This window comes from Pseudoalteromonas sp. ABV4_021 (genome assembly GCF_056159365.1).
On record NZ_JBSWVB010000002.1, the window covers coordinates 1,265,811 to 1,381,153 of the forward strand.

General features: G+C 39.1%; 83 protein-coding genes and 2 pseudogenes (2 of these 85 cut by a window edge). 57 read left to right on the forward strand and 28 right to left on the reverse strand.

Translation table 11 applies throughout. From position 1 onward, the window contains the following. Together fghA and ACXAFE_RS19890 are read right to left on the reverse strand one after the other, a co-directional pair. Positions 1 to 773: the 5' portion of an S-formylglutathione hydrolase gene (gene fghA / locus ACXAFE_RS19885; RefSeq protein ID WP_475156985.1), read on the reverse strand. 67 nt of this gene lie to the left of the window's left edge; 773 of the gene's 840 nt are visible here — the first part of the coding sequence; the start codon lies at positions 771 to 773; the stop codon falls past the left edge of the window. Positions 774 to 839: 66 nt separating this feature from the next. Then, positions 840 to 1,988 carry an S-(hydroxymethyl)glutathione dehydrogenase/class III alcohol dehydrogenase gene (locus ACXAFE_RS19890; RefSeq protein ID WP_475156988.1) on the reverse strand — a complete coding sequence of 383 codons (1,149 nt, stop codon included), beginning with the start codon at positions 1,986 to 1,988 and terminating at the stop codon, positions 840 to 842. A 176-nt stretch (positions 1,989 to 2,164) separates the two neighbouring features. On the opposite strand from ACXAFE_RS19890, the gene ACXAFE_RS19895 reads away from it, so the two are divergent. After that, entirely contained in the window at positions 2,165 to 3,040 is an 876-nt protein-coding gene (locus tag ACXAFE_RS19895) for a LysR family transcriptional regulator (protein ID WP_475156993.1), read from the forward strand. Between the two features lie 54 nt (positions 3,041 to 3,094). Here the strand turns inward: ACXAFE_RS19895 and ACXAFE_RS19900 are convergent, their stop codons facing one another. Continuing rightward, entirely contained in the window at positions 3,095 to 3,544 is a 450-nt protein-coding gene (locus tag ACXAFE_RS19900; RefSeq protein ID WP_054981386.1) for an RDD family protein, read from the reverse strand. Positions 3,545 to 4,002: 458 nt separating this feature from the next. Between ACXAFE_RS19900 and ACXAFE_RS19905 the strand changes: the two genes are divergently transcribed. After that, complete coding sequence (locus tag ACXAFE_RS19905; protein WP_475156998.1) at positions 4,003 to 6,084, forward strand: S8 family serine peptidase; 2,082 nt, start codon at positions 4,003 to 4,005, stop codon at positions 6,082 to 6,084. A 141-nt stretch (positions 6,085 to 6,225) separates the two neighbouring features. Here the strand turns inward: ACXAFE_RS19905 and ACXAFE_RS19910 are convergent, their stop codons facing one another. After that, the gene (locus ACXAFE_RS19910) at positions 6,226 to 8,232 is read right to left on the reverse strand and encodes a winged helix-turn-helix domain-containing protein (RefSeq protein WP_475157003.1); all 2,007 of its coding nucleotides are present in this window, start codon (positions 8,230 to 8,232) and stop codon (positions 6,226 to 6,228) included. Positions 8,233 to 8,349: 117 nt separating this feature from the next. On the opposite strand from ACXAFE_RS19910, the gene ACXAFE_RS19915 reads away from it, so the two are divergent. Both ACXAFE_RS19915 and ACXAFE_RS19920 read left to right on the forward strand, forming a co-directional pair. Further along, positions 8,350 to 9,231 carry a CE1 family esterase gene (locus tag ACXAFE_RS19915; protein ID WP_475157008.1) on the forward strand — a complete coding sequence of 294 codons (882 nt, stop codon included), beginning with the start codon at positions 8,350 to 8,352 and terminating at the stop codon, positions 9,229 to 9,231. Position 9,232: 1 nt separating this feature from the next. Next, positions 9,233 to 10,048: a hypothetical protein gene (locus ACXAFE_RS19920; protein WP_475157011.1), complete on the forward strand. Its 816-nt coding sequence runs from the start codon at positions 9,233 to 9,235 to the stop codon at positions 10,046 to 10,048. Positions 10,049 to 10,121: 73 nt separating this feature from the next. Here the strand turns inward: ACXAFE_RS19920 and ACXAFE_RS19925 are convergent, their stop codons facing one another. Both ACXAFE_RS19925 and ACXAFE_RS19930 read right to left on the reverse strand, forming a co-directional pair. Then, positions 10,122 to 13,181 carry an efflux RND transporter permease subunit gene (locus tag ACXAFE_RS19925; protein ID WP_475157017.1) on the reverse strand — a complete coding sequence of 1,020 codons (3,060 nt, stop codon included), beginning with the start codon at positions 13,179 to 13,181 and terminating at the stop codon, positions 10,122 to 10,124. An 11-nt stretch (positions 13,182 to 13,192) separates the two neighbouring features. After that, the gene (locus ACXAFE_RS19930) at positions 13,193 to 14,293 is read right to left on the reverse strand and encodes an efflux RND transporter periplasmic adaptor subunit (RefSeq protein WP_475157022.1); all 1,101 of its coding nucleotides are present in this window, start codon (positions 14,291 to 14,293) and stop codon (positions 13,193 to 13,195) included. 133 nt (positions 14,294 to 14,426) lie between these two features. On the opposite strand from ACXAFE_RS19930, the gene ACXAFE_RS19935 reads away from it, so the two are divergent. Next, complete coding sequence (locus tag ACXAFE_RS19935; RefSeq protein WP_475157025.1) at positions 14,427 to 15,050, forward strand: TetR/AcrR family transcriptional regulator; 624 nt, start codon at positions 14,427 to 14,429, stop codon at positions 15,048 to 15,050. 19 nt (positions 15,051 to 15,069) lie between these two features. Here ACXAFE_RS19935 and ACXAFE_RS19940 read toward each other — a convergent pair whose 3' ends face one another. After that, on the reverse strand, positions 15,070 to 16,506 hold the full coding sequence (locus ACXAFE_RS19940) for a serine hydrolase (RefSeq protein ID WP_475157027.1): 1,437 nt from the start codon (positions 16,504 to 16,506) through the stop codon (positions 15,070 to 15,072). A gap of 134 nt (positions 16,507 to 16,640) precedes the next feature. On the opposite strand from ACXAFE_RS19940, the gene ACXAFE_RS19945 reads away from it, so the two are divergent. Continuing rightward, complete coding sequence (locus ACXAFE_RS19945; RefSeq protein WP_475157031.1) at positions 16,641 to 18,173, forward strand: winged helix-turn-helix domain-containing protein; 1,533 nt, start codon at positions 16,641 to 16,643, stop codon at positions 18,171 to 18,173. 366 nt (positions 18,174 to 18,539) lie between these two features. Continuing rightward, the gene (locus ACXAFE_RS19950) at positions 18,540 to 18,974 is read left to right on the forward strand and encodes a hypothetical protein (RefSeq protein ID WP_475157033.1); all 435 of its coding nucleotides are present in this window, start codon (positions 18,540 to 18,542) and stop codon (positions 18,972 to 18,974) included. Between the two features lie 158 nt (positions 18,975 to 19,132). Here the strand turns inward: ACXAFE_RS19950 and norR are convergent, their stop codons facing one another. Further along, positions 19,133 to 20,719 (reverse strand): nitric oxide reductase transcriptional regulator NorR, encoded by a 1,587-nt coding sequence (norR, locus tag ACXAFE_RS19955; protein ID WP_475157035.1) that lies wholly within the window; start codon positions 20,717 to 20,719, stop codon positions 19,133 to 19,135. A 131-nt stretch (positions 20,720 to 20,850) separates the two neighbouring features. Here norR and ACXAFE_RS19960 point away from each other — a divergent pair, with 131 nt between their 5' ends. Genes ACXAFE_RS19960 through hmpA form a run of 3 tightly spaced genes read left to right on the forward strand, consistent with a single transcriptional unit; the run spans position 20,851 to position 23,683 of the window. Further along, positions 20,851 to 21,198: a hypothetical protein gene (locus ACXAFE_RS19960; RefSeq protein ID WP_475157038.1), complete on the forward strand. Its 348-nt coding sequence runs from the start codon at positions 20,851 to 20,853 to the stop codon at positions 21,196 to 21,198. A gap of 20 nt (positions 21,199 to 21,218) precedes the next feature. Beyond that, positions 21,219 to 22,436 carry an NnrS family protein gene (locus ACXAFE_RS19965; protein ID WP_475157042.1) on the forward strand — a complete coding sequence of 406 codons (1,218 nt, stop codon included), beginning with the start codon at positions 21,219 to 21,221 and terminating at the stop codon, positions 22,434 to 22,436. A gap of 56 nt (positions 22,437 to 22,492) precedes the next feature. Next, on the forward strand, positions 22,493 to 23,683 hold the full coding sequence (gene hmpA / locus ACXAFE_RS19970; protein WP_475157043.1) for an NO-inducible flavohemoprotein: 1,191 nt from the start codon (positions 22,493 to 22,495) through the stop codon (positions 23,681 to 23,683). A 91-nt stretch (positions 23,684 to 23,774) separates the two neighbouring features. On the opposite strand, the gene ACXAFE_RS19975 is transcribed toward hmpA, so the two are convergent. The 4 genes from ACXAFE_RS19975 to ACXAFE_RS19990 all read right to left on the reverse strand — a co-directional run bounded on the left by ACXAFE_RS19975 (position 23,775) and on the right by ACXAFE_RS19990 (position 29,496). After that, a complete protein-coding gene (locus tag ACXAFE_RS19975) occupies positions 23,775 to 24,773 on the reverse strand; it encodes an AraC family transcriptional regulator (protein ID WP_475157047.1) in 999 nt (332 codons plus the stop codon). A gap of 35 nt (positions 24,774 to 24,808) precedes the next feature. Beyond that, positions 24,809 to 25,582, reverse strand: coding sequence for an SDR family NAD(P)-dependent oxidoreductase (locus tag ACXAFE_RS19980; RefSeq protein WP_475157049.1), 774 nt, complete (start codon positions 25,580 to 25,582; stop codon positions 24,809 to 24,811). 195 nt (positions 25,583 to 25,777) lie between these two features. Further along, a complete protein-coding gene (locus tag ACXAFE_RS19985) occupies positions 25,778 to 26,239 on the reverse strand; it encodes a hypothetical protein (RefSeq protein WP_475157051.1) in 462 nt (153 codons plus the stop codon). A 2-nt stretch (positions 26,240 to 26,241) separates the two neighbouring features. Further along, positions 26,242 to 29,496 (reverse strand): sulfatase-like hydrolase/transferase, encoded by a 3,255-nt coding sequence (locus ACXAFE_RS19990; protein WP_475157055.1) that lies wholly within the window; start codon positions 29,494 to 29,496, stop codon positions 26,242 to 26,244. 350 nt (positions 29,497 to 29,846) lie between these two features. Here ACXAFE_RS19990 and ACXAFE_RS19995 point away from each other — a divergent pair, with 350 nt between their 5' ends. Next, a complete protein-coding gene (locus ACXAFE_RS19995; RefSeq protein ID WP_475157060.1) occupies positions 29,847 to 30,263 on the forward strand; it encodes a hypothetical protein in 417 nt (138 codons plus the stop codon). 135 nt (positions 30,264 to 30,398) lie between these two features. Here ACXAFE_RS19995 and ACXAFE_RS20000 read toward each other — a convergent pair whose 3' ends face one another. After that, positions 30,399 to 31,241, reverse strand: coding sequence for a LysR family transcriptional regulator (locus ACXAFE_RS20000; protein WP_475157063.1), 843 nt, complete (start codon positions 31,239 to 31,241; stop codon positions 30,399 to 30,401). Between the two features lie 141 nt (positions 31,242 to 31,382). On the opposite strand from ACXAFE_RS20000, the gene ACXAFE_RS20005 reads away from it, so the two are divergent. The 4 genes from ACXAFE_RS20005 (at position 31,383) to gcvP (ending at position 36,913) form a co-directional block, all read left to right on the forward strand. Continuing rightward, a complete protein-coding gene (locus tag ACXAFE_RS20005) occupies positions 31,383 to 31,979 on the forward strand; it encodes an aminomethyltransferase family protein (protein WP_475157066.1) in 597 nt (198 codons plus the stop codon). Between the two features lie 250 nt (positions 31,980 to 32,229). After that, positions 32,230 to 33,312, forward strand: a complete 1,083-nt coding sequence (gene gcvT, locus ACXAFE_RS20010) for a glycine cleavage system aminomethyltransferase GcvT (RefSeq protein WP_054981537.1) — start codon at positions 32,230 to 32,232, stop codon at positions 33,310 to 33,312. Positions 33,313 to 33,384: 72 nt separating this feature from the next. Continuing rightward, positions 33,385 to 33,774, forward strand: a complete 390-nt coding sequence (gene gcvH / locus ACXAFE_RS20015) for a glycine cleavage system protein GcvH (protein WP_010558681.1) — start codon at positions 33,385 to 33,387, stop codon at positions 33,772 to 33,774. Between the two features lie 244 nt (positions 33,775 to 34,018). Continuing rightward, a complete protein-coding gene (gcvP, locus tag ACXAFE_RS20020; RefSeq protein ID WP_475157070.1) occupies positions 34,019 to 36,913 on the forward strand; it encodes an aminomethyl-transferring glycine dehydrogenase in 2,895 nt (964 codons plus the stop codon). A 139-nt stretch (positions 36,914 to 37,052) separates the two neighbouring features. On the opposite strand, the gene ACXAFE_RS20025 is transcribed toward gcvP, so the two are convergent. Together ACXAFE_RS20025 and ACXAFE_RS20030 are read right to left on the reverse strand one after the other, a co-directional pair. Further along, complete coding sequence (locus ACXAFE_RS20025) at positions 37,053 to 38,888, reverse strand: UvrD-helicase domain-containing protein (protein WP_395390184.1); 1,836 nt, start codon at positions 38,886 to 38,888, stop codon at positions 37,053 to 37,055. After that, positions 38,885 to 40,801: an ATP-dependent nuclease gene (locus ACXAFE_RS20030; RefSeq protein WP_395390185.1), complete on the reverse strand. Its 1,917-nt coding sequence runs from the start codon at positions 40,799 to 40,801 to the stop codon at positions 38,885 to 38,887. Before ACXAFE_RS20030 ends, ACXAFE_RS20025 begins: the two co-directional genes overlap by 4 nt. Positions 40,802 to 41,201: 400 nt before the next feature. Here ACXAFE_RS20030 and ACXAFE_RS20035 point away from each other — a divergent pair, with 400 nt between their 5' ends. From ACXAFE_RS20035 to ACXAFE_RS20130, 20 genes are all read left to right on the forward strand, one after another. After that, positions 41,202 to 42,017, forward strand: a complete 816-nt coding sequence (locus ACXAFE_RS20035) for a TnsA endonuclease N-terminal domain-containing protein (protein ID WP_395390186.1) — start codon at positions 41,202 to 41,204, stop codon at positions 42,015 to 42,017. A 1-nt stretch (position 42,018) separates the two neighbouring features. Beyond that, positions 42,019 to 44,277, forward strand: coding sequence for a hypothetical protein (locus tag ACXAFE_RS20040; protein ID WP_395390187.1), 2,259 nt, complete (start codon positions 42,019 to 42,021; stop codon positions 44,275 to 44,277). After that, positions 44,277 to 45,695, forward strand: a complete 1,419-nt coding sequence (locus tag ACXAFE_RS20045) for an AAA family ATPase (protein ID WP_475157078.1) — start codon at positions 44,277 to 44,279, stop codon at positions 45,693 to 45,695. Before ACXAFE_RS20040 ends, ACXAFE_RS20045 begins: the two co-directional genes overlap by 1 nt. Beyond that, on the forward strand, positions 45,692 to 46,645 hold the full coding sequence (locus ACXAFE_RS20050; protein WP_475157082.1) for a TniQ family protein: 954 nt from the start codon (positions 45,692 to 45,694) through the stop codon (positions 46,643 to 46,645). Before ACXAFE_RS20045 ends, ACXAFE_RS20050 begins: the two co-directional genes overlap by 4 nt. Before the next feature lie 23 nt (positions 46,646 to 46,668). Continuing rightward, positions 46,669 to 48,117 carry a TnsD family Tn7-like transposition protein gene (locus tag ACXAFE_RS20055; protein ID WP_395390190.1) on the forward strand — a complete coding sequence of 483 codons (1,449 nt, stop codon included), beginning with the start codon at positions 46,669 to 46,671 and terminating at the stop codon, positions 48,115 to 48,117. A 71-nt stretch (positions 48,118 to 48,188) separates the two neighbouring features. Continuing rightward, positions 48,189 to 48,404 carry a hypothetical protein gene (locus ACXAFE_RS20060; protein ID WP_395390191.1) on the forward strand — a complete coding sequence of 72 codons (216 nt, stop codon included), beginning with the start codon at positions 48,189 to 48,191 and terminating at the stop codon, positions 48,402 to 48,404. A gap of 287 nt (positions 48,405 to 48,691) precedes the next feature. Further along, positions 48,692 to 49,087: a PDDEXK-like family protein gene (locus ACXAFE_RS20065; RefSeq protein ID WP_395390192.1), complete on the forward strand. Its 396-nt coding sequence runs from the start codon at positions 48,692 to 48,694 to the stop codon at positions 49,085 to 49,087. 112 nt (positions 49,088 to 49,199) lie between these two features. Continuing rightward, positions 49,200 to 52,937, forward strand: a complete 3,738-nt coding sequence (locus tag ACXAFE_RS20070; protein WP_395390193.1) for an ATP-binding protein — start codon at positions 49,200 to 49,202, stop codon at positions 52,935 to 52,937. Continuing rightward, the gene (locus tag ACXAFE_RS20075) at positions 52,934 to 53,566 is read left to right on the forward strand and encodes a condensin complex protein MksE (protein ID WP_395390194.1); all 633 of its coding nucleotides are present in this window, start codon (positions 52,934 to 52,936) and stop codon (positions 53,564 to 53,566) included. The genes ACXAFE_RS20070 and ACXAFE_RS20075 overlap by 4 nt, the downstream gene beginning before the upstream one ends. Beyond that, the gene (locus ACXAFE_RS20080) at positions 53,566 to 54,807 is read left to right on the forward strand and encodes a hypothetical protein (RefSeq protein ID WP_395390195.1); all 1,242 of its coding nucleotides are present in this window, start codon (positions 53,566 to 53,568) and stop codon (positions 54,805 to 54,807) included. Before ACXAFE_RS20075 ends, ACXAFE_RS20080 begins: the two co-directional genes overlap by 1 nt. Continuing rightward, a complete protein-coding gene (locus ACXAFE_RS20085) occupies positions 54,800 to 55,696 on the forward strand; it encodes a DUF7281 domain-containing protein (RefSeq protein ID WP_395390196.1) in 897 nt (298 codons plus the stop codon). Before ACXAFE_RS20080 ends, ACXAFE_RS20085 begins: the two co-directional genes overlap by 8 nt. Then, a complete protein-coding gene (locus ACXAFE_RS20090; protein ID WP_395390197.1) occupies positions 55,693 to 56,538 on the forward strand; it encodes a helix-turn-helix transcriptional regulator in 846 nt (281 codons plus the stop codon). Before ACXAFE_RS20085 ends, ACXAFE_RS20090 begins: the two co-directional genes overlap by 4 nt. Positions 56,539 to 56,758: 220 nt before the next feature. After that, on the forward strand, positions 56,759 to 59,254 hold the full coding sequence (locus ACXAFE_RS20095) for a nuclease-related domain-containing DEAD/DEAH box helicase (protein WP_395390198.1): 2,496 nt from the start codon (positions 56,759 to 56,761) through the stop codon (positions 59,252 to 59,254). Between the two features lie 331 nt (positions 59,255 to 59,585). Beyond that, on the forward strand, positions 59,586 to 62,276 hold the full coding sequence (locus tag ACXAFE_RS20100) for a tetratricopeptide repeat protein (protein WP_395390199.1): 2,691 nt from the start codon (positions 59,586 to 59,588) through the stop codon (positions 62,274 to 62,276). Between the two features lie 557 nt (positions 62,277 to 62,833). Continuing rightward, complete coding sequence (locus tag ACXAFE_RS20105) at positions 62,834 to 63,802, forward strand: hypothetical protein (protein ID WP_475157101.1); 969 nt, start codon at positions 62,834 to 62,836, stop codon at positions 63,800 to 63,802. A 647-nt stretch (positions 63,803 to 64,449) separates the two neighbouring features. Continuing rightward, complete coding sequence (locus ACXAFE_RS20110) at positions 64,450 to 64,971, forward strand: hypothetical protein (protein ID WP_475157103.1); 522 nt, start codon at positions 64,450 to 64,452, stop codon at positions 64,969 to 64,971. Between the two features lie 110 nt (positions 64,972 to 65,081). After that, positions 65,082 to 66,056 carry a transposase gene (locus tag ACXAFE_RS20115; protein ID WP_475157105.1) on the forward strand — a complete coding sequence of 325 codons (975 nt, stop codon included), beginning with the start codon at positions 65,082 to 65,084 and terminating at the stop codon, positions 66,054 to 66,056. Between the two features lie 318 nt (positions 66,057 to 66,374). Continuing rightward, positions 66,375 to 67,265 (forward strand): hypothetical protein, encoded by an 891-nt coding sequence (locus ACXAFE_RS20120; RefSeq protein WP_475157108.1) that lies wholly within the window; start codon positions 66,375 to 66,377, stop codon positions 67,263 to 67,265. Further along, a complete protein-coding gene (locus ACXAFE_RS20125; RefSeq protein ID WP_475157109.1) occupies positions 67,252 to 67,641 on the forward strand; it encodes a hypothetical protein in 390 nt (129 codons plus the stop codon). The genes ACXAFE_RS20120 and ACXAFE_RS20125 overlap by 14 nt, the downstream gene beginning before the upstream one ends. A gap of 345 nt (positions 67,642 to 67,986) precedes the next feature. Next, complete coding sequence (locus ACXAFE_RS20130; RefSeq protein ID WP_475157111.1) at positions 67,987 to 69,069, forward strand: hypothetical protein; 1,083 nt, start codon at positions 67,987 to 67,989, stop codon at positions 69,067 to 69,069. A gap of 191 nt (positions 69,070 to 69,260) precedes the next feature. Here ACXAFE_RS20130 and ACXAFE_RS20135 read toward each other — a convergent pair whose 3' ends face one another. Next, positions 69,261 to 70,301, reverse strand: coding sequence for a hypothetical protein (locus tag ACXAFE_RS20135; protein ID WP_475157114.1), 1,041 nt, complete (start codon positions 70,299 to 70,301; stop codon positions 69,261 to 69,263). 364 nt (positions 70,302 to 70,665) lie between these two features. Between ACXAFE_RS20135 and ACXAFE_RS20140 the strand changes: the two genes are divergently transcribed. The 3 genes from ACXAFE_RS20140 to ACXAFE_RS20150 all read left to right on the forward strand — a co-directional run bounded on the left by ACXAFE_RS20140 (position 70,666) and on the right by ACXAFE_RS20150 (position 73,694). Continuing rightward, complete coding sequence (locus ACXAFE_RS20140) at positions 70,666 to 71,361, forward strand: response regulator transcription factor (RefSeq protein ID WP_475157116.1); 696 nt, start codon at positions 70,666 to 70,668, stop codon at positions 71,359 to 71,361. Then, positions 71,358 to 72,749: a sensor histidine kinase gene (locus ACXAFE_RS20145; protein ID WP_475157120.1), complete on the forward strand. Its 1,392-nt coding sequence runs from the start codon at positions 71,358 to 71,360 to the stop codon at positions 72,747 to 72,749. Before ACXAFE_RS20140 ends, ACXAFE_RS20145 begins: the two co-directional genes overlap by 4 nt. Before the next feature lie 66 nt (positions 72,750 to 72,815). Then, on the forward strand, positions 72,816 to 73,694 hold the full coding sequence (locus tag ACXAFE_RS20150; RefSeq protein ID WP_475157124.1) for an aspartyl protease family protein: 879 nt from the start codon (positions 72,816 to 72,818) through the stop codon (positions 73,692 to 73,694). 225 nt (positions 73,695 to 73,919) lie between these two features. Here the strand turns inward: ACXAFE_RS20150 and ACXAFE_RS20155 are convergent, their stop codons facing one another. Continuing rightward, positions 73,920 to 74,765, reverse strand: a complete 846-nt coding sequence (locus ACXAFE_RS20155; RefSeq protein ID WP_475157127.1) for an alpha/beta hydrolase — start codon at positions 74,763 to 74,765, stop codon at positions 73,920 to 73,922. 741 nt (positions 74,766 to 75,506) lie between these two features. Here ACXAFE_RS20155 and ACXAFE_RS20160 point away from each other — a divergent pair. The 3 genes and pseudogenes from ACXAFE_RS20160 to ACXAFE_RS20170 all read left to right on the forward strand — a co-directional run. Further along, a complete protein-coding gene (locus ACXAFE_RS20160; protein ID WP_475157129.1) occupies positions 75,507 to 75,971 on the forward strand; it encodes a type III secretion system chaperone in 465 nt (154 codons plus the stop codon). Between the two features lie 17 nt (positions 75,972 to 75,988). Further along, positions 75,989 to 78,406 carry a hypothetical protein gene (locus ACXAFE_RS20165; protein ID WP_475157134.1) on the forward strand — a complete coding sequence of 806 codons (2,418 nt, stop codon included), beginning with the start codon at positions 75,989 to 75,991 and terminating at the stop codon, positions 78,404 to 78,406. 239 nt (positions 78,407 to 78,645) lie between these two features. Next, positions 78,646 to 79,313 (forward strand): annotated as a pseudogene (locus tag ACXAFE_RS20170) (transposase); the annotation flags it as partial. 395 nt (positions 79,314 to 79,708) lie between these two features. Here the strand turns inward: ACXAFE_RS20170 and ACXAFE_RS20175 are convergent. Next, a complete protein-coding gene (locus ACXAFE_RS20175) occupies positions 79,709 to 80,812 on the reverse strand; it encodes a serine hydrolase domain-containing protein (RefSeq protein ID WP_475157138.1) in 1,104 nt (367 codons plus the stop codon). Between the two features lie 377 nt (positions 80,813 to 81,189). On the opposite strand from ACXAFE_RS20175, the pseudogene ACXAFE_RS20180 reads away from it, so the two are divergent. Then, positions 81,190 to 81,369: pseudogene (locus tag ACXAFE_RS20180) on the forward strand (transposase); the annotation flags it as partial. Positions 81,370 to 81,406: 37 nt separating this feature from the next. On the opposite strand, the gene ACXAFE_RS20185 reads toward ACXAFE_RS20180, so the two are convergent. Further along, positions 81,407 to 82,978, reverse strand: coding sequence for an EAL domain-containing protein (locus tag ACXAFE_RS20185; RefSeq protein WP_475157140.1), 1,572 nt, complete (start codon positions 82,976 to 82,978; stop codon positions 81,407 to 81,409). A gap of 278 nt (positions 82,979 to 83,256) precedes the next feature. Here ACXAFE_RS20185 and ACXAFE_RS20190 point away from each other — a divergent pair, with 278 nt between their 5' ends. Next, a complete protein-coding gene (locus ACXAFE_RS20190; RefSeq protein WP_475157144.1) occupies positions 83,257 to 83,448 on the forward strand; it encodes a hypothetical protein in 192 nt (63 codons plus the stop codon). A gap of 135 nt (positions 83,449 to 83,583) precedes the next feature. Here ACXAFE_RS20190 and ACXAFE_RS20195 read toward each other — a convergent pair whose 3' ends face one another. Then, positions 83,584 to 84,987 (reverse strand): hypothetical protein, encoded by a 1,404-nt coding sequence (locus tag ACXAFE_RS20195; protein ID WP_475157145.1) that lies wholly within the window; start codon positions 84,985 to 84,987, stop codon positions 83,584 to 83,586. A gap of 109 nt (positions 84,988 to 85,096) precedes the next feature. Further along, positions 85,097 to 85,567: a type III secretion system chaperone gene (locus ACXAFE_RS20200; protein WP_475157149.1), complete on the reverse strand. Its 471-nt coding sequence runs from the start codon at positions 85,565 to 85,567 to the stop codon at positions 85,097 to 85,099. 566 nt (positions 85,568 to 86,133) lie between these two features. Between ACXAFE_RS20200 and ACXAFE_RS20205 the strand changes: the two genes are divergently transcribed. After that, on the forward strand, positions 86,134 to 88,890 hold the full coding sequence (locus tag ACXAFE_RS20205) for an ankyrin repeat domain-containing protein (RefSeq protein ID WP_475157153.1): 2,757 nt from the start codon (positions 86,134 to 86,136) through the stop codon (positions 88,888 to 88,890). A 338-nt stretch (positions 88,891 to 89,228) separates the two neighbouring features. Here ACXAFE_RS20205 and ACXAFE_RS20210 read toward each other — a convergent pair whose 3' ends face one another. After that, positions 89,229 to 90,128: a tetratricopeptide repeat protein gene (locus tag ACXAFE_RS20210; RefSeq protein WP_475157158.1), complete on the reverse strand. Its 900-nt coding sequence runs from the start codon at positions 90,126 to 90,128 to the stop codon at positions 89,229 to 89,231. Positions 90,129 to 90,531: 403 nt separating this feature from the next. Continuing rightward, positions 90,532 to 92,568: a winged helix-turn-helix domain-containing protein gene (locus ACXAFE_RS20215; RefSeq protein WP_475157161.1), complete on the reverse strand. Its 2,037-nt coding sequence runs from the start codon at positions 92,566 to 92,568 to the stop codon at positions 90,532 to 90,534. Positions 92,569 to 92,714: 146 nt separating this feature from the next. On the opposite strand from ACXAFE_RS20215, the gene ACXAFE_RS20220 reads away from it, so the two are divergent. Beyond that, positions 92,715 to 95,030, forward strand: coding sequence for a CocE/NonD family hydrolase (locus ACXAFE_RS20220; RefSeq protein WP_475157165.1), 2,316 nt, complete (start codon positions 92,715 to 92,717; stop codon positions 95,028 to 95,030). Between the two features lie 55 nt (positions 95,031 to 95,085). On the opposite strand, the gene ACXAFE_RS20225 is transcribed toward ACXAFE_RS20220, so the two are convergent. From ACXAFE_RS20225 to ACXAFE_RS20235, 3 genes are all read right to left on the reverse strand, one after another. Beyond that, the gene (locus tag ACXAFE_RS20225; RefSeq protein ID WP_475157168.1) at positions 95,086 to 96,252 is read right to left on the reverse strand and encodes an alpha/beta hydrolase-fold protein; all 1,167 of its coding nucleotides are present in this window, start codon (positions 96,250 to 96,252) and stop codon (positions 95,086 to 95,088) included. Positions 96,253 to 96,453: 201 nt separating this feature from the next. After that, a complete protein-coding gene (locus ACXAFE_RS20230; RefSeq protein ID WP_475157170.1) occupies positions 96,454 to 97,593 on the reverse strand; it encodes a nuclear transport factor 2 family protein in 1,140 nt (379 codons plus the stop codon). Between the two features lie 87 nt (positions 97,594 to 97,680). Continuing rightward, positions 97,681 to 98,703: a helix-turn-helix domain-containing protein gene (locus ACXAFE_RS20235; RefSeq protein WP_475157173.1), complete on the reverse strand. Its 1,023-nt coding sequence runs from the start codon at positions 98,701 to 98,703 to the stop codon at positions 97,681 to 97,683. Positions 98,704 to 99,067: 364 nt separating this feature from the next. Here ACXAFE_RS20235 and ACXAFE_RS20240 point away from each other — a divergent pair, with 364 nt between their 5' ends. Continuing rightward, complete coding sequence (locus ACXAFE_RS20240) at positions 99,068 to 100,489, forward strand: S41 family peptidase (protein WP_475157175.1); 1,422 nt, start codon at positions 99,068 to 99,070, stop codon at positions 100,487 to 100,489. 83 nt (positions 100,490 to 100,572) lie between these two features. Here ACXAFE_RS20240 and ACXAFE_RS20245 read toward each other — a convergent pair whose 3' ends face one another. Further along, positions 100,573 to 101,691, reverse strand: coding sequence for a serine hydrolase domain-containing protein (locus tag ACXAFE_RS20245; protein WP_475157177.1), 1,119 nt, complete (start codon positions 101,689 to 101,691; stop codon positions 100,573 to 100,575). A 376-nt stretch (positions 101,692 to 102,067) separates the two neighbouring features. Between ACXAFE_RS20245 and ACXAFE_RS20250 the strand changes: the two genes are divergently transcribed. The 3 genes from ACXAFE_RS20250 to ACXAFE_RS20260 all read left to right on the forward strand — a co-directional run bounded on the left by ACXAFE_RS20250 (position 102,068) and on the right by ACXAFE_RS20260 (position 106,873). After that, complete coding sequence (locus ACXAFE_RS20250) at positions 102,068 to 102,928, forward strand: IS982 family transposase (protein ID WP_336436498.1); 861 nt, start codon at positions 102,068 to 102,070, stop codon at positions 102,926 to 102,928. A 137-nt stretch (positions 102,929 to 103,065) separates the two neighbouring features. Next, complete coding sequence (locus ACXAFE_RS20255) at positions 103,066 to 103,995, forward strand: ATP-grasp domain-containing protein (protein ID WP_475157180.1); 930 nt, start codon at positions 103,066 to 103,068, stop codon at positions 103,993 to 103,995. 118 nt (positions 103,996 to 104,113) lie between these two features. Beyond that, positions 104,114 to 106,873 (forward strand): CHASE domain-containing protein, encoded by a 2,760-nt coding sequence (locus ACXAFE_RS20260; RefSeq protein WP_475157185.1) that lies wholly within the window; start codon positions 104,114 to 104,116, stop codon positions 106,871 to 106,873. 272 nt (positions 106,874 to 107,145) lie between these two features. On the opposite strand, the gene ACXAFE_RS20265 is transcribed toward ACXAFE_RS20260, so the two are convergent. Continuing rightward, positions 107,146 to 107,436: a DUF6471 domain-containing protein gene (locus tag ACXAFE_RS20265; RefSeq protein ID WP_475157190.1), complete on the reverse strand. Its 291-nt coding sequence runs from the start codon at positions 107,434 to 107,436 to the stop codon at positions 107,146 to 107,148. A gap of 250 nt (positions 107,437 to 107,686) precedes the next feature. Between ACXAFE_RS20265 and ACXAFE_RS20270 the strand changes: the two genes are divergently transcribed. The 8 genes from ACXAFE_RS20270 to ACXAFE_RS20305 form a co-directional block, all read left to right on the forward strand. Continuing rightward, entirely contained in the window at positions 107,687 to 108,076 is a 390-nt protein-coding gene (locus tag ACXAFE_RS20270) for a DUF2170 family protein (RefSeq protein WP_475157196.1), read from the forward strand. 11 nt (positions 108,077 to 108,087) lie between these two features. Next, positions 108,088 to 108,783, forward strand: a complete 696-nt coding sequence (locus tag ACXAFE_RS20275; protein ID WP_475157197.1) for a PspA/IM30 family protein — start codon at positions 108,088 to 108,090, stop codon at positions 108,781 to 108,783. Positions 108,784 to 108,914: 131 nt separating this feature from the next. Further along, entirely contained in the window at positions 108,915 to 109,559 is a 645-nt protein-coding gene (locus tag ACXAFE_RS20280) for a YjfK family protein (protein WP_475157199.1), read from the forward strand. Between the two features lie 12 nt (positions 109,560 to 109,571). Beyond that, the gene (locus ACXAFE_RS20285) at positions 109,572 to 109,988 is read left to right on the forward strand and encodes a DUF350 domain-containing protein (protein ID WP_054979597.1); all 417 of its coding nucleotides are present in this window, start codon (positions 109,572 to 109,574) and stop codon (positions 109,986 to 109,988) included. Between the two features lie 13 nt (positions 109,989 to 110,001). Then, the gene (locus ACXAFE_RS20290) at positions 110,002 to 110,625 is read left to right on the forward strand and encodes a DUF1190 domain-containing protein (protein ID WP_475157202.1); all 624 of its coding nucleotides are present in this window, start codon (positions 110,002 to 110,004) and stop codon (positions 110,623 to 110,625) included. A gap of 1 nt (position 110,626) precedes the next feature. Then, positions 110,627 to 111,808, forward strand: coding sequence for a glutathionylspermidine synthase family protein (locus tag ACXAFE_RS20295; protein WP_475157204.1), 1,182 nt, complete (start codon positions 110,627 to 110,629; stop codon positions 111,806 to 111,808). Positions 111,809 to 112,262: 454 nt separating this feature from the next. Then, positions 112,263 to 114,581, forward strand: coding sequence for a TonB-dependent siderophore receptor (locus tag ACXAFE_RS20300; RefSeq protein WP_475157207.1), 2,319 nt, complete (start codon positions 112,263 to 112,265; stop codon positions 114,579 to 114,581). Between the two features lie 249 nt (positions 114,582 to 114,830). Then, positions 114,831 to 115,343: the 5' portion of a chitodextrinase gene (locus ACXAFE_RS20305; RefSeq protein WP_475157209.1), read on the forward strand. 345 nt of this gene lie beyond the right edge of the window; 513 of the gene's 858 nt are visible here — the first part of the coding sequence; its start codon is at positions 114,831 to 114,833; the stop codon falls past the right edge of the window.

Consider the following 115,343-nt stretch of genomic DNA (forward strand, 5'->3'; position numbering starts at 1 on the left):
CTGTGATCGTATCCTGCTTGCATACGAAGTTCTATTTCACTGTTGCTTTGCTTCGCAGCAGCAATTAGGTTTTCAGGCTTTAGTTGCTCTTGCAAAAAGTTATCAGCATCACCTTGATCAACCAGTATAGGTAATCTTGATTGAGCACTTGCCAATAGCTCAGATGCGTCGTACTCGCGCCAAGACTCTTTATTCGAGCCTAAATATTGTGTAAACGCTTTTTGTCCCCAAGGGCAATTCATTGGGTTTGTAATGGGACTAAATGCAGAGATAGAGCGGTACTGTTCTTGGTTTTTAAGGCCAATAATTAATGCGCCATGTCCACCCATGCTGTGGCCTGAAATCGATTTTGTTTGAGTCACCGGAAAGTGCTGTTCCACTAACGCGGGTAGCTCTTTTACAATATAGTCATACATATTGTAATGACTTGCCCACGGCGTTTGTGTCGCATTGAGATAAAACCCAGCGCCTTTACCTAAATCGTAGCCTTCATCGTCGGCAACATCGTCACCTCGGGGGCTGGTGTCGGGAGCAACAATTGCAATGCCAAGTTCAGCAGCTTTTTTAAATGCGCCCGCTTTTTGCATAAAGTTTTCATCTGTACAAGTTAAACCAGATAACCAATAAAGAACGGGAACGGGGCTTTCTGCTGATGCATTTGGCGGTAAAAATAGGGCAAATCGCATGTCGCAATTTAAGCTGATAGATTTGTGGCTGTATTGTTTATGCCAACCGCCACACACTTTGGCTTTACTTATCACTTCTAATGACATGTTGTTTCCTTTTAAAAGCGCCTAACATTTGTCAGGCGCTTTAACTAAAATTGCGGTGAGTTTAAGTTACTTATCCATATGCACTACAGAGCGAATGCTTTGGCCTTTGTGCATTAGCTCAAACGCTTCGTTAATATCATTAAGTGACATGGTATGCGTAATAAACTCTTGTAGGCCAAAGTCACCAGCAAGGTACTGCTCAACAATGCCAGGTAATTCTGAACGACCTTTCACGCCACCAAATGCAGAGCCACGCCATACGCGACCTGTAACAAGTTGGAATGGACGCGTAGAAATTTCTTGTCCTGCACCGGCAACACCAATAATCACCGATTCACCCCAACCTTTGTGACAGCATTCAAGTGCTTGGCGCATTACCTTTACATTGCCGATACACTCAAAAGAGTAATCAACACCGCCGTCAGTCATTTCAATAATTACTTCTTGAATTGGCTTATCAAAGTTTTGTGGGTTGATCACATCGGTAGCACCAAGTTGTTTTGCTAAATCAAATTTTGACTCATTGATATCGATACCAATAATGCGACTTGCACCGGCCATGCGAGCGCCAATAATTGCTGATAAACCAATACCGCCTAGGCCAAAAATCGCCACGGTATCGCCTTTTTCAACTTTCGCAGTATTAAGCACTGCACCCATACCGGTCGTTACACCGCAGCCTAGTAAACACACTTCTTCTAGTGGCGCTTCTTTGTTTACTTTTGCTAGAGAAATTTCTGGCAGTACTGTGAACTCAGAGAAAGTTGAGCAACCCATGTAGTGGTAAATTGGCTCGCCATTAAGTGAAAAACGAGTCGTACCGTCTGGCATTAAGCCTTTACCTTGTGTTTCACGTACTGCTTGGCAGAGGTTTGTTTTACCCGATTTACAGAACTTACATTCGCCACATTCAGCGGTGTAAAGGGGGATTACATGATCGCCTACCGCAACACTTGTTACGCCTTCGCCAACCATTTCAACAATACCACCACCTTCATGGCCTAAAATTGATGGGAAGATCCCTTCAGGATCATCACCTGAAAGTGTAAATGCATCGGTGTGGCAAACACCCGTTGCAATGATGCGAATAAGTACTTCACCTTTTTTTGGCAATTGTACATCCACTTCTTCCATTTTTAATGGTTCGCCTGCTGCCCAAGCTACCGCAGCTTTTGATTTTATTGATGTTTGGCCTGGTTTAAGATCTAACGCCATAATGTGTTTCCCATATGTGATTTGACGAACTAGCTGAAGCTATTAAGGCTAGTTCATTTGCTACTTTGTTGGTAACTAGTTTATTTATTTCTTATTAAAAGATAATCACCCTAAATTGAAATTTATTATTTCATATATGTAATAATGTGATCAGAATAGCGATGAGATGAAAAAGAATGGATTGGACTGGGGTAAGTGAATTTGTTGCGGTGGCAGAAACACAAAGTTTTACCGCGGCAGCAGATAAATTAGGCAGCTCTGTAGTTAATGTGAGCCGCAAAGTCAAAGCACTAGAGCAACGCTTAGGCGTTAAACTATTGCAGCGCACAACGCGTAAGGTGTCGCTCACCGAAATGGGGCAGCAATATTATTATGACTGTAAACCGCTGGTGGAAGGCTTAGCACTGGCAGAGCTTAATGTGAGTAATATTCAGCACGGTATTAGTGGGCAAATTCGCGTCACCGCCCCGGTTACCTTTGGCGAGCGCTATATTGCGCCGCTGGTGAACGAATTTTTAGCGTTGCATGGGCAAGTTGAAGTCGACTTAGTGTTAACCAACCAAAAACTCGATTTAATCGATAGCAGTATTGATGTTGCTATTCGTTTAGGTCACCTAAACGATTCAAACCTTATTGCAAAAAAGCTCGCAACACGACAAATGTTTGTTTGTGCAAGCCCTGATTATATTGCAACCCATGGCGAGCCACATACTTTATCTGAGCTTGCTATGCATCAATGCTTGGTTGGCAGTAATCAATATTGGCGGTTTTTACAGCAAGGAAAGGGGCGTAATATTCGTGTAAACGGGCGATTAAAGTGTAACTCAGGAGTGAGTTTATTAGATGCAGCAATAAGTGGGCTAGGGCTTGCCCAACTGCCTGATTATTACGTTGGCGACGCATTATCGCGGGGCGATTTGGTTGAAGTATTACCGAATTATCGTGATAAAGAAGAAGGGATTTGGGCGCTTTATGGTCATAATCGGGCGCTGCCTTCTAAGCTCGATTTATTTATTCGCTTTTTACAGCAGCATATAAAAAAGCCCGCTTAACGCGGGCCAAGATTAGGAAGTCTTTTTATATTTAACTTTATTTAAATCATTCTACTAGGCGTGTTTTACAACCACAGTACCGGCAAGTAAGTCATGCCATGCTCGGTTCTTCTCATCAATGGCTGCCCAAATAAAGCCTAAACCAAGCGGTAACGCTGAAACATAGTAACCAACGTAACGAATAATGCTTTGCACTACGGTTGGTTTCGCGCCCGTTTCGGCATCAACTACTTTGCTGTCTACTGCCATTTTGCCTGGGGTTGCTGCTTTATATACCCAAAACATTACGGTAAGTATAAAAGGCAGTACTTCGTGATTCATAAACTCTTTAAAGTCGAAGAAGTTTAGTGGCGTCCATGGCAAATAATCATCGAAGAAGGTAAAAGCGAATGCGGCAATTACCAGTGAAAAAAGTAATCCATCTAAAATAAGTGCGGCAAAGCGTCTAAAAAAACCGGCGTATTCAATACGGGGTTGAACTGTTTGATAATCTGAATATGTCATGGCGACCTCTGTATGCTTCCTGTTGATGGGTTCATACTAGTCGGTCAGTTATTTTGTATTGCTGAAAAATGAATAACGGCGAATTTAAATTGCGAACGGCAAAATGCGTGTTTTGATCAATCGTTGACAATCTAAGCTGGACGTTCACTTAATTATTAATAGATTATTTTTGTACCTAAAAAGTGTTTAAAAGATGATTTTGCTATATCCAAAGTAACAATAAATTTACATTTTTATTGGGTAGAGTTTTTGCTCTTTGTTTCAAACCCTTAAATAGGTACAAATAAACCCTATCTCACCTTGTAAAGCCAGTTTTACGTGCCAGATTTTGCATTTATTTTCATTTGTTTACATTAATAATTAAAGTTGACAGCGCTGTCTTTTTTCTGCTTTTTTGAGTGTTGTAAATGGTTTGTTAACTATTTGCGTGACTTCACAACAACAAAAAGGCAAACGTTATGAAAGCAAAATTTAATAAAACAACACAGGCTTTATTACTTTGCAGTACCTTCGCAGGCACAGCACTTGCGGCGGATAAAGTATCTCTTGATACAGATAGTTCAGAGCGATTTATCGTAACTCTTAAATCTGATGCATTGAAAATGGGTTTACCGGTCACAGCAGATGCACAGCAACAACAGGCTTTTAAGCTCAATAAACTGCATTCGTTAGCAAGCAGTGTTACGTCTCAGGCAATTCATGTATTACCTAGCACTAATTCGGTAGCACTTAAATTAACTCAAGCTGAGCGAGCGCAATTATTGAGTCGCAGTGATGTGCAATCGGTTGAGGTTGATCCAAAACGCTATTTACTTGCAGAAAGCACACCTTATGGTATTGGTATGGTGCAGGCTAATCAGTTAAGTGACAACCTCACAGGTAATCGCAAAGTGTGTATTATGGATACCGGTTATCAATTGGGTCATCCAGACTTACCATCAAACGGCATCACAGGTAATGATGGTTATGGCAGTAATGATACCGGTAACTGGTATAACGATGGCAACGGCCATGGTACGCATGTTGCGGGTACTATTGCTGCAATTGGCGGAAATGGCCAAGGCGTCGTTGGGGTGAACCCTTCTAATCAGTTAGGCCTTCATATTGTTAAAGTGTTTAACGACCAAGGGCGTTGGGCTTACGGTTCTGATTTAATTCGTGCGATTGAGCAATGTCAGCAAGCGGGCGCTAATGTGACCAGTATGAGTTTAGGTGGTTCGGGTCAATCAAGTGCTGAGCGCCAAGCTTTTGCAAACAGTTATGCGCAAGGTATGCTGCATATTGCAGCAGCGGGTAACGACGGCAACAGTTCGATGAGTTATCCTGCATCGTACGATGCAGTGGTATCGGTTGCTGCGGTGAATAGCGGTGAAAGTAAAGCATCGTTCTCACAATATAACAGCCAAGTAGAAATTGCTGCGCCAGGTGTGAGTGTTAATTCAACATGGATCAACAGTGGCTACAAAAGCATTAGCGGTACATCAATGGCAACGCCACATGTATCAGGTGTGGCAGCATTAGTATGGAGCCATTTTCCAAACTGTTCTAACCAGCAAATTCGCGACGCGTTAAATACAACGGCAAAAGACAAAGGTGCTGCAGGACGTGATACCTCTTACGGCTATGGTATTGTGCAAGCCAAAGCAGCGTATGATTATTTAGCAAGTAGCAGTTGTGGAGGCGGTACAGGCGATGCAAAGCCTGTTGCCAATTTTGCGGTACAAGTCTCTGGTAACACTGCACAATTTAGTGACAGCTCAACAGATGACAAAGGCATAACCAGTTACGCATGGGAGTTTGGTGACGGCGCGACTAGCAGTAGCCAAAATCCTAGCCATACCTATAATACGTTTGGCGATTACACCGTAAGCCTCACGGTTACCGATACTAAAGGCCAAACTAACCGCAAATCAAGCATCGTCACAATCAGTGATGGTTCAAGCAGTGGATGTAACGGACTAGCAAATTGGTCGGCATCAAAAGCCTATAAAGTCGGTGATAAAGTGGCTTATCGAAGTAATCAATATGAAGCAACTTGGTGGTCAACAGGGGCGCAGCCAGATGTGTATACTAATGTTTGGAAAAACACAGGTAAATGCAGTGGCGATGGCAACGTAAATCAAGCACCTGTTTCAAACTTTACGTTTAGTACAGCTGGATTAACGGTAGCGTTTAACCAAACCGCTACAGACGATAAAGGCGTTGTAAGTTACGCATGGAATTTTGGCGATGGTACAACTAGTAACGCTACTAACCCGAGTCATAGTTATGCGCAAGCGGGCAGTTATACCGTAAGTTTAACTGTTGCTGATAATGAAGGATTAAGTCACTCAAAAAGCCAATCAGTAGTTGTAAGCAGTGATACTGGTGCAGGTTGTAACGGTGTGGTTGCATGGAGTGCCGGCACAGTGTTTCTAACTGGAGAACAAGCATCTTACAATGGCCGTTTGTACTCAGCTAAATGGTGGACCCAAGGTGCAAACCCAGAGCAAAACTCAGGCCCTTGGGATGTATGGCAAGATGAAGGTGCATGTAACTAAGCAATGCTCATTTTTAACCTAAACCCATATTTAACCTAAACTTGGGGTAAGAAGTTAACTAACGCTTTACGATCCCGAGGTGAGGTTAATCATACTAAACCCATTCTCAAATGGTGTAAGGCAACCATCTGGTTGCCTTTTTTAGTGCACGCTCTCACTGATATCAATCTGCCAAATTTGGCTGATTTGGTTATCCAGCAATGCACAAAAAAACTGCTGATTGACGTTAGACTGACGACATAAGTTACGACCATATTTTGCTAATGAGCTGATGTCAGTCGTTTGTTTTGAGGCTAAATTTAGCCGTTTGTAACCAAGATTAGTGCGATAGATAATACTGTTGTTCACATACTGCCAATCGCGCCACTGTAATAGTGCGAAATCTTTAACTAACACCCTTTCCTCATTTGTAATAAGAGCGCGAGCGAATAAGCCATCTTGACTAAATTTACTGTAATAAAGAGTATTTTCAGCAAAGTAGAAACTATAGCCGCCATTAAAGGTAATTTGTTTAGCTTGGCTTGATGCCGAATCGAGTTGCCAAATATTCCATTCTTGATTTTGCTCAGCACTTACAAACAGTTGGTTCTCGGCATTAAAACCAACAAAGTGAATAGTATTAAATGTGTGATTTATCTTTTGCCACTGTGATTTTGTCATATCGTAGCGATAAATTTGATCGTTAATATTGGCAACAAGCGCAGTTGCGTCAAATGACCATGCGATATTACCGACATACTCAATGGTATTGTCAAAACTAAGTGTTTTGCTAGTGTGTTTGTCAGCCAGCTTAATGCTCAATTTACCGTTGAGTGATTCAACATAAACCAGTTGGTCGTTAATAGGAGATGGTGCAAATTGTAAAATGCTGGCTTGGCGTTTAGTAATGGCTTGAGGCGCTTGATTATCGGTAATGTGATAAAGGTTTGAGATTACGGCGTAGTGCTCGGCAAAAAGCGCGTCTTTACTTGCAAAAATTCGGTTAAAGGTATCAGAGTAGTCTAGCTGGGTTAGTGTGTTTTGCTCGCGATTAAACTGATACAGCCCATCTTTTGCAGAAATAAGCAAAATATCATTAATCCAGCTTAATGATTGCACGTGATCAATTAAGGGTACTTCAAAGGGTGGCTTAGAGTCATTTAGCGTTTTAATCACTAAGCTATCGGGTTTATTTGCATGGTAATTTATATAAGCAAGCTGATTATTGCTGATAGCAAATATGCGGTGCCCCAAACTGTTTCCACTATTGTCGGGAAAGCTCAATTGTTGCTGGCGAGCGGTTCGAGTATTAAACGCCATTAATTTATAAGGTGCCGAGGAACTTTCTCGATAGGCATAAACTAAACGATTATTGCTATCGAGCGCCATATTGGTCACAACACTGGTACCACATGAAAGTAACTGAGTAAGTTGCTGCGTAACTAAATTAAATTCAACAATCTTGCATTGTCGTTCAGTTAAATTAGTAAGCCTTGCCAAATACAGAAAATCGCTATTTGCGATTACATCGGTGTAATAGAAATTATCGCTTAAAAGCGGGGTTAAGCTGCCGTTTTGCTCAAGCTTCACAACCTTACTGATTGCAGCGTTATTGTTTTTATGCAGGGCGTAAAGTGTTTGTGAACTCTCGTCAAAATAGGGGTTAAACGTCATGCCTAATTGCTCTGTAAGCACGAGGCGATTTGTTAATTTGAGCTGGTGATTAGTTTTACTCAAAAAAGTAATCATCGACAAAATGATAAGCACGATCATCGCAATTAAGCCAATTAGCCACTTATTTTTACGTGTCGCCGGGTGCTGCTTAACTTCATTGTCAGGCGAAGTTGAAGTTAATGCAATTGGTGTGACCGCAAAGCGATATCCCACTTTGCTTACCGTTACAATATAAATAGGTTTTGTTGGTTCGGGCTCAATTAATTTTCTGAGCTGACTAATTGCGCGATTTACAGCCGCATCACTCACCACTCGACCTTGCCAAACATGTTCAATTAGTTCGTCGCGCGATAAGGCTCGTTGGTTATTACGGCAGAAAAAAATCAGTAACTCAAATAACTTCGGCTCGCATTCAGTCACCGTTCCATTGATGGTTAGGGTATTTGTTTGCGTATTAACTTGAATAGCATCGAAGCTAAATGAACCTTCTATCATTATGATTTTAATAGTTATTATAATTTCATCATCAAATTATCATAACTTAATTAAGCAACAATAACAGCTTTTACATAATTTTAAGGCGGTCTTTGAACTTCAGATTGAGATAAGATAATGAGAAAAATTACAAAAATCGCAGTGCTAGCAAGTTGCTTAATTTCGGGTTGTGGTGGCAGTAGTAAAACAGCAAATCCAGTTAACGATAATAACTCAAACGGACAGAGCTTATGTGCTGCACAAGCTATTCCTGATGGTGCTGAATGTATTGGTGTAGATGGCCGACAAAATTTGGTCTTTGGCGATACGAGCAAAGAGTACAAAGGGCTAATTCTTACTTTGCATGGCGCACCAGGTTATATGGCTAAAGTAGCCGGTATTTTTGACGCAAACATGCTTGAAGAAAAAGGGTACTTAGTAATTAGTCCAAATGGCAATGGCAGCGCATGGCAGTGGGATAGCAACACCGATGTTAACATCAGTGATGATAGCAATTACATTGCCAATTTAATTGATTATGCCCATGCAAATTACACAATTGAAGGCGATAAAGCACGCATCTTCGGTTACTCTGCGGGTGGTTTTATGGCCTATACCTTAGCGTGTCACATTCCTGAAAAGTTAGTTGGTATTGTTGCATTGGCGGGGCAATATCGTGGTGATTTTGCTGCATGCTCAACCACCACAGCTGTAGCAATTCATCATCTACATAGCCCAACAGATATGGAAGTGCCGGTTAATGGCCGTGCCAGTGGCAACATTAAAAGTGTAGAGGACACGATTAATCACTGGCTTAGTATTAACGGTTGTGCTGTGCAATTTGAACAAATAACTCACCCTGCGGTCACCACTGACAGCAGTGGTACCGTTACCAATAATTGGCAACAGTGTGCGACATCTGTAGCATCCTCTAAGTTGTTTTCCGTGCCTCATGAATCAGATTATTTATCAGATGCGCTTTTTGATATTTACCAATCGAGTATGGCATTGGAGAACTAATATGCGTGTGATACTTGGATTAATTTTGTCATGTGCATTGGTTGCATGCTCAGATTCACCAAAATCATTTGATGACATTAGTAAAACAATTGATGATATAAACTGGCAACTTAAACCTAAATACAACGGCGAAGTGCCCAATAATCAAGCTGCTAATTCGTACCGTATTGCAATAACGGGCAATAGCCATGTTTCAGGACTAGGCGCTGAGATCAATAAAGTGATTACACAGTTAACACCCCAAAAGCAGACAGTATCTGAGACTATTGGCAGTGGCTTTTTAGATAACAGTATTCAAAGCAGCAGTGCAACTCACGCGCTTGTAAGCGGCAATTGGACGCACATTATTTTGCAAGGGCAAAAATACTCGCAATCACGTAAGACAACGTATTCAACTACGGCGGCAGAAAAATGGATAGCCAACGCAAAGGAGCTTAATGTTATGCCAATATTATTTCCCGAGCACCCGCAGCGTGGCGACACAACAGAAGCCCAATATGTTTATGCTCTGCATTCAGATATTGTTGCCAAGCAAGCGAGTTGTCTTGCTCCGGTAGGCCTTGTTTGGGATAGTGTTTTGCAATTAATGCCTAATCTTAGGCTTCATGCTAGCGATGGTAATCACGCTGCGCCATTGGGTAAATACTTAACAGCACTAGTGTTTGCTGAGGTGATCACCGGACAACGAGTCGACTCAGTGATTTTAACGCCTGTTAATGGTGTGCGCGCTGACGAGCAACTCCTCATGGCTCAGGTAGTATCAGAAGTAATTTATCAGCTTCCTCCGTGTCCTTTTTCTCAATCCTCGCAGAATTAGCGTGCGCGCTAATATCTCTAGTAGCAAAGCACAAGGTTTGCGCTAAGCAAACTCTTGTGCTTTTTTATATGTCTTAGTCCTGCTTTTTAACGCGGTAGAACCCAGCATAAAGCGCAGGTACCACGCCCAAGGTTAAAACAGTGCCTACGCCTAAACCAAAGGCAATCACACAGGCCATGCCGTAAAATAGCGGATCTTTACCAATAATAAGTGGTAGTAGTCCCATCATGGTAGTGATGGTGGTCATCGCAATTGGGCGAAGTCGCGTTAAGCATGCATCAATAATGGCTTGATACTCGCTTTTACCTTCAGCTTGTTCAATTGCAATGCGGTCGATTAATACAATGGCGTTATTGATAATAATGCCCGCAAGGCTGTAAAGGCCAAGTGTTACCATAAAGCCAAAGGGCGCTTGCATTAACAGTAAACCAATCACCGCACCAATAAATGAAAGCGGAATAGTAAGCGAAATCACCATGGCCTTTCTAAATGAATTAAACTGCGCCACCAATAAAATAATAATAAAGCCAAGCACCATCGGCATATTGGCGCTAAGCGCTTTTTGCCCCGCCTTTGACTCTTTAATTACACCGTCGTATTCAATGGTGTGATTAACTGGTAAGTCATGCTTAAGCAGTTGAATTTGCTCATCAACAAGTGCTTTAAAATCTTCCGCAGAAAGCTTGGTGTTGCGTGCTTCAATGCTAATGGTGCGGAACATATCTTCATGATGAATAATTGAAAACTGGTTCACAGGCTCAAAGTCAGCAACTTGAAATAACGGTACGGCACGGCCAGATTTTTCTGAATACACATTTAAGGTACGCAGTCTATCAAGGCTATTTCGCTCGTTTTCACCAGCGCGCAACACAATAGGGATGATCTCGTCTTGATCACGAAAGTTAGTAATTACACCGCCACTAAAGTAGCTATCAAGCGCTTGCGCAATTTCACTTGACGTTAGGCCTGCGCGTTTTGCTCGGTGCTGGTCAATTTTAACCGAGATTTTGGTGATCAGGTTCTCCCAATCGGTGCGCACATTAAGCGAGTTTGGCGCGGCATGTAATACCGCCATAATCTCTTGCGCTTTTTGATAAATAACCTCTTTATCAGGGCCTTTTACCTGCACTTTTAAAATAGACGAATCCGACGGCCCTAAAAACATTTTACGCACGCGCGCAGAAATATTTGGAAAACGTGCTTCAATTTGCGTATCAAGCTCTAATACCCGCGAAGCAATATCGGTTTCTGGTGTTACATTCAGTACAATAAAGCCTTTGTTTTCTACAGGGTCTTCTGGGTTTAGCGAAAGCACAAAACGTGGGCCGCTAAAGCCAACATAACCCGAAAAGCTTTCAATATAGTCAAACTGTTCTTTGTTATTGAGCCATGCGAAGATTTCTTGCATTTGACGGTTAGTTTCCCGTGATGACGTGCCACGTGGCAAATCAATATTAACCAATACTTGAGTGCGATCTGAATTTGGGAAGAACTGCTTAGCGACAAATTTCATAGATGCGCCAGCGCCAATAAACAAAACAAACATCGCGGCCATAAACACCGCTTTATGTTTCAGCACCCAATGTAAAAGTTGCTCATATTTTCCATAGTAACTGGCCAATTTGCCAAACTCATTGCTATCACTAGTGGTTGTTTTGGGTACTTTAATAAAGTAGTAACTTAAAATGGGTGTAACGGTCAGTGCTAATACCCAACTGCTTAGCAAGGTAATTAAAATCACCAATGAGATTGAGCGGGTGTACTCGCCTGCCACATGCTCTGCTAGCATCAGCGGTAAAAAGAATAAAATGGTGGTGGCTGATGAGCTTAGTAACGGAATTGCCAACTCTTTACACCCCTGCACCATGGCATTGTAGCGGTCGATACCTTGCTCCAAACGGCGTTTAAAATCTTCGGCAATAACAATACCGTTATCAACTAATAAACCAAGTGAAATAATCAGCGTTGCTAAGCTCATGCGCTCAAGTTTAATACCGCTGTATTGCATAATAGCAAGTGTAACGAGCATCACCAGCGGTACAATGGCACCTACAATTAATCCGGTGCGCAGCCCTAAAAACAAAATGACTACCACAAGTACAATAGCGAGTGTTTGCAGCACATTAATTGATACGCCTTTCACGGTTTTTTCAACTTGATCGGCCTGATAAGTTGCAATGTCGAGTTGATAGCCAATTGGTAATGTCTGTTCAATTTCAGCTATTTTGGCTTTAAAGCGCGGCGCAAACTCTAAAATATTGTACTCTGGCAACATCGCATTAGCGAAGAAAATAGCCGGTTTTCCATTAAAATAAGCCAATTTATCCGGTGGGTCGATATAGCCTTTTTTAATCGTCACGATGTCTTTTAAAGCGATAAAATCTTCAGTGCCCGGAATGATAATATAGGTATTTTCAATATCAGGAATGCTGTTAAAGTTACCGCTTGGCTCAATAATAAAGCTGCGGCTACCAGTATCAACACGGCCACCTGACTGCACAATATTTTGGTTTTTAAGTTCGTTGATGAGCGCTAAAGGCGAAATCCCTAACTGTGCTAATTTGGCATTGGACGCTTCAAGGTAAATACGCTCGGCTTTGGCGCCTAAAATTTCAATTTTTTTAGTGCCTTCAACACCATAAAGGGTATCGCGAATATGCTGTGCAATATCGTACATTTCGGCCATATCAAAGCCATCGGCGGTTAGTGCTAGGGTGATCACCGACACATCACCAAACTCATCATTTACATACGATGGTAACGTACCTTGTGGAAGTTTTCCTTGGACATTATTCACCTTGTTGCGTAAGTCTTGCCAGATATTGTCGAGGTTAAAATAACGGTCGTAAATTTTTACGTGAATAGTCGAAAGCCCTGTAGATGACGACGACTTAATTTCTTTTACTTCCGGAATTTTGCGGATTTCTTCCTCTAATTTTCGTGTGATCAGCTGTTCAACCCGATCCGGTGCCATACCTGGAAACTGCGTGCTAACAATGGCTTCACGAATGGTAATGGTCGGATCTTCCTGAGCAGGCAGAGTAAAATACGCAAAAATGCCGTTTAGCATTAATAGCGCCACCACAAGTAATACGGGTTTTTTATAATTAAACGCCAAAGCGGTAATATTCATATTCCCGCTCCTTAATTAAAGCGCTGCACGGCGTTATCAAGTAACGACACTTTTTGCCCATCGCGTAAAAAGGCGATGCCTGCCGTGGCGATAATTTCGTTGTCGTTTAAACCTTTAGAAATAATCACTTCATTGTTGATAACGTTTTCGGTTTGTACAAAGCGTTTTTCCAATAGCTGAGTTTCAGGGTTAAACACAAACACATAGGCTTTTTGTTTCACATCAGCACCAAGGGCACTTACCGGAATACGAATACTGGGGCCAGTGTAACCAGTACGCCCCATGCCTTGATAAACAAATTCAACCTCGGCGGTCATGCCAGCGCGTAGCACGGAATTTTCTTCATCTAAAATCACGGTGACGGGGAACGCATTGGCTGATTCAGCGCGGGTACCTTTTTCAGAAATATGCCCTTTCATTTCAAGCTGTGGCATAACCGGGTAGGTTACTTTCAGTGTCATATCGCTGTTTAAGTCATGAATAATGCTTTCAGGCACCATTACATTTACTTCAAAGCCGTGCTGACCTTCAATTTCAAACACCGATTGCCCTGCTCCAACTTGTTGAGAAGGCTCGATTAAACGTTTAGTAATAACGCCATCGTAGGGGGCAAGTAGTTCGCTGTCCTGAACATTTTTACGGGCAATATTAAGCTGGGCATTCGCTACATCCACGGCACTTTTGGCTGATTCAAATGCTGATTTTGAATTATCAAAACCTGATTTTGATACTAAGCCTTGCTCGCTGAGTGTTTTGTAACGCTCATATTCATTTTGCGCTTCTTGAAGTGTCGCTTCGGCTTGCTTCACCTGCGCTGATGCAGATTCAAAACTTAACTGAAACGTGAGTTGATTTAGCTTAGCAAGGGGCTGACCTTTACTCACTGTATCGCCTAATTTTACAAACACCTTTTCAACTTTACCGTTTACTTCAAAACTTAAATTAGCATTTTCAACGGGTGCAACAATGCCCGAAAGTGTACGCACTTGTTCAAAATTTGAGGTTTTTACCGCTGTCCATGCGATTGGGCGGATAGGTGATTCAGTGTGTTCGATTTCTTTTGAACAGCCAACAAGCGTGATAATACACGCAACAACGTAAAGTAAACGCATAACGGTTCCTGTAAAATGTGATAATTTTATAAGCACAAATTGAGTAAATTAATTTGGTACTATGCAGTACCAAATATTTTGGTACCATGTAGTACCAAAGTCAACCATGTTTTTACAAATAATAGGTACAATCTTGAGTTTAGAACAAATTTTAAGTGCAAAACCGTTATCAGAGCGCGGTAAAAAAATCCTCGCGGTAGCACAAACGCTATTTTTAGAACATGGTTACGATAATACTTCGCTTGAAATGATCATTAGCGAATCGGGCGGTTCTCGTCGTAATATTTACAGCGAGTTTGGCAACAAAGAAAAACTGCTGCTTGCAGTTATTCGTGAAAAAGCTGAAGTACAAGTGGGCACTTTACTTAATATCGATTACGACTTGCCGCCGCAACAAGCATTAAGCCGCGTGTGCTATGGTTTTGCGCAAGGCTTTTTATCAGAAACCATGCTTAAGTTATTCCGCTTAGTCACCAACATAGTGCCTAAATTACCGGAAGTGGGCGAGTTGATTTATCACTATGGCCCGCTCAGAGGCAGCATTCCGCTGGCGAAATACTTAACCCATTTACACCAGCAAAACATGCTCGATGTCGACGACGCCGAATTTGCCGCAAAGCTACTCATCGAAATGATCAAAGGGCGCTTACACATTAAAGCGATATTGCTGCCAAACGAGGTTATTAGCGAGCAAGAAGTGCAAGAGCATGTTGATAAAGCCGTCGCCCGCTTTTTAAAAGCGTATGCCACGGCTTGAAAGGGTTAACAGGTTTTCATTAAAGCTTGTTTTTAATTTCGTTGATTTTGGTCGCATATTTGCTTTTAGATGACGCCAGTTGTTGTGCCTTGGTAAATTGTATAATTGCATTTTCGTATTGAGATATTGCAATGTACGCATCTGCTAAGCTGTCATATACGTTTTCAGATTGAGGATGAGCCTCAACATTAAGTTTAAAAAAGGCGATCGCTGCATCAAACTCATTAACTTCTAGTAATTCGTAGCCAAACTGATTTAAACGTCGTTCATTTAGGCCGTTATTTTGGCTGACTTGTTGTTGGTACCATGTAACAGCGTACTCTAGACCATCTTCTTTTAAACGTTTATATAAAGCTTGGTTTTTTCTCAGTTGCGCAGGGTTTATTGGCTTACCATACAATATATTTATAATATTGTCCGTAATAGCAGTCATCGGCGCCCCCCCAGTGTTGTTCAAAAGTACAATTAATACATTATCTTCGGGAATTCGAGTAATATGAGAGTTAAACCCTTGTATGCCTCCTCCGTGATAAAGCTGAGTTAATGGTTCGCCGTATTGAGCTGAATCGAGCTGTGACACAAGCCATCCAGCTGCATAGTTGTAATGGGGAGAAACTGTGTACATCACCTTTGTGAGTTTTGGAGAGAGCAGGGTATTGTTTGCAAGTGCACGATCCCAAAGTAGTAAATCATCTACTGTGGAATATATGCTACCGGCTGAATAAGGAATGGACATATCGATAAATGGTGCGGGTTTTACACCAGCGAGTGTGCGCTCGTAGCCATTAACGCGATGTGTGATAAAACGATTTTGTCCGTTAAAGCCGCTATTTAACATGCCTATAGGTTTAAAAATCTGCTCAATAAGCACTTGTTCAAAGGTTTTTTTGGTTACCCGCTCAATGATGTGTCCTAGGATTGTGTAACCGGCATTACTGTATTTAAATTGTGCACCGGGTTCAAAAAGTAAATCTTCACTGCAAAGTGTTTGAATAAACTCTATTACTGAATAAGGGTTACGCGCTTCAATTTGCTTAAACTCTTGCAAATGAAAAAAATTTCCCAAGCCAGATGTATGTGTAAGTAGTTGGTGAATAGTGATTTTTTTACCGGTGTCTGCACGATATTCAGGTATGTGATCTATTATTTTATCACTTAAATTTATTTTTCGTTGCTCAACTAACTGTAGTACTAACATTGCTGTAAATTGTTTTGTGACTGATGCAATTCGAAATTTTCCTGTTACTTGATGATCAATACCCCATTCAAAATTTGCTTTTCCGTAACCTTTTTTTAATATCGGTTGTCCATTTTTTGCAACTAGCACGACACCATTAAATTGGTCGAGTTGGTTATATTGAGTTATCAGTGAGTCAATTTTTTTTGGGATATTTTTTGATGACGCATAACTACTGCACGAGAAAAAAATAAGACTAATTAAATAGATTAAACGCATTGTACTTCCTTAATAAAATAGAGTTTCAAAACGTAAGGCAAGCATTAAATAAACTTAAGTGACTTAACGTGACAAATGGTGACAACCATAAAAAATATAAATAAAATAAAGGATTAGGAGTTTTAGGAAAAAACATGGCTTGTTATAAACTAGGTGATGACTTAATGCTAGACGTCACGAAGCGGAGCTTGACGAAGTCTGGAGTTGAGGTCGATTTATCGGAGTTATCTTACCGACTTTTAAAATGCTTAGTTGAACATGCACCACACTTAGTTTCGCATCAAGAGTTACTTGAGCAAGTTTGGCAAGGTAAAGTTGTATCGGATGACACCATTAAAAAACGCGTATCTCGTTTACGCGAAGTAATTCAAAAAGCTGAGCAGAAAAATAGTATTGTTGCCGAAAGAGGATTGGGTTATCGCTTTACTCTTGAAATCACGCCATTGGCACCGCCAATCCACACCTTATCTTCAGGCTTTAATTACCCAAAACATGTTGTTTTTGCTCTAATAGCGAGTTTGATATTTGCTGTTGTTTTAATAAGCAACACAGTTGTTAGCAAGCGTGATATTAATAGTGTTACTGATACGCCACCAGTTCTAACTGAAGTGAGCCAATATTTAAGTTTACGTGACGAACAAGACATTAATCGTGGTATTTTTCGACTGGAACAACTACTTGAACAATTCTCAAATACCCCAGCTGTTTTGTGTGCGTTAAGTGATCTGTATTTGGTTAAATATCAACTGTATGAACCAAGCGACAAAACACTTCAATATGCACTAAATTATGCAAAAGCAGCGGCTAAATATAACCCAACTGAAGCGTGGGCGTATGTTACCTTGGCTAACGCAAAGATTTTAAGCGGGCAAATTACAGTTGCACTTGAACAAATTGATAAAGCGAAAAAGTTAGCGCCCAATTGGGTGGATGTATATGTAACACAGGCGAAAGCATATCGCCTTCGAGGTGAAATATCTCATGCATGGAATAGCATTCAAATTGCTTATAGTAAGCAACCAGATAACCCGTATGTACGGCTAGAGCGCGCAAATGTATTAATTACAAAAAATATGTTTAGCTGGGCTGAAAAGAACATTACTGAATTATTGGTGGAATTGAATAGTGACCCATTTGTGAGAATCGCGAAAACTGAGTTGCTGCTTGCATCAAAACACTATTTAGCGGCATTAGATTGGCAAACGCAGCTGCACTCTGAATTTCCAGAGTCATTTCAAGTTACTTTTCTAAATGCAATCACTAATGATTTAAATGGAAAACCTGATTTAGCAGATAGAGATTTTAAGTACTTGGCTAACAGAGCCACGATCTTTTCATCAATATCCCAATTGTTTTTAGCATTACGTGGGCATTCCAATAATACGTTGCTCAATAATAAAATGAATGAGTTATCGATTTCGTATTTGGAGAATGCCCTTTACCCGCTCACTCTTGGTGAAAGCGAACAGTTTTTAGTTCAGTTAGAAGCGGCAATTGAGCATAATTTTGCTACCGAATATTTCTTGCAGATGCCAAGAGTTCAAACGGCGGTTTTAAATGGACCAAATGAAACGTTGAATACTCATGCAACGTTTAGTCAAATTAAGGAGAGCCTGTATATTATGAATCAGCAAAAACGTATAAAACGAGTGCCAATTAAATCGTGAGTATTATGTGAATGAAGGAATTAAACATAAACCCGACTACGAACAGAAAATATCATGTTGATAAAGCCGTCGCCCGCTTTTTTAAAGCGTATAAAACGGAATAAATAGTTACATATGTTAGATAATTGAATCGGCTTGATTTGTTGCATAATAAGCTAGCAGAGCATTTAGTTATACTTGTGTTTTTAGCCGCCATTTAGCTTTTTATTTACCCTCTGGCATAATGGGTTAAAGCAGATGTTGGCGCTAGATAGTCGTTGCAGAAAACGAGCTTTATCACCATTAATGAAACACTTATACTAAAGTGTATCTGACACCAATAATTACAAAGCAAATATATTTAAAGTTTAGATTTTAAGCGCAATTATGAAACAAAAAAAACGGATATTTTTATTACTAATACTGCAGCTTTTCTTATCGTGGTTATCACTAAGTAAAGATTTGACTTTTATCGATTATGAAAATTATCGATTTAACGAAAGAGCGACACTTGATAACGTTTTTGTATGTGCAATTTTAATGCCATTAATGATGATGGGGTGTTCAATCGTTAGTGGCGTTTTTGCTTTATGTTTTAATAAAAAAAATATATTCGACTTCGTTAGTAAATGCGCTTTTTTTGTAGTTTCAGCGGCCACTATTTCGGGGCTTTTATATCTTAGTTATAGGGTAATTATGTATGGCCCACAAAAAGAGGGCTTGATGATCATTTTATTTTTCCCAATAGTCGGCTCTATAGTATTTGCTGTGAGTATTGTTTTATCTTCAATATTCTTTTTTGTTAAAAAGAAACATACCTGAAATAACCTCAGGTACGTTTTTCATTTGGCTTACTTCAAATTGGCTGTGCGTAAACGTATTCTTTGATAATCTCACTTTGTGCAAAAATAATTAAGTCAGTTTTTGCATTGTGAATATGATTTTTTAGCTATCGACTTTGTTTAATCACAAACGTTAAATCAACTAATTTGTTTTGTTACACTAATGCCTAAGCGTTTTGCAAGGCGGGTTAAATTAGCGCGGTCGGTGTTAAGTTCTCGTGCGGCGGCTGACCAATTACCATTATGGTTAGACAAGGTATTTCGTATCATTTCACTTTGAAAACGCTCGGTGGCTTGTTTTAAACTTTCATCTGGTTTTAACAAAAATTGCTGCGTTTGAATTGGATTAGCCTTTACCTCATCGCTACTTGTGCCGTCAATTGCAAGTTCTCTGACTAATTCACCGCAATCAATCGGGTTAATTATTACAATAGGAGATTGGGTATTTACCGATGCTTTAAGTGCCGCGCGGCTTATTACATGTTCTAATTCACGCACATTGCCCGGCCAATGGTAGGCATTTAAATACGGTATAACCTCTTGTGATAGTTTAAGCTGTTGTAAACCAAGTTTGCGGCGAGATTGCTCCACAAAGTAACCTGCGAGCAAAGCAATATCACCATTTCGTGTTCGCAGGGGTGGAATACTCACTGGGTAAACACTCAAACGGTGAAATAAGTCTGCGCGAAACTGCCCACTTGCCACTTCCTCTTTTAAATCACGGTTGGTTGCTGCAATAACACGCACATTTACATGTTGAATGTCGTCTTGCCCAACAGGTTGAATTTCATTGGATTGTAAGGCGCGTAATAACTTACTTTGCGCTGCAAGCGGCAGTTCGCCCACTTCATCTAAAAACAGTGTGCCACCGTCGGCTAATACAAATTTACCGGCGCGATTTTTATCAGCACCGGTAAAGGCACCTTTTACATGACCAAATAATTCACTTTCAATCAAATTTTCAGGCAGTGCTGCGCAGTTAACATACACCAAAGGCTTATCGGCGCGGTTAGATTCAAGGTGCAAGCGCCGTGCAATTAGCTCTTTACCGACACCCGTTTCCCCTTGAATTAAGACACTAAATGGCGACGCGGCAACTAAACTCACTTCTTTTTTTAGCTTTAACATGGCTTGGCTGTCACCAATTAGTTCATTACCGTTACGGGCGATGGCTTCTTGGCTGAGCTCTGCCATTAATAAATGTGAGCGTGAATTACGCTGCTCTAACTCATCAAGTGTTAGGGCGATTTTTAAGGTGGCAGCAGCAATGGCAGCTAAGGCATCGAGCTTATCTTGGCCTAAGTCATCAAAGGCGTTTGGTTTTAAGGAATCAAAGGTCAAAATGCCAATTAAACGCTCAGCAAAATAAAGTGGTAACCCCATGCAGGCATGAATTGGTAAATCACCAGGATGATCGGCAACTAAGCCATCGTATGGGTCGGGTAGGGGGCTTGATGAGGCAAAGCGCACCGAACCCTTGGCCTCGCAGATTGCTGCAAAACGCGGGTGTTCGCTAATCACAAAACGCCTGCCGAGGGTGTCGGGTGTTAGCCCTTTAATCGCGAGTGGTTTTAACACTTCGCCACGCAGTGCAAGTAGCGCAATGGCTTCGCATTCAATCACCGATGCAAGGGTCTGTAATAATTGCTCAAATCTATCTTGATTGTCGAGGCTGGTCACTTGCGCTTTTGCAAATTCAACCAGTGTTTGAGAATTAATCGCCATAACGCTTTTCTTATATAAAACACAGTTGAGTCATTATGACTTATTTTTGGTGTGTGTCAAATTGACTCTTTTTGGGTGGGTTACAGCCCTGAATTTCAGGCAACCGCATGATAAATATATAGAAAGTCTTTTTGGCATTATTGCTGCTATATCAAGCTGAATTTACACAAAGTGAAGGCTTAATTATGCAGCAAGTTGTTAATGAGACTGCGTTTATCAATCATGAGCGTGCGCTAACGCTTACACAAAACAAGCAAAAAGACGTGTTTAGCTTAACTAAGCAAGTGGGTAATTGGTTAATGCTGGTGCCGGTTAGTTTGTTTATGAGTTGTTTGCTGATCAGTTACCCATTTGCTGAGTATTTTTCTATCGGTCAACAAATTGCTGCCCACATTGGCACCATGGTATTTCCCGCATTATTTAAAATTGGTTATGTGATCCGTTGTATTGGGCAACATGGCTTAGGCCTTCGCGTGTAGTTAAAAGGAAGGAATAAGCAATGTTAAACATTCAAGAACCTATAAATGCTAATTCAACGCAACCAACCACATTAGCAGAGCACCCGTTTTTTCAGTTGGCATTTCGCTCAAGCTTTATTTTGGGGTCTATCGCCTCAATTTTAGCTATGACTATCTGGCTTGGCTTTTTAAATGCGTGGTGGCAGTTAAACCCAACAGGGCTTACGCCAACGGTATGGCATCTGCACGAAATGCTATTTGGCTTTGGTGCCACCATTGCCACTGGTTTTGTGTTAACTGCGGTGCAAAGCTGGACCGGTAGGCCAAGCATTAAAGGGCTGCCCTTAATGGCATTGGTTAGCTTATGGTTGGTGATCCGCGTTTTGTTTTTTGTTAATTCAACCGCAACCGTTATTTTAGCAACTGTACTGCAAGGTCTTTGGTGGATAAGCATTATAACCATTTACTCGCACATAGTGTTGCTTGCTAAAAACCGCCGTAATTATCTGTTTATCCCACTATTTAGTGTGATGGCACTTCTTGAAATGGCACTTTTAATCAGTGAGCTAACCATAGATACCGCGCAGGCACTTCATATTGGCCGCACTATGGTGCTGATGTTTGGCATTTTGATGGGCATTGTCGGTGGCCGTGTTATTCCATTTTTCACCCGTAATGGTGCCAAATTAGTGGCAGTGTCACATCCTAAGCTGCTAGACCCGCTGTTACTGATTACCTCATTGCTTGGCGCCTTGGTGTTTTTCAGTCACTTTTATATTTCACTGCCGTTATCGCCTGCGTATTTAATGATTGCTGCAGGGGGTTTGCACCTGTGCAAATTAGCATTTTGGCAAAGCAATAAAACTGCGGGCATTGCGCTTTTATGGTCACTGCATCTGTCGTATGGCGCGTTGGGCGTTGGTCTAATTTTACTGGGTACAAGTTATTTCACACTGCTTATCGCTTTTAGTTCTGCGCTTCATGTAATCACTGTAGGTGCGATGGGACTGATGATCTTATCTATGATGAGCCGTGTTTCACTCGGTCATACTGGCCGCATATTGATGCCCAAACCCATTATCAGTTATGCATTTTTACTCTTGGCTTTGGCCGCAATTTTTCGCGCTTTACTGCCTTCTTTGGGTTACGCCCACTTAGCGTGGCAACTAAGCGCAATGCTCTGGATAAGCGCATTTGCCATGTTTATTTGGGTTTATTTGCCTATTTTGAAAGCGCCTCGAAAGGATGGCTTTCGTTAATTCCTAATTTTTTATTTCTTATTTCTAACAATACGTTGCAACACACGAGGTAAACCATGTTACAACAACGTCATATCGATATTATTAAAAGTTTAGTGCCGCTATTAACCGAAACAGGCCCGGCACTGACCGAGCATTTTTATCAACGACTATTTCACCATCATCCTGAATTAAAAAATATTTTTAATATGAGTAATCAGGCGTCGGGTCGTCAAAAAGCGGCGCTTTTCGAAGCCATCGCAGCGTATGCCCAGTACATTGATAATGTGGGCGCATTAAAAAGCGCAGTGGAGCGCATTGCTCATAAGCACACAAGCTTTAATATTCAACCCGAAATGTACCAAATTGTGGGCCATCACCTTACCGAAACTCTACGTGAATTAACGGGTGAGTTATTTACCGCAGACGTAGAAGAAGCATGGACTGCCGCATATGACTTTTTAGCGTCTGTGTTTATTCATCGAGAAGGGGAGCTTTATGATAGCCGCGCACAAAGCCAAGGTGGTTGGCGCGATAGTCGCCCGTTTGTGGTGAGTGAAAAAATTAAAGAATCAGAGTTGGTAACGAGTTTTGTATTAACACCAGAAGATGGTAAAGACGTTGTTGACTTTTTACCGGGGCAATATTTAGGCATTTCGGTGCAACCCAAGGATCACCCCTTTACTGAAATTCGCCAGTATTCGTTATCAACCAAACCAAATGGAAAAAATTATCGCATTTCAGTTAAGCGCGAAATGGGCGAACCAAACGGTATTGTGTCTAATTACTTGCATGATCATATTGAAATGGGCGATACCCTTTTGGTTAACGCACCAGCAGGTGATTTTTTCTTTGAAGACAAACAATCACCTGTGGTACTGATTTCAGCAGGGGTTGGGGTTACCCCAATGCAATCAATGTTAGAGTATTTAGCTGCGCTCAATTATGAGCAGGATGTTTACTACTTACATGCCTGTCAATCAACTGAGCAGCATTCGTTTAAAGCCCGTACTGAGGAGCTTACGGCTTTAAATAATTGGCAAACCTACACTTGGTATGAAGACGCGAATGATGGCAACAATCAATCAACCACTACCTTTAACGGATTGGTTGATTTAAATAATGCCCGATTACCATACGGACAAGCACACTTTTATCTGTGTGGCCCAGTCGCCTTTATGCGTTTTATCAAAAAACAATTATTAGATATGGGAGTTGGCGCAGAGCGTATTCACTACGAAGTGTTTGGCCCGCATTCGGAGCTATAGCACCCAACGAATAAAGGCCCAACATTGGGCCTTTTTATACTCGCTAACGAAACTGAGATTATGGAAACAGAAATGCGCCATTTACATTATTTTAGTGATTTGCAGTGCTTCGCATCTGTGAGGGTGAATATCCAGTCCAGCTGTTGTATGCGCGTACAAATGAGTTGTATTCATGAAAACCCAATAAAAAAGAGACTTCTTGCATTGGTAAACTGGTTTGGGTGAGATAATGTGCTGCAAGTTCCTGTCTTACGTTTTGTAATACAGATTGAAAGCTCTGATTTTCGCTTGCAAGCTTGCGCTGTAATGTGCGTTTACTCATCGCCATATGTTTTGCTACAAAATCAGCACTGCTTTCACCTTGCGGTAATGAACCAACTAAAATAGCGGCTACTTTTTCTGAGAGTGAATCGTCACTTTGTATGGCATCTAGTTTCTTTTGCAGCTCACCATCAAACAGTGCCAACATAGCCTGATTATCAGTTAGAAAGGGCATGGCGGCATCCCTTGCTGAAAAACTAATTTGTGCAAGTTCACCTTGGCAAATATCACAACCAAAAAAAGTCTTATACTTTGCTAATGATTTTGGCAGCAAAGGCAGTACTACTTTTTGAGCGGGTATTCGCTCACGGGTTGCAAGACGCGCTAATTGCGTAAAAAAGATCATTTCAACTAAATTAAGCGTTTTGGGTAATTCACCCTTATGGCCGTAACAACCTAGGGTGAGTGTGGTTGCAGACGCATCTTGCTTTATATCTAACGTTAAAGGACCGATTAACGGTTTGTAATCGCGTAAACGTGACAGTGCAGCATTCAGATCAGTACTGCACAATGCAGCATAAATAGGCACATCACACGATTCTAGGCTGATCACTTCCGCAACTTTCAGTGGCATCTCATCATTGTTAGACACCGCTTCAATGCCGTGCCATAAGTCAAAGTACTGGGACGGTGTCAGTTGTACTTTATTTTGCTCAAATAATTGCTGAGGCAAGCCTGCATGTGCCAGCACTTCATGCAGAGATATACCAAGGTCATTGAATAACACCTTCCAATTGGGTGGAATGGTAAACTTGCTTGCTCGTTTCATAATGTGATCCGCTTGATAAAAATTACATCAATTGCTTATTTTTCCATAAATTGGCGCGACATGTTTAATACCATTTTACGTGGTAGCAATGGGATGACCCAATTAATCAAAAACTTAAGTGACGATTCGTTAAAGGTGACTAATTCGCCTTTTTGCATACCTTTGTAACCATATTCGGCAACAGAACGTGCTGATTTGGCATTTTTCCAAGCATCTAATCCATCAAGGTTTCCCGCTGCGACAAAGCCAGTATCAACAGTGCCTGGGCATAACGTTGTGACTGTAATATTGTGATTTTTAACTTCTTCAGCAAGGGCCTGACTAAACGAGGTAACATAGGCTTTGGTCGCGTAATATACCGCTTGCAGAGGGCCAGGCATAAATGACGCTGTCGAAGATACGTTGAGTATTTTACCGTGATTACGAGCTATCATACCTTGCAGATATAAATGGGTTAAGCTGGTGAGTGTCAGCATATTTAATTGCATCATGGCGAGATCGTCTGCCAGTGTTCGCTCAACAAACTTACCATGTCCTCCAAAACCGGCATTGTTGATTAAAATATCGATGTTTAAACCAAGCGCAGTCGTTTTTTCGAAAACCTGTCGTGCTGATTCTGGTAGTGACAAATCAGCGCTAATAACATGAACGCTAACGCCATGTTTAGTTTCGAGCGAGTGCTTTAATTCTGTAAGTTTATTTTCAGAACGTGCGACAATGACTAAATCATCCCCATTCTCAGCGTGAATATGTGCCAGCTCTAAACCGATGCCATTGGATGCGCCTGTAATAAGTACTGTGTTTTTCATCGTTATGCCCTTGTATTGTATGTGCTTGGTATGGGGACATATTAGTAAAAAATGAACTGCGACCGTTAATCATAACGTGCCAACGACATATCAATTCGTGCCAATTTTTTGTTAGTTACCTATTTGAAACTACATGTGCATTTTGAGAAGAAAGTAAGGCGACTGATTAGTAGCCTTACTTGATTGTTGTTTATTTTAACCTAGCGATATTACTAAATCTTGGCGTTGAAAAATTACCGTATCACTTTTGCCGTTGATTGTGAGCTTCATAATAATAAAGTGATCTTCTGGTGTAAGTTTAAACCAAGGTAGCGCAAGGGATTTTGGTTTATTTTCACCGCTGCAAGAAAATAAATACCGCATTTGTAATTGGCTATTATGGTGTGCAAGTCGATAAGCTTGTTTGGTTAATTTACATGAGCCATCGGCGTGCTCAATTTGCCAACCGCTGGAGATTGCACCTAATGTGGTGTCGTGATCGGTGTTTTCAGCCCCCAGTTGTTTGGCAATAGATTGCGCCTCTTTAATTGGGGTGGTTTGTAAAATTTCGATGTTATTTCCTTGTACGGTGACATCTATATTACTGGCATGCACCTCATGGGCTTGGCTGAAAAAGCTTACGCCAAGACTTACGAGTAAAACTAAATATCGCATCATAATTAAAACTCTCTTCTAAAACACTGGAATGAGCTGCTATTAAGGCTGCCGTAGTAATCTGGGCCATTAACCAGCGGGAATACAGGCGATAGGTTTTCATCCACACTGGTGTGATAGTGATAACCTAGTCCATCATGGTCATGACCACTGTGTTCATCAAGGTATTCGTCACCTTGCGCTGTGCACTGTGCATCATAGTAGTAATCTTCATAATAAATACCTGATACAGCAGGGCCATCGCCCGCGGTGAAAAAGTTAATAATGTCTGATGTTGCAGGACCTGCCGTCACGTTCTCAACGCCTAAGCTGATATTTTCTTCATCAATAAATTTACAGGTACGTTGGCCCTCGCTACCACAGCCAGTTGCACTGTTTGCTGAATAATCACGTTTCTTCCAACAGCTTTTAGCAAGCACGTCTTTGCTGTGATACGGGCCATGAATTGGGTAACCATCTCCTGCGTAACCATAAATCGGAGAGTGTCCTTTGCCTTGATCGCCGAGTTGTTGTTTTAAACACGCGTTATAACTGTGGTGGTGGTACATGCCGTTGCCTGAATGGCCATTACACACATCCATTGCGGCAGAGCGAAATGGCAGGGCAAAGTTATTCCAAACATCTTGGTTGTTGTAAGAGCTGGCATCTGACCAATTGTAAATGGGTACGCCGTTAACCCAAAGTCCAACAGGGCCAAGGCCAGTTTCACACTCTGTTTGTGTGGGGGTCGGGTTATTTGGAAAGGTTAGCGCCATGCCTGATTGAGACTCAGGGCATGCAGCACCCGCTTGTGGCCACCATCCATCGCCGCCTGTGTTACCGCAATTTGCTGTCAATCCAATATCTTGGCCGTAATCAATTTGCTGATTGAGGCTCAATACTTGGCCATTGGCATAGGCTGCTGCAGGTTTGCTTTGATAAACTGTCAGCACTTCATCGGTTACAATTACTTTGTAATTTGGTGTGGCATTAGTGGTTACTGTTGTTGACGTGCCATTGTCTTGCACAGACAGCACATTCACTTCTACAAACGCACCACTATCCATCATGTAACTTGATTGTTCATTGTGTTTATTAACAATCCAGCCGTCATTACTAAGCGCACTTAATTGACTGTCTAAATAGAAAAAGTCTGTTGGCAGGGATGCGCCACTTGATATCAAGTCAGTTTGTTCTGAAATATCATTTTGTAAATCATAAAAAGCGCGCGTGCCATCAAGGTACTCAATCAGCTTATAACGGGCATTACGAATGGTGAAGGCTTCTTCATTTTGTGAAAAAGCAGTCTCGCGTAGTGGTGTTGCATTGGCATCATTAAGTAAATTGTTAAAGGGTAAGCTGTCGTGAATGGCCATTTCTTCTTGGCCCGCAATGGCCAAAATAGTGCTAAAGAAATCGGTGCCGTTTAATACGTTGGTTTCACGTTGCCCCTGACGCGTGACATTTTTGCCCGACACTATCATAGGTACACGGATCCCACCTTCACTAATATTATTTTTACTGCCAGATAAGTCTGACCCTCTAAAGCGCACTTGTGTTGGTGTGCCGTTATCGCCAATAAAAATCACCACGGTATTATCGCGTGTGGCTTGATCTAAACTATTCAATAAACGGTTTATTTCACTGTCGAGCGCTTCTACTGCTGCGAGATAATAAGCGCGAGGATTAGCTTCAATATCAGCTTCATCACCACTCAAGTTACGGTTATGTAATTCATTTGGCGGTAAATGGAAGGGGGTGTGCGGAGCGTTGTAACCCATCCATAAAAACCACGGGGTAGTTTGTTGATTTAGCCAATCGATTGCCAAATTGGTTAGTACGGTAGTGGCGTATTCAGTTTGTGGTTGTGTTTGCCCATTTGTGGTTAATTCCCAGTTATAGTAATCGCTGACGGCGCCATTAAAAATGCCAGCGTAATAATCTAGGCCAAATGCGGCAGGGTGACTGCTGTCGCCACCTAAATGCCATTTACCAATTTTTGCCGAGGCATACTCTGCGGTATCAGGGTGATTTTTTAACGCTTGTGGTAGTGACGTTTCACTTAGGCTCAGTTCATCACCCGGTGCTAACACTTGAGTACGTGTGCCATATTTACCGGTAAAAATGGTAGAACGGGTTGGTGAACAAACTGGGTTTACCCATAAATTTTCAAACACGATGCCCTGTGCTGCAATTTCATCAATGGTTGGGGTACTTGGTAAGTCGGTGGAGAAGGTGTATTGGTTAGACGAATCTTGACCCAAGTCGTCCGCAATGATCAGTAATACATTCGGTTTGCTTGTATTAACTTGCGCTGACACATCAACTGAAAACGTGCCGCTCACCGAAAGCCCAGCAGGGTCGCTGGCAGTCACGGTGACATTAATTTCGCCAGTTTGATTTGGGCTGCCAGACAAAATTAAGCCATCAGATGTTAACCCTGAATCCGTTGGCGTAATCGCGACCTGAAAAGTCAGCATATCACCATCAGGGTCGCTAAAGGTGGTATTGTTCTGGCTCATATCAAAGTTAAAATCTTGGTTTAACGTTGCACTTTGATCGGCAATTGGATTTGCCACTATCGGCGAGTTATTTTCATTTGGTTCAACCACGTACAATACAAAACTAGTTGAATCAAACAATCCACCATCATCGGTTGCTGTGACAGCAATGGTGTATTCGCCTGCTTGGTTTGGCACTCCAGATAAATGCGTTCCGTTGAATGTTAAGTCATTATTAGTTGGGGTGATTTGCACACTGTAAATCAGTATTTCACTATCAAGATCTTCAAAAGTAGAGCCATTTTGAGAGACATCAAAATCATAATTTTCACCAATATTTACTGACTGATTACTAATGCTGTTGGTAAGTTTTGGCGCACCATTGATGTTCAGCAAAAAGCTATCATTTGCTGATAACCCGTTAGGATCAGTCGCTGTAACGGTGAAAGTGACTGTTTGCGCAAGCGCCGGAGTGCCAGATAAAACACTGCCGTTCAATGTAAAGTCACTGGTTTGCGGTGATGTGCTAAACGAGTAGGTAAGTGCATCGTCGTCTGGGTCGCTGAAGGTTTGCCCCCCTTGAGAGAGATCAAATGAATACTGCTGTGACTGGTTGGTTGTTTGATCAGTAATCGCGGTTGCCAATTGTGGGGCTTGATTTGTAACCACAGGTGGGGTGACGTTGTTATCGGTATTACTCTCGCTGCTGCCTCCGCCACAGCCAACAAGCGTTACGCTTAAAAAACCTATTGTGAATAGAGTATTGAATTTATAAAGCACAACGCACCTACCTTATTCCAACTTCAGTGTTATTGCGTTCAAAAAGCTGAAGTATCGATTTAAAAATCATTAATAAAGTGTTAAGCAATAGAGTATAGAAGACAAGCAAGTTGGGGGCTTAACAGCGTAAATGTTATGTAAAGATTTTGTTGGTTTGTAATGGTGTGTAAAGAGGTTTTGAAGTTGCAACTTACTAGGGTAATTGTATTTAGGCTACTAAAACACAAATACAGTTTATTGGCTCATTTATTTACTTTGAACAAAAGCAATTACTGGCGCCGTATTCGCGGGTAGAGCGCACACAAATATTGGCAAGCATCGATTGGTTTGTGAATGTGTTGACCTTTGTTATGGCCTTTTTTGTATCTGGGCGTTTGGTTAAAAAAGCGGGGCTCGGGCTGTCTTTGGCGTTAGTGCCGCTTTTGTTAATGGCTGGTTTATTTATTTTGGCATTTGCGCCAAGCGTGATGGTGATTTTGGTAATTCAAATTGCACGCCGTGCAAGTAACTACTCATTTACTAGCCCAGTAAGAGAAATACTGTTTACTCAAGTAACGGTAGATGAGCGCTTTAAAGCAAAACCCGTAATTGATGTAGCTGTTTATCGCGGCGGCGATGCGGTAAGTGGCATGTTATTCGCGGGGTTAACCGATGGCTTAGGACTTGGATTATTTGCAGTCTCGCTGGTGGGGGCAATTATCGCATCACTCTGGGCGTTTTTTGCTCGGAAGAGGTTATGTGAACGTATCTCACCTGATAGCGGATAAACGTGACTTAAACGCTTTAAAGGCGGTTCGCACCAACGGTTAACGATAACAGCTTTATTGTCATAGCAGCTGGAATGCGCCGAAATTTGCACCTTTATTTAAGCTTCTATTAAAGGTGCAATTTCAGATTGATTGTTACTTTAATCGTAATTGAATAAACTCAGCCAGTTTATCAACTGCGTGCGATTCTTCGCTTTGTTTGATTAAGCTAATGCCTACTTCGCCAAGTTCAGGCAGTTGGCTGGTGGATTTTGCCCAGTTTAAGTCGTTTGGTACCGTGTGTTTGGCAAGTACTGTAATGCCTAGGTTTTCTTTGAGTGCAGCGCTAATGCCTGCAAGGTCGGCGTTGGTGTACACAATACGCCATTTTAATCCTGCTTTTTCCAGTGCTTGAATGGCGCGGCGGCGATAAATACAGCCTTCTTCAGCGGCAATTAAGTTAACCACTTCGGTATTAATGTTATTTACATCACCTACCCAAACTAGTTCATCATCCATAAAAATAGGGTACTTAGACTGCTCAGGGCCTTCGAGAAGTGCCAATATTAAATCGTATTGTTCGCGGTTATCGCTGTGGCGTAGCTTTTTGCTAAGCTCTGATTTAACCTCTAAGGCAACATCAGGGTAGAGGCTAACAAAATCACCAATAATGGCAGGTAACACGGTGGCGGCAAATTCGCTTGGAATACCTAAACGCACTTTACCTGCTAATACTTCCGAGCTAAAGGTTTGCAAAATGGTGTCGTTTACTTGAAGCAGTTGCTTTGCTAGCGGCAGTAAAATCTCCCCGTGCTGGTTAAGTACTTGGCGCTGGCCTTGCTTTTTAAACAGCTTATTACCTAATAACTCTTCTAAACGCTTAATCTGCAAACTTACTGCAGGTTGCGATAAACCGAGCAATTCACCGGCTTTGGCAAATCCGCCAACCTCAACCACTGTGATTAAGGTGCGCAAGCTATCGGTTGGGATATTTTTCATAAAGCACTCCACACATTACATTTTGAAATTTATTTTTGTTTAATGATTAGTATTATTTATCAATTTATAAAAAAATACAATTTGATTGTTGCAAGGTGGCCTAACATAATTTTGATTGTTAATTTTCACTGGAGATTGGGCATGACAATACAAGTGCCTCAGCTATTTGGTAGCCATCAAAATGCACACACGGGCGCAAACGAATTTGCGCAAATGAACGACCGCACCATTATTGATGTGACGGGCAGCGCTGCATTACCGTATTTACAAACACTTATTTCCAGTGATGTACGTCATTTAACTGTGCCGGGAATGGGGCTTCGTTGCACAGCAAAAGTAAATGGCAATGAAATTGCGCTTGAGCTTTACTATTTTACTGAACTGGCGTTTCGTATTTTTGTTGATAACGACATTGCACCCGCTTTAGTTGCTGCGTTAAGTGAAGGGGAAGAGTCGCACGATATTGATGTGATCACCCGAGGCGACCTTCGTATTTTAGCACTGCGTGGTGATAACGCCTTTAAAAGCTTGTTAAGTGAGTTTTCACTGACCGCTGGTATTATTTTAACCGGTGAGCAGCAAAGATACGCGCGCCAAGCGGGTAATGTGTTTTTAACGGCAACCCATTTAGAAAGCCACAAAGGCTTTGAACTAGTCGCAAAAAGCGACGAACTGGTTAAATGGCAAAGTCGATTTAATGCACTAGGCTTTAGCGAACAAACAGAATTAACAGTCTAAAGAGTAACTTAGGCTTTGAAGTAGCGGTTAGATTGACCGCTATTTTATATTTAGCGTTGTAATCAATTTAATAAATAAAAATTATTGAAATAAATTAATTACATAATGCGTAAAACTTATAACTTTTCTGGGTGCGAAAGCCATATTGTTTCGGTATAATCGCCGCCCATGTTATTCCCTCAACCGGACAATTGTCCTGTTGAAGCCACGCCGCACCGAGTGCGGGTAGATTTGAAAGTGTAGGAATATTATGACTTCAAAAACTGTATTACACGCCAAGCATCTTGAAGCGGGTGCAAAAATGGTTGATTTCCACGGCTGGGAAATGCCAATCAACTATGGTTCACAAATCGAAGAGCACCATGGCGTTCGCCAAGACGCAGGTATGTTCGACGTGTCACATATGACAATTGTTGACGTTAAAGGCGAAGATGCAAAACCTTTCTTACGTAAACTAGTAGCAAACGATGTAGAAAAACTACAAGTTGCTGGTAAAGCGTTATACACAGGTATGCTTAACGCCGAAGGCGGTGTAATTGACGACCTTATCATTTATTTCTTCACTGAAACTGAGTACCGCCTAGTGGTTAACTCAGCAACACGTGAAAAAGATTTAGCACACATTGGTGCGGTTGCAGCTGACTATAAAGTAGAAGTTACTGAGCGCCCAGAGTATGCAATGATTGCCGTACAAGGCCCGAATGCAAAAGCAAAAACGGCAACAATTCTTGACGAAAATCAACAAGCTGCTGTTGAAGGTATGAAACCATTCTTTGGTGTGCAAGCGGGTGATTTATTTATCGCAACAACTGGCTATACTGGTGAAGACGGTTATGAAATCGTTGTTCATAACGACGGTGCAGAAGCGTTATGGCAAGCACTTTTAGACGCAGGTGTTCGCCCAGCAGGCCTTGGTGCACGTGACACGCTACGTTTAGAAGCTGGTATGAACCTATACGGCCAAGATATGGACGAAACGGTATCACCACTTGCAGCTAACATGGCTTGGACACTGGCTTGGGAACCAGCAGATCGTGACTTTATCGGTCGTGATGTGGTTGCTAAGCAGCGCGAAGAAAAAAGTACAGACAAACTAGTTGGTTTAGTGCTTGAAGAAAAAGGCGTACTACGCGCTGGTCTTAAAGTAATTGTTGACGGTGGCGAAGGTGTGATTACTTCTGGTACATTCTCACCTACACTGGGTCACAGTATTGCCCTTGCGCGTGTGCCACGCTCAACTGGCGACACTGCACAAGTTGAAATGCGTAAAAAGCACGTTGACGTAAAAGTTGTAAAACCTTGCTTTGTACGCAATGGTAAATCAGTAATCTAAATCGATATGGGGTATTAATACCCCTTAGTACCAATTTTGGTATAACAAAATTAAACCGAAGGATTTATAAGAATGAGCAATATCCCTGCCGATTTAAAATATGCATCTTCACACGAATGGGTTCGCGCTGAAGGTAATGGTGTTTACTCAGTAGGTATCTCTGAGCACGCACAAGAGCTATTAGGTGATATGGTTTTCGTTGACCTACCAGACGTAGACGACGAAGTAGATGCAGGTGAAGACTGTGCAGTAGCAGAATCTGTAAAAGCAGCGTCTGATATTTACGCACCAATCTCAGGTACTATCGTTGAAATCAACGAAGAACTAGAAGATTCTCCAGAAACAGTTAACTCTGACCCATACGGCGACGGTTGGTTATTCAAAATCAAAGCGTCTGACGAGTCAGAGCTAGATAACCTACTAGACGCAGAAGGTTACGAAAATTCGATCGATGAAGACTAATTCTTCGTATTGATTTTTGTAGAATGAAAAGCTCCAATTTTGGAGCTTTTCATGTTTTTACACTCAGTAAATATTTAAATCTTTTATTTAAAGATAAAAATTTTAAATATTTATTAAATTTTTGATTAGTAAAACCAATCATTCATACCGTTTATAAAGGTTTGTTTGAGCGGTTGCCTAACCTTACTGAGCACACAGTATTGTTAGCTAGTCGTGTATGTAAATGCCATAGGAAGTTAGACACATGTCAAACGTAAAATCGCTTGAACAACTTGAGCAAAAGCAAGATTTTATCCGCCGCCATATCGGTCCGGACGCAAACCAGATGTCAGCAATGCTAGCTGAGCTGGGCGTATCAAGTGTTGAAGAGCTTATGAACGAAACCGTGCCTGCAAGTATTCGTTTAGAGCAAGGTCTTAGCATTGGTGAAAGCCGCACTGAAGTTGAAACGCTTAGCTACTTAAAATCAGTAGCAAGCAAAAATAAGATTTTTAAATCTTACATTGGTCAGGGCTACCACCCAACGCACACACCTAACGTAATTTTACGTAACGTGTTAGAAAACCCAGGTTGGTACACAGCATACACGCCATACCAGCCAGAAATCGCGCAAGGTCGTTTAGAGTCACTACTTAACTTCCAAACGCTTTCAATGGACTTAACGGGTCTTGATCTTGCATCTGCGTCATTACTTGACGAAGCAACGGCTGCTGCAGAAGCAATGGCACTTGCAAAGCGCGTATCGAAAGCGAAAAAAGCTAACATCTTCTTTATTGCAGAAGACGTACACGCACAAACAATCGACGTTGTAGCAACACGTGCAGAACAGTTTGGTTTTGAAGTTGTTGTAGGCCCTGCGGCAGATGCAGTAAATCACGAAATCTTTGGTGCGCTGTTCCAATACCCAAGCACAACGGGTGAAGTGGTTGATGTACAAGGCCTAATCGCTGACGTACAAGACAAAAAAGCAATAGCCTGTGTGGCAGCAGACATCATGTCACTTGTGCTACTTAAAGCACCAGGTAAACTAGGTGCAGACGTCGTATTAGGTTCAGCACAGCGCTTTGGTGTACCTATGGGTTACGGTGGTCCTCACGCGGCATTCTTCGCAACACGCGATAAGTACAAGCGTTCACTTCCTGGCCGTATTATTGGTGTATCAAAAGACCGTTTAGGTAACGATGCACTACGTATGGCAATGCAAACACGTGAACAGCACATCCGCCGTGAAAAAGCGAACTCAAACATCTGTACAGCGCAGGTGTTACTTGCAAATATGGCTGCGTTTTACGCGGTTTACCACGGTGCAGAAGGCCTACGTACAATCGCATCACGCATCAACCGTTTCGCAAGCATTTTAGCAACAGGCTTAAAAGCAAAAGGCGTTTCGCTTAAGCACGATACTTGGTTTGACACCATTACTGTAACTAGCAATAAAGACGAAATCGTTGCACGCGCAGAAGCGGCAGAGATTAACTTTGCTAAAAACCACGATGGTGAATTCTCAATTTCAGTTAACGAAACCACTACACGTGACGACGTAGCTGAACTATTCGATATCATCCTTGGCGCAGGCCACGGCCTTGACGTTGCAGCACTTGATGCACAAGTAACAACAGACAACATCACAGGTATTCCAGCAAGCCTTGTACGTGATGATGAATTCTTAACGCACCCTAATTTCAACAGCTACCACAGCGAAACTGAAATGCTGCGTTATATTAAACGCCTAGAAAACAAAGACTTAGCGCTTAACCACTCAATGATCTCGCTTGGTTCATGTACCATGAAACTAAACGCGACAGCTGAGATGATCCCAATCACGTGGCCTGAGTTTGCAAACCTTCACCCATTCTGCCCGCTAGACCAAGCAGAAGGTTACCAAGTAATGATTAACGAGTTACACGACTGGTTAGTAAACATTACAGGTTACGATGCAGTATCACTTCAGCCTAACTCAGGTGCACAAGGTGAATACGCAGGTCTTATCGCAATTCGTAAATACCACGAGTCACGCGGCGAAGGTCACCGTAATGTGTGCTTAATTCCAAGCTCTGCGCACGGTACTAACCCTGCGTCTGCGCAAATGGCAAGCATGAAAGTTGTGGTTGTTGAGTGTGATAAGCAAGGTAACGTTGACGTTGCTGACCTTAAAGCAAAAGCAGAAGAGGTTTCAGAAAACCTTTCTTGTATTATGATCACTTACCCGTCTACCCACGGTGTATTTGAAGATACCATTAAAGAGATTTGTGACGTTGTTCACCAGCACGGCGGCCAAGTTTACATGGACGGCGCAAACATGAACGCACAGGTTGGCGTAACTAGCCCAGGCTTTATCGGCTCTGACGTTTCGCACCTTAACCTTCACAAAACATTCTGTATTCCACACGGTGGCGGTGGCCCAGGTGTTGGTCCAATCGGTGTTAAATCGCACCTTGCACCATTTATGCCTAACCACAGCGTTATTAACGTACCGGGTACAACTGAAGGTAACGGCGCAGTATCAGCAGCACCTTACGGCTCAGCTGCAATTCTACCTATTTCATGGGCATACATTGCAATGATGGGTTCTGAAGGTCTCAAGCAAGCAACTGAAACGGCAATTGTAAGTGCTAACTACCTAACTGAAAAGTTAAGCGAGCACTACCCAATTTTATACCGCGGCCAAAACAACCGCGTTGCGCACGAGTGTATTGTTGACTTACGCCCAATCAAAGAGCAAACCGGTATTACCGAAATGGATATCGCTAAACGCTTACAAGATTACGGCTTCCATTCACCAACAATGTCGTTCCCAGTAGCGGGCACGCTAATGATTGAGCCAACTGAATCAGAAAGCAAAATGGAAATTGATCGCTTTATTGAAGCAATGGTATCGATTAAAGCAGAAGTTAACAAAATTGCTTCTGGCGAGTGGACAATCGAAAACAACCCGCTTGTATTTGCACCGCACACACAAGCCGATGTACTAGGTAACGAGTGGGATCGTGCATACGACCGCTTCTATGCTGCATTCCCAGTACCAGCTGTTGCAAAAGACAAGTTCTGGCCAACAGTAACACGTATTGATGACGTGTTCGGTGACCGTAACTTAGTGTGTAGCTGCCCTGCGGTTGATAGCTATAGAGATGATTCGTAATTAACTGAGGATCATTAATTAAGTTGGTTAACAATTTAATTAAAATGGTTATCTTAATGAAGTTGGTTAATTTAGACGACTATCGATAATACTTAAAAGGCGAGCTATAAATGGCTCGCCTTTTTAATATTTAGAATGCCTAATTTGTTAGGTCAACAATTTTCCAACCAGCGTATTCAGTTTTATCAGCGTGTTCTGCTGGAAACCTTGATTTATCCATTGCCACGCAAAGTAAATGCTTTGGCCTTGAAAAAGCTACGTATAACTGTTTCATGAATTTGGGTTTTCTTACGCCTGTCGGAGTCGTAGTCTTCTCTCCCAGTATATATTCTATTAATTGGCCTACATCGAATTCATGGTTTTTTGTCTCTAAAACCAGTGTGGCTGCATGTGTTTCTCCTTTTACAGAGTGAATAGTCGCTATTTCATTCTTAATTATTCGGCCATTAACTTCAGTGATTTCCTCGTTTGGATTTATAGGGTTTTCAACAGTAGTAGTCCTATTATCAAAATCCATAAAGTCCGAATGCTTTAGATTAAAAATAGCCTTGAATGTGTTTGTTGCTTGCTCCCAATGTGCTTCTTCAATCTCAACGTTTATTAAGCTTTTAACTGCTATATTGAAGTTAATGTGTTCACCAGAATCTTTTAAATATTTCCTGATACTTGAAACCGCATAGCGTTCTTCGGAACCATCCGAAAAACTAAGTGTTGAGTTCGATAATTGACCAGTTTTAGCTATCCCTTCTAGTATTAATCGATAAGCGTCATGGGTAGATTTATACTTTCTACTTTCATAAAAATAATGAATTAACTTGTTAGGCTTAAAAGTATTGGTTGAATAACTTTTGTCATAGGAGGAAACATAATGGCAAATAGTTAGTCCTTCATCTTTTCTTACACCAACTGCACCAACAGTTTTAATTGGCTTAGTGCAGTCGATTGGTACTTCTATTTCACACAATGCGGCAAACTTTTCTAAGACGTCATTCCTTGAATTTTCATCTACTAGAAATATTGTGTGTGATGTATGTTCAGGCATATCTATGCTTGAATTAAGATCAATGCGATTAAAGCTTAAATTTTTAGACAACAACGCAATAGAATGATCAAATCGATAGCTATTTTCGATTTTTTCTAAAGTGATTTGGTTATAGGATTGGTTTTCTTCTCCTTCGCCACTGTAAATAGCTTGATCAGGATCTCCAAATCTTTGCACTTTTACACCGTCTTCAGCGAATATGTCATTTATCAATTCGTCCTGATACCTTTGAGTGTCTTGCATTTCATCAATTAACACTACGGGAAATCGAGACCGCACGGCATTCTTTATATTCGGATTAGTTAGCAGGTAATATTTTGCAAACGCATACATTTCGCTGTAGTAGAAATAGCCATTTTCCATTAATCGGTGTTTAGCTGAAACTAAATTATTATAACTTTTTGACGTGGACTCATTTGCAAAGCCTGGCACGGTTAGCTTTAGCTCTTCTTGTTCAAGTCTAAATTCCATTCCATATAGTGAGTTTATGCGCTTGCGTTCAAGATAAGCTTTTGTTCCATAGCTTAAATAATTCCAACCTTTGGTGCTGCAAATATCATCATCGATAGAATTAATTTTGTAGCCACTAGATCGAAGAAACGGTATAGCTAGAAACTTATTTACAAACTCTTGGATTGTGCCGATAAAATGCGGGTAAGAAAGTAAATTTTCACCATAATTACTTTGCTTCAAGCGCATTATTATTTCGTTTTTTGCAACATTTGTATGCGTCAATACGCAAACACCTTGATGACTGTGCTTCCATTTCTTAGCGATGATTAGGAGCTTCGCCGAAACCATTGTCGTTTTCCCGCTCCCAGGACAAGCTTGAACATCTTCATAGTTTGTTATTGCCTGTCGACGTACTGCATCAAACTCAACTTCTAACAGAGATTCAACTTGGCTAATATCATTGTCATTAATTTCAATCATGATTCAGTTACAACCGCGTCAGAAGCAGGTACAGTTACAACCTCGGTAGGAACTGGTTCTGGCACGACTTCAGCAGGGAGTGGTTCAGTCACATATTCGATGGCGTTGACAATATAAGGGGGCAGGTTAGCCTTTAGTTCCTGTGGCTGCCCTTTAAATTTTGACAAAATGTTTGCTAATGAGTAACTAACCTCACTCTTTCCTTCTCCTTTGCTTTCAATAGCTCCATATAACTGAACTGCTCGTATTTGTTCACTAGCGTTCAGGTTATCGTAGTCATCAGTATTGCCATGTATCGATTGGTAAACTTCTTTCGCAAGTCCATACTTAGCAAGACAGAATTCGAAAGTCCAATCATCAGAAATGAATGTTTTAACTAGTTCACCATCAAATTCTTGTTTTTTATTTTTCTTCTCTTGAATTTGTTCGGCTGTTAGTTCGTTGAGCCAATAACTTAGGTTTCCACCTTTCCCACTACCATTAGGTTGTTTTTTCCTTTTAAAACCATAATCATTGTCACCGGTATATTCAGCTTCGTCTGGCCACAGATCGAGATCAGTAACACAAGCAACCTTCATTGGTAGACATTGTGGGGTTTCCGATGTGGGGTTTGAGCGATATACTTTCGCGTATCTTTTTCTTGATAGGCCATTTACGTTCACTAAAGAAACACCATAATCTTCTAAAGGTCTACCTAAAAGCTCTGCAATTTTGGGAAGTAATACTACTTCTGCAACCCCTTCAACTAATAGTACACCTCTTGCAAAAAACATATTTGCTTTTGTGGAATCCAAAAACTTTTCAAGGAAAACATAGTCTTCAGGTGCCAGATTAGTGCATTCTTTTCTTAATGGAAATGCTTTACCATCTTGCATCAATATTAAGTTTTCCAAAGGCGCTTTTGAGGCAAGCACTGGGCTATGAGTCGACAGAATACACTGGAGCTGGCTATTATTGTCACTAATATACTTAATAAATTTCAACTGTAGTTGAGGGTGGAGGTGAGCTTCAGGCTCCTCTATAAGTAAAAGAGGGTATTGGTTTTGTTCTTGCTTAATCAACATTAACTCAGTAGCCATAAATAATAAACTGCTATAACCTAAGCCATGGTTGACTCCTGAAGCGTCTAACTCAAGTGTTAGTTTCTCCAAAATTGATTTTAAAGCTTGTGACTTTTCGGGGTCACTCATTTCTGAGTATTCATTGCTCCCTAGTAAACTCATAACTGGCGCAAAAGTACTAGATTTAAATGTCAGATACTCTAGGATTGAAGATATTTTATTTTGGGCTGAAGCTATTGCATCATCTGCTTGGATATTTTTAGTAGCTTCAGTCAGTAGGTCAATAATGCGTTGCGTAGCGTCAATATCGCCTGCAACACTAGATTTGCTTCCTAAAATTTGTGATAGCCTAGAAGAGCGACCTGCTGAAAGTTCAGTTCCAGCATCACGAAGAGGTTTTAGGTATGTTGTTGCTAAATATTCACGAATATCTCTTTCTATTATAGGGCCGTCACCATTAGCTCCAGAACGAATATCTGTTTTTATAAATTGTGTTTTTTTAAACTGGTTTTCTGACAATTGAGCTTTTAGGTTAACGTATAATGATGACTCATCGGGACCATTTTCAATGCTTTCATTTGTTAAATGCTCTAGAAATATTCCTGCCTCATTTTCCGAAAGCCCTTCAAACTTTACCTGGATCTTCAGTTCATTTTCTCCAATAGAAAAATCTGTGGTGCTTAAACTAACCCATTCAGCAGAAGTAGTGTCTAGAAGGATTCTAATTGAATCAATAAGAGAGGTTTTACCCGCGTTGTTTTCACCAACGATTAGGTTGAGCCCTTTGTTTAATATTAAAGAGAAGTCCTTAAATTGTCTGAAATTTTTAATTTTTATTTGCGATATATACATGATTTCCCTCTCATTTTTAACTTCAGATTACATTTTAAGGTTGTTTTTTCTTAAGGTATACAGAAATTACGTTGAAATCTTGAATTTTGGCCCTCTAATTTTTTTGGGGCGCTAATTGGAGGTTTATTTTTTAGATTGAGTTTCTATAAGTTAAGATTTTATATAGCTAGGGGTTCTATACTAAGGCTCTAATATATATATACCGTTATATTAAATAGAAAAGCTAACTTTATGCTTTTGTTTAAAAAAGACGTTTTTCTGTCAATAAATCTATCTGACAGTTATATATAAATATTGTGATAATATCCTTTATTAACAATTACTTATAATTATTCTTTCGCTAGACTAAAACGATTTTGCTTGCTATTCCTGTATTAAAGTCATCTTTTAGGAATAGCAATTGAAAGTAAAAATAAATAAAGCCTCAAAAATTATTAAGGACTGGCTCAAGCCTCTATCAAAAGGCACTTACGAACCCATTATAAAAGTTTGGTCTGGTCCTAAAGGGACTCGTCGTCACTTTTTCAACGGTATGAAGGATAGGCGAAAACATCATTTTTTATCTGATGGTGAACGTCGATTTGGGATCTATCACGAGTCATTACCTAGAGTGCTCGATTACTACGAGCAATTTCCTTTGTGGGACATCGAACTTGCGATTAAAACTGCTCATGAAATGGGAATTCGGTATCCCATGGATAGTGATGGTGAAGCTTATGTCATGACCACTGATTTATTTGCCCGTGAGTATAATCAGCAGCTAAATAAAATCGAAAAAGTAGCTTACTCATATAAGCCTCTTGCTTCACTTGACTTTGAATCTAAGCATCCTGTTTCTGTTAACAGAACCCTAGCGAAAATTGAGCTAGAAAGACGTTATTACGAAAAGAAAAACATAAGATTTAAGTTGGTAACAGATGCACATATTTCAAAAATGTGCGCTAAAAACCTGCTTAAGCACCGAGCATGTGCGAATTTCAAACATGAGTTTATTGAACATGAAGAACGTTTCATTAATGAGTTCATGAATATCTGGTTTGCATATGAAAACCCTACTGTTAATGAGATATTGAGAAGAGTTAAGCCCAAGTTAGTATTACCCAAAGAGGATCTAATCTCTCTGTTTGATTGGGGAATTTGGACGCATCAAATCCCTGCTGACTTGGAAACTGAGATTAACCCTTTTCGTCCGTTAGTGATGAAGGAGGTGGTTTAATATGTTTCAACGTCATTCAATTGTTCGAACCGAAAATGACTCGATCAATTACCTAATTGTTGATGTGAATAATGCAGCAGGAAAACTCGCATTTTATGATTTGAATAAAGTCCCGCATCGTCGAAAGTCACTTTCAGCTTCCCCAAAGGCCTCACCAGTGCGTCCTCGACGGCAGCAAAGTAAACCAGACGTGATGTCGTTTGGAGAGTTTCAATCGACAATTAGTAACTATGATTATCAAGTGGTACGGGCGGAGTATGAAAATGGTCTTTACGTCCCAAAGAACCTCCCAAAGATGGAAAGAGATACCTTTATCCAAGAACGGACGCAGGCTGCCAATGATAATTATGAATTGATTAAGCCTATCTTAGAAGATAGCGAAAAGCTTTACGACTATTTATACGAAAAAGGGCAAGCTAATAAGCACATTAAGCAAATCAGCCTGGAAACTGGCGTTGCTACCGTGCAGATATCTCGTTTGTTAGCACAATACTTCTTTCGGGGTAAATGCAAAGCAGCCATGTACCCCAATTACCGCTATTGCGGTTGCAATTATCAACCTGTTAAACAAACGCATGAAAGTCTTAAAAAGCGTGGTAGGCCAGCGGAGTATACAGAATATCGAAACAGGCTGCCCCAGGATGAAGACAACATCAGAGAGTTTTTAAGAAAGCTCGGGAAAAAATTATTCAATCGGTTCAATTACACCCAACAGTATCGGTTATTTGATTTTTACTATCAAAGCGAAGAAGTGGCGACTGTAAACGAGAACGGTGACGAAACGACACGGCGCATACCGCTACTTCAGTCAGAGAGCATTAGCTTTTCTCAATACTATGCATTTACTAAAAAGCTAGAAAAAGACCGCACGTTCGTCTGGCGTAAGAATGGTGATAAGCACTTTTTAAAGGAATACGAAAGCCGTTTTGGCCGTGCAAGAGATGGCGTGCCAGGACCGTCATTCAGATATGAAATTGATGCGACTAGGGAGGATGTATATCTCATTTTTCCTTATTTCACTGAGCAACGCCTGTCTTCAGGGAGACCAGTAACTTACCGTGTAAGTTGTGTCTATTCCGGCATGGTTGCTGGTTTTCATGTGGGCATTGGGGGGCCTAATTGGGTGGGTGTAATGCAAGCTTTGTATAACGCCTTCACCGACAAGGTTGAGTTTTGTAAACGATACGGGGTTCATATTGAGCCCTGGCAATGGCCATGCGACGTATCGTGCAATGAGTTGACTATTGATAATGGTGTCGAATTTCCGAAAGAAAATATGGCGAATTTGCTTGACGAGAAATTGGGCGTCGACTGCATAAACTATACCGCAATCTACAGTGGTAAAAGCAAAGGCGGAGTTGAGGGAGGATTTGAAATTGATAAAAAAGACGTTATTCAATTCATGCCCGGCTATGTTGAACGCTTGCCTGAGCGGGGCGAACCGCATGCATCCAATTTCGCAACTTATACGTATGACGAATTTATGCGTTTGCTGATCATGCAGACATTGATTCGAAACAATGAGGTATTTAAAAACAACATTCACGACCAAGTCATGTCTGAAGAAGGGATTCCGTCAACCTCGTTAGCTGTATGGAATTTTGGCATGGAGCATTACATGAATAATGGCCGTGGTAAACGCTTTGCAAAAGAACAATACCTATTTGCCTTACTACCTTCAGGTAGGGCAGCTACCACCTCGCGTGGTATCAAGTTTAAGGGTCTTTATTATTCTTGCCCGTTTGCTAAATCAGAAGGATGGCTAACCGACAGTAAATCAAGAGCAGTTAAAACCTTGGATGTGCGTTACTTTGATGCCGATACAAATCGAATTTGGTATCGCCACGAGGGGAAAATATACGCTGCTACTTTAAATGATCATTCTGAAATATATCGTAATCGTACCTGGTTTGATGCTTTACATCGATTGAAATTATATGACAAAGAACGCGCGATTCAACAAGTGCGAGAGCGTGAGGCGCGTATGCAGCAACTTGACGCGACGTCTGAGTTGACGCGAGCAGCAAAAGAACGCCTGAAAGGGACTGGAAACGTAACTAAGGCACCCAAGCAACATATCTCGACGATGGCTTATATTCAAAAGCAAATGCAGGACAACGCAACAGCCCAACTCTTTAGAGACATCTTGAGCGTTGGAAATGATGGGCAGCTAGAAGTAACACCTAAATCTTTTACTATGCCAATTTTAGGAAAAAACACCAAACAGAAATTAGCTGAGATGTACGGAGGTGCAGAATAATGAAAATCAAAGAAGCAGAATATAAACCATACAAAATTACCAGTTTTCAAGGGAATCCGCTAATCGAAGCAATTGAACCTGCACTTTCGTTACAATGTTTTGCTAGCGATCTAACTCACAGAGTTATTAGTGAGGATTGTGCAGAAATAAGTGATTTCGAGCGGGAGCTTAGTGTTGAGTTAGTAGATCTAACTTATACCGTCCACCCTGAGCTGTATACGCTCTATAAGACGATTCTGAAGAACATATTGACTGGTTATTTGCATCGCAACCCCTTGTCAGTTGAAATGAAGGCTGAACAACATAAAGCCTCTGTTGAGAAAAGCTATCAGATTTCAGCAAGTATGAACCTTTCTAAATGCATATCTATTATCGGAGTTCCCGGCACAGGAAAGACATTGGCGGTAAGAAAATGCTTATCCTTGCTTCCTAAAGTCTTAAAGCATACTCAGTACAAAGATCAACGACTAATGCTTGACCAGATTGTTTTCGTTGAGTTCCAGGCACCAGTGACTAAAACGAGAAGAGGGTTTGTCTTAAGTTTTTTTAACGCAATTGACGAGGCCATAGGTACAAAGTATTACGATGAATGGAAAGGGAAAAGCATTGCAATACCTGTATTGATCCAAGAGGCGAAAAAGATTGCCTTGAATCACTCCCTAGGAATGGTTTTTATTGATGAGATCCAGCGCTGTGCCTCGAATGATTGTAACAAAGATGACTATTCGACTTTAGAATTTATTGATGACTTCTTTAATTCGGTGGGAGTGCCATTAATCGTTGCAGGTACACCAAAAGCTCGCCCTTTGTTTAATACCACGATGAGTACTACAAGACGTCTGAGTTCGTCACGCAAATTCAATTTTGATCCAATTAAGGATGATTTAGAGAGCTTAAAAAATGATGAGCCATCTTATTGGGATATATTTCTAAAAGGTTTCTACTATCCGAGTTTATTGAATGGAGAATTTGAGTTTGACGTACCATTTATGAGGCGAGTTTATGAGTTAACCGCAGGGTTGCCTGCTATGACAGCACGTTTGATGCGTTTGTCGTATGAGCAAGCGATTGAATCTGGCGAAGAAGTCTTGTCGATTGAGCTTTTAGAAGAGGTCTACCAAGATCAATTTGACTTAATTCATAATGCGCTGCTTTCACTTGCCACGGGAAATGATCTGGGATTTGAAGACATTTTACCTGAAGGTGAGTTTAAGTGCCCGACAGATAAGGCCATTGAGGATGCTATAGCCAGAGATATTGCATTTCACGAAAAACTAGCTCGAAAGAAAGGTGCGGATGATGGCGAAGTCTTAGAGTTTGAGGATATCGAACAAGATTATATGCCACTTGGTGATATGCGAAACTTGAAAGGCCTTCCGAAAGATGACTTGATAGCCCAGTTGGGAGTCTCATTATGATAGCGAGAAAGGCCGTATTGGCTAATATTGATATCATGCCTGATGAGCATATTTTGGGGCCACTAGGAAGGTTATATTTATATTCTTCATACAAATCCATCGGTGATGCAACGTTTGACATTTCGCTAGATTCAAAGTCATTAACACCTGGTGTCGTATGGCGCGAAAGTTATCGTGACATAGCAAAACACTGGCAGGGTGCTAGTGAGATATCTGAATTTATTGAGCGACATACTCTGGTAAATCTATATAACCCATTTTTGCCTTTGCAACACGAGCTTGATGATAACAGCAAGGTTTGTTTGATGCCGCCGGTGCATCGTGTTATTCGCAACACCATGACATGGCGTTATTGTAGCGTTTGTGTAGATGAAGATTTTGAAGCTCGCGGTTTTCCATATTTTCACCTTGAGCATCAATTACCGGGAGCAAGCTACTGTCAAAAGCATGGTAATGCACTTAAAGGTGGATGTCTTGGCTGTGGCAACAACTGGCAAAAGTTAGAACTTATTAAAACACCCTCAAGTGACGATCACTGCAACAAGTGTGCTACACCAATTTCTGCAATTTATAACTTTAGGGATGAAGATGCCGATTGGGTTCAGCAGACCGCCTTTAAGCTACTTAACGGTGAAAATAGTTCGCTGACATTGCGTAAGTTGCAAAAAGCTTATCGAGATTGGCTTGGCATAGGAGAGCGCCAAGGTGTTTTAAAGTTAAAAGAACGTCGCATAGTCGAGGAAGGGCAAGAATTTGTTGATAATAAGTTTGATCCACGACTTTACTCATTGTTTTTTACTAATGCTAAAGAGGGGCACTCGGTTAAACGGTCATCTGCATTATCTCTATATCAAGCGGCGTTTAATGATAGTGCGTTTCTTTCGCCGATAGTCCACCTAGTATTGATTCGTGCAATGTATGGTGAGCTGGATAATATTCCGAACATTTAAGTGCGGAGGCTGGGAAAAAATATATGAGTCGCGCTAATCAATTCACATTTTTTCCCAACCCAGCTCCTGGAGAAACTATTTATAGTTGGGTTAGCCGCTATCATTTGATGTCGGGCTATCATAGCTTCAGGGACAGAACAATGAAGGCTTTGGGTGTAAAAGAAGGTAGAGCATTTAATGAATTTCCTTCTTATCTTCCAAAACTTTCTCATGTAACACGTACCCCTTTGGACTATTTAATAACTCAAATGACACCTTATAACTATTATGCGAGTTTTTTACCAAATGATCTCAAGCGCAACTTATGGAAAAGTCTAGCTAGCGGTACGACAAAAAGTTTGCAGTCCCAGTTAGGTGCTGTTGCTAACCGGTTAACTCCTGGAGACAGTTTTTTTTGTTGTCGGCACTGTATTTCTGAGGATATTGAAAAATATGGTTTCCCTTTTTGGCACATGCACCATCAAATAACGGGGGTCACAGTATGCCCTATCCATCATGAAGCGTTACATACAATAAGACGGGTGAAATCTTCACCAATTATGCCTGAAGCATTTATCGAGCGTTCTTCGGGTTCAGTCGAAGAGCGCTATTCAAGAATTATTCAAAGTATGACTATAGCTTCTGAGCAAAACTTGATAATTGCTGACATACAAAAGAGTTATTATCGACGGCTTAACGATTTAGGGTTTATAACCATCGGTAAGCGGATTAGGTTCAAACAGCTTAGCAGCTATATTTATAAGCATTTAACACAAATCATGCCTTCTGATAGGGCATATATTTATTTGCTTTCACAGCTATCGAAAGGTCGTTATCCTCAATCTTTATTCTATTTAGCTAATTCCAATCATCACCCTTTAAAGCATGTTGTTTTAATTGAAGCATTATTTGGCAATTGGTCTTCCTTTATCTCTGAAGTCAAAAAACCAGTAGAGAATATACTGCTTGCTAAAGATTCGATTTCAAATCCCAAAAGAAACCTTCAGTTAAGTGATATAGCCATAGATATGTTAAAAAAGGGGGATAGTCTTCGATCAATTTCTAAAGTTGTTGGTATGAGTGTTTCCAGTATAAAGATACTTGCACAACGTTCCGGTTTTAATATTAGCACCCGCCCAAGCAAAGTATTTCCCTCAACGGAGAAGGCCATTCTCAGGGCATTGGCTTTAGGAAAAAAAACGTCAGATATTGCTAGTAAGTTCAACTTGTCTGTCGGTGCAATAGAGCAGGTATTACGCAAATACTCGACTCTTGTTCCATATAGGAAAAGATTACGCTTTTTGAAATCACAAATCATGCATAGAAATAACATAAAACAATTTATGGAGGCTAATCCAAATTGCACTAGAAATAGCATAAAAAAATTAATATCAGCCTCTTACATGTGGTTGTACAAACATGACAAAGCTTGGCTTTATAGTTCGCTACCGCCGGCTTTAGAGCGTCGAGAAAGGTTTAGAAACAATAATTGAGTTTTAGGGTGCATTGTATAAATAGCTTCCTAATTAGCTGCTCAAACTAATCGTTTTTGAAGGAGTTTAATATGAAACCAGAGATATTATTAGAACAAACCTTAGCTGAGTTTCCTGAACTAAAGGAAAGGCTTTTAAAGCTATACGATACCCCAGAACGAGTTTTAAATTGGTTAGGCAAGCCTAAGTGGCAACTTAACGGAAAGACCCCGGAAGAATGCTTAGACAGTGATTTTGAAGCAATAGTAAGCCTTCTCAATCAAATAGAGCGGGGTGATTTTTCATAACTGAGAACTTAGCTTAGGGCGTGCTATTCATACCCGATAAAATTCTTGAGATAAGTATTATGTTTTGCTAATTTAGAAGTGAGCTTTATCACAGGCAATACTGTCTGATAATAGTATTTATGCATAATACCCGTTACGGGAAATTGCAAGGTCGGCAGCCTTTCTATTAGATACAAACCTTAGGTTGTATGGTGATATTAAATTGGCGGTAATCGATAACGATACCGGGTTCGCAGCATATAGAGGTCCCTACTGGCCTGCGGCATTAATTTATATCGGATATAACTATGCCTGTAAAAAACTCAACTCCAGCAAATCAATCTTTAAAACATTACAAAAGCCTTTCTTATGAAACTCTAGCAGCAAGCTGGTTACTTAATGATGGCTGGGATGTTTTTCTTCCTATGATAGATCATGGTTTAAAAACCGATTTTGTTATCTCTGATGGTGATGACTTCTATCGTATCCAAGTTAAATCTGTTGAAACAAACGATGAAGAAATCCTTGTAGAAAATAAATGGGGGGACGCAAAAATTGATTACGTCATTTATTTTTCAAGAGTTGGCAACTGGGGATATATCACACCACCATTTAGACAAACACGAAAACGATTGAATGCGAAAGGGCATATCAGATTTCATCAACACCCTAAAAATTTTACTAAAGCGTTTAGGTTGATTTAATTGCAGAAATATTAATTTAGCTGTAAAAATAAACAGGTTTTATATATATTGTTTCGATGTATACTGATTTGGTGTATATGTTTATTGTGTTTTTAATCAGCTAAGGAAATTTATGAAGAACGGGTTAATAGCTATTTATCTTTCCGATTCATATTTTAAAGGGAAATTAACTAGAATTGGCTGTGAAGGCCATACTAACAATACTGGTGATAATGGTGCAGGAAAGACCACTTCATTAAACCTAATTCCTGTTTTTTATGGGTTATCTCCAGATAAGTTGATTCAAAAAGCAGGAAGTAAAAAATCATTTTTAGATTTTTATTTACCACGTTATCAATCTATGGTGGTTTTTGAATACATTCGTTTAGGACAAACATGCTGTGCGGTTATGTATAGAAAAACCGATAAAAGTTTTGCATATCGTTTTGTTCGTGGAGCTGCTGATGAAATATTGTTTAGTGATGACGCTAAAATACAGCTGAAAGAATGTAAAGAGGTTAAAAGCTGGCTTAAAGACTATGTGTCTATCAATGCTTTAGTAAGCAAGCAGATAGATACAACAATAGACTATCGAGCAATAATTCAAAACGACCTTAAAAGGCTTAAAATTCGTCGCTCTAAAGGGGCTTCTCTTTCTGTAGATGCATATGAGTTTTCATTATGTTCAACAGAAACTCATATGCAACACATTGAATCTCTCACTTCAGTATTAATGAAACATGACAGACTGTTGGAGCAATTCAAAACAATGGTTGTCGATAGTTTTTTAGTAGAGCAATTAGATATTGGAGAAGTTCCATTTAACAAAAAAAATGGTGAACTGATAAATGATCTTAAATCTCTGATTGAACTAAATAGTCATAACGAAAAATTTTCAAAAGCCATTAGTGAATATAATAATTTGTATGAAGTATGGGGGCGACTCATTTCATACAAATCACAACTCAATAGTTTATTGATTGAATGTAACGAGGAAATTAACGCTAAATCAAAAAGCAAAGAGGCTTTGGAACAGGAGTTAACAGAAAAACACAATGTTTATATCCGCAAACGAGAGCAGTTAAATGAAACTCTAAGTGCTAATAAAATTGAGCTGAAAACTGTAAAGGAGCATTTAGACAACCTTTATCTTCAAAGGGATAAATGGGATGAAGAAAATGTAAGTCAAAAAGAAGCCGAACTTGAGCAACTTGAGGATTACCGTAACGAATATAAGGTTGCTTCAGCGCATTATGACAATCTCTTGAACTCCGTTAAAAAAGAAAAAGATGAACATGAATTAAATAAGCTTAAATTAAAAGAAAAAGCTAGCAAAAAGGCTCAGGAATTAAAAGAAAAAATACATCTCATCGATAATGATTTGCACTCAAATGAGAAGAAGTCTAACGATAAAATTAATGCTTTTGAAAAGGAAAAAATACAAGAGCAAGAGCGGTATAAAAAGTCAATGGAAAATCAGCGGTTAGTGTTGCAAGACAAACTAGTTGAAGCTCGTGTATCAAGTCAGATGGCTACTAAGCTTACGGACGAGGAGATGGAATCTTCTAATAGTCAGCAAAAGAGGCTAACTGAAATTGAAACTGATTTAGAGGTCAGTGAAACTAAATTTGAACGTGTACAAGAGGAATTTAAATTAAAGCGTAAGGATAGAGACGCTTTACTTAACTCATACTCAAAAAAGAAAAAAGACGTAGAACGCCTCCAGTCGAAATTAGATGATATTACTAGACAACGTTACCCTTTACCTGGGTCTCTTAAAGAGTTTCTAAATAATAGTGGGTTAGCTTGGAGAGAAAGTATAGGCAAAGTCATTCTTCCTGAGCTTTTACTTAATACCAAATTGTCTCCAGAGCTTTATGACACGCAAAATTTTGATAACTTCTTTGGTATTTCTATTGATTTGAAGAACCTTCCTGATCAAGAAAGTGCCCTAAGTGATAAAGTCTTATCAGAACAATTAGAAGCTACTAAGCTCGACCTAAGCATTGCTGATGATGAAATTAAACAATTCGAAAAGCGTTTAAAAGTTGCTAATGATGAGATAAAGGAGTTTGAAAACACCGAACAAGAAATTAGTCGTCAAATAAAGCATATTAAAGATGAGCGAAACCGACTAAGAAGCTTTATTGCAACGCAAAAAGAGATATATAAATCGAATGGGCTTCAACGATTAAAATATGCAAAAGCAGCAGAAATTAAAGTCGCAGAAGACATTAAGCAATTGGAGAGTGCAATTGAACGTAATATTGCAGATATTGCCGCTAAATTTCATGAACTAATACTATCGGAGAAAGAGAGATTTTCGTTTGAAGAAGAAAAAGCACTTCAAAGTAAGGATGTTATTAACAAAAATATATCTCAGATAAATAATACTTTAGCGCAGCAATGTCATGACTTAGAAAAGCAATTTAAATCCTTATTAACAGATTTAAACATTGACACGAAAATGGAATCTGACGCTAAAAAACTTAAAGCTGAAAGTTTCGAAAAGCTAGAACGCGTTGAAGGTTACAGAGCGTTAGTAAATGAATTTAAAAGTTGGGAAAAGGTTGAATGGTCTCGTATAGATGACTTCAATAAACGGGACAGTACTATCTCTGCTGAAGTAAATAATCTTGAGCAAGGGTTAGAATCAAATCAGAAAAATTTTGATAGTGTAAAAGCTACTTTAGAAAGTAACATATCTTCATTAACAAAAAAGATTTCGACTTTAAGACAATCTGAAGAGTCGGCTCAAGGTTGCTTAAGTAACATAGATGCTCAGTTAGAGCTTGCCCCTGTTGATGTGCAACCTCTAGTTGTTGATGAGTCGGAAGCTCCTATTCTTTTATTTGAGAGTGTGAACCATTCCGTAACAGAAGCTTTGAGATTAAAGCGTTCAATTATCAAAGTAGTTAAGAATGTTGTTGCTTTTTTGAGCCAAACAAATAATAAAACTAAGATTAATGAATTATGGCTACAGCTTTATGATTCACGAAAAGAGCTAAGTAAATATGAGCCTCATGAAGAGGAGTTTTTCTTAGAGGTAATTCAAGATATAGCGACACTAATCGATACTTCTATACCTGACGTAACATCGATAACAATTGAGTCAATAAGAAGTGTTGGTGAGCAGGTGATACGTTTTTACCAGAGCTTGGACAGTCTAAATCGGAAAGTTAGCTCTGTATCCCAAACATTAGCAAACAACATAAATACTCAACATGAATTTCCTGCAATAGGTAATGTTGAAATTAGTTTAGTTTCAAAAATCAATGAGTATGACGTTTGGAAGGATCTAAAGAATTTCAATACATCCTGGTCGTCTTGGCAGGAGCTTGACAGAGGACAGCTGCCTAGTAATGATTTTTTGAACTCCTTTGCAGCAGTTATTGAAAGTTTGAAAGTATCCAAAGTTACTAGCGACATAGCCTCGCTAGTAGAGATAAACATCTCGCTAGAAGAAAACGGCAGATTAGTTAACATTCGAAATGACAATGACCTTAAAAATGTCAGTAGTACAGGGGTTTCAATGTTGGCCGTCATTGTTGTTTTCTGTGGAATGACTAGATATCTTTGTCGTGATGAAAATGTAAAAATTCATTGGCCACTAGATGAACTAGGCAAGCTATCTACACAAAATACAACACTTCTATTTAAGTTTATGGATAGGCATAACATTGCGCTTTTCTGTGCTCAGCCAAATCCACCGTCGGTACTAAGAAAATATTTCACAACTAAGAATCATTTAGTTAAAGATAAAGGGGTCTTTAGGTATACGGATTGGAAAAGCAATAAAAAGAACCCTTTGATTAATAACATTGGGCAATCAAATGGCCCCAGTGAAAAGTTAGAAGGAGCTAGCTCATGAGTGAACGTTTTGAGAGTTGCATTGAAGCCCTGTTGAACGGTGATGTTGTTTGTGAAGCCTCCCAACCAGACCTTTATCGCTATTTGTTAGATCATGAGAATTTAAATTCAATTCAAAAGTTTCTACATCAAATAGGTAGAAAGATAATTACAACAAGAGATAAAGCTGGCTTTTTTTGTGCATATAAGGATTTGTCTAATCCTAAGCACCGTGCTGATGTAAAACGTCAATTTGAAGCAATTCAAGCCTCTTTTGAAGGTCTGATACTTTGGCTTAGGTTAGTGAGAAGAACAGATCCAGATTCACGCCCTATTGAAGCCGGCTATCGTTTATTGGAGTCTGAATTACTTGCTGCAATAGAGGATTCTGCTTCACTGAATAGTCAATTAGATGAAATAGCTCATCGTCTCAGACGTGATCATAAATCAACTGAATCTAAATCTAAATTAAGAGGCATTTTAAAGTACTTAACAGAGCACGGCTTCCTAATAAGTGTTGGCGGTTCAGGTGCAGTTTATATTGCGACGGCCAAGTGGTCTCTTGTTTATGACCAGTTAGATTTTATTTGTCAGTTTGAAGGAATAGATACTTCTAAACCCAAAGATGAAGTACAAAAGGAAATGTTTTAATGAGCCGAAAAGATGAAGCTAAATCTGCAACAGGAGCATTACATAGAAACATTAATACTATTGACGATTCCTGCTTCATGGAACGAGGTCAAATAGCTGATATTCCTGAAAATGAATCAGCAATTAAGGCGTTGCAAAAAAATAATTTAGCTTATTATGTTGATGACTCAATGGGAGTGCAGGTACATAGTACGGTTAGAAGGTTGCTAAACCATGTTACCAAGCGGTATAGATTAAGGGAAACTCATCAAGCATTCGCTGGAATGATAGAAGAGTTAAGGCATGCGATTCAAAATTATCAATTTGCTAAAAATAAAAGCCAAGAAGATAAATTGTTATATCAAGATCAAATTCATGAATTTACTTTAGATATCATGAGTGAACTTACTGATACCGTTCAATCTTTTGCACATATAGTTGGGAATGAGTTTAGCACTATTTCGAGTATTGATATCAGGATACGAGAAACCACACGTTGTAAGAATGAAATCGCAAAATTGAATGAAGTTTTTAGTAGCCTTAGCGTTGCTGATATTAGAGATTGGGCGGGTGCCGATCTAATGTTAGAGAGGCTCCTAATGAAAACTTTAAAGAGCCATGTAGATAAGTGTTTAAAAGAGTTGAGTACGACAGCTCATCGCTTACTAGAAATGATCGCGAAATTAATTAAAGACAAAGAAGCGCAGCGTCTTAACCAATTAATAGATTCCTTTTATACCCATTACCAAAAGTATCCAAGCTATACACCAGATCTAAATTCGGTAATTGATTTACCCCCGTCTTTTAATCGTATCAATTCAATCACTATCAATAGCCGTGCTGATATTGATAGTGCAATTGATGAAGACGTTTTATCGGATATTGCTACTTCTGTTATGCAGAATGTTAGAAAAGAAATAATAAATAGTAATCAGGATGAAGAGGTTGAAGTTACTGATGGACGCAGTGAAACAATTGAGGGCGATATAGATACTCTTGAAGAGAATGTAGATTTCTTTTTTGATGCTTTATTAAATGAAGAAAGTGAGGTTAGCGAGCTAACTGCCTTAAAAGCCCATGAGTTACTTGAAGTTGATGCTGAACCAGAAGACTGGATGTTGTGTCTAATGGAGCACTATGAGGCGCAAAAATCAGAACTAACAGGAAAGATAAAATTAACTTTAGATGAAAAAATATTTATGCCTTTTGATGGTAATCACTTTGTTAGAGATATCTGCTTTCGTAGGGTAAAGCATGGATAAAATAAAAGTTCGAATGATTCAGGATGTCTTGCGACAACGTAAAAATATGGTCAATGACTCAAAGTTGTGGCGTGAAATATGTGACGAAGTTAATGTTGGTCAATTAAAAGGTAAGAAAATTAGCTTCACGTTTGATGACTTAAGCTCCCTAGAGTCATATGGAGACAACCTATATGGCTCATCAATTATCAATATTAATTTAGATGCTAAAGACAGAATGGAGTCCTCTGAAGATACCTCTGAAGATAAATGGTCGCAAAGAGGTGTGTTTGAAGAATTAATTTCAATGGCTAGAGCGCAAAGGCTGCCATTACCAGTGAAAGATGACTCTAGTTTTATTACTCCTTCTGGAGTTGTCACTAGTTTGAGTGTTGAAAAAATTGATACTGCAAAAATTGAATCATTATTAATCATAGAAAATGGGACATTAATGACCCATTGGAATGAATTAATCCCTTTACTACCAAAAGAATATCAATCCTCATTAATAGTCTATCGTGGACACGGTCAAAATCAGAATACGCTGATAGAGCTTATTGGTAAGCTTGCCGATGATACTCCTATTGGTGTTTTTTACGACTTTGACGGAGCTGGATTCGACATGGCATTAAACATAGCAGAGGTTAGAGCAATTGATATTCTTCATCCTTGTAAATGGAGTGAGCTCCATAAACTGTCTAGTGAAGAATTTAAAAAGCTGAATAAGCAAAACTCATTTGTTGCTCAAACTGTGCAGTTAAAGAATCGTATTAATTCAACATCGACCCCGAAACCAATAATGGATATGTTGCTTTACTTGAGAGAGCATCGCATTGCAATAACTCAAGAGCATTTGATTAAGCATCAGTATTCAATTTCAAAAACAGACAACATAAGAATAATAAAATGAAACCTGTAATCATATCTGTAGCTAGAGAAAGCCGTTTCAAAGCCATTGAGATTCTTGCTTATTGGGAAGGAGCTGTTAATGCAACTCGTTTATCTAAACTTTTTGGGGTGACAGTTGGCAATATAACTAAAGATATGGTGAATTACCGAGAGCTATATCCTGACAATTTGGCATATAACAAAACTCAGAAGCGCTTTGAGCCTAAAGATAACTTTCGATCACACCACACTGATTCAAAATGGAATGAGTATGAATTATTCGTTAGTTATTATGCCAATATTTACCGAGAAAACTTTTGGTCCTCATCTGCTTTAGAACTGGGACCTAGTTCAAGGTTTAATGCTGAACCGGAAATAGTCAGGGCTGTATCTCAAGCAATCTCGGGTAAGCAGTCAATAGAAATTGAATATTTTTCAATGACATCTCCTAAAGGTAGTAAGAGGACTATTCATCCATTTGCAATAGCAAATAGCGGATTGAGGTGGCATTGCCGTGCGTATGATGAATTAAGTGGTGAATTTAGAGATTTTCATCTAGGGCGAATTACAAAAGCTAGAGTTTCTGCGACATCAAATATCGATAGTAGCAATGATAAAGCATGGCATACAAATATTGAACTGACTATTGGAACACACCCGGAGTTATCATCAGAACAAAGAAAGGTAATAATGATGGAACATGGAGGCGGTAAAACATTCAATATAACTGTACGAGCTTCTATGGTTGAGTACACACTTCAAAATTACCTTATAAGTAAAGAACCTTTTGAAGGAGAGCCGAAAGCTCGGCCTTTATATTTAGTAAACTTAAATGATGTAAAAAAATGGCTTTATCAAGTCTAAAAATGGATGCACACCAATTAAGAATTAATAAATATCCAATCTAAAGCCCAAACTCTCAAGATTATGTTTGAGACTTATTCGGATTGGTTTCATTGGTTGAACGTGAAGACCCTTAAAAATATTTCTTTAACCGATTGAAAGGTTAGTCCAATTGTAGTGAGCAAATTAATCACTCACTACTTTGTAAGAATTTTAATTATAAAGGTAGGAAGCCTTATTTATGGCCATATTGTACCCCTCTAGTGCTCCAAGAATAAACGAAAGTCCTGTCGCAGAGCCTTTGGTTTATAGGCTATTAAAAGAGCAGTTAGATGACTCCTTTCATATCATTCACAGTGTTCCATGGTTATCTTCGTTTATAACTGATGTACTGAAAGATAAAAGTTATATTGGTGAAGTTGATTTTTTGGTTTTAAATAAAGATCTAGGAGTCCTAGCTATAGAGGTAAAGGGAGGAATATTAAAGCATGACAAGGATGGTTATTATTACTCTCGTGATTCAGGGCTAACGATCTCGAGAATAGACCCCGTATCTCAGCTAAATCGGGGAGTTTTTGTTCTTCAGAAGTGGTTCAAAGATAACGGAATAAAAATGCGCATTGGGAGGGCGTTTTGTTTTCCTGAGTCTGTTATACCTTTAAAGTCAATACCTCCAGGTTATCAAGATTTTAACGAGTATAAAGCAATAAGCTTGGTTCTTGACAAAAAACACATCCACAATTTTGGTCAGCGAATCATAGATATTATGGTATTCCATAAAGAAAGTATGTTTATACCTGAACTTTCTGAGTACCAATTAGAAAAGATAATCGAAATGATAGCCCCTACAGTTGATGCCGCACCTTGTTGGATATCTCGTATTAACTCTGATAATTATCTCTGGTTAAAGCTAACAGACGAACAAAATGAGTGCGTAAATGATGCTATAGCAAGCAATAAGCTGATTGTTAATGGTTGGCCAGGCTCAGGAAAAACTGTAGTTGCAGTTCAAGCTGCTAGAAAACTTTCCTCGTTAAATAAGAGAGTACTTACTATTACTTACAATAGGTTATTAGCTGACAAACTAAGGGCTGAACTTATTGAACACAAAAAAAGTTGTGACGTATTTACTTTGCATAAACTAGCTTGGGAAATCGATGAAAAACTTAATAGTACTTCTAGTAACGGAAGTTACACATATGAAGTAATGAGTACTGGTCCTGATTTAGGTGTAACAAAGAGCATTGAGGCTGGAGTTAAAGGAGGTTTCTTTGACCAATACGATTGTTTGATTGTAGATGAAGGGCAGGTTATTTGGAAAGAAGTTTGGCAAACTTTGTTATCTGTTTTTGACACTAAAAAGATAATTGTTATGTGTGATGCGACACAAGCTTTTGAATATGAATCCCCAGTTTCTTTAGAGTGGCTAGAATCAATACTTTCAATCAAAGCTTTTACACTTACTAATAGCTTAAGAGTTCCTAAAAAAGTATGCGACAGATTAAAACTGTTTACTAAACCTAGTTACACTGTTCAGAACCCTAGGGAATATGAAAGTGATACCTTGTCGGAGCTAGTTGTAGCTTCGCCAAAGCATTCGCTTAAGCAACTTATTGAGCGACTTATTTCTGATGGGATACCTCCATCATATATTACAGTATTAAAGCCAACGTTTTTAGGGGTACCCGAATCTCTTGTTCCTGCTGGTGTAAATATTGAAAACATTGGAAAGTTTAGAGGGCTAGAGAGTCCTATAATCATTATTTATGCAGATCATAAAATGACTAATACGGAGTTCTTTGTCGCTTATTCCAGAGCGACATCGAAGTGTATTGCTATATTTGAAGCTTTCCATGTCAAAAATGGAAGTTATGGAGTTGTTGGGCCAGATCTATATAGCAATAACACTGACAGCATAGATAAAGAAGTTAGTCGTTCACTAACCAGTCAGTTCTTTGCAGAACTTAATTTCAATAATATATCTATATATGATGGCCTACCCGTTTGCTGGTGCCATGAGTGGAACAGTTATGTATTAATTCCTGAGCAGGGAAACAGAGAGGTAACTAAATCTTTGTTTGAGATTTTTTTGAGGTCAGAATTAACTCCTGAAATTTTTACCTGGAGTAAAAATAGTCGAAGAACATTAAGTCTGATCCCTTCTGAAAAATATGATTTAGATCGCCCGTTTTCGGATGACCTCTTTGAGCTTAAGCCATGTCTGTCGTGCGAAGTGTTAACGCCACATTCTATTGCCACTTTAAATGGGGATTCATGTTTATTATGTTCGAAAGATGTTGCAACTCGCGATACTTTTTTTGAGGAAAACTTAAAGAAATTAGGCTGTGTGCTAACCCAAGAGATAGTAACTACTAAAGACGAAAGAGCAAAACTCGATGCGTCACTATATATTGTTGGAGCATTCAATAAGTTACAAGTAATACGGTTTTCTGAGGATGTAATATCAGCAATAAACCACGTGACAAAGGGATTTAATAGATTAGCTTTGGCTTATGCTCTTTGTTATTTATATATGCGTCACAACAAACGAGAAAGTCGAGTAAAAATAAAAGATGTGACTGATGCAACCCGTAAATGGAATACACAGATCTCCGAGTGGAATAGGCAGTCTTGGAATGCGTATATCAACGATGCATTTAGGGTTTTGGAAAAGTTTAATTTGATCGAATCTGAAAAAAATGGCTGGAGAAAGATGACCAATCTATTTATCAATTAAAGTGGAATGTAATGATTAATTACCCGGATTTCCTTGATGGTGATTCAAGTTTGAACTTTATAGTGGTAAGAATATAGATATACTTAAATGTATATTTCAGGCAGTTTAGCTGAAAGCCCTATTCATTATTCCTCTACTATCTCACAAGTGTAATTTTAAAACGATTGTTAGTTTATGATTCCTTTTTTCAACGTACTAGCTTAGAGAACTAAATATGAAACTCCTTTATTTATCTGTTTTATAAATAAATTTTGTTGTAAAGTAATGACTAAGTTTAAAAAGTAACTAGTGACACGACTAAAAAATAGGGACACCCTTCAAGGAGAGTTTAGTGTTCAAAATTGATACAAACAAAGCGCTTAAACAGATCTTTTCTTTTATCATTGCATACTTCAGACCTTCGCTTGCAAAATTCATTATTTGGCCATTGCTAGTTACAGGATTAGGTTTATTAAATCCCCCATTATGGATTGAAATAGTAAATTGGATATTAGTTAATCAATCCTCTTTTCCTCAATACCAGATTCCGCTTGCAGAACCAAATGGAGTTTGGGGGTGGTCGTTAATATTGTTAAGTGTGTTTGTTTATCTTGTTGAAACAGTTGCTCAAGTCGTCAAGAGTAAAAATGAAGGGGATATTGCACTGTCAAATAAACTTGAAGATATTCAGGAAAAAACCGCTGATGAGTTTGTTCATAAATTAGATAAAGAATATGACTTACCTCGTGTGAAACCATCGCATAAAGTTGCTCCTCTTTGTGAACACCATGTGCATGACCCTATCACCTACAGCGTATTAGAAAAGCACTTCGAAAGTGGAAAAAATATTGGTATTTTGTCTGGTGCGAGCGGTTCAGGAAAAACACAAGCTTTAATTGATTATGTTAATAGGTCCACTCAAAAATTTGATAATCAATTATGGATCAATGGGGATGATTGGATAGATGGGTATGCTCTTTGTGACATACATAGAACACGTGGTGGGAAACCAATAAATGTTGTGAAGACATTTAATTCGTCTAAAACGATCTTAGTTATTGATAGTATTGAACGAATATTGAATGACAATGATTTTAGGGATTTACAAGTTGGGTTTTCCTTAGGTGGAGTTGTTGTCCTTAGTTCTCAGCTAAGTGATCCTAATAATAATTTATATATCTCAAAGCCAAATATCCCTAAAAAGCAAGCTATTGAAATACTTGGTGAAAATCCATGCAATATTAGTGAGGCGTGTGATGAATTTTTGAAAGCATGCAGCTTCTCTCCCCTAGTCTTAGCCCTAGCAAGAAAGGTAATTTCAAAGGAAAGTAATAGTAACGATAAGTTTTATCGCGATGTTTTGGATGTACCTAGTGACATTATAGATCATAAAGGGGAGTCAATAATAAGTAATATTTTAAAAAAGGTCCCTCCTGCTACACTTAAAGCATTACAGAAAATTGCCAATTCAAATCTAAATTTTTACGATTCCGATTTCTTAGAGTTTTTCGTTAATAAGTTAGAACTACATAACCTTCAAGGTTTGTCTATAATTGTTCAATCCAACACACCTGGTATATTAAGGTTACATGATCTGGTAGCGATTGCAGTTAGAGAGAATGTAGATCAGAGTTGTATGGTAAATTCGATTTCTGAATATGTAGGCAAAGCCTCTGGTGAAATGACTCCTAGTATTCTTCGCCAAGTTCATTTGGCTAAGAAACAGATAAGGGATGAAGTAGAAAACAATCATAATGGCAAAGTTGATTGGTTAACATATAGCCTTCTTCAAATTGAAGATAGTTACAAGAAGACCATCCACGATGAGCTGTATAACAAAGAGTTTACAGGTGAGCTATCGTTGGCAGAAGTTATGTGCATTATCGACTCTAAAGAGTCTTATTCTTACTTAATTGCTCAAGACTCTCGAATTGACTACTACGAAAGCTGTGCCAAGGAATACCAATCAGCCTTAAATATATATCAATGTGATGAGATCAAAGCAGAGCTAATGCATCATAGGGGAAAAGCTTTAAGGCGATGCGGAAAGCACGAACAGTCATTAGAGTGCTTTGAAGAGCTGCTTAAGTTAAAACCCAATTGGCATGCAATTCATGGTCAAATAGCCCATTTAGGAAGTCAGTATAAAGTTAGTTCACGAGTTAAAGATGCAGGAGAGCTTTCTATAAAATTGCTTGTAAAGGATATTTTATCAGACTCTTCAGTAGTGCCTCTCAGGGTCTCTTTGGCTGCAATAGCGAGGATAAGATCTTACTATAGTGTTAAAAATGAAATCTCAAATAGTCCAGAAAAAGTTCAAAAATTAGCTAGTTTAATAACGATGTCAAGTATGGAAGGCTTAGATCAATTCTACGAGGCATTTGTTTCATTCACTTCTATTTTTAGTTATAACCATAGTGAAATCTGTTTAGATTTGGCCGAAAGTATTCCGGACATGCTTGAGTTACCACCTGAGTTCGTGTCTAAGAGGCAGTGGGTTAGTGCCTGTGAAGCATTAGCAAATATTTCTGATGCAGCTATTCGTCAAGGTAGGAGCATAATTTCAAAGAGATTATCTGATGCTAGCTTAATGTTTGCCGATAAGTTATCTGCTCGGGCTGAGCTTAAACCTTTCGACGCTAGAGCTGTAGCCAAATCTTATATTATAACAAAAAAGTATGATGAGGCTCTTGGTGTATTGTCAAAGGTTTCGCAAAAAGAGCAAGAGTCACACTGGACTTTGTATCGGAAATCGCAGGCTTTATTGGGGCTTAGTCAAAGTAGTACACTTCCCGATGGTGAAGAACATATGGCTATGGCTTTAAGTTGTGCGGAAAGTGCATTAGAAAAAGCATTAGAAGATACAAGAGCTAAAGATAGAATTTCTATTTATTATGAGTTGAGAAGTCAGTGTCTACTTGCAAAAAAAGAATATGAATTGGCAAAAGCAGATTTAGCTAAGGCGATTGAGTTGTGTAAAAATGACAAATACTTGGAAGACTTAAAACATAGACTTCAATCTATAGAGTTAGAGGGTGCTTAAATAATTGGCCGATACTTGACGTAAGATAATCTCATTAACCCACTTAATTAATAATGATAGGTTTATTAGATTTGTTTTTTTGCTAAGTTAACCAACTTCCATTAGTAAATGTTGGTGAAAATAGTCAAAAAATCAGTCTGTGAGTTAACCAACTTCATTAACGATCCTCATTAACTGATTTGGTTATAGAATGTAATAAAAAGCAGCCGGTTGGCTGCTTTTTTTGTGGGTTTAAAGAGTTGTTTGAAAGTTGAGTGTGCGATCGAATTTTTAACTGTCGCCAATTTCACTTTTTGTCGCGTTGACGACGGCGACCAAGGGGCGGGTGCCGCAGACTGCTCGCGGCCACTTTCGCCTTGGAACCCATAGGCGCCCCTAAATCATTAATTGGTTATTTTTTAGGCGTGATAGAAGTGGGGGAGGAGTTGTCTGCGGAATTTTGATTAGGGTTGCACAATGCAAGGCCTTACCCCACATTGGTTTTCTTTGACCTTTTGGTGTTGCTAAGGTTATAGTAAGGAACTCGGAATTTCTAGCCATGGATTGCAATTTAAACCATGAAGTTAAATTACTTTACGTACACTATCACCTTTAAGAAATCGGGACAGGTTAGCAACATCTGTATTGCGGATATTGTTGATTGCTACTGTTCCTATCAAAAGAATAAGGCGTCTCTTGAAAAGTTCAATGAGAGCACATCTAAGAAGTTATACTTTGCTAAGGCTGCGGCATATTCCGATATATACTACCTAATGGTCCCGGCATCCTTAGCCAACTATCGAAGCTTGAACAAAGGCTCCGGTGTTATCAAGGATTTGGACGATGTGCTAGATGATGGTGACAGTTTGGAAAAGGTTACCTATGTACACTTTGATGACAAGAAGCCAATACTCGGCGTTACATCGTCACTTGGAGGTGCGTCAGTAGATGACCTTCAATACTATTTAAATGAAGTTATAAACGGAATATATGGCGAAGGCATAGAAAACTACCAGTTGCGAATAATTCCCCTCCAAAATGAAGTTGGTAAAGAATCTGTTAGCAAGTTGAAACTTATTTCACAGGCGAGCGTCATACTAAATGGTAGCACCGCTATGGGAGGTATCTTATCAGGATTATTAACCAGCAACACGTCAGACAGTAATGTTGAAATAGGGTTAACGATTAAAAGGACTGGAAGCAAAAAAGGCATCGAAAAAGACATCGAACCACTTTTAAAGTTGATTGAATCCGACAAAAATGACAAGGAATTCACCGAGGTCCACTTAAGGGCCAAACGTAACAGTCTACAAGAAAATATAAAAGATTATTTTTTAGACAAGTCTGCTATTATTTTCGATTATATTAACCCATACCTTAAAGCATCAATAGAACATCAAGTTAAAGATAAGCGTTACGGAAATCAGTTAGTTATCGAAGCTTACGATGCATATATCGCAAGCTTAGGGGATAGAATATCTGCCACAACGTCATGCCAAGAATGGCCTAAGTTAAAGCAAGTTGAAACGTATGAAACAGAGAAATAAGTGTAATCATGCGCCAGTTAACAGATAAAGAAATAACAAAGTCAGCAATAGTAATATGGTCTGCTTCCATACTTCTCATACCTGCTTTGTTAGGTCTGTACTGGCTAATCACCTATACCACTGGCACATCTTTATTCCCCAACATTTCAACAAACAATACCACAGGCTTGGTCAGTACTGTTACGTCATTTAGTATAACTATGACGGGCTTTATAGCTGCCATTGGTGCTTATATCTTGTCTGTATCAAACAAGCCGCGCTTTAACCTATGGAGAAATGCGGGATACCTAACATTATTTTACCACTTATATGCGGTTTCAATTCTATTCCTACTTGTCACCTTTAGTGCTTGTATTTTGATGTTGCTATCTGGGTCAACCACGACTTGGCTTAAGGTTATACTTACTTTGGTCATAGTTAATTTTGTGCACATTGCCCTTATAACCATATCGGCCATAAACCAGACGAAAAACGCAACTTCAAGTTAAGATTAAATAACAAATAGTAACAAAGACCCACTCTAATTTGATTTAGTTTGGGTGTTTTCTTCGTTGCGGTGTGGGTGGACGTGTTATTCTATCTCATAAGTTTTATGAAAAATTACTCTATAAATGTTCCTTAAGTTTTTACATAAAAATAGAATTACGTTGCCACTGCTATTTTCATTTATTCTATTAATTTTATTAGGATTTATTCCATTTTTAGATGATAGATGTGCTTCTGGGTGGAAATCTCCATCAATTGGTAAGCAAGGAGCATGCTCCCATCATGGTGGTGTAATTAACTTTTTCTGGATAAAGCTATTACTTGCTAGTAGTGCAGGTTACTTATTACATCGTAATATTCAAAAGAAGTTCAAAAAACAATTCGGTTTTATTGTTAAGTCAACATTACCAAGTCACCCTTTAGAAGAGTGGTTATCGCAGCAAAGTAAACAAAAACCTAAACCATTAATTGAAGAGCCTGCTCAAGTAGCTAAATCCAGAAAAGAATTTGCATGTGTACAATGTCATAATGATTTTCCTAAAGGCGATGATTATTATTACTATATTAGAGGCTTTGGGAAGCACTCAAAAAGAATCAAATATTGTTTAGATTGCAAGCTGCTTATTCCAGATATGAATGCAAAAAGAGAGAATAACAAAGACACCCACTCTAATTTGATTTAGTTTGGGTGTTTTTCTATGATGGATATAACAAAGACACCCACTCTAATTTGATTTAGTTTGGGTGTTTTTCTATGTTTAGGGGAGTGCTTTTACTTCGTTTGAGGTGATTTATGGCGGTTCCACGCAAACAGCAGGTGAGTTTGGTTGATACACCTTATTACCATTGTATTTCTCGTTGTGTACGCCGTGCTTTTTTGTGCGGTGAAGATAAAAGCACAGGGCAATCGTTTGAGCATAGAAGAGCTTGGGTCGAAGACAAATTACTCGCACTGAGCAAGGTATTTTGTATAGATGTGTGCGCTTATGCAGTAATGAGCAATCATACTCATCTTGTCTTATGTGTGGATGAGAAGAAAGCAAAACGATTAAAACAAAAGGCCGTTATTATTCGTTGGCACAAGTTGTTTAAAGGCAATTTACTCACACAAAAATACCTATCCGGTAAGCCCCTAAATCCAGCTGAAGAAAACACGTTAGCGGAAATGACCAAAGTGTTTCGAAATCGTTTAAAAGACATCAGTTGGTTTATGCGTGTACTGAATGAAGACATCGCTCGCAAGGCGAACTTTGAAGATAACTGCACAGGCCGCTTCTGGGAAGGGCGGTTTAAATCTCAAGCACTCCTTGATGAAGCGGCACTTGCAGCCTGTATGGCGTATGTTGACTTAAACCCAATAAGAGCAAAAATAGCAAACACACCAGAAAAATCAGATTACACCAGCATTCAACACCGCATTAACGCAGCTCTTAAAGGCACTCAACCCAAAGCGCTGCTTAAGTTTGCAGGTAACCCACGCAAGCATATGCCAAAAGGCTTACCGTTCGAACTCAAAAGCTATATTGAACTCGTTGAGTTAACAGGACGTATTATCCGCGAGGATAAGCGCGGTGCAATCCCAAGCGACACACCTCAGTTATTAACCCGTTTATTAATATCACCTGAAAATTGGCTTAAGCTCACTACACAATTTACCAAATCATTTCATGGTGCTGTTGGAAAACCAGAGCACTTAATTGATTACTGTGAACACCTTGAAAAGAAACGACGGCCTAACGTGGCTAATGCACGCATATTGCTCGCTTAATTAACTATTAAATTAATCAATCGCTCTTTAGTAGCAGCCTCTTAAAACAAGGTTGATTCTTGTTGTAAAAAATCTTCACAGGGCAGTATTACTGCGATCTCGGTGAAAATAAATCAATCTAAGTATGCATTTTTCGACATGGAGCTAGTTTCATTATTTTGTTAACCGTTATTTATCAAACAGCTTAAAGTGGGTGTCTTTGTTATTATGTTGGCTAGCTTTTCATTTCTATCCCATCATTTTTGCTATGATTAGCTTTTGTCAAAGTAATATAGTTTTTGCTAGTATTAACCATATGTAAATAAAGGGAATTTTTAGATGTCTGCAAGTTACTCTCTTCGAATAGATTTCGATCGTGATGCTGGTTGCCCTGAAAGGGTGTTCAACTCTATGGGGCTACTAGTTGAGGGGTTTGATAAATTACATTCTGCAATCTTACTTGGTTTTGGTAAAGAAATTGAATTTAGTTCGGCTTTATCAGAGACCCGTAAAGGTTCAGTTATAGCTGATATTACACATAAAGTTGTCGATAAGGTAAGGAATGTAAGTTTCAAATCTATTTGTGATGCAATTTATCTTGGTGTAGAAGAGCAAATAGCTGTTGCAGAGAAAGTTGACTCAGAGAATGATGTCCGTTCATTCGCCGATAAAATTTACTCGCAAGTTGCTGTAGAGAATAAAGAAAATATAGAGTCATTTACTTGTGACTCTGAAATTAACTTATACGAGATAGCTGAGGCGTTACATAAAATCAATAATGCGCTAAATCTGTTGACAGATGAAGATAGAGTTCAATTTGGAAAGGTTAAACGATTCGTAGACATTAGTAATAAATTTTCTTGTCCACGTCCAGCGTCACAAATATTTGAAAATATTGAAACACCATTACCTTCTCGAGAAGTGGTTATTATTCGTAGACCGTCATATGTTTTAGGGTTAAATTGGGATTTAGAAAGTAATAGTAGAAAGCCTAAAAAGTTTTCGGCAAAAATGACTGATGAGGCATGGTTTGAAAGTTGGAAAAATCATGATAAAGATGCTCAACTTTGGCCCGGCGATGGAATTTTAGCTGATATAAAAATTACGAAGAAAGTTAATAAGCATCGCAATACAAACTCTATTGAGAATGAAATTGTAAAAGTCATTAAAGTTATACCGCAGAGTCAAATAGAACAAACAGAGTTGGATTTGGGTGATGAAAGAGATTAATTATGAAGGTGCTAAGAAAGAAGCGTTATTTATAGCGTTGCCTTTTCTCGTTCTTTTATTACTTAAGGTCATTCAAGATGATTTGATTAACTTCATTAGGTTATCTGATTTTGCTTTGGCAACGTCTATATTGTGGGGGCAATTGTTAGCTAAAACTTTTGATGTTCCAGATAAAAATAAGCAGAAAGACAAATTCAGTACAAAACAAGTTCAAATATTCATATTCTCCTTTTTATCACTAACGCTATATATTGCCCTTAACTTGTTAAATGATATCAGCGACCGAGTATACTGGGCTCAGTTTGGTTGGTACTTATTTTCTATTATTTATTACATTCCTATATCGACACTCATGAATGACCTTTCAAAAAGGTGAAGGATAGATTTAACAAAAAAGCAATAACAAAGACACCCACTCTAATTTGATTTAGTTTGGGTGTTTTTCTATGTTTAGGGGAGTGCTTTTACTTCGTTTGAGGTGATTTATGGCGGTTCCACGCAAACAGCAGGTGAGTTTGGTTGATACACCTTATATTGGTATAACAAAGTAAATATATGGGTGAGTCACTTTTCCTACTTTGATATTTACTTAGCGTCTCAGCAACTGGATTTTCAAGAAGTTTTCCCTTATCCTCCCCGCATTTAGAAATCTTTTCCAACCTAGTAGTAGCTTAGATAATAACTGTTATAAAACATGGAAAGAAATTAGAGAAATTATTTTATGAAAATGGTGTTATGGCTTATTTTTAGCCTATTTTTCTCACTAAATTGTTTTGCTTCTAACCCTGAAGATATTGCAACTTGGGGGCACATGGAAGGTAAAGTAAAAAGCGCTAATATCAAAGACTACGCCTTTCATGTAGCCAATGGACAAGTGCACTTGGCTTATCAAGGCGAGGTAGGACTAAACAGTTTTGGTGCCGTAGGTACAGACTTTGACGCTGCGCCATTTATTGGTAAAAAGTTGAAATTTTCCGCCGAAATAAAATCGCAAGATTCTGAATATTCTTCAATTTGGTTAAGGGTGAATGATTCGGAAAAAGTGATTGCATTTGATAACGCCACCGACCGCAGCCTCATTGGCACAAAAGAGTGGACACATTTTCAAGTGATACTGCCGGTAAAGCCCGGTGCAGAGTCAATTTATGCTGGTTTAATACAAGGCGCGAAAGGGTCTATGTCGGCGCGCAATATTTCGTTCTCAATAACAGATGAAGACAGCACTGCGAATTACATTTATAAAAGTGATTACAGCTTAAACCCAGACAAGTGGAGGATGGGCTATTCTGATGTTGGAAAATTTAAAGCTTGGTCTGAAAATGGTATTGCGACGATTAAACGTATAAGTGATACCTACAACGATGAATCATTTGCGACCTGGTATGAATATTTTGAGCCTAGTCAATTCGTTGGCAAACGTGTTCAATTTAGCGCTCAAGTGAAAACCGAAAATGTCACTGATGGTTATGCCGGGGTTTGGATGAGGGTAGACGGCAAACTTAAGAACCTAGAATACGATAATATGAAAGATAGGGGTGTGAAAGGTTCCACAGATTGGCAAACATACTCAGTGGTATTAGATATAACGGATGAACAGTCTAAGCACATTGCCTTTGGCGGTTTACTCTCGGGGAATGGGCAAGTTTGGATACGTAACGTATCTTTTTCACCTGTTGGAAAACACATTGCCTCAACCAATATTTATCAAGGTGAGCAAGAACTTAACACTAATAACTCACGTTTTAATAAGTTTGATCTTGCTTTATTATTTGGCTCGTTTATTTATAATACGGCCAATAATTAGTCGCTTCTTGCAAATTGCAAATGCACAAGAAACCCAAACTAAATTGATTTAGTTTGGGTGTTTTTCTATCTTTAGGGTAAGCAATTAATGGGGTCATAGTTGTTGATATTCGGTTTCGATTCAGTTTATTTCGTTGCGTAAAGCGCTTTTTTAAAAGCTAGATAACACTATCTAGCTTTTATATTGATAGTTTATAACCTACCGTTTTCCGGATTCATCACTCGTTGCGCTAGTTCTTTTGAATTCGCAGCTTTGAATTTTGGTGCTAAGTAGGTTTTTGCCATTTCAACACGGGTTTTAAATTCATTACTGTTTAAAACGTCTTGATTAACCACTTTTAATCTTGCTTTATTTTGCCATTTAGAGATGGTTTTTTTGTCTTCTTCAGCATCTAAAGGTAAAATTTGTACATGTGCTTGGTTCCAGCCCATATCAACATCAAACTCTACAAAATACTCTTTGCCAGCTTCTACATTTGCTTCAAGTACTGAATAACGTTCTGAAAGGGCGATATATTTATGCTTACCCGGTTTGACTTTAACTTGAAAATATTGTCCCACTCGCGTACTTGCAACAAAACCATCTTCATCCCATATATCAAATGGAACACTGCCTATCAGTTTTTCCATGCGGAAAAAATTAATTACAGCATGTTCGTCGTCTGGCTTCATAGGTTTTTTGCCATCTTGCATGACATCAAAACCAAGTAGTGAAGGGTTTGCGAGCAAATTGTCATATGCATCATTTTTTCTTGGACTTTCAAGTTCGGCTTTATACTTAGTGCGCATTACCATTGATGCACCTAAATCGTAGTCAAGCTCAGTTGTTTTTCCTGTCGAGTAGTCAATTGACATGAATACAGTTTCACCTGGTCGGTTATCAATCTTCGCATAACCAAATCCGGCTAGTCCTTGTACTAGGTGAAGTGAATTGATTCCCGAATCCAACTTCAATAGTGTATGCGAGCCATTTGAAAGGTCAGCCACAACTTTATCATTTACCGCAATCCATGCGCCACGAGCGCTTCCTTGAAAATTGCTCCCTCTAATCATGTAAACGTAAGTTTGATCTTCTTTTGGTTGTTCAGTTTTAAACTGCTGAACTAAATTTTGGTCTACCTTGTAAGTTGTTTTACATCCGGTAAGCGTAAGCATTAAACCTAAAGCCACGGCCGAAGCGGAAATTTTAAAAGATTTCACTAATCTCTCCATATAGTTTGTTTTTATATCCAATTAATTCGCTTAAGAGCGAGCAAATTATCTAATAAAAACAAACTACTTTAAGCTATTTATATTACTTTATTGTAAATGAACGAAAATCAATGAGGTCAAATGAGGGGGCAAGTTAAAAACACGGAGTCCGGTCTAGAATTGTGCATTGAAGAAAAAGTCACCTAATTTTATTAACCTTTCAGGCATACAAATGGGCGATCCGTTCGCTCCATCTTATTTTATTTTGTAAGCAAAAAATCACTTTGGATTTGAGTGAAGAACGCTTTATTAAATGCAGGTTTGATGCGTGTTGATTTTGCAATAATTACTTAGCTGTTGTAGTTTGTTGCTTTTGACGTGATATGTGACCTGCATAAGGAATGCAATGAGTAGTACCATTAATATTTTATACGTTGAAGATGATGTCGCCAGTGCACAAATTTTAACCCTTTATCTTGAAAAGCAAGGTTACCGAGTTAGTCACTTTGATAATGCAGTCGATGCTCAGCGGGCGCTCGATAATTTGGTGTTTCAGTTAGCTATTTTCGACGTTATGATGCCAGGAGGAGATGGCTTCTCTTTATTAAAAAATGCGGCCAAAAAAGACATTCCCAGCATTATGGTGACGGCAAAGGTAACGGAAAGCGACCGCATTCATGGCTTTGACTTAGGCGCTGATGATTATGTATGTAAACCCTACAGCCCAAGAGAAGTGGTATCGCGTGTTCAAGCGTTACTTAAACGCAGTTATAAGCATACAGGAGCGCACCAAGTATGGTTGTTCGGCCAGTTAGAAATTGATGTCGATGCCAAATTGGTAAAACTGGCTGGCGATCATTTAAAACTCACCGCTGTTGAGTTTGCCATTTTGGTTAGTTTAGTCACTCATGCAAAGCGTATTATCTCGCGCGAACAATTGATTGATCTCGTGTGGCAAGGGCGCAGCGATATCACCGATAGAGCAGTCGATACCCATTTAGCTAATTTACGTAAAAAGTTGGGTGATAGTAAAAAAGATCCAACCTATATTGCCACACACTATGGTCAAGGTTATCAGTTTGTTGCGGCTAAAACACAATGAAATTACGTACCAAATTTACGCTCTTAGTTGCTAGCTGCACATTTGTATTATTGGGAATTTATTACTTGTTAAGTGTATACACAGCAAGTAATGCATTTGTCGAGTTTAACCAAAAAAGTGTTGTACAAATGACCACAGAGTTACTGGATGATGATGACGTGGAAGCGCAGATTACTTCGTTGCCCCCCAATTTGTCTATTCAGCAACAATATATAGCACTATCTCATGTCTTTACTGAGCAGTTATTTATTTTGGTGCAAAACGAGCGCGTTATTTTGCCATCAGAAAGTGCGACTGATTTGCGGATTACCTATATTGCTGTGGAGCACGGTCATCAGTTTAAAATAGCGCCGCTCAATCAATCTCCATTATTAATTCAATTCAGCCAAGAACAGTTGCTACTGAATGACCAAATGGGTGAATATGCATTATTTTGGTTACCCAAAAACACGTTGGAGCGAAAGCATCAAGAGTCTTTGTTGATGTCGCGCTTGGCCGATGAATTTATGCTGAGTTTGTTTGGCTTATCTCTGCTTGCTGCGCTGCTGTCTTGGTTGGGCGCATGGTACTTTTTAAAGCCGCTAAAACACCTTAAACACAGCTTTAAAGATATTGAAAATGGCAATTTAGACACCCGTATTGAAGTAACTAAGCACGATGAAGTGGGTGAGATTCTAGCCAGTTTCAACCGCCTTGCAGCGTGGTTGCAAGGGTTGCATCAGCAATATCGGCAGATGAATTCAGATCTTTCTCATGAACTACGTACACCGCTCAACGCCATTCGTTCACGTGTTGAAGCAATGGAAGACGGAATATTACCGATGGAGCCTGAGCAGCTAAGCGTACTTGGTAAAGAGGTTGAATCACTGAGTCAGTTAATTGATGACTTAAGCCTGTTATCGCTGACCGAATCAAATCAGCTAACCTTACAATTTGAAGAGGTTAATATTACACAGCTTATTACTGATTTAATGGCTAAGTATCAGCTTCAGGCAAGTTCGCATGGCATTGTATTTACATCGGATTTAGCACCAAACACTAAGTTAGTCACCGATGCAAAAAGACTGAGGCAAATATTGGTGAACTTACTTGATAATGCGTTTAAATACGGGGCTGCTGGTCGGTTTATTAAAGTAAGCCTACACGCTTGTGACACGTATGTTGATGTTGCCGTAGAGGACTATGGTGAGGGTATGTCGCAAACTCAATTAGACAATATCTTTGAGCGCTTTTACCGAGTACAAACATCTCGTAACGATACCAATAGCTTAGGCCTCGGGTTGCCTATTTGTAAACAACTTGCGGAGCTCTTAAGTGCAGCATTGACGGTAGTAAGTGAACCAAATAAAGGCGCAAAGTTTTCATTAAGGCTTTTTAAAAAATCTTGATAATTGCTTAACAATTGCTTTTTAAAGTACACCTAACAAAACAAAGAACAACAAAGAAGGTGATTTATGAAAGCAATTTTAAGTGCAGTAATTGTGGGAATTATGAGTTTCTCAAGTAATGCAAATCAGGAGAACACGAAACCAGTTACAATGCCAATGCAGTTCACACAATATGGCCATGTTATGGTGGATGCTCAGTTAAATAACGCCGACACAGTACCTATGGTTTTAGATACCGCAGCTACTTCAGGAGTTATTTCAAATAGTTTATTAAATGAGTTGGCATTGCCAGAAAGCGCACTCGAAAAAGAAGAAGTGACCAGTGCAACAAGTAAAATGATACTCACGCAAGCAAACGTCAATACAACCCGTGTTGGTAATACTTCGGTGATGGATTTACCTTACATAACACAAGATTTAACCGTGCTCAAAACCGCACAAGGTAAAGTGCCGGGTATTTTAGGGTATGGATTTTTAGAAAAACACTGCACCGTTTTAGATTTTGTTAAAAGTGAAGTGACTTTTTATGCACAAACCTGTTCAGAGCAAGTTACGCATGATTTAAAATCGCAAGCGTTTTGGCTTGATGAAGAATTTATTAAGTTTAACGTTGAGTTTAATGGCCAGAATGTTGATGCGGTGTTAGATACAGGCGCACCTATAAACATCATTAACTCTCTCTTGTTGGCAAAGCTTGACGTTGAAAAAAAAGACAAAGAAGATCTTGAGGGCCTTCATGGTAAAGCAATACAAAAACAAAAGTTAGGTGAGGTAAGGTTTAATATTGGCGAACATATCGTAACTAGCTCTAATACAACGGTTTCTGATATGCCAGTATTTAAAAAACTCGGCTATGAAAATAAGCCTGTAATACTAATGGGCCTTGCAGATTTCAAAGGCGGAAAATTGGTCATCGACTATCAAGCTAAGCATATTTATTTTTAAATCAATACACTAAGAAAATAATAACGATTTACCCATCAGGAACAACAAAAACACCCACTCTAATTTGGCTTAGTTTGGGTGTTTTTATATGTTTAGGTATAGCTTATGGGGTTAAAGAGCTAAAAATCACAGCAACCCACTTTATTCTAATTGAGTTATTGTCATTTTAAGCCAATGGAAAAGATCAGACTCTCCCCATTGAGCAGGCCTTGTCTAATGTCGTAGTTAAAGCTTTTGTTTGAAAGCTGAATATTCAGTTACGGCTGTGGGTATAGACATGTAGGGGTTAGTACCATGATCAGCACCTTCCGTAAATTGATGAGCCCAAACCAAGTTGTTAGGTGCATTTTCGTTGAGCGCTGCTAACAGTCCTTTAAACGAGCCTGTAATGATAGACGGTTCTTTCGCTCCTAAGCTTAAATAAAAAAACTTTGGTGCACCTTCAAGTTTAACTAGGTTCTTCTTAAATTCTTTTACAACCACTGAATCGTCGTACCAAGCTGCTGGGCTAAACGCAAAATATGCATTAAATAGCGAGGGATGAGTGATCATGGTGTACAACACAAAACTGCCGCCTGCAGAATAACCGCTGAGCGATCGGTCGTTTGATATTTTATAACGACTTTCTATGTAGGGCAGCAACTCGGTTCTAATAAAGGCTAAAAACGTATCTGCTCGGCCAAACAGCTCTCTTGCCGTTTCATTAGTTGGGCGCGCGTTAATATTGACGTCTTTTCTCGCAAATGGCGGAACTAAGTCGCGATTTCGTGTATCTGTCCAAAATTGATTTGGTATTGCCACAACGATAGCGTCATCATGCTTGGCAACTGTTTCAGCCCATCTGTCTAAATTAAAATTACCATCGGTTTTAATAACAAGGGGATAACTTTTTTGCGCATTATATTTATCGGGTAAGCGGATAAAAATTTTTCTACTCTCGCCCAAGACGTGAGAGTTAATCACTACATCTAAATAGGGAGATGTGTAGTGATCAAGATAACGAATATAAGTATAAATAGATGCCAGACTAGCAATTGCGACAAGGGCGAATGAGATTTTTAAAGACTTCATGTTTTATTACTCCTTTTTTTATCAATAACTGTTTGTGTTTTGATATGCAAGGTGCTGTTATTTATTTGTTACAAAAAGAAAAAGTTGAACTATTCACAGTGCGGCATTATTAAATTGTTAAGAGATAAAACAAACGCATCTTTTCGAAAATACTGTTGCCAGCGTCCCGAAAGGGAATAGCGTACCAACGAAACGAATGCGCTCAAATTATTTGCTTAATTAATCGCGAAATTCAATCAACATAGTAAACAAAAATACCCACCAAAAAAGGTAAAGGTTTATGGGGAGGATATTATCTCTCGATAAGATTTTTACATGAAATCCATATTTATTAGTATCAAACCGCTTCAATCTTTCAATTTCAGATGATGAAATCGAAGCGTCATTTGTTTGAGTGTTTCTAATTGCTCGGTCAACCGAGTAAAGTGGCTGTCCTAAGTACTGTCCTAAGTACTTCTCTCGGTCAACCGAGTACTAAGTACTTCCAATATAAAAGTAAATTCACTTTGAGTAGCCTTATTATTTTTAAGTTCTTTCGGTGGCTTTCGGGTTGTAAGGCATTAATTTTACAAAATTATCACTGACTTTTTGTACCTGAAATCAATAAAAATACGTCTTTTCCATAAATATCTATTCTACTTTTTCGCCAACACTAAATACGCATTCATTGCTTTAAGCCTATCGCAATAGGGTTTATATGCATGCAGTTGGTCAGCTCATCATTAAATAGGACAGTAAAACATGGAAAATTTAGAAAAATTAAACGAACTTATTACTGAATTAGGCCCCTTGTTAACGCCTGATAGCATCATTCAATTAGCTCCAAATCAGTGGCAAATTAATGTGCCAGGCACACAATTATGTATGCAATATGTTGCTGATTCTGACAGCGCCACCTTATACAGTGAATTAACGCCAATCAATGAAGATGAGCGTCTGGCGATGTACCAAGCTATGCTCTGCTACAACGCGCAATTTGCCAAAACAGGCGGGGTCACTCTGGGGTTAATCGAACCCGATGGTAATGGTTTGATGATGTTAGAGTTACTACTTGCCAATCTTACATTACAGCACTTAATCAGCATTATTTTACGCTTTGTTGAAAAGCAACAGAGCTGGACCTTATTACTTTCTGAAAAGTTACAAACACCCAGTCAAATTGAGCAGTTTGATTATCAGATGCCATTTGATGGCGTTCGCGTTTAAGGATAGGAGCTTCAAGCATGACGGATTTTACATTAAGAGATAGCCGAACATTAGCAGAGTTTAAGCAGTTTGTAGATACGCATGGCGGGCCAAATAAAGAGCTGCGCTCAACCACAACAAGCAAAGAAATGTTCATTACTGTTTATGAAAAGGACATCGGGGATACTGATAAAACCAAAAAAAGTACGATTGATGAACGCATTGCAACAGCCCATGAAGGCACGTTAAATTTTTTAAAAAGTAAATTATTGGATGACACGCATCAAAACGAAGTTGATCGCTTATACAAAAATATAAAGTTTGCCGGCAGTGTTGAAACACCTTCCTTATCACTATTAATTACTAAAACCATTGAACTACGAAACGATGAGCTGATAGATGCATTTAAGCGTGATGGTAGTCAGTTTGCCAGTATTGCTGACGATTTCGGTGTTTATTCTGATGCGCAAATGGCTGATTTTGACGCAATCTTAACTGATGTAGTTAAAAGTGATGCTCGTTATTCTCAAAGTGTGTTGTTACCGAATCAAATGCGTCAAATGGTGCAAACTGTCGAGGCCAGAATGGATAACAATGTTGCGGCGAACGAAATCGAAATGAGGCAGTTCTATCCCGAAACGGTAGGCAGCTTTTTTGTTCAGTTAGAAAATGCACCTAATAACCTGACGGATATCGATAAAGCCGGTTTTAAAGCGCTATTAAAGGAGCATATTCAAGAGTTTGGCCGAGGCGAGGTAATGACTGTACGTGAGGTCAATGCCGTCGCGCAACGCGCCATAGAGACCTACAATACGCAATTAGAGAGCTTTGAACATGAGCTAAAAACAACACTATTTAGTAGTGCGAATGTTACTTTAGCGAATAATGATAACTTTAAACTACTCGATTCAAACTCGCAGCAATTATTGGTTGATAATTTAAAAGCCCATTACATGCAAACTGAAATGGCAGGCTTTAAAGATGTACAATTGCAACGGGATGAATTAAACCAGCTTGCAGTGCAAAGCTTACAAGAGATGAAAGTACATTGTGATGCCTCAAAACTTGCTGTTACGCAATTTATGACAGACGCATCTAATCCTAGCTTTGCAAACCTAGATAATAGTGCGTTTAGCAATAATGAAGCACTTAAAAATTGGCTAGGTGTGAAATTAGAGCAAAACGTTGGCTTAAGAAACAGCACCATGACCGCCGATGATGTTAAACAAGCGGCGCAAGAAATTATTAATAATTACAACACGCATATTGGCAATGGGCCAACGCTAATCAATGCTGAACGCGCAGCTGCTATTTTAACAGATACCAATATTGTTCAGCACCAAGATAAACCTGATAAAAAATGTCCAGTCTCTGATATCACGACAGACGACATTACTGCTGCGAAACTTGAACCTAAATTTGAAATGGAGGTTGACGGTAAGCATATTGCGATGTCTGAACCTTATGCTTATACCGATAATCGAGTAGGGATCACCGCCTATGTGGAAAATGATGCGGGTAAATTTGAACTACGTTCATTCTATTTAAGTAATTCACGTGGTGAGTGGCAGTCGCCTTCTCACTTTGCAAACGATACGAAGCCACAATTTTTAGGCAAAGGCTACGGCGACAACCAAAAAACATCCACGGTATTACCAATAGCCATGCAAAAAGCACTGCATAGCCTGACCTTGGCGATGCCTGAGCGAACGGTTGATGGCGACAGTACTATGGTTAAGTACAATCCAGAAGGGGCCGCAGATGTGCGCGATGTTGAAACTGAGTTTAGCGCGGGTGCAAAAATCTTCTTTGGCGCGCTGCAATATCGCGATAATACTAGTTTTGTTGACCAAATCACCACCGCACTTTCAGGCAAGAAGCTGGTAGATAAGTATGATGAAATTGCGCTGGAAATAAAAGCTGCGGGAGATTACAGTTTTTCTCGTAATGATGCAGATGGTATGGAAAAAGCCAAATTGGCTTACGGTAAATTGACAGTTCCAGACAATTTGAAACCAGACTTTTCGCAGCCGCCAAGCGATATATTTGATATTCGCTTATCTAAAGAATACCCGGATGGCGGCAAGGCATTTGTTTACGAAGTGCCTGCTACGAAAGTGGATGGGCAAGATGTACAGCTTAAATATATGTTCATCTACGACAATAAAACTGAAAAAGTGTTTTTAGCTGCTACTGAAGATACCAAAGGGGTGATGACTGACTTTGCTGTGCGCGATCGTAACTTTGATACAGGTTTCTTAGGTACGGGACTGGTTGAATATTTCGATATGATTGCAGAGCCAAGCAGGCCAAACCCAAACCTCGGGCGCGCCCGTGTTCAAGTTTCAAATAGTTCGTACCAAGCTGTTTATAACTTCCATGAGTATGTGCCTTTCCTTCAAGACGCAAAAGCAGCCTTTGTGCAAGCAACTACAAACCCGGTTTTAGATCAATAAACTAACGCTTGTTACCTTTCGTCTTTACCGCAGAATTAGGCGGTAAAGGCGATGATTTCAGTGTTATTAACTCAAAACGCTAACTTTTAATTTGAGGGTTGCTCTATTTAGTTTAAAAATTGTATGCAATATTGGGAAGCACAAGCAAAACGTCAACGTGAGAAAATTATGAAAAAGTGCGCTTTTTTATCAATGGATTGTTTAGAAAATAACAAAGACACCGACTCTAAATTGATTTCTTACTCACACAAAAATACTTGTCTGGCGAACCACTTAACCCAGCTGAACAATTTACACTGGATGAAATGACTCAAGTTTTCCGTAATCGCTTAATGGATATTAGCTGGTTTATGCGAGTACTCAACGAAGATATTGCGCGTAAAGCTAATTTTGAAGATAACTGCACTGGTAGATTTTGGGAAGGGCGCTTGAAGTCCCAAGCCTTACTCGATGAATCAGCACTTGCAGTCTGTATGGCGTACGTTGATTTAAACCCGATTAGAGCGAAAATTGCAAATACTCTCGAAGATTCGCAATACACTAGCATTCAACAAAGAATAAAAGCAGCGTTAACAGGTAAACAGCCAAAGCCACTTATGAAATTTATTGGCAACCCAAGAAAGCACATGCCAAAAGGTTTACCATTTGAGCTAAAAAGTTACCTTGAACTGATTTAATTAACAGGGCGTATTAAGCGTGAAGATAAACGTGGCGCAATCCAAAGCGACACACCACATCTATTGATCCGTTTATCAATCACCCCTGAAAATTGGCTGAAGCCTACTACTCAATTTACCAAAGCGTTTCATGTCCAGTGGGCAAACCAGAACATTTAATTGATTACTGCGAACACCTAGAAAAGAAACGGCGACTAAACGTGGCGAATGCTCGCAAATTACTTGCTTGATTAATTGTGAAATCCAACCCACATCTAAATAAAGAATGCCTATCAAAATAAGGTTACGTCTATATGGAAGATATTACCTTTCGATAAGATTCATACATAAAACTATTTATTATTGATATCAAACCGCTTCAATCTTTCAATTTCAGATGATGAAATCGAAGCGTCATTTGTTTGAGTGCTTCTAATTGCTCGGTCAACTGAGCATTTATAAAAATTAAAGTGGGTGTCTTCGGTACCTCTCCTTCGGTACCTCTCTGTACCTCCATTCGGTAATTTCCTGCTAAATAATAAGCTTACAGGGGCGAATTAGGGATATTTGACTTAAATTAGAGTCTTTCTCCAGTGGAGTCAGATAATGCTTCCATTATGCTTTGCTTATTAGTTTTACGTATAGCTTAGTAAAACCAAGTCGCTATGCGAGAGTAATAATCAGGTAGTATGTGTTGTTGAACCGAGTTCGTTAACGTTGATGACCAAACACCGCTTTTGTTACCGTTAGTTAAATAAATCACAACAAAAAACTCATCTAAGTTATCTTGATAAAGTAACCTTACCCTTAAAGAAGCGCCACCATCGTGACCAACATGTTGCCAGTTACCAGCGTTATCAATTACCCAACCAGAAGCAAAATAGCTCTCATCATCGTGAAGTTGATGGGGCTGCCAAAAAGCTAACAGTTTATGCTGAGGTATAAGCTTACCTTGTGCTAATGCAGTGATAAACAGGCTCAAATCTTCGGCTGAGGAATAGATACTACCCGCACTGCTGCCATATAGCGGAAAAAAGAACTCACTGGTTTTTAATGTTTTACCGCTATTAGGTCGATAGGCTGCAACTAAGCGCTCTTTAGGTACATTGTCTAAATCTAAAAACGTATTTTTAAGCCCCAGCGGTGATAATATTTTGTCTTTGACACTTTGCTCATAACTTTGCTGGTACATTTTCTCAATCAGCATACGAACAAGTAAGTAGCTTGTTTGGTTGTATAGTGTTTGTGTATTAGGCTCAAACATAAAAGGTTTATTTTTGATTTCATCAATCACCTCTTGCAATGTTGCAGGGCCAATAAACTTTCCGTCTTTTACATCATAAAACTCTGGTAACCCAGAGGCATGATTAAGTAACTGTGAAATTGTAATATGTTGCCATTCACTAGGTAAGCCATCTAGGTGCAGTGAAATTGGGTCTGATAGTTGCAGTTTACCTTGTTCTGCTAATTGCATAGTTAGGGTACTAGCAAACAGTTTAGCCACTGAGTAAATCGGGAAAATGCTTGTGTCAGAAACCTTCTCTGTACTATTGACCGCCATTACTCCATGGTGACCTTTATAAAGTTGCTTACCATTTTTAACAACAACTACTGACGAAGCATTAATGCCGTATGATTCCGCGTTACTGGCAACTTGTTGTGTAAGTACTGACTGTAAACTTTCATTATTTTTACAACCACTAAGCAAAATGCCAAAACCAATAAATACTGGTAACCAATAACGCCTCATAACATTACTCCCTCAAAAATGAGTTTTAACTGTAAGCTAAATACTGTTTAAACTTAAAATATCGACAATTTATAACATCGAAAATGACACAAAGCTTTTTGCCGCGGATTGCTTTTTATTGGTAAACAACAAGACGCAATTCAACGGATTATTAAAAGTTGCTAAAGAACACTACATCAAACAATGAATTGGAGTCTCAGAACTAAACAAATGAAAAGCTTTATATTTTATTAATATTTCCTTATGACGCGCATTTTGCCAAAAAGGTTTAAAGCGTTATGAAAAAGAAGAATAACAAAGACACCCACTCTAATTTGATTTAGTTTGGGTGTTTTTCTATGTTTAGGGTAAGTAACACTTCTTAAGGATGAGAAGTTATGGCGGTTCCAAGAAAACAGAAAATCAGTCTGGTTGATACTCCTTTCTATCATTGTATTTCACCTTGCGTAAGGCGTGCCTTTTTATGTGGCGAAGATAAAGTAACAGGGCGGTCGTTTGAGCACCGTAGGGGTTGGGTTGAAGATAAATTACTCTTCCCGAATAAAGTGTTTACTTACATCATCGATTTTTTACCTTAAGCTGATGAATATAAATCTATACATCTTCTACTGAACTTGCTTTATGATAAAGCCAGCCCTGATGAAGGTATACTTTTTTCTCTATTAAGTACTCAGCTTGCTGCTTTGTTTCCACCCCTTCTGCAACCACATCAATTTTAAGTGCATTCGCTAGTTCGATTAAAGCGTCGAGCATATTGGCGAGCTGAGAGCCAGTTCCAATTGCTGCTATGTAACTTTTATCAATTTTGATTATGTCTAGCGGTAATGACTTCAAGTATTGAATACCAGCATAACCAGTACCAAAATCGTCCAATGCTAGCAGTATCCCTTGTTGCTTAAACTCAGCAAGCGTTTGCATTACGCTCTGATTATTAGTTTCAACTAATTCGTTTTCGGTGATTTCAAGTACTAACTGAGGAACATGATGACTAAGTGTAATTATATTTTGTATTACATTTTTATTTTTTAATTGTTCACCAGACACATTTAAATTGACTTTATTGATATTGTAACGCTGAAAAAGCTTAGGTAAGTCTTTATCGATATTGGTGATAACCTGACATGTTAACGCATCTAAAAGTTTATACTTTTCGATATCATCAATAAAGTCATTCGGATAGAGCATGCCTTCTACAGGGTCAATCAACCGTACTAAGCTTTCAGCACCCGTGAAACCATTTTGCCTTGCATCCCAGATAAATTGATAATGATTAACAAAATTATGAGCTTTGATGTTTTGTTTTAGTTTACTTTTGCGGCTTAAATAACGATATTGATAGGCGTGAACAAAAGCAAATGAAAACATAAAGACGACAAAATAAATGATGAGGCTGATAATTGAGGGGCGGTAGACCCCTTTAAATAATTTGCTCTGCTCGACCGCTAACACCAAACTTAATGAGGGTAACTCTGTTAGTGATTGCGCAATTAAAACATGCTGTTTACTATCATCAAACTGTGTATCAACAAGCTGTGTGGGTGCCTCTAAAGGGAACAGTTTTGGAGATATGGGTAGAGTATATTGACCATCCAGTGAAATTGGTACGCCTGATTGGGTCGCAACAATTGCAATAAATTGATATGACTCCCCAAGATCTGAAATGTGACGAGTCAAAATCTTTTGCGGTAAAAGCGCGTTAATTTCATAGCCATCCGTTCTCGTTTTCGCAATTACTAACGCCGCTTCACCAATAAAACTAGTATGAATCGGACCAAAAAAACGTAACTGCCTATTTTTATCTGGTTTGGGGCCTGAAGTATCTATCGGTGTCTTCAGTTTTTGCCAGCTGGTACAAATTAATTCACCAGCCGGATTGACAATGCCAAACTCAGCGACGTTTGGGATTCTGAAATGCGCCTTTCTTAATTCCCTTAAAGTTTTTTCACCACAATCAGGGCTAATATCACTCTGCGCATCAAAGAAAGTTGATAGTTGCTCTATTTGTTGATTGAGATCGCGCTTAATCCAATTAAAATCACTGGTAACCTGTAATAGTCTTTGCTGCTTGTGTTTAGAAACTTCATGAGGGTAGTATATTGAAATGGCTAAACATAGCGTGAATACAGCGATGATTGCTGCTTTAAATCGGCTAAAAAAGTGCTTCACAAATAAAAACCTACTTGTATAGCTAAAGGAGCTAAATGTTATTTAAACAACAATTTGTATAAGTATTATAACAGCTGAACTAATACAGCCATAATTTCCAAATTAGTTATAAATTATTTAAGGGGATAGTTCAGGATAGAAAAGAGTCACTCTTCTGACCCCAGTGACCCCCTTTAAATGTCGATTTTATAAAAAATTCCAGCCAAACATAATATTTATAACACCTTATCTGGCATACGCTTAAAAAGTAAATGGTTATTTAATGAGCAGAGGGAGTTGTGAGTAGTTACTTTAATTTTGTGGCACTTGTCGAGGCGTACCAGAAACTACACAACATTGAAAATGTTACATGGGAAGGTGAAAACAGTTTTGCACTAAGCAATGAGTCTTTCGAGATAAATATCGGTTTTGATGAGGCCTCTCAAACGCTTACGCTGGTGAGCTATATTGGTTTCATTAAAAATTATTAATAACAGAGACACCCACTCTAATTTGGTTTAGTTTGGGTGTGTTTTTCGATGTTTAGGTTAGGGGATACCCGCGCATTTTACATTGGCTAATTAATGGGTACCCTTTTTCTGTTACAAGGTCAGAACCTCTTTCACCTATTTTTTGGGCTCTATGGCGGCGACAGCAACCGCTGGCTCGTTACCATTATTTGCTGCTACAGCCACTTCATCTATAATTGGTGCTGCAGCGTCATTTGCTATGTCGGCCAAGGGCGCAGCTTGTTCAGCGGCAACCATTGCAACTTCAGGGGCAGCCTCAGGTTTATCTTTTAAAGCGTCACTCATAAATTGATCAAATTGAGAGACAGCTTTTGGATAATCCTCCAGCGGGCTTTCGATGTGTTGGAAATAGCCAAGTGTTTGTGCTGCAAGTAAGCACTCGGATAAACTATGGTGGCCCAAAGCAATAAGTTCCATGCTTTTAACGCCGAGCAATAGCTCACGTTTGGCTAGTTCGTCAGCACTAATGCCGTCACTATCTGCAATTTTGGGCTCTGTACCGTCAGCTGCAAATTCTATATCTATTATTTCTGAAAGAAGCGAGCCTGATACTCCGCCAATAAATGGCGCGCCTTTTTCTCGGAAAGCTTTTACAGTATTGCTCGTATCAACATCTTGGGCTGTAAGTATGCCTTTGGCATGAAAAATTGATTTCGCAAACACGTCTTCTTGTGACTCACGGCGATGCTCTTGGGCAGAAATACCGGCATTTTTGTCTTTTTTACTTGGGGCGCGATCACGACTTTGTATATTGTCTCCTCTTCCTCTATCTGTGAAAATATCATTTTCACGAGCTGAATCATAGCGTTCCTTGCTATGCACATCAGTTGAAATTAGGTAAAAATTGGTAAAAGCGTCAAGGCGGGTTTTCATGTCGTTATATGAATCGCCAAATATCTCTGCAATATTTATTTTGTTATTGTCTATTTTCTCGAGAAGTCTTTCCTTTCTGTCCACTAATGCTTTTCTTACGCGTGCTTCGGTGTATACCTCATCAATTTTTTCCAGTATGTCTTGCTCTTTAGGCGTCAATTCTGACGTGCTTAAGGTGCCTTCTGTCTTATGCTCTCTGTAACTTGTGAGTTTGTTTTCCATATCGATAATACGGTCTAACTGGCCGCTAATGTGTTCTTTGACGGCTTCAAAGGCTGAATGTCCCATTCCTAACAAACCTTGGCGCGCAATAGAGCTTTCTTTTGCTGCTGCAACTTTGTCGTTACCTCGAATATCAATGGTAGATGATTTGAAGGCTTCTCTTACTTCACCTACGGTGAGAGGGGTTGCGCTATTTTTTAAGGTCGTTTGCAGGTCTAGGCTCAAACCTTTCATCATGCCTGATTGATCTAATGATTTAACAAATTCGTCACGTAGAGGAGTAGCACTCGATCCTAATTCTGAAATCTCTCCGAACTTCCCACCATGATTATCTATAAGGTTAGCGGTGTCTTGTAGGCCTTTATTTTGTGAGATATGTCTAAATGCTGTTAGTTCAAACGTCATAGTAGCTTCCTTGTATTGGGCATATAGTTGTCAATGAACGGGCTCTCATAATTCGTTCTTAGATTACGAAAAGGGAAAGCACATTACGCACTTTGTGCAAAACGATAAATTAAGGTGTGATAAATTGATTACGTGTATAGGTTTTGCTCAAGTCTGTATCATTAGTGTGCGAATTTGACTCGGCTAACTCTTGCAATAGCTGGCGCGCCTTTTGAGTGTCTAAACATAATTGCTCGATCCACAGAGAGAACACATACTGATCTGTGTTTTGAGCTGACTTTTTAATTGTTAATGTGGCTTCGTCTGCGGAGTAGAATCCCCAAAATGCATTACTACCAGAACGATTTGCATAGTTTTCCAATAGCAGCCTTAAGTAGGTGTCTTCTTTGTTATCTGAGTTAATTACACCCACGTAACTAACAAGAAGAATAGTTTGAGATTGCTCGTCGAACCCGATATTAATTTCAAACTCGTCATTACTAAGTGAAAAGCTGTTTCCAGCCTCCCAATTCAAATGCGTTATGCCTTTAAGTTTTTGGTATTCCTCAATAAGCGCTATAAAATTAAAGCAACTATCCATAATTCCCTCTGCTTGTTTAATAACCATTCACAGCGAAGCATAGGTTATAGAACACACTAAAAATTTAAAATTCAGCTGAGATTTTTTATAAAATGAGCAATTTATGGATTTTAGGTACAAGGCTGTTGGTGAGTGCATATCAATAGGGTCGGCTGGGCAGAACTTGTGACTTATAATGTGCTCTTCAGAGACAATGTTGTATTAGTTTCACTTTGTGGTTCAGTTACTTCATTCAGCATTGTTAATGAACAAAGCCTATTAATTGATATCACCGTGCAGAGGAAAATAGATTTTTAATTTTTGAATGGTTTTGATTTTGAAGCTTCAGAGCTAAATACCCACAGGTAATTTATAACCAGGGGAACAAAAAATACCCATTAAGCTTTTAAATGTTAAAACTCAACTTTTAATGGGTTCATTTTACATTATTTTACTGATATAAAAGAATTAAAGCGAATGGACTAAGCTTATTCGATAACAAGGATGTGTTCGAAGTTTACTCACGAATATGTGTTTGCGAATTTGAAATGTCATTTGAATTCATGCCACTTAATTAGGAAGCACATATGTCGGCAAATCATTATCATTATATCGGCTATTTTAATTCTGCAGAAAATGCTGAAAAAGTAGCAGAGCAACTCGCACACAATTCAGTTGGTGATGTTAATCACCTTATCGGTTTGCCATCTTACACTTTAGAAGACTATGAAGTGACAGAAGATGCATTACATTTACGTATTATTACAGGTACTACTGGTGATTTCGATTTAGATTTATTACTTAAACTAAAGCCTTTCCATATCGAGTTTGTAAAAGTTAAAGTGTATTACGATCAAGTAGGTGAGTATGAAACAGCCTATTTTTATCGCGCTGCACCTATTGAAGGCGATACATTAGATACGTTATTGAGTCGCTACGAACCTCATCATCGCTTAATGAACTTTATTGAAGATAAAGAGTTTGGCAAAGTTCATGAAATTTTATCAAACACCGAAAATTTAGCTGAGTTTGCAGATGAGAACAGACTGCTTGAGCGTTTTGCTGAGGCTGACAATTTAAACCTTTTTAAACTGGTGCTTGATGCAGGCGCTAATCCAAATATAAAGGTTGATGATGAACCGCTTATTATCGACATTCTTCAGAACTATGATTCTGGCTGTATGTGTTTTGTTAAAGCCCTACTCGAGAAAAATGTAGATGTAAACACGGTTTGTTCTGAGGGAGGTTCAATCCTTTGGTATATGGGCTCTGATTTTGCAGAGCTTGCGCAAGAGTACAAAGACCAACTTGTTTTTAAAGCGGCGAGTAATAGTTACCAAGATGAGGATGTTGAAGAAATTATGGATGTAGCTTTGCATCACCATGATTTCCCCATCTTTGAGAAAAACCTTGAGCATTACTTGAAAGAAGGTCATCCCGAACAAGCATTATTTGAAGCCGCTGTTCAAAACGACAACATTCAAGCCTTACAGTATTTAGAAAAGCGTTTTCCAACTTATCTTACCGATAACAATGATAGTATTATTGAAACCGCTAGTATGAGTGCTGGGCGCGAATGTGTTAGTTACTTGCTAGATAAACAAGCTCCAGTAGAAATCGAAGAGTTTGACTTTGAGCAAATCATTATCAATTTTGCCTCAAATCATAATGCCTCAGCTATTATTGCCCGATTAATTGAGCTAGCAAAAGCACATGATATTGAGCTGTCACTCGAAGAAGCTGCTTTTGCCGCAGTGCGTAGCCAATGTGATGAAAATTTAGCTGTTATTCTACCGTTTGTGAATGACAGAGATGAAGATGATCCACTGTTGCATCGTGTGATGCATCATTTGACGCCAGCTAACCTCAAACTTCTGCTAGACGCTGGCTATAGCCTTGAGGATAGAGACTATCAGCAAGATACATTCCTCGATAGTGCAGCATGCAACCTTGCTGCGCAAAACCCTGTACGTGTGGAAATTATCAAACGTTTTAGTGATAAGCCTTTGGAAGAGCGTATTTGGCAAATTATTAAAGTGGATGATTTGGCTGCATTTACAAACGCTTTTACTGAATTGGAAAATAAAGACATTACCGATGAGCACGGTAATTCGCTGCTTATAAAAGCAATAGACTGTAACGCAAAAGAAATTTTTGCTTATTTACTTACGACCTCTCCTAATTTGGAAAGTAAGAATAAACTCGGGAATACGGCGCTTACACTAGCCGTTATCAAGTTACGTAAAAGCGTTGTAGAGCAGCTTTTAATCGCAGGCTGCGATGCCAATGCAAAAGTGTGTATTGAAGAGGTTGATGATGAAGAAGACGATGCTGAATCTGAGGTCTTAAATAAGTTATTTGAAAACACTACCCTTGGTGCATTAAGCCATTTAGGCGAGATCGCGACTCAAATATCAGAAGAGATGACAGTTGAAGGCAGTGATTCATCATGTCTTATGTTCGCAGCCGCTGCTGGTCATTTAGCCATTTGTGAATTGCTTGTTGAACATGGAGCAGAGGTTAACGCAGAAGATGAAGATAAAGATGTTGTACTGTGGTATGCCGTACGAAATGGTCATCACGATGTGTACAATTATTTGAGGGAAAAAGGTGCAGAAATTCGCCTTGATAGTGATGGAGACACCTTACTCCATTTGGCAACCTACCATCAACATACCGATCTTATTAAACCTTTAGTAGAAGCAGGCATTGATATTAACCAAAAAAGCAAAGAATCAGGCGAAACAGCGCTTTGCACTGCGGCAGCTTTTGGTGCGTTGAGCGACGATAATATTGTTGAGCTATTAATCTCGCTTGGGGCAGATGTCAATATTAAAACGGATGGCGGTAGTTCTGCTTTGATATATGCTTGCCAAAATTTTAACCCTGAAGCTGTACCCTTTTTATTGTCCGCAGGAGCAGATGTTAATGTAGTGAATGAAGAAGGAAAGACAGCTTACGATTTATGCTTAGAATTGGAATCGCTCGATGATGAAACAGTCATTGAACAGTTAAAACCAACGAATAAGCTGTTAGGTATAACCAAGGTCGCAAAAAAAGTGCTTCGCTTTATTTGGGGCTCTTTGATACCTGCAATTGTCATCACAGTTATTCTTGGGTTTATTGACAGAAATTGGGGACGTTTTTTCTTCTACAGTGCGGTTGTTTGGTGGATTTTTAAAGGGCTAAGAGCGATCAAGCGAGTATTATTTAAACCTAAACCGGTTAAAAAAGGCAATAATGCTGGCGATAGAGTAAGTAATGCTCTACTTAGCGTGATGGCTGATGTAACTGAAAAAGAAGAAAAAAAGAAAAGAAAATCAAAAGAATGGGAAGATAGCTAAGTTTAATTAATAAAGTAAACATAAATACCAACGCATTCTGTAACCCTACCACTTTGGTCAAAACCAATGGGGTCTGACTTTGCTTTGTGTAAATAAAAAATAAAGCCGGTTGGTTTGATTGTTAAAAGGTTAGTTATTAATTAGCTAACCTTTTTCTTTGTTGGAGCTTAAATGCCAGCTAAGCGCTTAAATTGACTTCAGTTGGTGTGCCCACACCGTACTTCAAATATGTCCAGTAACGGTTAAAGACGACAAAGTAAACCACACCTTTCGAAATGAATCAGGTTATAACGTTTATGACCTATCAGCTATTTTAAGCTCTAGGCACGTGTGACATCTTATTTAACAGATATTAACTGCTGATATTGCTTCAATAACTTTGTGGAGAGCTTGGTTGGGTCAACCTGATTAAGGTGTGTCTTTAACTTCGATTGATTGTTTTGCTCGCTATAGTAAATAGCCAAGCGATAGTGGCATAAGTTTTTGATAGTAGGGTGGTCTATGGTTTTTTCTGCGGATAATACCTCTAAAAAAACTTGTTCAGCTTCCTTGTGCATCTCAAGCATTTGATGGCTGCGAGCCACGTTGTAATGAGTCATTAACGCATAGTGTTTATTTAAAGACAATTGCGCATTTTCATATGCGAGTTGAAAGTATGGAAAAGCATTTTTATACGATTTCTGTAGGGCATGCATATTACCAAGATTGGTATAAATCGTTTTTTTAAGTTCACTATTAGGGTGATCTCTAAATTTCGTTTCCAATGGTAATAGCAGTTCTATGCCTGTTCGGTAATCGTTTAAATAAATATGAAAATTTGCATACTCAATCAGCGAATAGGGATCGAGCGTGTCTAAATGAATTCCTTTCATTAAAGTAAATGTTTTTGACTTATATAGCTCAAAGTCTTGCACGTTATTTCTAAACATCGCATTTTTGGCACTTAGAATGTAAACCTTGAGCTGTAAAAAAGTCGGTAGGGTTGAAATTGAATTTAACTCATTGAGTACTATGGCGAGTGGTTGCGATTGTTCAAGTTCAAATAATGCCTGAATTTGTAGATATTTGAAGCGGTACCATTGTGATGATTTTGGCTCGACACCTTTATTTAATCGCTCTTCTACTAACTGTAAGCACTGTTTAGGGTTAATTTGACACGTGTTTTCTATCTTTGCGGGAGCCGCCCAGCTTTTGGCAGAATAGAAAAAAGCGATGAATAGTATGAGGAAAAATTTCATTAATACAGTGCAACACAAAAGAACTCAAACATCATGCTAATGACTTTAGAACTGATTTGCCAATTTAGGAAGTGCATCTGTGGCTTATAACAAAACATCCACTTTCGTTTGGTCATTAAAAACATAGGACTAAGAATCTGAAATTTATCTTGCTCGTATCCTTTCCTAAATATTAATCGTTGGGTTATTTTTAAAATCAATGACTCCATGAACTCTGACCCATTCATCATTAAATAAATAACAAAGACACCCACTCTAATTTGAATTAGTTTGGGTGTTTTTATGTTTAGGGTAGGTAACTCTTTTTAAGGATGAGAGGCTCTATTTGTTAGGCGGTGTTAATTACTGCTGATTTTTTCAAGCATCAACCAACAGTTTTTCAATTTTCACTCACGCCTATTTTTCATTCTGTAGATACGCTAAATGTTTGGTAAATGTCGCTATCATTGGATTCTGATGATGGTTTATTGATAAGTAATAAATCGCCACGCAGTGAAAAATGACCTAGCTGGCTATTTAATTGGAACACTCGCTTGAGAGTATCGATATTATAAATATTAAGGCTACTCTGATGCCAATCAAACAACGCAACACGTTTGCCACTTTTTTTAACAGCAAATTGCCTACCATAAAAAGCGCTCTGTGGTTGATTAGGTAAGGTCAAAGGGGTTTTATCTTGGCCAACATACCAGTTTCCAGCTTGATCAACCCAAAGCCAATTATGATCAAATTTATCGTATTGAACACTCTGCCATTTTGGCTCAAGGCGCTCCATTGAATTGTCAGTTAAGTTAAATTCAACCACTTGCCAGTTTGCGCCAATTTTCATACTAAAAGCGACTTTATTGGCAGAACGAAATGACACGCCACGAAACTCTTTTTCAGGCAATGGCAGTATCTGGGTTACCCCTGAGGGTATATCAATAATATGAATCGCGTTTAATGTAAGCCCTGCTACTTTATTTGCATCAGGTGACCAAGTTAAATCAACATAATGGCGGCCATCACTGTACTGGGTGATTTTTTTCTTTTTACGGGTTTCTCGGTTATATAGCCACAGTTCTTCATTGCCTGAGGTTAAACTGATGTATGCGATTTGCTGGGAGTTGGGTGATAACACAGCCAGTCGTTCATCAAAGGTATCGTTTAAAATCGATAACACTTTATTGTCAGCAATATTATATTCATCAACATTTAAGTCATATTTAAATGCGGTAAACGCATAATCTACGCCATTACTATGGCGTTCTGGCCGACTTAATTGTTGAGGGTCTGTAAACAACACCGTTTTGTTACTTCCATCAAGACCAAATTGCACAATATTACGGGCAGGGTGTTCGCCCATCATCACAACATGTTCACCATCATGAGACCAAATACCACAACAAATATAAGCATTTAACTCAAACAGTAATGTTAATTGCTGTGTGTTTAAATCAAGTCGATAAAAGCCTTCCCATTGCTGCTCATTCGGTGAAGATATTAGAATTTTGTTGTCAGTTGGGTGAAGATCAAACTGGCTATTGCCACCTAAATGCAAGTCAGGTTGTGGTAGCCACTGTGTTTTACCTGTATCTAGGTGGAGTGAATAGAGCGAGTAAGGCTTGCCCATACCTGGAGATTCAGAAAGAATGAGCACATTATCATCATGGGTAAATTTAATTTGACCAAAGCTCCCTGCTTTACAGGTATAAATTAGTTTAGGCTCAGACATCGTTAGGCCATTAAACTCGCGTATAAAGTATTGGCAAGATTCTTGTGTAGCAACTAAATAAACCAGCTTAGTACCCGCATTATTCCATACACCAGGGCCTACGCCACTTTGTTCCCCATGGTTTACTTCAACTTGTTCACCTGAATAAATGTTTTTTACATAGAGTTTGAAGCGCTCGCCAGCATGGTTCATGTAAGCGAGCCTAATGCCATCAGGGGCAAAGCTTGGAAAGTATTCACTGCCTTTATCTGATGTAACTGCTTTGGCTGAAACAATACTATTTGGGGCAGTACGATGGTTAAACAACCATAGAGATACAAACAAGATAAAGAATAAGAGCAATAGCAAAATGTATTTAAGACTCAAACGCTTGGCTGGTGCAGTATTGGCTTTTACGCATGGATCTTCTTTTTCAAAAACGGGGGTTGCCGTAGCGACAAATCGATAGCCTCGTTTTGGTACTGTGGTGATATACTCAGGATTGCGCGCATCATCTTGTAATGCTTTTCTAAGCTTAGTGATGAGCTTGCTGACAGTGTTCTCACTGACATAACGACCATGCCATACATCGTCAAGTAATTGCTCTTTACTGATTACTTGGTTTTGATTCTGACAAAAATAGGCTAAAAGTTCACACATCTTCGGTTCAAGTCGAACTTGATTGTGCTCAGTGATTAAGGTTTGTTGTTGTTCATTAAACTCAAAACCTTTAATTTGCCAGCGCATATTAATCCATTCGTTCTATCACACAGCCCTTTTAAATCAAGGCTGTCATAAAAAGTCACATCTTTTCACCACGCTGTCAGGACTTAAAATTAGGCGTTCAGTAGAGTGCTCCACGATTTAGTCGCATTATTAAAATGGAAGCACAAATGAAAAAAATAAGTTTAACGTCAGTGGTGGTTTATTTGGCAATCATCTTACTAAATTTTTTGCAAAATACCTATGCTGAGCAGAGTAATCAATACCCTGTCCCTTCGATTATTGTCGCAACCGAATTGAACGCATCAGAAAATGCACAAGCGATTTTAGCCTCAACAGATTTCAAAAAAGAGCTCGCGTTATTTGCAAAAAAATTAACGCCTGCGCAAATAAACCAACAACCCATGTTTAATAAAATTGCATTACTATCATTGCGAGGCGATTTTGCAGCCATAGAGACTCACATTGAAAAGCAAAATAATACGTTAGAGTTTTCTCATTACCAGCTGTTTCACCAAATAAATCAGGTGTTAAACGATAAAGGTAAATTGCATGATTCTTTTGCAGAAGTAAGCCGTGAGTTGATTGGTCAAAAATTTGAAAAACTGGATGATGAAGCGTTTGTAAAATTGACTTTAGCGCTAGGCTGGTCGGTGTCTAACGCCTATGACTATGTATTTAACGTTTATAAGCAAGTACAAAACAAACAAAGCGTATCGCATGATGAGATGATAAATATTGCGGTAAACACCCGCTTATATCATGTACTTAAAGAAATCATTCCCATTACAAATGAAATTGTAAAACGTGAACAAGCGCGCCGCTTTTACATTCAACCGGATGTGTTAGTTAAATTAAAAAATGGCATTGAGTTATCCATCACTCTTGTTCGCAGTCGCGGTCTTAAAAAACCAAATAGCACAGCGTTACAGTATACAATTTATGCGGATGAAGCAGCACACATTAAATCTGCGATGCATGCTGCAGCGCATGGGTATATTGGCATAGTAGCTAATTCGCGTGGCAAGCGTTCGAGCAAAGATGCGATTGTACCTTGGGAACACGAAGGAGAAGATGCATCGCAGTTAATTAACTGGATCACCGAACAGGTGTGGAGTAATGGCAAAGTTGTGATGTACGGTGGCAGTTATAATGGCTTTACCCAATGGGCAACAGCAAAGCATATGCCTAAAGGGCTAAAAGCGATAGCACCTTATGTAGCGGCTAATTTAATAACAGGGCTACCATATGAAAACAATATTGCCTTAACAGGTAATTTTGAATGGCCCTTATTTGTGACAAACAACAAAACTGTAGACAACAGTGTTTATAATGACTGGCAGCGAACGAATAATATCGTAAATACGCTTTATAAAAGTGGTCGAGCAATTGTTGATATTGACAAAATTGCAGAAAAACCAAGTCCATGGCTACAAAAGTGGTTAGCTCACCCTGAAGACGGGCCATACTATCAACGTATGGTGCCACATAAAGAAGATTATAAACGCATTAATATACCTGTGCTCAGTATTACAGGCTACTTTGAAGGCGGTCAGATCTCAGCGTTAAACTATTTGCATGAGCATTATAAATATAACCCTAGTGCTAATCATGCGCTCTTAATTGGCCCTTATAACCATTGGTCAGCACAGAATAAACCACGTTCTCATCACAGTAATTATAAGTTAGACCCTGTTGCCCTTGAAAAGGACACAGATGAGCTAGTATTTGAATGGTTCGATCATGTGTTATATGGCAAGCCTAAACCAAAGCTCGTGCAAAATAGGGTGAACTACCAAGTAATGGGGGCAAACGAATGGCGCTTTGCGAGCTCATTGCAAGCGCTAAATCAACAAGCCGTGACTTTTTATATTCAAGCATCACCGAATGACGCTGACAACTATCTGTTAGCACAAGCGCCTTCTTTGCAGACTAATCAATATATTGAGCAGATTGTTGATATGACGGATAGAAGCGAGCAGCGCAATTTAGCGCCATGGCCAGTAATTCAAGACAGCATTGATAAGCAAGGTGGTATTCAAATTGAAACGCCTATATTTACCGAAGATATGGAGCTAACAGGTGTAATATCTGGTTTTTTTGATATATCAGTAAATAAAAGAGATGTGGACATTGGCTTTAATTACTATGAAGTGACTGCCGAAGGTGAGGTTTTTCATTTAAATAACTATCGCAGCCGAGCGAGTTATGCAGATGATATGGGCGAAAGACGTTTGCTCATTCCCAATAAAAAACGTCGCGTTCCGATTGTTAATGCACGATTTACTTCAAAACTTATCAAAAAGGGCAGCAAAATCGTGCTTGTTTTAAACGTCAATAAAAACACCGACGCACAAGTTAACTTAGGTTCAGGCAAACCGGTTAATTATGAAAGTATTGCGGATGCAGGCGAACCTATGATTTTGAAATGGTACTTATCATCAGAAATAAATCTACCACTCAAACCATGGGGTAGCGTGTTGTAATTGATAACGGTAATCAATGGATGACCCAATTGATTACCGCGGTTTGTAAAACGTGTTAGTTTTTAAGCTTCGCTTTTAGCTTACTAATTGCATCGAGGTAGCGACGTTTATTTGCATGGTTACTGTCAACCATTTGATTTGCTTTTTCATAATGTTTTAACGCAATCTTAAGTTGCCCGTTTGCTTCATATGTTCTTGCTAATAAAAAATAAGAATAGTCTGAATTAGGGAACAAGCTTATATTGTGTTTGTATGCTTCGATAGCATTATTATAGTTTTTCTTATAGTGCTCACTATTACCTAAGTTAATTAGCCAGCGTTCGGAAGAAAAATTTATCTTAAATGTATCTTTCACATTGTTAATGTGTGTTATCACAACCTCTAATCCTTTTGCGCTGTGCGCGTAGGATAAAGGCCATGCCTTAAATAGTGTTGTTAGCCCGTGATAGTGAGCATCAAAAACAACTGTGAGATGGCTTTCGTCAGGGAACTCTTGTGAGCTAACCGAATCAATATTCACAGATTCAAAGGCTTGCGTAATTGCAGCATAACTTGCGCCTGTAGTGCCTTTTTCATTGCCTTTACTTAAGTACATTGCAGCTTTAGACAGTGTTTTTTGTTCAATTTGGTGTTTAGCTTCAACCACCAAGCGTTCTTTATCCCAACCTAAAGATGGGCTAATTGCCATATATCCGTCAAACAAGTTGGGTTTGTTAAGATAGGTATAAAATGAAAATAAACCGCCAAACGAATGGCCAGAAAATACCTTAAAGTCGGTCGTTCTGTATTTTTTGTTGATGTGCGGAACTAGCTCAGATTCTATAAAGTTAGCAAACTGACTAGCGCCACCATAGTTTACGCTTGTGAACCAAGGGTGGTTTTTTTCTACTTCATCATAAACAATGGGTGTTAAATCACGAACACGGTTTGCACTTGTATCTATGCCTACCAATATCATTGGTGGGATTTTGTTGGCCTTAGTTAAGAAATTAACAGTACTTGCCATTATTTCAAAATGAGCTTGTGCATCAGAGAAATATAATACTGGGTAGTTATAGTCGGTTTTGTCATAGTTTTCTGGCAAACTAATGAATAACTTTCGGGTTTCGTTAAGTACTTGCGAGTTTAGAGTTTCACTTTTGCCAATAACGATTTCGTCCGCATTAGCTGATGATAGGGTGAAAAGTGTTAATACTATAAATCCAATGACGAACCTTATCATCTTATTCCTTATACTTTACTCGGTTTCATTTGATAACTTACACAGCAATTCTGTCATTGTTGCAAATAGTGTGGGCAAATAACAAGTCACACTGCGTTAATGTGTAAAAAGCGTATCAATAAACTGAGGCTTTTGGTCGAATGAACTTTTGATTTGACTAAAGGGCCTAGCAATTTAGACCCATCATGCTGAAAATAGAAATTACATATCATTCATCATTTTTACCATCGCCAAAGCAACCGCTTTTGATGACTGGTAATTCGTGCCAGTAATAATGCGACCATCGATTTGCACATACGATTGATTGCGCTCTCCATATGAAAACTTACCGCCACGCTGTGTTATGGTTTTTTCAATATCAAATGGAAATTGCTGATAATAAGCAGCATCTGTTTTTTCAAATGCGGTTGGGTAACCACTTACTTTGCGACCAGCAACGAGGTATTCGCCATTACTAAGCTTTAGGTTAATAATGCCTGCTGTACCGTGACACACTGATGAAACAATGCCATAGTTTTTTTCATACACCGCCATTGCAATTGCTTGCAATGCTTTGTTTTCAGCAACCTGATACATAGCATTACCACCACCGACATAATGCACCGCTAAGTATTGGCTCGCATCTACTTGCTCGGGTGCTAACGTATTCGCTAATAAATACATAAAGTCTTGGTTATAAATAAATTTTTTGTGCTTTTCGTTTGATGTGTTGATATAAGCCAAAGGTAATTTACCCCCTAGTGTACTGACAACATCAACCTGATAACCCGCATTAATAAACACTTCATAGGCTTCGACTAACTCAGAAAAACTAACACCTGTTGGTAAACTAGACTCGCCATGATGATCCGCGCTTGAAGTAATAAATAAAACGCGTTTATTCATTGCGCTTTTTAATTGTGAATTGTCTTGCTGTGATACCAATTGAGTTGCTGTTTTACTAACGATTTGCCACCCATTTGGAAAGCGCTTAAGTAAAAATTGATCAATATATTGCTTTACAGGGGAAGCCGTTGTAATTAACGCTCTTGCCATTGCAATATCACCATCTATTGTGGTTGATAAAATTGCCCCAGCGCGTTGTCCTTTGATTGACTCAAACCAGCTAGCATAGTCTTCAGCTGATACTTGCCAAAACGGTTTATTAGGATGGCTGAGTAGTAAGGAAGCACGCTCATGAAATGCATTTTTAATTAAATGAGGTTCACCCTTGCTAGTGCCATTAATGTAATTGTGAAGAACCGCTCTTACTTCGTGCTGTGCATCCACTTTTGCGTGTGCTTGTATTGTGAAATGCACTACAAGAACAAGTAACATTAACCATTTAAATGTCTGTTTCATAATATTGAGCTCCATAAAAAATATTCACTCAATCTTATTTAAATTTAATACAATCAATAAGCTAAGTTATATTCCAGTAGTCCAAAATTATAATTTGGCAGTGCGATATCGGTTTGGTGTCATGCCTGTTTTGTGCTTAAAGGCGCTATAAAATGTTGAAGATGAACTAAAGCCACTTTGTTCTGCAATATCGTCAATACTGGTGTTCGGCTCTGCAAGTAACAGTGTTTGTGCGAAGGTGACGCGTTGAGTATTAATGTACTGTTTAAAGTTCATTTGATAGTGGTCATTCAATAATTGTGACAACAACGTATGAGGCATGCCTAAACGTTTAGCGAGACGAGGTAATGAAAGCTGAGGATCAGTGTAGATGTACTCTTCATTTATTAACTGTTCAAGCGCATTTGAATAGGCGGTTATTTGATTGTCGGTTAACTTGTTATTGGCATATTTATTGTTTTTTAATGGCGGCTCTTTAGGTGCTTTAAATAAGGTTAATACTGATAAATACAAGGTGAGTGAAAAACTTAACGCGCCCATAATGTAAGAGGTGTAAGAGGCAGTAAAGTAAGCTAACCAAATTAAAGAACCGCCCATCAGCACAATGAGTGGCTTGTCGGTGATTAACGCTTGCCATTGGCCTTTAAACTGTTGGATTTTTTCTCTGTAATGAAAGAAGCTCAAGAGCAAACACACCAGCCATAGGTAGCTTGAACCCCGATAAACCCAATATTGCCAGAGCTCTAAATGGGTTTTATAAGGGTACACAATACCCAACACAACAATAAATATCGCTAAACTAGCAAAAGTCCACTTTGCTATGGCGTTGTGCTTACCTTGCCTAGTTTGATGAGTAATATAAGCGTAAATACACGGACCAATAAGAAAACACGCTGTTAATCCGAGTTGTAGAATGTTTTTATCTAAACTTGGGGTAAAGTAAAATGCTACCGACTTGCCTATACGTATACAAAGTAATAGCAACAACATTGCCAGCCAATTATCACCCACTTGCTTATTTTGACGAAAGACTAACCAAGAAGCTAAAAGTAGGCCATTAAACACCCCTAAGGCGGAAAAGAAAAATAATAAATAAGAGGTGGCGCTCATGAAAAAACTATACTGAGTAATAAATGCAGTCACTATCCCAAATCTAATCAAATGACACAAGGCATTGTGCCTAATGTATTCAAGTTGGGGAATTGGATTTAAGGCTGATGGTTTTCGTTACTCGACGAATCGTTAACTCTTAATATTAATAATAAAACTTCACAATTACGCCTAGGTTAAATTGAGAAAGAGTCAGAATCGATCTTTGGCTTTGAGCACTTGCTTAACTAAACGGTAGTCGTTTGAATGACCATTTGTTTTTCCTCTTCGCTTTCATTTGTATCGGCAATTTAAATTAGGTAGTCTGCCTACTCAATGGACTACAAAAGTCGGAAGAATTCTAATAATAAGGACTTGAATATTAATGAAAAAATTTGCCTTTTTTACACTTCTTTTGCCATTTACCGCGATTGCAAACCCGTTTGACTGTAAAACTGAGTTTGAGTGGCTCAAAACCACGTTTGAAAATAATGATGCTGGATTTGAATATGCAGTTTCTACAAAAGGTGAAAATAGTTATAAAAGTCACAATGCTGAATATCTAAACGCCGTTAAAAATAGTGGCTCAGCAACTGAATGTCATCAACACCTAAAGGGCTGGTTGTCATTTTTTCGAGATGGCCATATTCACATTGGGCTTAATACCGGTGGCGAAGAAGTACAAAACAAAACTTCTAAAATTCATGAGTTTAATGAATTAGCTTTTAGCCAGTATCTTGATACCAAACAAGCAGAGGACTGGGAGGGGATTTGGGCATTTTCAGGCTATAAATTGGCGTTGAAAAAAGAAGGTTCGGACTATAACGCTTACGTTATTGAGTCGAGCAACGAAAGTTGGAAAAAAGGGCAAATTAAATTCATAATTCATGATAGCGGCAACGGCACACATAAAGTGACCTACTATATGGCAGATCACACTTCACGCACTATCGATTCGATAAGTAACCTAGATAAAAATCACTTAGTGTTAGGAGCAAATTGGTTAACGCTGTCACGTCAGAATGCAAAAACTGTGAGCGCACCATCAGTTACTCAATACGTGAAGCTCACGGCGGCGCGCCAACCCTTATTTGAGGTGTTATCAAATACAACTGTATTGCTTAGAATTCCGTCATTTAACCATAGTCTTAAAAAAGAGATTGATAAGGTTATCAAAGATAATTTAGATACCATTTTGCAGACGGAAAATTTAATTATCGATATACGTGGTAACGGCGGTGGCAGTGATGTTAGTTATGACGAGATATTGCCAATTATTTATACCAATCCTATCCGCACTATTGGCCTAGAGTTTTTGTCTACAACACTTAATAACTCTCGCATGCTGCAGTTTATGGAAGATGATCACTTTAGCGACGAAGATAAAGAATGGGCAAAGGAGAGTTATAACAAGTTGGAAAATCGCTTAGGTGAGTTCGTTAATCTGGAAGACGATACAGTCACTGTTGAAACATTCGATCGTGTGCACCCACTACCTAAAAATGTCGGTGTATTAATTGATAATCGAAATGGTAGCACGGCAGAGCAATTCTTACTGGCGGCTAAGCAAAGCCAAAAAGTGAAACTGTTTGGTGTGACAACTCGCGGCGTTTTAGATATTTCTAATATGTACCAAGTTAAATCGCCAAGTAAACATTTCACACTCTATTACAGCTTATCAAAGAGCTTTAGAATTCCAGAGATGGCGATAGACAGTAAAGGCATTCAACCCGACTATTACATTGATGCGAGCGTGCCTGCTTACCAATGGATTGATCACACTCAGAAAATTTTAGAAATGCGTTAATTTATTATTGCCTAAATCCAATGGGGTAAGTTCTTGCATTGTGCGTTGAACTTACCTCATTAACTCTCAAAATTTAGCTTGCTCTACAAAATTTGCTTACGCAACTTTTTGACCAATTTTGCAATATCTAATGATGTATCGTTACAAAATACAATCGATGAATACTGCTTTTCAGGAATGCGCTCATAATTGGTGATAGTGCCAAGCCAGCCACCGCTATGATGAATGATTTTTACACCGTCTTTTTCAGTAATAAATTGGCCATTGGCGTAGTGTTTACCTTCGGCTGTAATATCTGGGTTATTCGGGCGCATAAACTGGTTAAATAATTGCTTTGGCTTTTTACCTAGGGTTGGCTGGTAGAAATAGGCATCCCATTTTGCCATATCTTCAATGGTGGTATGCAAACCGCCATCGCCTACCCAAAATAAGTTGGTCATATTAGTGAAGTAATTGCCTTCTTTATCTTTGCTGTAACCATCTGCACGATTTTTAACGATTTCAGTCGGTTCATCACTGAAAAAGGTATTTTTCATACCTAATGGCTTAAATATGCGTTTATCACTGTATTCGCGGAGACTTTCTCCTGATACACGTTCAACGAGCATCGACAATAAGAAATAAGCATAGTTACTGTAGCTAAAGCGTTCGTTGGGTTGGTTTCTTAACTGTACTGTTTTTACGTAATCGTAGAATTCTTGAATTGTTAAATAGTCTTCATTACCTAAACGAAAATCGCCTGCCATGGTGGATTTAAGTTTTAATGTATCTTTATCGAGCTCAGTGTTTACAAAGTCATAATCCCCCATGCCTGAATAATGGCCTAACATGGCATTAATAGAGACCGGCACCTTGTAGTCTCTTAATTCAGGTAAGTAGGTGCGAATATCTTCCTTTAAGTCGATTTTGCCTTCATCGGCAAGCAGCAGCACAGCAAAGCCCGTAAACTGCTTAGACACCGAAGCAATACGGTGAACATGTGTGCCATCAAGTGGCACATTAAGCTCCATATTGGCTAAGCCATAGCCTGCTTGATGAATAAGCTTGCCATTTTTTATAACGCCGACACTACAGCCAGGGTTTTGCGTTTTTATCTCGGCAAATACACTATCAATTTGTGCTTTATTAGGTGTAGCTGCTTGTACTAAAGCACTTGTTACTAATCCTGATAACAATAATGCAGTACGTGTTTTATTTTTCATAATTACCTGAATATTGTGAAATTTAATGGAACTTAATGTACCTGTTATTTCTAATTGGGCAATTTATAGTTTGTAACAAAGCATTGATTTAAAAATTAAAAATTAAAAATTAAAAATTAAAAATTAAAAATTAAAAATTAAAAATTAAAAATTAAAAATTAAAAATTAAAAATTAAAAATGGTTTTTCTAACTTTTCGTTTAGGAAAGTGAAGCATCATTGTTTGGTTGGAGTTACGCTGTGCTTTGAAAACTCACTGACTGGTTTTGATAATTAAAAGGCTAATTAACCTGAGCTGCACATAAGAAGTGGAACTAAATGCCCTTGCGGTGATCAGATCTTTCGACCAAGAAACATAAGATTACCGAGGCAAGGGCATGAATAACTTAGATGCAATTTACGTAGATGTCGATGATTTTTGTTTATTGTTTGAACCTCAATGGCTTAAACACCTAATAGAATCAGGGGAAAAGCAACGCATTAAGCCATCTCGACTATCCTCCAGCGAAGTGATGACTATATTAATTGCCTTTCATCAATCAGGTTATCGCGACTTTAAAACTTACTACACCAAATTTGTTTGTCAGTATTGGCGACATTATTTTCCTGATTTAGTTAGTTATACACGCATGTTGAAGCTACTTCAGACTACGTTACCTGCTTTGTGTAGCTATCTGAAACAGCGATTCGATAAACCAACAGGCATTGCATTTATCGACTCCACTTCTCTCAAGGTGTGTCACAACATGCGCATTCCTCGCCACCAAGTTTTCGCGGGAGAAGCCAAACGAGGCAAAGGAACAATGGGCTGGTTTTATGGCTTTAAACTTCACCTCATCATGAATGATGAAGGTGGTTTATTAGCTGTAAAAGTGACAGCTGGGAATGTTGATGATAGGAAACCTGTACCAGATATGGTCGATAATGTTACAGGTAGTTTATACGCTGATAAAGGTTATGTATCGGCAAACTTAAAAGCGGAACTTGCTGAGCAAGGCGTTGATTTTATTACAGGTCAACGAAGTAATATGAAACGTCAGCCAATATCATCTTGGGATAGAGCGATGTTATCAAAGCGTTTCATCATTGAAACGGTTTTCGACCAGCTGAAAAATATGGCTCAAATAGACCATACAAGGCACCGCAGCTGCATCTCATTTATGGTTAATTTAATGGCTGGATTAATTGCCTATACCTTTCAGACTAAAAAGCCGAGTATAAAAGTGACTCGGCTTTAATACTTATGCAGATCTGAGGTTAATTATTTTATGTAGAAAAAGATTCTGATAACAACAGATCAGTAAGAAGTATCGCATACATACCTTTTGGCTAATATATAAAACTTGTTATTACCTCTATTCAGTTTGAAAATTGTATGCAATATTGGGAAGTACAAGCAAAACGTCAACATGAGAAAATTATGAGAAAGTGCGCTTTTCTATCTATGGATTGTTTAGATGAGTTTGAAGTTTACGATGAGTTGGTTGAACCTTATTTAAATGAATTGGGTTTCTCGGTAGATACTGTTTCATGGCGCAATACAGGTGTAGATTGGAACCTGTATGAAATGGTGGTTATACGCACCCCTTGGGATTACCAAGATGCGCCAGAGGCCTTTTTATCTGTATTAGAGCAAATAGAAAATAGTAAGGCACAGCTGCAAAATACGCTGGATATTGTTCGTTGGAATATCGACAAAATTTATCTTCAGGAATTAGACGAATTAGGTGTAAGGTTAATCCCCACCAAGTGGCAAAATAGACTCGGTGATACACAGATCACAAAAGCGCAAATAGACTCATTTTTTAGTGCATTTAATACCCAAGAAATTATTATTAAACCACGCATAAGTGCCAATGCTGATAACACCTTTTGGTTGAAAGCAAATCAAGACGTTGACCTTGCTAGTTTAAATAACACATTTAAAGAACGTGACTTTATGGTACAGCCATTTGTGCCAGAAGTTGTGAAAAGTGGTGAGTACTCACTGTTCTATTTTAATGGTGAATATAGCCATGCCATACTAAAAACCCCCAAACAAAATGACTTTAGAGTGCAAGAGGAACACGGCGGTAGTTTGACCTCTATAACGCCAGATGCGTCGCTACTTGAGGCTGCAAAAAAATGCATGATAGCTATTCAAAGGGTACACACTATGCCGCTTTACGCGCGCCTTGATTTAGTTAAATTTAATGGAGAGTTTTGCCTGATGGAGGCAGAGCTTATCGAGCCTTCATTGTATTTTAATATGGATACACAATCGCCAAAGCAATTCGCAAACGCCATTAAAGCCAGATTAACTTAAATTAGTATTCGTGGGTGCAGATTTTGGAGTGATGGTTATTGATTGTAATTACTGGAATTTTTGTTGCATTTTACAATGATGCTTTCTACCTTATTAGTAAACCAGTTAGGAAAACTTCATGCATTCTGAGTCTTTACATATCTCTCACAAACCAAAGCCTTTTGATGCGTTATTTTGGAAGCTGATTTTAGCGTTTATTGTTTCAGGTTACCTGCTTTCGTTTATTTCGTTTCAATCTCAAGTGATGCCAATTTGGTTACCTGCAGGCATTGGCTTAGTTGGGTGCTTTATTTTTGGTAGTGTTTTTGCCCCAGCAGTGCTCGTTGCCTCTTTTATATTTAATTGCTCAGTTACACCCGGCTTTCAGATTACAGATATCGTCAGTAGTATTGGCTTACAGAACTTATTGATTGCAACAGGGGCTAGTCTGCAAGCATGGATTGGTGCGCTTATTCTATCAAAATGGCTCGGTAACCCGCTTAAACTTTCACATAAAGGCCTAGTTAAATTTATTGTGGTCGTTGGCTTTTTGGTAAATCTTATCTCTGCCAATATCGGCATATTTTCATTAAGTATATTTAATCCCCATTTTGACTCCACTAATTATTGGACGAATGTAGGGTACTGGTGGTTGGGTGATTCTCTAGGTGTATTGTTAGCTACGCCATTGATTTTATGCTTGGTTGGTTACAACAAAACCTTCGGCCAGCAAAAAACGGCAAGTAATGTACTTTTAGCCTCTATTGTTTGCTTGTTTTTTGCTGTTATTGCAATCACTTATGTCTTTATTGAATCAGAAAAGCGAAATACATTTGGGTGGTTAGAAAATGAGGTTCAGCACGTCGAAAACAAGGTATATCGAGAGCTGAATAATACCATTTCCATTCTTGAAGAACTCGCCGAAACTGTACAGTCAGCGCCTAATTTAACACAACAAGAGTTTAAGCAAGTAGCGACACAATTGTCGGCAAATTCAAGTGTTATTCGTGCGGTATCTTGGAATCCAATAATTCCTCAGTCCGCGCTTGTCACTGCAAGTAATGAACTAGTTGAAATTTATGAAACAAGTACGGGTATTAAAGGCACCCCCTTAAATACGACAGACCCAATAGTATATGTTAAATACATTCACCCTGTTTCAGGCAATGAAAGCGCAATTGGCTTTAATGTATATTCGAATCCGTCGCGAAAAGAAACGTTAAATTTGGTTCTAAGCAACTACCAACCAAAAGCAACACCTATTATTCAATTGGTACAAACTGAAAAGTCACATCCTGCGTTTTTGTTATTTTTCCCCGTATTTTCAACTGATATTGAACAAGCCCTGCGAGATAATGTGCAAGTAATCGGTATGGCTACAGGGGTCTTTCTTGCTGAAGAATTATTGAGCAATGCAATCAGTGCAATTGACCAAAAAATGTTTTTTATCAGTGTTAGTGAAGCTCACTCACCACAGCCTTTTTATAATAATAGTCAAACTCTGAGTTCTTTAAATGATAGTGATGCTTATAAAGAAATTAGTATTAATCTGCTTGGGCAGTCATGGTCAATAACCTTTTACATAAACCAGGCGAATTTATTGCATTTACAGAACAAAGAATTTGCCCCACTTTACATTCTGCTAGTGATTATTGTTACGGCAATTATGCTGCTTGTATTGATTATGAATAATCAGCAGCAACAGCTTGATCAGCAAGTAAAAGAACGAACAAAATCTCTCGAAAAAGCGACTAATGAAGCAGAACAAGCTAACCTTGCTAAAAGTCGGTTTGTTGCGAATATGAGTCATGAAATAAGAACACCAATGAACTCGGTTATCGGCTTTGGTCAATTGGCGCAAAAAAGCGAAAATATTGACGAAATCAAATCTTACCTTCAACAAATTAATGCTTCTTCTCGATTGTTACTGAATATCGTCAGCGATATTTTAGATTTTTCTAAAATAGAGTCGGGTAATTTATCGCTTGATTTGCAGCCTTTTTTACTTTGCGAGTCATTAAATGACATAGCGACAATGTTCGCAACTTTAGCTAAAGAAAAGCAATTAACATGGCATCAAGAAATTACTATTGATCCAAACTTATATGTGCTTGGCGATCAAACTCGCATTGAACAAATCTTGTTAAACTTATGCAGTAACGCATTAAAGTTTACTAAACAGGGAGGCATTTCATTTAATGCTCACCTAACACCATTAAATGATGATGTGTTAGAGCTTAGTGTGAGTGTTTCAGATACCGGTATTGGCATCGCTGAAGATAAACACCAAGAGATTTTTAAACCATTTATTCAAGCAGATTCTTCAACATCTCGTAATTTTGGTGGAACTGGTTTAGGCCTTGCGATTAGTGGGGAAATAAGTCGTCTTATGAAAGGTAAGATCAAAGTGCGAAATAACGATCCCCAAGGTAGTATTTTTACATTTACTGCACAAATGCGGCATTCTCAACAACCAAAAGCAATAACTGAGTATGAAAGCAACGGTGCGACACAGACATTGCATATACTGGTTGCTGAAGACAATTTAGTAAATCAAAAAGTAATTTCAGCAATGCTTGAAAAATTAAATATGACTTTCGATGTTGTTGAAAATGGAGAACAAGCAGTAAAAGCGGTGCAAGAAAAGCATTATGATGTGGTTTTAATGGACTGCCAAATGCCTGTGCTCGATGGCTATGAAGCCACAAAACAAATTAGAGCAATGCCTGAATTTGATACTTTACCAATATTTGCATTAACCGCAAATGCCGATACTGAGAGTAAAAATTTAGCGTTTCGCATTGGCTTTAATGAGCATTTATCAAAACCAATTACGCTTGAAAAATTACAGTTAAGCTTGCAGCAAGTTGATGCAAAACATAATAAAGACAACACATAACAACACCCAATCTAGTTTGATTTAGTTTGAACATAACAAAGACACCCATTCTAGTTTGATTTAGTTTGGGGGTTTTCTATATCTAGGGTATTTCATATTTCTTAGGTCAAAGGTACAACATAAAAAATCACAATTCCACCAACGCGAACCTGCTAAAATCCATATCTTTAACTTTCAGGGAGCATAATGAGTTGCTAGGGAAGCGAATTTTGTAAATCCGTTCGAATGGTCACTATAGAGAAGTGCACTGTACCAACCTACACCAAGCGCACTTACACTTCGTCTTCTATCTCTTTTGCCATGGTAAGAATTTCTGACAAAATGTCGCCTTTTACATTTAATACTTCAAGAATGATAAGAAATAGGCTCGTTGGCATTAGTCGGTTTGAAACCTTATTGCGTAAGTTACCCGGTGTAAGCACAATACCTTTTTGCTCAAGCAGTTCTGCTAGCTGTGGATACGTTACTTTTTTTTGTTTTAACTTCATGCTTAAAAAGCGTGAAAACGCCTCACCGTAAGGAGCAAGGGCTAGATTATTTTGAATACTCGTTTGTTTATCCATAAAAAATACCTAAGTAGTTTACATTCACGCCAATGTATTAGATAAATAGCCTATATTGCGCACCGGTATTGCAACAGCGTAATACTGAATGCAAACAGGGCTAGGCATATTAAATGCTAAAAGTTACCTGTATTGATATAACACAAATACGTTTTAAGTGTAACAAAATAATAATTAGTGCTATATAAAACTTGCAAGTGTTAGTTATATGTGACATTAATTAAATACCAATAGAAATATGGAGATCAAAATGGCTTTTAATACCGAACAACTGAAAACGGTGTTTTCAACACATCCAGATTGGGTTGTTGAACAAGAAGGTGACTGTGTAAGCATTTCAAACGATGAAGGAATTGATGTGTTTGTTTATGCGGGTGAAACACAGGTAGTGGCTGAAAGTGTGTTGTTTCCGGTAAGTAGCGTTACAGATACTTCAGGACTGAATGAACTGATTTTAAAAAGTCATCAGTTGGTTCCACTTTCTACTGTAGGTATTAGTTCGATATCTGGGCAAGAATATTACGTGGCGTTTGGTGCGTTATCTGTTGACAGTAAAGATTCAGTGCTTGTTGAGGAAATTGAGTCTTTGTTTGTCAATATTCCAGAATTCCTTGAACTGTATGAAGATTATATCAATTAGGAGCAAGTCACATGAGTCTTAAAAAGTTATGGACTGCGCTAGTAGGCGCAACAAATGAAGGGCTTGAAGCGGCCGCAGATACGCAAGCCATCCGAATTTTAGAGCAAGAACTTCGCGAAGCGAAAGAAGAGTTAAGACGTTCAGATCAAAGCCTAACTAGCATCATGGCAAAGCGTAAATTAACCTCGAACAAGGTTACTGCGTTTCAGGCAGATATCGATAAATATTCAGAGCATGCCGTGTCTGCAAGTGAATCAGGCAATATGGAGCTTGCGGTAGAATGTGCAGAGCGCGTTGCTGATTTAGAAAGCCAAATTGCAACGGAACAATCGATTCTTGACGGTTTCGAAAAGTCAGAGAAAACCCTGAAAGATAACATTGCTAAAGCGAAAACAAATGTACGACGCATGGAGCAGCAAATCGATCAGGTAAAAGCGACTGAATCAGTGCAAAAAGCGCAAGCAGCAGCATCTACCCATCATGTTGGTGCTAACAGTAAAGTTAAAACTGCACTAGATAGCCTTGAACGTGTTAAGCAAAAGCAAGCGATGCGAGCAGCTGAATTAGAAGCGGCTGAAGAGCGCGCGGCTGACGAATCTGGCAGCAGTCTTGACGAAAAATTAAAAGCAGCAGGTGTAACACCGGGTGGTCAAACATCGGGTCAGGACAAACTTGCACAGCTGCTAGCGAAGAAAAATGCAGGTTAGTGAGTAACCAATTTAAAAAGAGATAACTTAGTTATCTCTTTTTTAGTTTTTAAACAGTCAACATCACTGTAGACAACCGGTTAGCCCACATGTAACGTTAGCAACCTATGAAGCAAAGTTAAGGAACATTGATGTTCAATTTCTTCAAAAAAGACAAACCAAAAGCCACCATCGCAACGCCAGAAATAATGGGCTTGCGACTCGGAGCAAGTTTTGAAATAGATAAACTCGCGATTAAGCTGATACTTGATGAGCTCGTAATTGGTGATTTTGCCGCGACACAGATTATTCAGGCCGTTGGCAAAGTCGATATGGACGGCACATACCTTTTTAGGTTTTACACAGATGATGAAGCGTGGCTTCAAGTAATTTGTGAAGGCCAGCCAACAGCCGAGAATGTGGTTGATGTGAAGTTGTTTTACTACTTTGATACCTTGGATATTCAAAACCAAGCGCAGTGGGAAAAACTACTTAACCAACAAATTGGCACGCCCACATATACATTGGATGGGCATGAATACAATCGCGTATGGACCTCAATGGGCGATTATCACAACCCTGTTCATATGGCCGAAAAAACCTTCGATGGTAAATCTCAATCCAGTGAAACAGACCAATTCACCATGCTGTTCGAACGTGAATTAAGCGATGGCACAACCGAGTCGCTATTTCTCTCAGCAGAAGAATCGCTTGAATCGTCAGGCAATCTTTCAAGGTGTTTGGTAATTAGCACTGGCATAACATTAAGCTCTTCTCAAATAACAATACATGGATAAAGGAGTCCAATAATGGAAAACGGTTATGATCTGATCGCCGGTGTCACTAATTTTGCAATGTCGTTTGGCATAAGCTTGGTATTACTTTTTGTGTTCAAAATACTGTTTGCTTTTGTAACGCCACACGATGAATGGAAACTCATCAAAGAAGATAAAAATGCAGCGGCTGCAATTGGCTTTGGCGGTGCGGTAGTGGGTTTTGCTTTGGCACTCGCTGGCGCAGTAAGTAATTCAGGTGGCATTTTAGATTTTGCAATTTGGGGCGGTATTGCGCTGATTGCTCAATTGCTGGCGTTTGCAATTGTTCGTTTTGCCTTTATGCCAAAAATCGTTAAACGTATCGAAGATAACGAAATCAGTGCTGGTGTTATTCTCGCGTCGACCAATATTGCCGTAGGCTTATTAAACGCTGCAAGCATGACATATTAATAGGGAGGTCATGATGAAAAAGACCAGACATATTGACTTATCATTGCTGCGAAAACAAGCACGAAAATTCAGCCTAGCACCACTTACAGTTGGTGTTGCCGCGGCGCTTGCAGGTTGTTCAGGTGAACCACAGGAACGTGTAAAAGTAGTGTCATCGGTTGATGATTGTGTTGGCCAAACTGAATTATCGGTTGAACAATGTCAAGCTGCTTACCAAGAAGCGTTGGCAGAAGCTGAACGCACCGGACCGCGTTATCAGCATCAATATTTATGTGAAGCTGACTTTGGTCAGTGTCAGCAATCTAGTTCAGGGTTTTTTACGCCGTTTATTACCGGTTACATTGTCGCTGAGATAATTGATGAAGTAGGTGATGCGTTTGAGCGTAAACATCGTCGCCGTTATAACCCCGTATACACCTATCAAAAAAGTGGCTCTAAACACCGTCAAAAAATAATGACGGCGGATGGCACCATTTTAGGTAGTGCTGGTAAAAGCAGCTATAAAGTGCCTAGCTCTGTAACCAAACCAAAACCGGCGGTAACACGCACAATATCGCGAGGCGGGTTCGGCGCTCAAGCATCTGCTAAGTCTAACTGGGGCGGTGGTAAGTCTTCTTCTCGCGGTTGGGGCGGGTAATATGCTACGACTCCCAATAGCGCAACGACCAAACTGGCAGCGAAAAGCCGAAGAATTTGGCTTTAAATTTCACACCATGTATGGGGAAACCTATTGGGATGAGTCTGCTTACTATCAATTTAATCTTAAGCAAATAGAAGATGACCTGGAAAAACCCACTGAAGAGATACATCAGATGTGTCTGGAAGTTGTTAGCCAGGTCATTAATGACGAAACGCTACTTAAGCGTTTTTGTATTCCCGAGCAGTACTGGGATTTTATTCGCCAATCTTGGGTCAATGGTGACCCAAGTTTATATTCGCGATTAGACTTTGCTTATTCAGGCAATGGTTCGGCAAAACTATACGAAAATAACGCAGATACCCCAACATCAGTCTACGAAACCGCTTTTTGGCAGTGGTTATGGTTAGCTGATAACGTTGATAATGGCGTAATTGTAAAAAAAGCAGACCAATTTAACTCGCTGCAAGAAAAGCTCGTAAATCGTTTTAAAGAAGTCGAATATTTAACGCCCGACAGGACTTTACACTTTGCGTGCTGTAAAGATTCAGAAGAAGATCGCGGCACAGTGCAGTACATGGAAGATTGCGCAATCGCCGCCGGATTAAATACCAAATTCGTTTACATCGAAGAAATAGGTGTAGATGCAGATAACCGCTTCACAGATTCAGATGATCAGGTTATCGACTGGATGTTTAAACTGTACCCTTGGGAATTTATGTTTCAAGAAGAGTTTGGCAACCTGTTAGGCAAACAAAACATGCGCTGGATGGAACCGCCATGGAAAGCGATTTTATCTAATAAAGCATTGTTGCCAATGTTATGGCGCTTGTTCCCAAATCACCCCAATTTATTACCTGCATTTTTTGATGATGAACTGCACTTAGCGCAAGAATGTGATGTGTTGGTTAAAAAACCAATTTTCTCTCGCGAAGGCGCTAATATTTCATTTGTTGATAGTCGAGGCAATCCTATCAGCGGCTCATCAGGTTCAGATGGCCCTTATGGTGAAGAGGGGTTTATCTTTCAAGCCAAGCATGCGCTACCGAAATTCGGCCAAAACCACACACTTATTGGCAGCTGGCTGGTGGACGACCAAGCCGCCGGGATTTCAATTCGAGAAGATGACAGCGCAATTACACAGGATATGAGCCGTTACTTGCCACATGTTATTGTCGATTAACGCCCGTTTATTGCTAATAACACTGTAACCCATATTGTGGATCAATAGTTTAATTTATTGATCCTCTCCAACTTCCATTATTCAGCTTTAAAATTTTATTTGCTGTCTTATTTCCTGATAGACACTTTAGTGGTGGTCCAAATCGCGCTAACTCGTCGTCGGTTCCTCGTAAACAAATAACAAAGACACCCGAACTATTTTATTTAATGGATATGTTTTTATTGTTTAAAAAATATGATTAATCCTTTGAATACTTCGACAAACGATTCAAAAACATAAACTTAACCTATAAAAATTAACATGGTTCACGCTTGAAACATTCAGTTACAATTTTAGGGGTGACAAAAGTTACGCTGCAATCTTAATGGTAATGATAGGTGTTTTCATTTCTGTTATGTTGATTGGTTATTGCATGAGAGCAAATCCAATCACACATTTATTTAAAAGGAATAGAATGAATCCCCTAAAAAGCGTTAAGCTTTCAATCCCAGCATTTAAGTTAACAACACTCGCACTCATAATCTCTCAAAGTATTTCGTTTAACGCTTTGGCTCAACAACACGAAATAGCAGACAGCAGTCAAGAAGACAGTGGCGATAACGCTTCAATTGAACTAGAAAATGAGGCGGATCGCGTCCAAGAGCTGGAGCGAATTTACGTTTACGGCAACACCGCAAACAGTTACTCGGATCCGGCTACAAAATCTGCGACCAAATTTGTATTAAGTTTGCGAGAAACGCCACAATCAGTATCGGTCATTACTAATCAGCAATTACAAGATTGGCAAGCAGTTAACATTACCGACATTTTACAGCATTCAACAGGCTTTCATGCAACAAGTACAGGTAGTTTAGATCGCCCCTCATACAATATTAGAGGCGGCGAAGTAAATCGTATTCAAATTGACGGTGTACAACAGTTTGGTGGTGGACGCCGTCCTGATGTTGATGGCGATTCAGTTGCGTACGAGCGCGTAGAAATATTACGTGGTGCGAATGGCCTTATGACAGGTGAAGGCGAGCCAACGGCGACAGTAAATATTGTACGTAAGCGTGCTACGAGCAAAGAGTTTCAAGGCAGTGTAGCAGCGTCGCTAGGACGTTGGGATCACTATCGCGTTGAAACAGACATTTCAACACCACTTACCAGCGATGGTCGTATTCGAGGTCGTGTCGCCGCAGCCTATAATGATAAAGATTCATACATTGAACGTTATGGCCAAGAGAAAACGTCGCTTTATGTGACTGCCGAGGCAGATTTAACTGACTACACCCTATTACGTATCGGCTATGAATATGCCGATACATCCCAACGGGGTGCGATGAACTCGCATAATCAACCTTATTTCTTTAATGATGGTAGTAAAGTAAAAGTAGGCCCAGGTAAAACTGGTATGTCGGCAACTTGGAGTGCTTGGCCTTTAACGGAGCATACTGCGTTTGCGAGTATCGATCATTCCTTTGAAAGCGGCTGGTTACTTAATGCAATGGCCACCTACAATACCATTGATATGGAAGGCGGCCATTTAATGTTTCTTTGGTACGACGATTTCTTGAATCCTGATGGCTCAGGCACATTTGGTGCCAATTGGGTAATGCCAGGTGGTGAAGATGAGCAGGTCACATTTGATTTTACGCTACAAGGCCCTGTTGATTTATTCGGTCGCACTCATGAAGTGATTATTGGTTACAGTATGAACGACCGAGAATCTGTAGGTTTTGGTACACAAAGCTCAAATGCATCCAGTATTCCCGATAATCCAAATTGGTTTACATGGGATGGAAAACTACCGCGTTATGACTTTAAGCGTTTAGGGCGAAGTTATGTTAACACCACAGATACAAGTGGCTTCTTTGCCGCAACGCGCGTCAATCTGCATGACGACTTTAAACTTATTACAGGCTTAAGAACAACTAATTGGCGTTACACCTCAGATAGCTATGATCCACTTACTAACCAATTTTTAAAGCAACGCGACAATCGTGAAATCGATAATGAAATTACGCCTTATGCTGGTTTAGTTTACGACCTTAATGAAGATTTTAGTATTTACACCAGCTACACCGATGCATTTCGTCCGCAACGCGTTTATGACGCAAATGACAACTTGTTAGACGCAGTTACAGGCCAAAGTTATGAGATTGGCTTAAAAGCTGAATTACTTGAAGGTGCCCTGAATTTCTCAAGTGCACTATTTAGAATCATTGAAAATGGTGTTGCGGAGCGCGATCCGCGATTTGATCAAAATTACCAAACTGCGCAGGGTAACACTCCTTACCGAGTACGTGGTGATGGTGACGAAACCAGTGGTTTTGAAGCGGAAGTTTCAGGTGCCATTAGCGATGGTTGGAATCTTTACAGTGGTGTTTCTTATACACAAACAGAAGATAACGACGGCGAGCGTATTAATACTGAAATACCTAAAGTGTTATTTAACGTATATTCCACTTATGATTTTAGCGAGTTAGTGGATGGATTAACAATTGGTTTAGGTATCAATTATAAAAGTAAATACTATGTAGAACATGGCCGTCCAACGGGGCAGTTTGATAGTAATGGTTCTTCAATTACCACTCCATATCGAATAGAACAGTCTGATGTAACTCTAGTCAATGTGATGGCGCGTTATGATGTAACAGACGATTTAACTGTTAATTTTAATATCGATAACGCGCTTGATAAAGATTACTACGGAGCAATTGCTACATGGAGCCCGACCGTTGTTCGTGGCGAACCATTAAGCTGGAATGTCGGCGTGAGATATAGTTTCTAATCGCAATTCACGTTTTAAATTAGCCTCGTATCTGAGGCTAATTTTTTATGAAATGAAGAGCTGTTACTAAAAAGGGGTGATGGGTAAATCCTCTTGTCGCATCTTTAAAATGTCTTTGTTTTATTCTTGAGTAAGTAATTTCAATTATTAACAAAGAGTTGTAATAATTATGTCATTTTATATTTGCTTTAAATAAGAAAATGAACTTGAGTTAAGAAGTACTAACATTTAATTCAAAAGGAACTTGAAATGGTTAGAATACTGCTTTTAGCGTGTTTGTTTTTTTGTACTCACACTTACGCTACGAATCTACTGCGGTTAGCTTCTGATAAGGAAAACATTGATTTAGCTACCATTCAGCCCAAACATAATCCATGGAATGCAAGCTCAGTTTATATTGCAGGTGATGTGGTTTCTCATAATGAAAATCTATTTGTTGCAATGCACTGGATCAAAGGCATCGAACCAGTTAAAAATACTATTAATTGGGATGGGTGGATTTGGGTGCAAAACTCAGTTATAGAAAAATGGCAACCAGCTAAGGTTTACCAGGGAGGCGATTTAGTTAAATCTGGTACAGATTATTTTCTTGCCCGTTATTGGAATGAAAATCACGAACCTAAGACTAATAATAGTTGGCAGCGCATACGTGATCTTTTTTATGTTGATCCAAAGTTACCACCTGTACATCCTGACGACTATAAAACGTTAGATGGCGTTGACCAAAACGCAAACGGCATTCGAGATGATTATGAGCGAATT

What these genes read in the sequence shown, in the direction of transcription:
- ACXAFE_RS20250 (WP_336436498.1), top strand. Translation starts at nt 102,068, where the DNA reads ATGAATAACTTAGATGCAATTTACGTAGATGTCGATGATTTTTGTTTA.
- ACXAFE_RS20040 (WP_395390187.1), top strand. Translation starts at nt 42,019, where the DNA reads ATGTTTCAACGTCATTCAATTGTTCGAACCGAAAATGACTCGATCAAT.
- ACXAFE_RS20145 (WP_475157120.1), top strand. Translation starts at nt 71,358, where the DNA reads ATGAAATTACGTACCAAATTTACGCTCTTAGTTGCTAGCTGCACATTT.
- gcvH (WP_010558681.1), top strand. Translation starts at nt 33,385, where the DNA reads ATGAGCAATATCCCTGCCGATTTAAAATATGCATCTTCACACGAATGG.
- ACXAFE_RS19910 (WP_475157003.1), bottom strand. Translation starts at nt 8,232, where the DNA reads ATGATAGAAGGTTCATTTAGCTTCGATGCTATTCAAGTTAATACGCAA.
- ACXAFE_RS20140 (WP_475157116.1), top strand. Translation starts at nt 70,666, where the DNA reads ATGAGTAGTACCATTAATATTTTATACGTTGAAGATGATGTCGCCAGT.
- ACXAFE_RS20195 (WP_475157145.1), bottom strand. Translation starts at nt 84,987, where the DNA reads ATGACGTTTGAACTAACAGCATTTAGACATATCTCACAAAATAAAGGC.
- ACXAFE_RS20270 (WP_475157196.1), top strand. Translation starts at nt 107,687, where the DNA reads ATGGCTTTTAATACCGAACAACTGAAAACGGTGTTTTCAACACATCCA.
- ACXAFE_RS20260 (WP_475157185.1), top strand. Translation starts at nt 104,114, where the DNA reads ATGCATTCTGAGTCTTTACATATCTCTCACAAACCAAAGCCTTTTGAT.
- ACXAFE_RS19930 (WP_475157022.1), bottom strand. Translation starts at nt 14,293, where the DNA reads ATGCGTTTACTTTACGTTGTTGCGTGTATTATCACGCTTGTTGGCTGT.
- ACXAFE_RS20155 (WP_475157127.1), bottom strand. Translation starts at nt 74,765, where the DNA reads ATGAAGTCTTTAAAAATCTCATTCGCCCTTGTCGCAATTGCTAGTCTG.
- ACXAFE_RS20005 (WP_475157066.1), top strand. Translation starts at nt 31,383, where the DNA reads ATGACAATACAAGTGCCTCAGCTATTTGGTAGCCATCAAAATGCACAC.
- ACXAFE_RS19925 (WP_475157017.1), bottom strand. Translation starts at nt 13,181, where the DNA reads ATGAATATTACCGCTTTGGCGTTTAATTATAAAAAACCCGTATTACTT.
- ACXAFE_RS19900 (WP_054981386.1), bottom strand. Translation starts at nt 3,544, where the DNA reads ATGACATATTCAGATTATCAAACAGTTCAACCCCGTATTGAATACGCC.
- ACXAFE_RS20085 (WP_395390196.1), top strand. Translation starts at nt 54,800, where the DNA reads ATGGATAAAATAAAAGTTCGAATGATTCAGGATGTCTTGCGACAACGT.
- ACXAFE_RS20235 (WP_475157173.1), bottom strand. Translation starts at nt 98,703, where the DNA reads ATGAGCGCCACCTCTTATTTATTATTTTTCTTTTCCGCCTTAGGGGTG.
- ACXAFE_RS20210 (WP_475157158.1), bottom strand. Translation starts at nt 90,128, where the DNA reads ATGAAATTTTTCCTCATACTATTCATCGCTTTTTTCTATTCTGCCAAA.
- ACXAFE_RS20290 (WP_475157202.1), top strand. Translation starts at nt 110,002, where the DNA reads ATGAAAAAGACCAGACATATTGACTTATCATTGCTGCGAAAACAAGCA.
- ACXAFE_RS20175 (WP_475157138.1), bottom strand. Translation starts at nt 80,812, where the DNA reads ATGAGGCGTTATTGGTTACCAGTATTTATTGGTTTTGGCATTTTGCTT.
- ACXAFE_RS20300 (WP_475157207.1), top strand. Translation starts at nt 112,263, where the DNA reads ATGAATCCCCTAAAAAGCGTTAAGCTTTCAATCCCAGCATTTAAGTTA.
- ACXAFE_RS20090 (WP_395390197.1), top strand. Translation starts at nt 55,693, where the DNA reads ATGAAACCTGTAATCATATCTGTAGCTAGAGAAAGCCGTTTCAAAGCC.
- ACXAFE_RS20205 (WP_475157153.1), top strand. Translation starts at nt 86,134, where the DNA reads ATGTCGGCAAATCATTATCATTATATCGGCTATTTTAATTCTGCAGAA.
- ACXAFE_RS20055 (WP_395390190.1), top strand. Translation starts at nt 46,669, where the DNA reads ATGAGTCGCGCTAATCAATTCACATTTTTTCCCAACCCAGCTCCTGGA.
- ACXAFE_RS20060 (WP_395390191.1), top strand. Translation starts at nt 48,189, where the DNA reads ATGAAACCAGAGATATTATTAGAACAAACCTTAGCTGAGTTTCCTGAA.
- ACXAFE_RS19995 (WP_475157060.1), top strand. Translation starts at nt 29,847, where the DNA reads ATGGCCTTTTTTGTATCTGGGCGTTTGGTTAAAAAAGCGGGGCTCGGG.
- ACXAFE_RS20045 (WP_475157078.1), top strand. Translation starts at nt 44,277, where the DNA reads ATGAAAATCAAAGAAGCAGAATATAAACCATACAAAATTACCAGTTTT.
- ACXAFE_RS20230 (WP_475157170.1), bottom strand. Translation starts at nt 97,593, where the DNA reads ATGAAACAGACATTTAAATGGTTAATGTTACTTGTTCTTGTAGTGCAT.
- ACXAFE_RS20095 (WP_395390198.1), top strand. Translation starts at nt 56,759, where the DNA reads ATGGCCATATTGTACCCCTCTAGTGCTCCAAGAATAAACGAAAGTCCT.
- ACXAFE_RS20080 (WP_395390195.1), top strand. Translation starts at nt 53,566, where the DNA reads ATGAGCCGAAAAGATGAAGCTAAATCTGCAACAGGAGCATTACATAGA.
- ACXAFE_RS19940 (WP_475157027.1), bottom strand. Translation starts at nt 16,506, where the DNA reads ATGCGTTTAATCTATTTAATTAGTCTTATTTTTTTCTCGTGCAGTAGT.
- gcvT (WP_054981537.1), top strand. Translation starts at nt 32,230, where the DNA reads ATGACTTCAAAAACTGTATTACACGCCAAGCATCTTGAAGCGGGTGCA.
- ACXAFE_RS20070 (WP_395390193.1), top strand. Translation starts at nt 49,200, where the DNA reads ATGAAGAACGGGTTAATAGCTATTTATCTTTCCGATTCATATTTTAAA.
- ACXAFE_RS20220 (WP_475157165.1), top strand. Translation starts at nt 92,715, where the DNA reads ATGAAAAAAATAAGTTTAACGTCAGTGGTGGTTTATTTGGCAATCATC.
- ACXAFE_RS20130 (WP_475157111.1), top strand. Translation starts at nt 67,987, where the DNA reads ATGAAAATGGTGTTATGGCTTATTTTTAGCCTATTTTTCTCACTAAAT.
- ACXAFE_RS20280 (WP_475157199.1), top strand. Translation starts at nt 108,915, where the DNA reads ATGTTCAATTTCTTCAAAAAAGACAAACCAAAAGCCACCATCGCAACG.
- ACXAFE_RS20050 (WP_475157082.1), top strand. Translation starts at nt 45,692, where the DNA reads ATGATAGCGAGAAAGGCCGTATTGGCTAATATTGATATCATGCCTGAT.
- ACXAFE_RS20025 (WP_395390184.1), bottom strand. Translation starts at nt 38,888, where the DNA reads ATGATTGAAATTAATGACAATGATATTAGCCAAGTTGAATCTCTGTTA.
- ACXAFE_RS20285 (WP_054979597.1), top strand. Translation starts at nt 109,572, where the DNA reads ATGGAAAACGGTTATGATCTGATCGCCGGTGTCACTAATTTTGCAATG.
- ACXAFE_RS20150 (WP_475157124.1), top strand. Translation starts at nt 72,816, where the DNA reads ATGAAAGCAATTTTAAGTGCAGTAATTGTGGGAATTATGAGTTTCTCA.
- ACXAFE_RS19975 (WP_475157047.1), bottom strand. Translation starts at nt 24,773, where the DNA reads ATGAAACGAGCAAGCAAGTTTACCATTCCACCCAATTGGAAGGTGTTA.
- ACXAFE_RS20265 (WP_475157190.1), bottom strand. Translation starts at nt 107,436, where the DNA reads ATGGATAAACAAACGAGTATTCAAAATAATCTAGCCCTTGCTCCTTAC.
- ACXAFE_RS20225 (WP_475157168.1), bottom strand. Translation starts at nt 96,252, where the DNA reads ATGATAAGGTTCGTCATTGGATTTATAGTATTAACACTTTTCACCCTA.
- ACXAFE_RS20240 (WP_475157175.1), top strand. Translation starts at nt 99,068, where the DNA reads ATGAAAAAATTTGCCTTTTTTACACTTCTTTTGCCATTTACCGCGATT.
- ACXAFE_RS20245 (WP_475157177.1), bottom strand. Translation starts at nt 101,691, where the DNA reads ATGAAAAATAAAACACGTACTGCATTATTGTTATCAGGATTAGTAACA.
- ACXAFE_RS20105 (WP_475157101.1), top strand. Translation starts at nt 62,834, where the DNA reads ATGAAGTTAAATTACTTTACGTACACTATCACCTTTAAGAAATCGGGA.
- ACXAFE_RS20160 (WP_475157129.1), top strand. Translation starts at nt 75,507, where the DNA reads ATGGAAAATTTAGAAAAATTAAACGAACTTATTACTGAATTAGGCCCC.
- ACXAFE_RS20125 (WP_475157109.1), top strand. Translation starts at nt 67,252, where the DNA reads ATGAAAGAGATTAATTATGAAGGTGCTAAGAAAGAAGCGTTATTTATA.
- ACXAFE_RS19945 (WP_475157031.1), top strand. Translation starts at nt 16,641, where the DNA reads ATGGCTTGTTATAAACTAGGTGATGACTTAATGCTAGACGTCACGAAG.
- ACXAFE_RS19950 (WP_475157033.1), top strand. Translation starts at nt 18,540, where the DNA reads ATGAAACAAAAAAAACGGATATTTTTATTACTAATACTGCAGCTTTTC.
- ACXAFE_RS19915 (WP_475157008.1), top strand. Translation starts at nt 8,350, where the DNA reads ATGAGAAAAATTACAAAAATCGCAGTGCTAGCAAGTTGCTTAATTTCG.
- ACXAFE_RS19965 (WP_475157042.1), top strand. Translation starts at nt 21,219, where the DNA reads ATGTTAAACATTCAAGAACCTATAAATGCTAATTCAACGCAACCAACC.
- ACXAFE_RS19985 (WP_475157051.1), bottom strand. Translation starts at nt 26,239, where the DNA reads ATGATGCGATATTTAGTTTTACTCGTAAGTCTTGGCGTAAGCTTTTTC.
- ACXAFE_RS20065 (WP_395390192.1), top strand. Translation starts at nt 48,692, where the DNA reads ATGCCTGTAAAAAACTCAACTCCAGCAAATCAATCTTTAAAACATTAC.
- ACXAFE_RS20000 (WP_475157063.1), bottom strand. Translation starts at nt 31,241, where the DNA reads ATGAAAAATATCCCAACCGATAGCTTGCGCACCTTAATCACAGTGGTT.
- ACXAFE_RS20165 (WP_475157134.1), top strand. Translation starts at nt 75,989, where the DNA reads ATGACGGATTTTACATTAAGAGATAGCCGAACATTAGCAGAGTTTAAG.
- ACXAFE_RS20215 (WP_475157161.1), bottom strand. Translation starts at nt 92,568, where the DNA reads ATGCGCTGGCAAATTAAAGGTTTTGAGTTTAATGAACAACAACAAACC.
- ACXAFE_RS20030 (WP_395390185.1), bottom strand. Translation starts at nt 40,801, where the DNA reads ATGTATATATCGCAAATAAAAATTAAAAATTTCAGACAATTTAAGGAC.
- ACXAFE_RS19905 (WP_475156998.1), top strand. Translation starts at nt 4,003, where the DNA reads ATGAAAGCAAAATTTAATAAAACAACACAGGCTTTATTACTTTGCAGT.
- ACXAFE_RS20275 (WP_475157197.1), top strand. Translation starts at nt 108,088, where the DNA reads ATGAGTCTTAAAAAGTTATGGACTGCGCTAGTAGGCGCAACAAATGAA.
- ACXAFE_RS20075 (WP_395390194.1), top strand. Translation starts at nt 52,934, where the DNA reads ATGAGTGAACGTTTTGAGAGTTGCATTGAAGCCCTGTTGAACGGTGAT.
- ACXAFE_RS19920 (WP_475157011.1), top strand. Translation starts at nt 9,233, where the DNA reads ATGCGTGTGATACTTGGATTAATTTTGTCATGTGCATTGGTTGCATGC.
- hmpA (WP_475157043.1), top strand. Translation starts at nt 22,493, where the DNA reads ATGTTACAACAACGTCATATCGATATTATTAAAAGTTTAGTGCCGCTA.
- ACXAFE_RS19890 (WP_475156988.1), bottom strand. Translation starts at nt 1,988, where the DNA reads ATGGCGTTAGATCTTAAACCAGGCCAAACATCAATAAAATCAAAAGCT.
- ACXAFE_RS20200 (WP_475157149.1), bottom strand. Translation starts at nt 85,567, where the DNA reads ATGGATAGTTGCTTTAATTTTATAGCGCTTATTGAGGAATACCAAAAA.
- ACXAFE_RS19895 (WP_475156993.1), top strand. Translation starts at nt 2,165, where the DNA reads ATGGATTGGACTGGGGTAAGTGAATTTGTTGCGGTGGCAGAAACACAA.
- gcvP (WP_475157070.1), top strand. Translation starts at nt 34,019, where the DNA reads ATGTCAAACGTAAAATCGCTTGAACAACTTGAGCAAAAGCAAGATTTT.
- ACXAFE_RS19980 (WP_475157049.1), bottom strand. Translation starts at nt 25,582, where the DNA reads ATGAAAAACACAGTACTTATTACAGGCGCATCCAATGGCATCGGTTTA.
- ACXAFE_RS20115 (WP_475157105.1), top strand. Translation starts at nt 65,082, where the DNA reads ATGGCGGTTCCACGCAAACAGCAGGTGAGTTTGGTTGATACACCTTAT.
- ACXAFE_RS20255 (WP_475157180.1), top strand. Translation starts at nt 103,066, where the DNA reads ATGCAATATTGGGAAGTACAAGCAAAACGTCAACATGAGAAAATTATG.
- norR (WP_475157035.1), bottom strand. Translation starts at nt 20,719, where the DNA reads ATGGCGATTAATTCTCAAACACTGGTTGAATTTGCAAAAGCGCAAGTG.
- ACXAFE_RS20295 (WP_475157204.1), top strand. Translation starts at nt 110,627, where the DNA reads ATGCTACGACTCCCAATAGCGCAACGACCAAACTGGCAGCGAAAAGCC.
- ACXAFE_RS20120 (WP_475157108.1), top strand. Translation starts at nt 66,375, where the DNA reads ATGTCTGCAAGTTACTCTCTTCGAATAGATTTCGATCGTGATGCTGGT.